Genomic DNA, 115,343 nt, shown 5'->3' with positions numbered 1-115,343 from the left:
CGCGCTTTCGGGTCCGGCGGAATCTGATAGGACATGGGGTTAAAATACAGCTGAATATTCGGCAGCGCTTCTGCCGGATCGCCTTTAAAAAAGCCCCCGGCCTGATTCACACTCATAGACAGCGGCCCCCGCCGGTTCAGCGCATATTGCAAACCGGCCTTCGCCTGCCCAAGCAGCGAACCAAAGTCATCATTCAGGGTTTTAACCTTCGCTTTAAAATAGTAACTGAGGCATAAATGATCCTGCAGATTCTGGCCCACCGCCGGCAAATGCTGCACTTCGGAAACGTTAAATTTCGCCAGCAATTCCCGGTCACCGATGCCGGAAAGCTGCAGTAATTTAGGCGAATCTATCGCCCCGCAGGCAAGAATTATTTCCCGTTTTGCAGTTGCTGTTTTCTCAGTTCCGTTCTGCACAAAAGCCACAGATTCCGCACATTTCCCAGCAGTAAAACTTACCTTTTCCACCCGAACATTGCGCAGCAAAGTCAGGTTGGGACGTTGCAGGGCAGGCTTAAGATACGCCGTATTGCTGGAGTCCCGCTGCCCTTTGCTGATATTGGCTTCGTACACACCGGCGCCTTCAAATTCCGCCCCGTTAAAATCATCCGTTTGCGGCCAGCCCAGTTGCTCCGCTGCCTGCAGATAATATTCACACAGTGGGTGAGCATCCGCCTTCATCGGCAGTATGCCCATTTTCCCTTCGGCAGAACGGTACGCGGTATTCCCCGCCGGATGACGCTCCAGCTTTTTGAAGTACGGCAATACCTCATCATAGGACCAGCCGGGGTTACCGGCCGCCGCCCAGTCATCAAAATCCGTCCGCTGACCACGCACATAAATCATCGCATTGATCGAACCAGAGCCCCCCTGCACCTTCCCCCGGGGCACATACATGTTACGGCCATTCATGGCCGCTTCCGGCTGGCTGTAATACATGTAGTTGTAATCAGGGTTGTAGTAAGTTTTGGCAAACCCCACCGGCAGTTTTATCCACGGCAGGCTGTCTTTACCGCCGGCCTCCAGCAACAGCACTGAATACCGGCCGGACTCGCTCAGCCGGTCCGCCAGAATACAGCCGGCAGACCCGGCGCCGACAATTATAAAATCATACTGCATCATCACAGACCGGTTTTCTTCCAGTGAGTAGAAGACTGACGCTTGTAATCATAGGGCCGGGCATCCATCGACAGATGCAGCGTCGGTTCCGTATAAGGCGAACAGGCCCTGACGGTCTCCATGTTCAGTTCAACCCCTAAGCCCGGTTTGTCTGAAGGAATAATATAGCCATCCTGCCAGTCAATTTTCTCTTGCAGTACTTCAGCATGGAAACCGTCCCAGGTGCCGATACTTTCCTGAATCAGAAAGTTAGGCGTCGCCGTGGCAAGCTGAATGCTGGCCGCCGCACCCACCGGGCCGTTATACAGATGCGGGGCTATCTGGCAGTAATAAGCCTCCGCCAGCGCAGCGACTTTTTTCCCTTCCAGAATGCCGCCGACTCTGCCCAGGTTCATTTGCAGAATGGCTGCCGCCCGGTTCTTCAGTACATCGTGGAATTCAAATTTGGTCGTCAGCCGTTCGCCGGTGGCCACCGGTATGCTGGTTGCCCCGGCCACCTGCGCCATGGCTTCCGCCTGTCCCGGTGGAACGGGCTCTTCAAACCACAGCGGGTCAAAAGGTTCGAGACGCTTTGCCAGCCGGATGGCCGCCGCTGGCGTCATCTGACCATGGGTGCCAAACAACAGGTCACAGCTGGTACCCACGGCTTCGCGGATTTTTTCACAGAAGGTAGCAGATTTTTCCAGGTCATTCTGGGACAGCTGATGCCCGGAGTAAGCCGTATAAGGCCCCGCCGGATCAAACTTCAGCGCCGTAAAGCCCCGTTCTTTATTCTGCAGTGCACACTCAACCGCCAGCTCAACATTATCGTAGTCGTATTCGCCTTTGGCATTCTCCGGGTAGAGGTAGGTATAGCTGCGCAGCTTATGATTCACCTTACCGCCAATCAGCTCATACACCGGCTTACCGGCGGCTTTGCCGATGATGTCCCAGCAGGCCATTTCCAGCCCGCTGACCACACCCATCATGGTCAGATCCGGCCGCTGAGTGAAACCGCTTGAATAACATTCCCGGAAGAAGCGCTCCACATGGTGCGGGTCATGGCCTTTCAGGTAACGCTCGAAGACATCTTCAATGGCTTTTTCCATCACCGTCGGATGGAAGGAAGCGGCATACACCTCACCCACCCCCTGAATACCGCAGGCGGTTTTCAGGCTGACAAAGATCCAGTACATCCCGCCCACATGAGGCGGTGGCGTAGCAACAATATGGGTTTCGCAGGAAGTAACTTTCATCAGGAAGCCTTTTTATTCGCAATCATATTTTTCAGTCGCAGTGCCGTCAGCGTACCGACTACACCCATTACGGCAATATAGCCAAAGTAGAGGTTATACACAGTAACACCTTCATAACGGGCAGCAATAAAGCCGTTAATCTGTGGCAGGAAGATATCCGGGGTATAGGCGATCAGCGATACAACCCCGATTGCCAGACCCGTTACATGTAGCGGGATATCACAGTCATCCAGAATCGCCCAGTAAAGGCCACGGATCGCATACGTCAGCACACCGATCAGCAGTACCACGGCTAACAGAAAATACACCGAGTTCAGCTGTGGAAAAACGATCATTACCACCAACCCCAGAGACGCCCCCAGCAGCGCAACCGCCAGGATATTTTCTTTACCGTACTTATCCCCCAGGAAACCGGCGCCAATTCCGCCGATCGGGCGCATCCATAGTTTTGCAACCGTAATAAAACCGGCGGTGACAGCAGTTATCTCATAGCCTTCCTGTAAAAAGGCTGAAAATGAATACGTGGCCCAGAACAACTGATACCCACAGAAAATGATAATCGCCACCAGCCATAACTCTGGAATTGACATGAGAAACTTCAGATCACGCAGCAGATTTCCGCGGCTGCCGGACGTCTTATCTGCCACTTCCGGCGTGGCCGGCTCATTGCTGATAAACATAAAGGCCAGTACGCCAATCACAATACAGGTGAAGGAATACATATAAATAACCTGTTGTAATGCAACGGTATTACTCTGCCCCTGCGATTCGATTGCATAGGCAAAAATGGCAATGGCGATGGTCGCCAGGACCGCTTCAACCAGCCCACGGCCGCCATCCAGAATACCGAAGAAGCGGCCCTGTTCATTATGGCTGGCCAGCATTTTTACACCTTTCAGCATAGAGGCCCAGAACGTCAGACCCGCTCCGATTCCCCAGGCCGCAAAGATATACGGCAGCATGCTTTTATCCGGGATCGTGGCGAACCACAGCCCCAGCCCTCCGGTCAGCAGCATCGAAAACGCTACCAGGCCTTTGGGCGAGAAACGGTCCGCCAGCCAGCCGCTGGGCAGATAGCACACCATGTACATCACGCCGAGCATTGAATAGTAATCTCCCAGATCTGACGTGGTAATCTGAAAGGCTTCCAATATCGAGGTTTCAAAATTCTGGCGCAGATATAACAGGGGATAAATCGCCCCCGCCGCCAGCAGTAACAGCAGAAACTGAAAGTAACGTTTCAGGTTGGAGCTGCCCGAACCGGCAGCCATCGAAGCATTTAAAGTCGTCATTATTTTTATGTCCTTTCGGCTTCGTCAGAAGCCATCTTCTCAACGATCTACATTTTTCAGACACAGAGATACCCATGCCACAGTGCAGTCACTGCAGCCAGATAAACGGCGTCTTGATCAGATACGGGCAGGTGAGCCTGCCCGGTGTTACATCAGTACTTCTGAACCACTAAACGGGTCTGGGTGAACTCAAGCATGCCATGCTTGCCATCATCGCCCCCCAGTCCGGAACGTTTCCAGCCCGCGTGATAGCCCTGATAAGGATCTGCCGGCGTACGGTTGATATACACCTCCCCGGCTTCAATATTATTGGCCATGCCCATCGCAGTACGGTAATTCTCGGTGTAGATAACCGATGCCAGGCCAAACTGATGATCATTCGCCAGCTCCAGCGCCTCTTGCGCATCGCTGTACTTCAGCACCGGCAGTACCGGCCCAAAGATCTCTTCCTGCACAATTTCCATGTCCTGACGGCAGTTTGTTAACAGAGTCGGGGGATAAAAATGCCCTTTTCCTTCCGGAATATAGCCGCCCACTTCCAGCTGTGCACCATCATCAATGGCGCGTTCAACCATCTGATGAATATTCAGCCGGGCATTATCATTTACCAGCGGCCCCATATAAGCCGGATGGCTGGCACGGTCACCAAACTGACGTTCCTCCATATGCTGTTTCAGCAATGCAACAAACTCGTCATAGACCCCTTCATGAACATAGACCCGCTCTACCGCGGTGCAGAGTTGTCCACAGTTGGTGGTCTTGGACCCGACGATTTCACGGGCTGCCTGCTGCAAATCAGCATCCGCCTCCACAATGGCCGGTGTCTTACCTCCCAGCTCAAGAGAGGACTTGGCAATGTTTACCTGCGAATACTCCAACACCTTACGGCCGGCACCGACACTGCCGGTCAGGGTAATCATGCCTACTTTAGGATGGGTGCAGACAATCTCAGCAGTGGCATGATCCATGGTCAGAATGTTCACCACACCGGACGGTATCCCAGCGGCCTGTACCGCTTTAGCGATTTCAAAGGCCGAACAGGGGGTATTGTTACTGGGACGCACAACCACAGTGTTTCCGGTAATCAGCGCCGGGGCAATTTTCCGTAACAGGGTGTACACCGGATAATTGAAAGGGATCAGGCAACTGATAACGCCAATCGGCTCCCGCTGCAGCAAGAGGTTCTCAGACGGCGTATCACTCGGGATAATTTCACCTTCAATACGGCGCGCCCATTCCGCATGGTAGCGAGTGATATCTGCCGCATAGACCGCTTCATTGGTGGCGTCTTCCAGGCTTTTTCCGGATTCAAGCGCCAGCGCTGTACCAATCGCATCCTTATGATCCAGCAGCGCATCAGCCAGTTTATGAAGATACGCGCCGCGTTCGACACTGGTCAGTTTCCGCCAGACTTTTTGTGCCTGTGCAGCAATGTTTACCGCCCCGATCGCTTCATCTGAGGTGGCCGAAGGCACCTGCGCAACCAGCTCCCCATCAGCCGGGTTATACACCGCAATCATGGCGCTGTTTGCTGACGCAGTGAATGAATTGGCAATAAAGTTTTGTTCGATTTTCATGACGGATACCCTGTTATTGATAGCGAAATGCTAGGAGGCTTGGGCGAAACTGTCAATTTTCTTCCATATCCGAAATATTAATTCCATATAAGAAAAAACAAACAAAAACAATGAATTACATAAACCCATTTCGGTCTGCTTCCGCGATGTTAACGTGCAGTAACCGGTGAACAAACCGCCATCAGGCCCTCTTAAGAAGAGTTAAAAAAATTTTACTTTTTTTCAGCCTTCCGGCATTCCCTCCTAAGGACGCGTTTTCGGCCTGTTCAAGACAGATATAACCCTTCATAATCTGTTTGTTTTTCCATATACAGAAAAAGTGATGCCTGAAAATGCCGAGTAAAGACAAGTCTAAAGCCCCTGCGGTTGACCATACCGTTATGATTCTGGACTTACTGGCCGCGTCATCTTATCCGCTGACACTGTCAGAAATATGTGAAGCCACCGGCATTGCCGCGGCCAGCGGTCACCGGATTATCAACACCCTGATCGATCACCAGATGGTGGCGCTGGACCCCAGCCGGAAGAAATCCTATTGCATCGGATCCAAGATTTTCCAGATCGCGTCCACCATCTACAACAAACAGAGCATCATTGCGTTCTTTTACCCGATTGCCGAAATCCTTAAGAACGAAATCCATAAATCTATTTTTCTCTGCGTTCCCGTCGGTAACAAAGTTGTGGTCGTTTCCAAAGTGGAATCCTCCCTGAGCAGTGTCTTCAATATTTACATCGGCCAGACCATGCCCCTGCATGTATCTGCTTCCGGCAAAGCCATTCTGTCGATGCGACCGGACGAATTTCAGCACAGTTATCTGCTCAGTGAAGACAGCCTGCAACATGCCGATGCTGAAACCACCGCCCGTATTCATGACGATCTGAGCCGGGCTAAACGGTTGGGATATGCCGTCACCAACGGTGAAATCGACAGCCAGATCAGCTGTATTTCTGCCCCGGTCCTGAATTTACGTAATGAACCTGTGGCGGCAATCAGCGCAGGTATCAGCGGTGACATGCTTAACCCGCAGGATGCCCGGGACTATTCTAAAAAACTGATTCAGGCAGCACGGCAACTGTCGGCACGGATTGTCTGATACCTGAAAACCGTCGGGAACTCTGCACAGAAAACAGGTTCATAACAGCAGGATTGAGAAACCCCGCAGCATCCTTTATGCTGCCGCCATCTGATGACCCGGACAACCAAACCGACTGTGAACACTGCCACCCGAAAACCTCTGATCGCCCCGCTGATCCTCATGCTGCTATATGCATGGGGCGGGCATCTGTTTACCCTGGCGGTTACCGTTCACCTGCCGGCACCGGTTGTCACAGACACACAAACGCTGGCCGATAATGATGACCACGGACACGACCATGATCATCAGCAACAGTCATTCCATCAGACGTTCAATATTACCCACCAGCATCCGCCACAAACCGCTGATCATCTGCATGATTCGGTGCAACTGGCGCTGGATGGCAGTAACCATCACGCCCCGTTAACAGATACCCGTCCGTCATTCTACCGACAATGGATCCCTAATCCGCCGCTATTTCTGATCGAACGCCCTCCCAGAGCTCTGCAGCACGTCTGAAACCGGCAGGCCCGCGCCTGCCTGATGTGTATTAACTCATAGGGCTAATTATGTTTAGTGATTTATCTGCCGGCCGGCCTTTGCCCGCCGGCCGCTACACGCTGCTTATTATACTGGCGTGTATGCTGCTGCTCAGCAGCATTGATGCTGCCTTTGCGCACGGCGTTGCAACCGGCGACAAGGGCTATATTCAGGAAAGCTCCGGGGTACTGATCATCCCGTTCATCTATCTGGGGGCCAAACACATGGTCACCGGATACGATCATCTGCTGTTCCTGTTCGGCGTTATTTTCTTCCTCTACCGGCTTAAGGATGTCGGCCTGTATGTCACCCTGTTTGCGATGGGCCATTCGGTCACTCTGCTGTTAGGCGTGCTGACTAACATCAGCGTCAGCGCCTATGTGGTGGATGCCATCATCGGCTTTTCCGTGGTCTACAAAGCCCTGGATAATCTGGGGGCTTTCCCCCGCTGGTTTGGCTTTCAGCCGAATACCAAAGCGGCCACCCTTCTGTTCGGCCTGATGCATGGCTTCGGGCTGGCCACTAAGATTCAGGACTTCGACATCTCGCCGGACGGCCTGTTAATCAACCTGATTGCCTTCAATGTGGGTGTGGAAATCGGCCAGATACTGGCCCTGTCCGCCATTCTGATACTGATGGGCTTCTGGCGGCGCAACCGCAATTTTATGCGTCATGCCTATACCGCCAACGTCGCCATGATGAGCCTCGGCTTCCTGCTGATGGGCTACCAGATCAGCGGCCTGATCCTCACCCCGTGACCCGACAGATTTAAGGAAAACTAATGATGTATAACAGTGAATTTTCATCCCAGCCCCAGCCCAGCGCGGCTCAGCTGGTCCGTTCTACCCTTGCTGCACTGGTGGTTGCCACGGTTCTGCTGATCTGCGTAGTGCTGCCCTCCGAATATGCCGTTGACCCGACCGGCGCAGGCCGCTTCCTCGGCTTGACCGAAATGGGCGAGATCAAGCAACAGCTGGCGGCAGAAGCCGCTGCCGATGCTGCTGACACTGCGGTTCCCGCACCTGCTGCTGTACCGGTCGCGACGGCTGCTGTGAGCACCGCCCCGCTGCCGGCGGTCACCGTCACCGCTAAGCCAGTGGTGCAGCCCGAACCACAACCTGCCGCAAAACCTGTGGAAATTGCCGCCGCCAAAACGGCGCAGGCAGCCGCAGAACCGGCTAAGCCTGCCGCCAGAAGCCGGACGGTCAGCTTTGTGCTGAAGCCCGGTCAGGGCGCTGAGATTAAACTGGAGATGAAACAAAATGCTCTGGTGAATTACAGCTGGAGTGCCAACGGCGGTAAGCTGAACTACGACACCCACGGTGACCCGTATGACGCCCCGAAAAGCTTTTACCATGGCTACGGTAAAGGCCGGTTTGTCCCCGGCGACAGCGGCGAACTGAAAGCCGCTTTCGATGGCAAACACGGCTGGTTCTGGCGTAACCGCACCAAACAGAACGTCACCCTCAGCCTTGAAGTGAGTGGCGATTTTATTAACCTGAAACGGGTGATCTGATCCGTGCGCAGGGGCTTAATGCCCCTGCTTTTTAAAGCGTTATCCACAACGACTACGCCATCACGGCAACTTTCAGTAACCTCATACACAGACACCTGTGTCCGCTCACCGAGTGCCTCCGTAACGGATGTGCAGAGCGTCCGTAAATACACGCATTACGTGCAGTTTGCCCCGTCCTGTATCGCAGCACCCCATCGTCTGTCTGTTAGCTGCCTGACAAACACCCGGCAGCGCAATCACTAATCTGGTCAGCAGGCAGCAATCCCCGAGCAGTCGCCTGCAGATGCTTTCCGGCCAGAGGAAAACCTCACATCCGCCACAGGTCACGTGCCCTGCACGCCCTCAGGTGCTTAAGAGTTGCCGCCACGCCCCAATACTCACGACAAGAAGAACCTGTTATGGCCAGAAAAATATTCTTCCGGATCTCAGTATCCGGCACCCTGCTGATATTACTCCTGTCACTGCTGCATCCCGCCGCACTGTGGGGCTTTGCCATCCTGCTGCCCTACATACTCGTGGGCCTGTATGACATCAATACCCCTAAACATAACGTATTGCACAATTATCCGGTCATCGGCCATCTGCGTTATTTGCTGCAGTCCATCGGGCCGGAGCTAAGACAATACTTTATCGAAACTAACCAGAGTGGCCGCCCCTATAACCGGGAAATCAGAAACCTGATTTATGCCCGCGCCAAAAAAAGCAATGATACCCAGCCTTTCGGTACCCAGTTCGATATCACCAGCAATGGCTATCACCGGGCGAACCATTCCCTGTCGCCCAAAACCATCAGTCAGGCCGACAGTCGGGTCAAGGTCGGCGGCACACACTGCAAACAGCCTTATGAAGCCTCCCGCCTGAACATTTCAGCCATGAGTTTCGGTGCCCTCAGTCCGAATGCAATCCGTGCCCTGAATGCCGGCGCTAAGCTGGGTGGCTTTGCCCACAACACCGGCGAAGGCGGCCTGAGCCCCTACCACCAGCAGGAAGGCGGAGATATCTTCTGGCAAATCGGCACCGGCTACTTTGGCTGCAGAAATAAACACGGGAATTTCGACCCGGACGCTTTTGCAGACAAAGCCGCACTCCCGCAGGTAAAAATGATCGAAATTAAGCTGTCTCAGGGAGCCAAACCCGCCCATGGTGGCGTGCTTCCGGCAAAGAAGGTGAATCAGGAGATTGCCGATATCCGTCTGGTCCCGGTCGGTGAGGACGTTATATCCCCTCCTGCCCATACAGCCTTCTCTACGCCGACTGAGTTGCTGATCTTTGTCGAAAAGCTTCGCAGTTTGTCCGGTGGCAAACCCGTCGGTTTTAAACTCTGTATCGGTAACCGCACGGAATTCATGGGCATCTGCAAGGCCATGCTGGATACCGGCATTGTGCCGGATTTCATCACGGTGGACGGTGCTGAAGGCGGCACCGGCGCGGCACCGGTTGAATATACCGACCGACTTGGGACGCCGCTCAACGAAGGCCTGCTGTTTGTGCATAACTGTCTGGTAGGTACCGGCCTGCGAAATCAGGTCCGGATCATTGCCAGCGGAAAAGTCGCCACCGGTTTCGATATCATCACTAAGCTGGCCTTAGGTGCAGACATGTGTAATGCCGCCCGGGCCATGATGTTTGCACTGGGCTGTATTCAGTCTTTGCGCTGCAACACCAACACCTGCCCTACCGGCATTGCTACTCAGGATCCGAAACTGGGCAAGGCAGTTAACATCAGAGAAAAACATGTGCGGGTGGCTAACTACCACGGTGCGACCGTTGAGAGCATGCTGGAAATTCTGGGGGCGATGGGCCTCAGCCACCCTGATCAGCTACAGCCGGAACAGATCTGGCGACGAGTCGAAGATGAACGGGAAAAGAATTACCGGGATCTCTACAACTACCTGGCCCCTGAAGCGCTTCTGGGGGATGACATTCCCCCTGACTACGCCACAGACTGGCACCGGGCAAGCGCACAATACTTCGCCTCCCCGCCCTGAGACCCTGAAAGCCAGTTAACACTTACTCAGCCCCCCCCTGTTCACAGAGAGACACCTGAACAGAGAAGCTATCCACCAAACAGAGATCAATATATGAATGCTTACTCTAGTGACACCGGTACCTACATCAAAAGCCATCTCCTGAGAGCACTGCTGGGAGGCTTCGCCGGTACCCTGGCGTTTACGCTGATGGGAAAATTTATCGCCCCACTGATGATCGGCCGCGCAATGGATGTTGCCGCAATTCTGGCACCGCTGTTTAACGGCTCACATCTGGATGGCATGATCGCCCACTTCGCGCTGGGCACCCTGGCCTTTCCGCTGGCATACCTGATACTGGCAGCCCGCCGCCTGCCCGGACCGGCTCCGATACGTGGTGTGATCTTCCTGTTATTCGTTTACCTGTTCGCGATGACTGTCGTCATGCCACTGATCGGTCAGGGCCTGTTTCTCGACAGCATGCCCCGGGCAATGGTCGCACTGATGGGGCACATGGTATTCGGATTAATTCTGGGAACCGCCGTCGGAAAAGCGGAGTAATACCTGACCGCAACAGCGCCGCTCTGCGCAGTGGCCTGATCACTTACCGGCGGGCTGCTGACTGCCGCCGGTATTCATACACTGAGGTATAAATCCCGCTGAGGCAGATAATGCCGATTCCCAGCCACATCAGCGCATCCGGCAGGTAGGCAAAAAACAGATAGCTGACGGTACAGGCACCGACAATCTCGGTGTAGTTGAACGGTGCCAGTAATGATGCCGGTGCATATTCACAGGCTTTGATAATCAGGAAATGTCCGGCCGCCGCGAACAGCCCCATCAACGCCATAATGCCCCAGCCTTTCAGGTCCGGAGCAACCCAGACAAACGGCACCAGCAGGGTCATCACAGCCAGCCCGACAATAGCGATATACATCAGCCCCATTAACGGTCTGGCCCGCTGTGACATTTGCCGGGTATAGATAATATAAAATGCATAGCAGACACCGGCTGCCAGTGCCCATAAGCTGGAAAACTGAAAATCATCCGCCGCCGGCTGCAGGACAATCAGCACCCCCACAAAGCCCAGCCCTGCGGCACCGGCCCGGCGTAAGTCCAGCCGCTCCCTCAGAATCAGTGGCGAAAACGCCGTGATGATCAGCGGCGCAACGAATAACAGCGCCAGGGAATTAGGAATCGGATTGCTTTGTATCGACAGGAAAAAACACAGGGTACAGGCCAGTAAAAACAGCCCCCGCAGCCCCTGCGAACCGGCACTTTCAGGCCAGCGCCACCAGGCAAGACGCTTCCAGGCCAGCAAGGGTAATAACCAGAGGAAATGAAAAAAGTAACGGGCCCAGACAACTTCCAGCACAGGATAGCTCTGGCCAAGGACCTTGGCACATACATCCAGTAAAGGCACCACCAGCATGCCGGCGATCATCAGTCCTATTCCCAGCATCGGACGTTGCGGTGTATCCATTCTGTTTCCCTGTTATGTGCCATTCGGCAAGCCAATTCACTGAACTACTAAATGACAGTAAAACGCGCTGAATACAACCCTGTTCAGTCAGAATAACTGCTACGCCGCCTCATACACTCACTGATCTGCTCAAATTCAAAATGCCAGAGCAGCTTTTGCAAGATGTCATACATCGCAGAATCATGACGGCGGACCGCCTCAATCATCTGCTGACAATGGGTGAAGTTCATTTGCTGCGACGCCTGCAACAACCCCTGATGTAAATCGTCCGGCAGGGCGTCCAGCTGTGCCTGGCTGATATCATCCGGAAGACTGACGGTTTCACTGCTGGCAATACGTTCAAAAACGTACTCCAGCCGTAACAGCCGGCCCACCAACGATAACAGTTCAAACTCATTGACCGGCTTGCGTAAAAAGGCATCGGCACCGGCTTCAATCGCAACCCGCTCTTCATCTTTAAAGGCGCTGGCGGTGACCAGTATCACCTTCGGTACCCGCAGACGGGCATCCGCCGCTGCAGACTGAATCTGCTGCATGAGCATGATGCCGTCCATTTCCGGCATCCGTTTATCCATCAGTACCAGATCCGGCTGCCAGCTGCGGTACAGTTCCAGTGCCCGGGTCGCATTCCCCACTTCAGCCAGGCGGAACCCCAGCGGCTGCAGGAATGCCTTGAATATGTCCCGGTTACTGGCAACATCATCAACAATCAGAATTTTCGGCACGGGCTGTTCAGCAGCCAGTGCGACGGGCCGGCGATTATACTCACTCAGCCGCCGGGTCTGGTTATCAGCGATATGTACCGGCAGTTCCACCGAGAAACAGCTGCCTTCCCCCAGATGGCTCTGCAGGCGCATTTCCCCTTCCAGTAACTCCAGATACTGACAACAGATTGCCAGGCCAAGCCCGGTGCCGCTGCGGCCGTACTGGCGGCTCGACATGACCGACTGTTCAAAGGGTTCAAAGATGCGTTCCTGTTCCTCCGAACTCAGCCCGACACCGGTATCCACCACCTGAATAATCAGCCGCCCGGTATCTTCTGTCACCGCCTGAAACACCGTCCGGACCGTCACCCCGCCCTGATGGGTAAACTTAATGGCATTGCCAATCAGATTGACCAATAACTGCCGCAACATGCCTTCATCGGTGATCAGAAAGTCCGGCATCTGCGAGTCATTTTCCACCCGGAACAGCAGCCGTTTGGAACGGGCTTTATTGGCAAACATGCTCTCCATATCGCCAATGACTTCACGGATGTTGAAATACGCCAGCTGCGGCTCCAGCCGCCCGGCTTCGATCTTGGACATTTCCAGCACATCATTTATCAGCGCCAGCAGATGGGTGCCCCCGCGGCTGATAGCATCAACGGATTCCCGTTGCTGAAAGCTCAGCCCTTTATCCCGCAGCAGTAATTGCGAATACCCCAGAATGGCATTCATCGGTGTGCGGATTTCATGGGACATATTCGCCAGAAAAACACTCTTGGCCTGATTGGCCGCTTCGGCATTTTCTTTCTCGGCCGCCAGCTCAGCGGTACGCTGTTCCACTTCTTTTTCCAGCTTGTCACCGTAGCTGCTCAGCTCATTCAGCTTACTCTGAATGGAGATACGCATCAGATCGACGCTGCGTGCCAGTTCAACGATCTCGCCGGACCCCCGTAGCACCACCGGGTTATTGAGATCACCGGACGTAATCCGGCTGGCCGCTTCATGCAGCACCATCAGTGGCCGGAGGAAAAACATTTTTAACAGGTAATACAAACCGGTAATGCCCAGCAAAATACACAGGAAGAACACCAGGACCGATATCATCAGCGACTGGGACAGTTTGTTCTCCAGGCCCCGGGCATCTTCTCCCATAAAAATGGTCCCCATATAACTGCCATCTTTGCCCGTAACCGGTATCAGAATATAAATAATGCCATCCCCCAGCAGGGCCGCTCCGCGATACAGGCTTTGCCCGGCGGGCAGCACGCCGGTCACCGTGGCACCGATCTGATTCACATCACTGTGTGCCACCGCGACCCCCTGCTCATCCAGCAGGGAAACAAACTTTACCCCCTGAGCTTCCCCGCTCCGGTATAACTCAATACACCGGATCGTCTGAACCTTGCGGATCCAGTTAAGGTTGTCATTACTTTCCCGTAACTTCTGCATTTCCCGGGGCAGTTCCTGGGTAAAGGTACGTGCATTGTTGGTGGCTTCATTAAGGTAGGCAATGCGCAGTTCATAGAGGTGCAGCCAGGTACTGAGCGCAAAGCTGGCAATGATGATCAGCGCCACCCCCAACAACAGCTTCAGCTTTAAAGAGATCCTTTCCAGCATCTGCACCTCAGTCGTCACTCCGTCCGGAGCCTGATTGCATAATCTGCTCAACCCGGATCACCGCCTGATCCAGTGTGGCGGCAACCGGCGCACCGAAGAAAATCTCATTAAACGCCTGAGAAGCAACTTCACCGGCCCGCGGAAACTCCGCTATGCCGTTCTGGATCGGATCAATATCCCGCTGATTCAGAAGCCAGCGGCTGACGCTGATAAATCCGGGAGCATCAAGGTAATCATAGACGTCAGAATGCCACAGTGACGCTCGCGCGGGCGCATCGTCATGGTGTAACAAGATGGCGGTTTCTTTGGAAGATGCCCACTGCAGGAACAGCCAGGCGGCATTTTTATGCTGACCACTGGCATTAACCGCAAAGCCCCAGGACCAGAGCGATGTGGCTCTGGTCCTCGGCCCCCGGGGCATGGGGGCCGCTTCCCACTTATCCCAGATGACGGATTCTTCCGGGCTGTCCATCTCCGCAAATAAATCGGATGCAGCAATGACAGAGGCCAGACGCCCTTCCTTAAACTGTTCACGGATTTCATGGAAATTTAACATTTGCGCCCCGGGCGGGCTGCCATATCCGGTGACCATATCCCGGTAAACCCGCACGGCATGCTTGGCCTGAGGGCTGTTGAATACCGGCCGCAGTGACTCATCCATCATTGCGCCGCCATAGGCCCGGATAACCGGAATGACCGTCCAGGTGTTCAGGCCGGCACCGGCGCGGGTCCGGGAGGCAAAGGCATACATGTTTTGCATCTCATCCCGTTCCAGCGCCGTCTGCAACGCAATTTTCATCTGTAGCAGTTCTTCATAGGTATCCGGCACGGCCAGCCCGTAGCGCTGAAAAAGATCTTTACGGTAAAAAAACACCGGCGCAAAAAAATCAAACGGCAGCGCCAGCATCTCACCGTTAATGCTGCTCAGAGCAAGACTGCCCGGCGTAATATCGGCCAGATCATACCAGCAGGCATCCGTCAGTTGCGGGTTATCAAAATACGCCTGCAACGGTTCCAGCCAGCCATTGCGGTAAGCTTCCCCCAAATATGAAATGCCGATCGGCACAACATCATAGATACCCGCGCCTGCCGCCAGATCCACCCGGCGAACTGCCCGCATCCGTGCCTGAGGTAAAACGTGAAAGCCAACCTTTATACCGGTGAGTTTTTCAAAATACGGGAGTTTTTTCTCCAGCGCGCGAAACGCCGGCTGAGTATTCGCCAACACGGATAAAGTAGTACCCGAGAACTGCCGCCAGTTAATCTGCGCGTTCAGCCATGGCGAAATATCCGGCGTGGCTGCCCCCGCCGTTGCATACACAGGCAAAGGCAACCCTGCCAGCAGCATACACACTAAAACGGCCCGATGAATGTGCTGCCTGATCCGCACGTTAGTCATGCGCTGGCTGAACACAGTTTCGGCCCTGCCGCTTGGCGTTTAGCAGATGTCCGTCTGCCACACTGACCAGCCGGTTATAACTGTCACCATCCGCCGGATACGCCGACACGCCAATACTGACTGTAATATTTACGTCACAGCTCTCCAGCTGCAGCGGCTGTTCTGACACCCGCTGACGGATACGTCCCGCCACTTGCAGCGCCTGCTCCAGAGGCTCTTCCGGCAGAATTACCACAAACTCCTCACCACCGTAGCGAAACACCGAATCGATTGACCGTATCTGTTCTTTAAGGACCGCCGCCAGCGCACACAGCGCCAGATCACCGGCCATATGACCATAGCAGTCATTGACGGATTTAAAATGATCAACATCAATAATCAGCAGCGCCAGTGAGTGTCCGTGCCGCTCAGAGCGGACGATTTCGTTCTCAACCCGCTCCGCCAGTTGCAGCCGGTTACGCAGCCCGGTAAGCGGGTCATGGTTGGCCAGATAATTCAGGTTTTGCTCGTTGCTTTTGCGTTCAGAAATGTCCGTACTGACCCAGGCATAACGGTCGTCTTCATGGTTCTCGGGATCTATCCGGTAGCCTTTGGTCTGCACCCATTTCATTGAGCCGTCAGGCGATATCAGACGGTAATCCGGCAGGCTGATCATATCCGGTACTTCTCTCACCGCCCGTTCAATACACTGGCGGATCGTCCGTACATCTGCGCTGGCCAGACGGCTCAGCCAGCCCAGCGGTTCAGCACGCAAACGCTCAGCACTTTCCCCCCAGACAGACTCATAAGCAGGGTTCACATAATGCATCTGTTGCCAGTCACCGCTGACAATCCAGTAGACACTGTTGACCCGTTCAATAAGACGGTGAAAGAAGCCCTCCCGGTTCTGCCAGGCCTTATCACGACAGGCTTCCAGAGAACGGCGTAATACTTCGGTCTGCTGCTGCAGGTTCAGATGGTTTTTGATGCGGGCCAGAATTTCGGCTTTTATATAGGGCTTACGGACAAAATCCACCGCGCCGGCCTCCAGACCGCCAACGATTTCATCGCTACCGCACACCGCGCTGATAAAGATAACCGGAATATGCCGGGTGCGATAATCATCCTTAAGCTGACGGCATAACGAAAAACCGTCCATCCCGGGAAGTTTATAATCCAGCACAATTAAATCCGGCAGCGCCTGCCTTAACAGCTCCAGCGCAGTTTCAGCGCTGACACTTACCCTGACATCCAGCCCAAGTTCCGCCAGATACTGGCTTAATAAACGCAGATCATCGTGGTTATCATCGACCACCATCACCTGATGCTTCTGCACTGCCTTCATAAACCCTGAATCCGATAAAAGGGGCGACCGCATTCCCTGAAAAATTATCCGCCTGCCGGCCCTGTACAGACAAACCGCCGGACAGCCATCAACTCTGACAGCCATTCACGGCGGTTAATGCTGCTAATGAAACGCAGGTTCCATCAATCCCTGCATAATTGCGGTGACTAAAGCCTGTTCCCGTGTTTTGGCTTCCAGTTTGTTGCGCACATTGGCCAGATGAAACTCCACGGTCACGGGCTTAATGTTCAGCTGATCTGCTATCTGTACCGTCCGGTACCCCTGCGCCAGCAGGGACAGACAATCCAGTTCTCTGGCGGTGAGCTTAACGGTGCCACCCGCACCGGATTTTTTCGTTTTACGGGCAGCCTTGCTGACCGGCGCATTACCTTTCGCACCGTCAAAATTATCAATGATACCTTCAAGCTGCTTATTAATACGCCGCAGCGACTTATTGCGCAGTTCAAGTTCAGAATATCCCCGGCAGATTTCCAGATGAACTGCTATCCGGGCCAGCACTTCTGCCGACTTCAGCGGCTTTACCAGATAATCCACCGCGCCCAGCTGCAGCCCTCTGACCACATCTTCTGTTTCATTCAGGGCGCTCATATATATAACCGGGATGTCTGCCGTGCGCTCATTCGCTTTTAATTGCCGGCACAGTTCGAAACCGTCCATACCGGGCATTCTTATGTCGAGTAAAATTAAATCTGCTAACTGATTTTCCAGTGCGACAAACGCTTCACTGGCACTCAAAACGGGTCGGACCTGATAATTTTCTGCCTGTAGTAACTGACTCAGAAAACGCAGATCATCTGGCGAGTCATCCACAACCAGAATTTCTTCCACACCACTTAACCGCATACGCATTGCAACCATTCATGTAAACGCTGAACCCGGTGTACTGACCGGCATCCCTGAACGTTCAGCGCCAGAAATCTCCATAACAACCAATGCCATCGCCGTTTAAAACAATTTTTCCTCTGTAAACACTAGAATTAATGTAACCAATAATCTACCTATGAATATCCATAGGCCATTGATCTATAAACCATATAGAAACCAAACACCTGAATAACAGCTGTATAAAGCCGGCCGGAACAGAGGATAAATGCCCCTTGCCAGCCCCACAGGAAACACCCATAGTTAGTTACCCGGAATCAGGATTCGCAGCTACAAATGACTGACGCAATAAACCGAAAAATAATCGCCGCCCTTCAGGAAAATGCCCGCATTTCGTATGCAGAACTGGGCAAACGGGTACACCTGTCAGCCCCGGCGGTGGCAGAAAGAATTCGAAAATTAGAGCAAAGCGGAGTTATTACCGGTTACAGCCTGAAAGTAAATCTGGATAAGCTCGGATATCCTATCGTCGCGCTGGTGCAATGCAAGGTATTCCGTACCAAAGAACGCCAGTTTAAGGCACTGGTACTCAGTTATGATGAGGTTATTGAATGCCAGAATGTCACCGGTGAGCAGGCGTTTCTGGTTAAGCTGGCGGTGGCATCCATGTCACATCTGGATGCCATTCTGGAAGAGTTTTGTGACCTGAGCGATACCAACACCATGATGATATTGTCCACCCCGGTCGAACGGCCTCTGCCCCGAACGTTTTTTAACGCTGAGGCAGAGTCCTGAATCAGCTTTGTGCAGCCAACTGACGTTTGCGTTTTGCCGGCCACTGGCTGACCACCATACCCGCCAGCATCAGGCTGCAGCCGATCAGTTCTTTAATACCGATATGCTCGCCCAGTAACAGCCAGCCACCCAGGACAGCAAACAGTGCTTCCATTGAAAGAATCAGTGCCGTGGTGCTCGGCTCTACTTTACGCTGGGCAATAATCTGCAAGGTACAGGCAATACCGCTGGATGCAATGCCGGCATACAGAAGCGGTAACCAGGCTGCCTGAAAATCCCCCAGCACAGGCGTTTCATAGAGCATTGCCGCACCGGTAGCCCAAACTGCAGCCACCATAAACTGGGTAATCGACAGGCCGATTGCATCAACCTTACGGGACAACCAGCCAATGATAATCACATGTGCCGTCCAGAAAAACGCGCCAATCAGTTCCAGTAAATCTCCGTACCCGATCTTCAGATCCGGGCCGATAGACAGGTAATAAAGACCGATAACCGCCAGCACGACCCCGATCCAGGTATTCATATTGGTGGCCTGTCCGAGAAAGATACCTGCAATCGGCACCAGTACGATATACATGCTGGTAATGAACCCGGCATTACCTGCCGTGGTATACAGCAAACCGATTTGCTGAAAACTGAAACCGGCAAACATCACACTGCCTGCGAGAATACCGCCATACAGCAGCGTTTTGCCCTGCGGCAAACGCTGTTTGCCCATCAGAATCCAGAGCGGCACCAGTGACAGGGCACCCAGAATAAAACGGGCAGCGTTAAAACTGTGCGGGCCCAGGTAATCCATACCGGCACTTTGCGCGACAAAGGCGAATCCCCAGATTGCAGCCACACTGATCAGCAACAAATGTGCAGGGCTGATAAAACTCATTACATCCAACTCCAGATAAGAAACGACAGACAGGCGGCTATTTTAAGCCGCAATCCCCGACACACGACAGGGATTTACTAACGAAGTCACGGCAAAACACTTTAATTAATAAAGTTATCAGCCGCCATCACTTACGATTCGTAAGCCATTCACACTAACCCTCCCGGTTCCGGCGATGTAGCGGTGACAGGCATCATTTCCGGCAGTTTGCCGGTTTTTTCCGGCCCGTCTGCCCCGGCAAGATAAACACTCACAAACACCAATAACAATAATCAGGAATAACCTATGACAAACCGGATCAAAAAATGGCTGTCGATGGGCGCAGTAGCCCTCAGCAGCCTGAGCCTGACCAGCCAGGCAGACACCCTCCGCATCGCCATTGACGGCTCCTACGCCCCCTTTGCTATTGTTGACGCCAGTGGCCAGCTGAGCGGCTTTGATGTGGACATTGCCAATGCCCTCTGTGAAGAAATGCAGGCCGACTGCGAAATCGTTTCCCAGCCCTGGGACGGCATGATTCCCGGCTTAAGGGTAAAGAAATTCGATGCGATTATTTCCTCCATGTCCGTCACAAAAGAACGGGCCAAAGTGGTCGACTTCAGCGACCGTTACTATTCCAATGTGCTGGTCATGCTGGGACCGAAAGACCGTAGTTTCGACATCTCAGACAGCGGCCTGAAGGGGTTCACTGTCGGCGCTTACCGTTCCACCGTTTCCAGCCAGTATCTGGAAGACAACTACAGCGGCACCGTGGATATCAAACTCTACGACACCCAGGAAAATGCCTATCTGGATATGAAATCAGGACGGATTGATTTGCTGGTATCCGATAAATTCCCGGCCTGGGACTGGCTGCAATCAGCCGACGGCCAGGCCTTTGAATTTAAAGGGGCTGATATAGACATTCAGGATAAAGTCGCCATCGCCGTTCGCAAAGGCTCAGCACTGAAACAGGTTTTCAGTGATGCCATCAGCGCCATCGTTGCTGACGGCCGCTACGCCGAAATCAATCGCCGCTACTTCCCTTTCAGCATTTATTAACAGGTATCAAATATGACGTTTCAGGCGGTATCGGTATTGGCTATTCCCCTCGACTTTAACTCCTCCCACCTGACTGGCAGCGCTGCAGCACCGCCGGTGATTCAGGAAGTGCTGCACAACGGCTCGGCTAACCTGAGCAGTGAGTGCGGGGTGGATATTGGCAAAGATACCCGCCTGCAGGATGCAGGCATGCTGGACTGGCCCGATCAGGCAAGTGCATTTAACTGTATCGAGCAGCGGGCCGCTGCCATTCGCCACAGCGGGCACAAGTTGCTTAGCCTGGGAGGCGATCACTCCATCACCTATCCGCTGATCCGGGGATTACAAACCAACAAGAATCCGCTGACGATCCTGCACTTTGACGCCCACCCGGATCTGTACGACGAATTGCTCGGCAACCGCCATTCCCACGCCTGTCCGTTTGCCCGGATCATGGAAGAACAGCTGGCTGACCGGCTGATTCAGGTTGGCATCCGCACCCTCAATGACCACCAGCGTCAGCAAGCGGAAAGATTTGGCGTGGAAGTACACGAAATGCGTCACTGGAAGGGCGTACCGGCACTGGACATTAAAGGGCCGGTCTACATCTCCATCGACCTCGACGCCCTGGACCCGGCCTTTGCACCCGGGGTCTCACACCATGAGCCCGGCGGGCTGGCGGTACGGGATATTCTCAGTATCCTGCAACAGCTGGATGCACCGGTGATCGGGGCGGACATCGTTGAATATAACCCCTCACGGGATATCAACGGCATGACCGCCATGGTCTGTGCAAAACTCTATAAAGAGCTTGCTGCGCTACTGCTCAGGGACTGTCAGAAAAGCTGACCCCGAATCACGGCAGATCGCGCCGGAAAAACTCCCGCAGCACGATCCCGGACTCAGTGCGCTCAACACCTTTGAGCGCACTGATCTTTTCAATAACCGCATCCAGCTCTGCCGCATCATGGGCGCGCACTTCCAGCATCAGATCAACACTGCCACTGACCGTCTCACAGCAATACACCTGAGGAATCCGCTCCAGGCTACCGATAACCGCCGCCTGACAAGGTGCCAGCACGCTGACCGATACGCGGCTGAAAAACTGCGGCCGTGGCAATAACTGCACATTCAGCCGGACACTGTAACCTTCAATCATGCCCCGCTCCTCAAGCCTGCGAATGCGCTCCTGCACCGTCGAACGGGCGAGATTTACTGCCCGGGCAATCTCGGCGGTGGGCAGCCGGGCATTTTGCTGTAACAGCGCCAGAATGTGCTGATCTTTACTGTCAAGTTTCAAACGAATCATCCTTACCGGTCCTGAGCCACCAAGCATCCCCCGGCCCGCCGGTAAATGCAATCGGCAACCGCGGTTTCCATGCCGCGCCCTCATTATTCACCGCTGAGCAACTGACAAAGCTTGACAGCTTGCAGCACAAGCATAAAATAGACAAAATTCAAGTTACAGACAAAGTTCCAGAAAATGACTAACCGCGAACGTCAGCTATTACAATTACTGCAGACAAATCCGCTGATCAGCCAGCAGGAACTGGCAGAAGCACTGGGCATCAGCCGCTCTGCCGTGGCCACCCACCTAACCAACCTGACCGCCAAGGGCGCCATTAAAGGCCGGGGCTATATCCTCAGTGAACGGCGCTATTCAGTGGTCATCGGCGGTGCCAATATGGATATTCTCGGCACCCCCGGTCAGGCGCTGACACCGGGCAGTTCCACCCCGGGCACTGTCAGTTACAGCCCCGGCGGAGTCGGCCGCAATATCGCCGAAAACCTCGCCCGCCTTGGCGAAGACTGCTACCTGATTGCCCCCGTGGGTGATGATCACAGCGGCCGGCAACTCACTGAACTGAGCAGTCAGGCGGGTATCGATACCAGCCAGATGGTGACCATCCCCGGCCATGCCACCTCCAGTTATCTGTCACTGGTGGACGAGCAGGGCGAAATGCAGCAAGCCATTGCCGACATGGCCATTCTTGATGCCTTCGGCCCGGACTACCTGCGCAAACATTTAGGGTTACTGGCCCGGGCTGAATTACTGGTGCTGGATACCAACCTTAAAAACAGCACCCTGGAATGCCTGTTCGGCCAGCTACCGGAGCAGCGTTTTTTTGTTGACTGTGTCTCCAGCAGCAAAGCGCCGAAAATCCGACCGTTTCTGTCCCGCATTCATACCCTGAAGCCCAACCTTGCAGAAGCCGAAGCCATTTCAGGTATTCACGCCGATCCGGCTGATATTTCTGATAGCGCCCTGCAGGCACTCGCGCAATGGTTTCACCGGGAAGGGGTTGAACGCTTATTCATCAGCCTGGCCAGTGAAGGGCTGTTTTACAGCCACCGCAGCGGCGAATCCTGCCGCCAGCGGCTCAACTGTCACACAGTCATTAACAGTAACGGTGCCGGCGATGCCCTGATGGCCGCCCTGTGCCATAGCTGGCTGCAACAGATGCCGGCAGACAAAACCTGCCGCTTTGCGCTGGCCGCCGCCAATCTGGCACTGGCCAGCCAAACCACCATTAATCCGGAGATGTCCCGCCTGAATGTGGCACAGCTCCTGTCCGAATCAATGTAAGAACACGGGAAGAAACATGTCAGCACAACCTGCCAACCTGAAACAGTATCTGGATATCCATCCCGACGTTGCCGCCGCACTGGCTGCCGGCCAGCCCGTTGTAGCGCTGGAATCCACCATTATTTCCCACGGTATGCCGTACCCGCAAAATGTTGAAACCGCTTTAAAAGTGGAACAGACCGTGCGGGAAAACGGTGCACTGCCAGCCACGATTGCCATTATCAATGGCCGTCTGAAAGTCGGCCTGAGCGAAGCAGAAATCACCTATCTGGGTAAAACCGGCAAAGCCGTTATCAAAACCAGCCGCCGGGATATTCCCTTTATCGTTGCCCAGCAACTGGACGGTGCTACCACCGTTGCTTCCACCATGATCATTGCCGCCATGGCCGGTGTCCGTGTGTTCGCCACCGGCGGTATCGGCGGCGTTCACCGGGGCGCTGAAACCACCATGGACGTCTCTGCAGACCTGCAGGAGCTGGCCGGCACTTCAATGGCGGTGGTCTGTGCCGGAGCCAAATCCATTCTGGATATTGGTCTGACGCTGGAATATCTGGAGACCCACGGCGTACCGGTCGTGGGCTACCGGACCGACACCATGCCTGCGTTTTACACCCGTCACAGCCCGTTCGGTGTGGATTATCAGTTGAATGACCCGGCCACCATCGCGAAGGCACTGCAGGCCAAATGGCAGTTAGGGCTGGAAGGCGGCGTCGTTGTTGCCAACCCCATCCCGGAAGCCCACGCACTGGATCAGGCAATGATCGACGGTGTGATTGATAAGGCCCTGCAAGAAATGGATGAACAGGGTGTCAGCGGTAAGGAAAGCACCCCGTTCCTGCTGGCCCGGGTAGCTGAAGTCACCGAAGGCAAAAGCCTGGCGGCCAATATTCAGCTAGTGCTGAACAACGCCCGCCTGGCGGCACAGATTGCAGCGGAATACTGCAGGCTCTGAGCCGGACATGCTGACGGGCTTTCAGTCCAGCAATTCGTCTGCCCTGACCCGCTGACGCTCATTTTCGTAATGGGCGTCAGTCACCTTACCGTACAGATCTTTCACCCGGTACAGGCTGCCAATCACCCCCGGTTTCTCAGTGAACGACATAATCAGCAGTAAACGGTCATCATCACCGGTATTCTCAGTGACCTGATGCAGTGAAAAGCGCCCCAGAAAAAACTGCAGATCACCGGCATTCAGTTCCAGCCGGGTGATCCGGCTGCGGTCGCCACTGAGTACCTTTCTCACCTCGTCATAGCACTCATCCTGCGGAGTTCGCAGGTTCGGCACGTATTCGAAATGGCCACCGGACAGGGCGGGCTTAAGCAGCATGGTGATGGTGAATTCATTGGTATCGTAATGCCAGTTGAACTGCTGGCCGGGTTTGCCCAGATTCACAATCATATTGGAGACCGGATCTTCATAAATGAACAGTTCCGGTTTCCCCAGGCAGTCCGCCAGAAAGGCCGCCAGCGGCTGCCAGTGATACAGAATCCGGGCAGCGGTATCCTCAGTCAGTAAATCCGCGGTGATAAAACCATTGGTACGGGGCAGAAAGACGTTCCGCGGATGGTCCGCCGGCAGGCTGTCGTCGCCGTCACCCAGATACACGTTGCAGTGTTTCTTCGCCGAATAATAGGCCTGATCCTTACGGGCCAGTGCTTCATTCAGCATATCCTGCAAGCCCTGCTCACTGAGGAAGTTTTTAATGACTGCACAGCCATCTTTGGCAAGATCAGCCTGAATATTACTGATCAGATCTGCCCTGAGCGGGCTGTTCAGATCAGCAATGGGATAACGCTGATGATCAATTATCTGTTGCGCGGTTAAGTCAGACATCATTCTGCCTCCGGTAAATCAGTTCACCCTGATACAGCCCTTGATATACACATCGCACATCACTGCCGGACGGACAACAGACTTTTCTTGCAGGCAGCCATCGAAAAAACCGATATCCCGATCTTTCAGACAAAAAAATACCCCGCACTGGCGGGGTATTTCTAAATCCGGTCAGTCAACTTTATCAGCTCTGCCAGTCGGTAATGTGTTTAACTTCAAGGAAGTCTTCCAGCCCCCATACACCGCCTTCACGGCCATTACCGGATTGCTTGTATCCACCGAAAGGGGATGCGCCGGCTGAATCAATGCCGTTGACCCGCACCATACCGCTGCGCAGTTTACGGGCTACCCGCTTGGCCCTTTCCGGGTCCTGCGTCTGAATATAGTTGGTCAGACCGTAATCCGTATCGTTGGCAATGCGGATGGCTTCCTCTTCCGTATCGAACGGAATCATCGTCAGTACCGGCCCGAACACTTCTTCCCGGGCAATGCGCATGTCATTATTCACATCGGCAAAGATCGTCGGTTTTACAAAGTACCCCTGCTCCAGACCTTCAGGCTTGCCAGTACCGCCGGCAATCAACCGGGCACCTTCATCAATGCCGACCTGAATCAGCTCCTGAATTTTGTTGTACTGCATTTCACTGACCACCGGGCCAATGTGCTTACCCGGCAATGCCGGATCGGCAATCTCAGTGGCCGCAGCTGCCGCAGTGGCCTCTGCCACCGCCTGATCGTATACCGAACGCTCCACCAGCATCCGGGTCGGTGCGTTACAGGACTGTCCGGTGTTGTTGAAGCAATGGAAGGTACCGCGTTTCACCGCTTTGGCATCGGCATCAGCAAAGACGATGTTGGCACCTTTACCGCCCAGTTCCAGCGTCACCCGCTTCACAGTATCTGCTGCGGCTTTACTGATCAGCGCGCCTGCGCGGGTCGATCCTGTAAATGACAGCATGTCCACATCCGGATGGCCGGACAACTGACTGCCAACGCCGACACCGTCGCCGTTCACCATGTTAAAGACACCCGGCGGGAAACCTGCCGCGTCCACCATTTCAGCAAATACAATGGATGACAACGGCGCTACCTCGGAAGGCTTCAGTACCACAGTACAGCCAACCGCCAGCGCAGGAATGACTTTCAGGGTGACCTGATTCATCGGCCAGTTCCACGGCGTAATCATGCCGCACACACCAATCGGCTCGTGAATCAGCTGTTCGTTATTGCCCATCGGCTTTTCAAACTCAAAGCTTTCAAATGCTTCGATGAAACCTTCAATGTGTTCACTGCCTGACCCGGCCTGCGCGCGGGTAGCCAGATCAATCGGCGCGCCCATTTCCATGGAAATCGCCGCCGCCATATCATCGTTACGCTTTTCGTATTCACGCAACAATGCCTTAAGCAGGTTCAGGCGTTCTTCTTTCGGGGTTTCAGACCAGCTGTCGAAGGCCTGACGTGCAGCCGCAACCGCCGCATCAGTATCCGCCTGGCTGCCCAGCGAAATAACCGCACAGGGCTCAGCAGTCGCCGGGTTAATGACCTCACAGTCATTCGCCTGGCTGGGCGCCACCCAGGCACCGTTGATGTAAAAATCGCGTTTATGCAACATGGCAGATACTCCTATCGGGGTGTTGACCTGTCGTCAGGGGCCCCTCTTTTAATAATGATTGCCACAGATCATAGAGAAGCAACCTTCAACAGACAAGCCAAAAACACAAAATAATACGCCATTTGCTGTTAATATTTTCAACAAACAAAGATTTTGAAGAAAATATTAATCACTTAAAAATCATTCAGTATACCTTTGCGAATCGCTGCATTAGACTAAATAGGGTGATTTTCTGTCCTTACCCGGCAGTGCTATTATGCCCGGTATCACTGAATCTGAGAGGAATTAACATGTTCGTAATCATGGATATCATGGTGTCTCCGGGTGGCGTTGGCATATCCGTTTCACCGTACGTGGCACACTGCCAGAAAATTTTTCAGGAAGCTGGCCTGAGCCACCAGATGCACAGCTACGGCACTAACGTTGAAGGCGAGTGGGATGATGTGCTGGCCGCCGTTAAGCGTTGCCATGAAGATCTTCACGAGATGGGTGCAGTACGTATCACCAGCCACATGAAACTGGGTACCCGTACCGACAAGGCACAGACTATTCAGGACAAAATCGACAGCGTTAACGAGAAGCTGTAAGACACACTGTCCTGTCAGAGTGACAGGTGATGCATTTCAGGCGTCACCTGTTATTCACAGACATTATTTCCCTTTCGAATCCTGACCGTCTTCCGGTTCTTCTTCAGGTTTATAGAAAAAGTAGTCTTTCACACCGTAAAACACGCTGCCAAGCCCGATCGCGGCAATGATCAGCATGTTCTGCTTGTCATTCAGTTCCGGCAACAAGCCTGAGCCGTCGCCAAAATACCCGTATCCCGCCAGAATCAGCAGAAAAATACCGATAGCAACGTTCTTAATACTTACTTGCTTGATGTCAGAGCTAAGCCAAAACATACAAATACTCCCCCGCTCACTTTGTTGATAACTTCACTGCCTCTGGGTGTACGCAGTTTATCACGGGCCAGAGTAGCAGTTGCAGCATAGCCACAGTGTATAACTACCACCAAAGCGCTAAAAGTCAGCGCCAGCAAAGCAAATTGCGGTATATAGGCTGCTGCCGGGTCAATAAACTGCGGAAACAGCGACAGGAAAAACACGATCGGTTTGGGATTGAGCGCCGTGATCCCCAGGCCTTCAAAAAAACGGCTGCGCACAGAACTGCGACGTCCGACAGACAAATCCGCCACCTGGCCACTGCTGCGCCACAGTTTAATACCCAGATAAATAAGATAAGCGGCTCCCAGATATTTAAGCACCGTAAATGCCAGTGCGGAGGTGGTCAGTAACAGGCCCAGACCCGCCGCCGACAAAACCGCAATCAGCAACATGCCCAGCGCCACACCGGCGATCCCAGGAAAAGCCCCTTTAAAATCATACTGCAGGGTATTTTTCAGCGTCAGCACAATGCCCGGCCCGGGGCTGGCGATTACGGCCGCCGCAATGAGTATAAAAAACAGGTAATTTTCCATCAGTTTCCGGCCTGATTCATGTCAGTTCAGACCATGATACGCCGCCTGCAAGCGAGGCGGCAACCATGGAAAAGGAGGGGGTTATGCCGGATCAGTAATCCGTATAGGTGTTAAAGACAGACTGATCACCGTTGGTTTTGACAGCGTAGACTCTGAAGTCATGCTTTTCAGCACCGTCCATATCCATACCCGGTGTACCGGAAGCCATGCCCGGCACCGTCAGCAGGCGGATATCATTATCGGTTTCCAGCATCCGTTTGATGTCCTGAGCCGGCACGTGTCCCTCAACGATCTTACCGTTGATGGATGCCGTGTGGCAGGACGCCAGATTTTGCGGCACACCGAAGGCCTTTTTCACCGTATTCATTTCTGAATCGGTGATTTCCTTCACTTTGAAGTTATGGTCCTTCAGATGGTCTACCCAGTCTTTACAGCAACCGCAGGTAGTACTGCGGTAAACCGTTATCGGATACGCCGTATTATCGGTACTTTCTTTCCAGAAAGGGTCCGCCGCCTGAGTCACAGCAGTAAAGGACACACTCATTAAAACAGTTACAAACATCAGGGCTGCACGCTGGCCGGCCCGAAAAAAATTCTTCATCATCACTCCAGATCAGGTATGAAAATATACCGGAAAATCTGTTACTGGGTACGACCACTCAACTGATCAATAATCGGGCATTCAACGGATTCATCGCCCTGACACTGTTCAACAATCGGCAGTAAAGCATCGCGCATTGCTTCTAATGCTTCGATCTGCTCGGTGATCTTTTCAATGTGCTCCAGTGCTTTGCTTTTTACCTGTGCACTGGTGCGGTTGGGATCCTGAGCAAGGCGCAGCAAGTCACGGCCCTCTTCCAGCGAGAACCCGAGACTGCGGGTCCGTTTGATAAACTTCAGTTCATCAATGTGTGCCGGCGAGTACGTCCGGTAACCGTTATCAGAACGCTCAGCGGGTGCAACGACACCCTGCTGTTCGTAGTAACGGATTGTCTTGGCGCTAAGTCCGGTGGCCGCTGCGGCCTGAGAAATATTCATACATCAGTATCCACAAACAAAAAATTAACGAGTCTATGTATGGATCTGTATGGGAGGATGATAGATAGGTTCAGCATACCGAAACTGATAGCTTGTCTGATAATCAACCCGCACAAACCCGGCCCGGGACAACGCCAGTACTGTGTTTCCCCCGATCTGTGGTGAGCACCCCGTGCCCATCGCACAGATGCTGTCACAGTAGTCAGCGGTCTCATGCCCGCAGCTGCCATCACAGTCGCTCACCTCCATTGCTATGCCTGTCACAGGCACAGCAGCAGACACCGGCTGTACCGTTGCCAGCCACTGACCCGTCAGGAATATCAGTGTCAGCAACATCAGCAGCCAGTGGCGTTGTGATATAAAGCTGTTATGTATGGATTTAATCATCTGAAAGCAATTTCAGTTATGCTGTTTCTTTTATAGATTCGTTGCTTCCGGCCGGAAAATCAAGGGGAATTTCCGTATTACCCTGCGGTTTTGATGCAGCTCAATATCTCGCTTGACCTTCCCCCCGGGGGAAGCTTTACACTCCCTGCCAAAGAGTCCATCAGTGAAAAACTCCGGAGCATTAACATGGCTACCACCCTTATTCTTGAAGGAGTCCGCTGCGCCGGCTGTGTCGGCAAAATAGAGCGGGGGCTGGCAGAAACGCCCGGCGTCAGCCAGGCCAGGGTTAACTTTCCCCAGCGCCGTCTGCGTGTGGAAGGTAATATCAGTGAAGCGGATCTGATCCACGCGGTCGAAGACATTGGTTTTGGTGCCAAAGTAGATCAGAACAGCCCTGAATACCGTGCCCTGCTGCAGCAACAGGAAGACAAGACCTACCGGCTGCGGCTACGCAGTGCCGCACTGGCGCTGGGTCTGGGCCTGCCGCTGATGCTGATTGGCTGGCTAACCGACAGCATGCGCATCACAACCATGCAGGATCAGCTGATCTGGGCGGCGGTCGGCATGCTGACACTGGCCGTACTGGTGTTCCCCGGCCGACACTTTTTTACCGGCGGCTGGAAAGCTCTTAAGCACCGCAGTGCCACCATGGACTCTCTGGTCGCGCTGGGTACCGGCAGCGCATGGCTATATTCAATGGCTGTGGTGATGTTTCCTGACCTCTTTCCTGACGGTTCCCGCCACGTCTACTTTGAAGCCTCTGCCATGATTGTCGGCCTGATCAATCTGGGCAACGCTATCGAAATCCGTGGCCAGCGCCAGACGTCCAGCGCAGTAGAAAAGCTGCTCAACCTGCAACCCAAACAGGTCCGGCTGATCCGTGAAGGTTCGCCACAGGAAGTACTCCTTGAAGAGGTTCAGGTGGGGGATCATATCCAGCTGCGCCCCGGCGAGCAGATTCCGGTGGATGCCCGGGTTGTCGAAGGCCAGAGTCTGGTGGATGAATCCATGCTCAGCGGGGAGCCGGTTCCGGTCAGCAAAAGCGCCGGCGATCAGGTTATCGCCGGCACCCTGAACCAGACCGGTAGTCTGCTGATCGAAGCGGAAAAAGTAGGCGCTGATACGGTCATCAGCAAAATCATCGACATGGTGCAGCAGGCGCAGGCCAGTAAACCGGAAATTGCCCGGCTGGCGGACAGTATCTCTGCGATTTTTGTCCCCATAGTACTGGTCATCAGCGCGGTAACAGCGCTGCTCTGGTATCTGTTCGGCCCTGAGCCTCAGCTCACCTATATGCTGATTACCGCCACCACGGTACTGGTTATCGCCTGCCCCTGCGCACTGGGGCTCGCCACGCCGATGGCCGTGATGCGGGGCATTGCCAAGGCGGCCGACTACGGCATCCTGATCCGGAACGCGAAAACCCTGCAGAGCGCTGCCGGCGTTGATACGGTAATGCTGGATAAAACCGGCACCCTGACGGAAGGAAAACCCCAGGTAACCCTCACCAGAACCCGCGGGATTAACGACAGCCAGTTACTGCAACTGGCCGCCTCACTGGAACAGCATTCGGAACACCCGCTGGCAGCCGCCATCTGCCAGGCGAATACGACCGAAGTACTGCCGGTGGAAAACTTCAGCGCCGTTGTTGGCCGCGGCGTCACCGGCGAGCAGTCCGGCCGCCAGTTGCATCTTGGCAATGAAGCCTATATGGAGACTCTGGGCATTGAACTGGCAGAGATGTACAGTCTGACCCTGGGTATGGACAGCGCCCAGACGCCGGTATTTCTGGCGGTTGACCACCAACTGGCCGGTATGATCAGTATCAGCGACCCGATTCGTGAAGACAGCCGGGCAGCCGTTGCCCGCCTGCAAAGTCAGGGTTTAAGAGTCATCATGCTGACCGGAGACAATCCTCAGACCGCTCAGGCGGTTGCCACTGCGCTGGAACTGGATGATTTTTATGCCGGTCTGATGCCCGCAGACAAAGCTGAACAGGTAGTGGCATTCCAGAAGATGGGCTGCAAAGTTGCCATGGCCGGAGACGGCATCAATGATGCACCGGCACTGGCCCGCGCAGATGTGGGCCTGGCTATCGGTCAGGGTACGGATATCGCTATCGAAAGCGCCGACATGGTATTGCTGCACAGCTCTGTAGACAGTATCGCGGACGCGGTGGATATCTCCCGGGCAACCCTGCGCAACATCAAACAAAACCTGTTTGCGGCCTTCCTGTATAACACGCTGGGCATTCCGGTGGCCGCCGGTGTGCTGTTCCCGTTCACCGGGATTCTGCTCAGCCCGGTGGTAGCCGGTGCTGCCATGGCCCTGTCATCCATCAGCGTGATCAGTAACGCCAACCGTTTACGGCTGTATAAGCCGGGCAAATAAGCCAGGCTGACTCACGCAGATATCCTGCTGCCACCTTATCCTCTGCGGGGATAAGCGTGGCAGTGAGATTCTTCTGACATTCCTTCAGGACTTATCATCTTTTCCCCAGGCAAACAGCGCTTGCGGATGTTCATCCAGCGCTTGAATACGCTCACGTAACTGGTCGGCAAAATCCTGGGTAATCAGAGAACGGGGTTTGTTGGCCGGATAAATAATCCCCAGCTTTAAGCAGACATCAGAATCAAAACGGCGAAACACCACCTTGCCGGGCTGCGCATAGGAGCAATAACTGGCCGCAGATATCGGGTCCATAATACAAACCCCCAGCCCCCGCTCGATAAACCGCAGGGCGGGAATGAAGAACCGGGTCTGGAGGCGTACGTTCATCCGGTAACCTGAAGACTCAAATAACTGCTGCAGGGCATAATAGGTGGAGTGATCCGGATGCAGGGTAATCATCGGCTCATCGTCCAGATGTTCCGGGGTAATCACCTCATGCACCGCCAGCGGATGATCCGCCGGTAAGGCACACAGGCAGGACAGGGAAAACACCTCTTTATCGATCGCAGAATCCCGCTCCGTCAGTTCCGTCAGACCAATATCATACTGATCTGACGCGACCCACTCACGCACCCCTTCGGATGTCCGGGTTTGCAGAGAGGCCTGAATCTTAGGGTGCTCTTCGAGAAAGTCGGCCACCAGATCCGGTACAAAAAAGTTAGACGGCCCCGGCATACAGCCAATTCGGAGGAACCCGTACTGCTTGTTCTGAATATCCTGAAGAGTCTGGCTGACGTCATTGATGCGCGAGAAAATCGCCTCAATCTCGGCGTATAAGTAATTGGCTTCCGGGGTCGGATACAACCGCTTTTTGCGGCGTTCAAACAACTGGAAACCAATCTGCTTCTCCAGCGAGCTTATCACCATACTGACCGCCGGCTGAGTCCGGTACAGCTGCTTGGCCGCCTGAGAGACAGAGCCGGTGAGCATCACCGCACGAAAAGATTCCATCTGGTTAAGGTTCATCGTCTCTCCTCAGAAGTGCATTAAATTCATACGGCCATCAGCATGGCGGCTTGCAGCAATATCAGTCTATCTGATGGACACTGTCAAAAACAGCCTGAAAATGATGTTTAAAAATACAGAAGCAGTCATCTGCAGAGACCTTTACAAAGCGCATTGCAGACAGCACAGCACAGAAAGCACAGCCCAGCAGAATCAACCGGCAGGTTCAGACAAAAAGATATAACAGGATGGGAATAAAACAGATTTTTTGCAGGAGTATCCGGCAGCCTGTCAGGCTGCCGGACGATGTGCTATGGCTTATTTCTTCACCTTAGCAGCCGCATCTTTCATGATGTCATAAGTGACTTTCATATCAGCAACCCACTCAGGTCCCTGACGGAAGTCGATAACCGCACCGATGTTTTCGTAAGCTTTCATCACCTGAGGGTCTTTCATTACCTTAGTCGTCGCAGCAACCAGCTTATCCACAACTTCCTGAGGTACACCCTTAGGTGCGAAAACGCCGGACCAGCCTTCAAAGCTGCCCTCGATACCGTAGTCTGCAAAAGTAGGCACGCCCGGGAAAGCATCCATCTTCTGGTTCATCACCAGTGCACGGGCACGGTCAGCCTTCACATGAGGGCCGAACGCCGGCGGGAAGGAAACCGCTGAATCAATGTGACCACCGATCACAGATACCATGGATGCTGCAGCACCTTTCGCGTGTACATACTTAACGCTGTAACCGGCCTGGTCAGCAATGATGTTGGCCAGAATGGTGCCGGAAGATGAAGCACCCCATGAACCCTGGGTCAGCTTGTTGGCTTTAGCACCGGCAACGAACTCATCAAAGTTGGTGTACGGGCTGTCTTCTGCAACCACAACCGCCAGCGGCACTGCCGTCATCTTAACAACCGGCTCGAAGCTGCCGAAGTCATAAGGTGTCTTGCTGAAGTTAGGGGTTACCAGCATGTTACCCAGACCGGCATTGATCAGGGTGTAGCCATCATTCTTGGAGTTGGCAACGAAAGACGTCCCCACCACACCGCCACCGCCAGCTTTGTTGATAACAACAACCGGTACGCCCAGCTCTTTCTCAACAGCATCCGCCCAGATACGGGTTGTCAGGTCGGAATCACCACCGGCACCGTAAGGTACAATGACATTAATCGGCTTTTCAGGATATTCCGCCATCGCACCTGCAGAGAAAGAAACCGCTAAAGCACCGGCCAAGGCTAATAAGGTTTTTTTGGTATTTTTCATACTTTATTTCCTAGCGTTATTTTTATTTAAGTAGTGTTTATCCGCACCGGACTGCCCTTAGCTTTAGTCGGTGTGAAGTTTGGGGTTCATAATTCTGGCTAGACAGCTTTTTCCTGTGGGGTTCTGGCGGCCTTATTGCGCATCCGAATGCTCGAATAAACGAAGAAAGCCGACAGGGCGATAAATACCCAGGAGAAAGGTGAAGCAAAGAATAGGTGGTAGTCAGTACCGACAATCGCCAGCGCCTGATCCAGATTCTGTTCAAGGAAGGGCGTCAGAATAAAGCCGATAATGAACACCGCCGGATTCAGCCCGAACACCCGCATGGAGTAGCCCATGATGGTGAAGGCAATCAGGATCAGAATGTCGTTCATATTCTGGCCCGCAGTGAAGGCACCGGTGAAAGCAAATACCGTGACACAGGGGAATATGTAATAACGGCGCAGTGAGGCAATCTTCACAAAGAAGCGGAAACCCGACTTGGCGATCCCCAGCAGGAACAGATCCGTGATCAGGAAGCCGGCGAAAATCGCATAAATGGTTTCAGTGTGTTCGAAGAAGATTAACGGACCCGGCGTTAAACCATGGATCAGGAATGCCCCCATCAGCAGCGCCGCTACGTCATCGCCGGGAATACTCAGGGTCAGCATCGGGATCATACTGGAACCACACACCGCGTTATTGGCAGACTCCGCAGCCGCGATACCTTCAACAGAACCTTTACCGTACTCCTCCGGTTTCTTCGAGGTGCGCTTAGCCTCACCGTACGCGATAAAGGCAGCGGTACTGGAACCCAGGCCCGGTAATGCACCGATGAATGTGCCGATGCCGCTGGACTTCAGGATCGTCCGGAAGACAGAACGGAACTCCTTAAAGCTGATGCGGTTATCAGCCGGATCAGGCGAGTGCGTAATCATCATCTCATGATGCGGCACCCGGCGCCGGCGAATCACATTGATCACCTCCGGCATCACCAGAATACCGATCAGCATCGGCGTGAAGGTGAAGCCTGCCATCAGTTCGGTATAGCCAAAGGTAAAGCGGGAAGCACCGGTAATCGTGGACATCCCCACCATCGCAAACAGCATCCCTAAGCAGCAGGACAGCAAGCCACGGGGAATAGACTCACCCGCAAGCGTGCCGATAACGGTAAAGGCAAACAGCAGCAGGAAGACTTTCTCAATGGGGCCGGCCTGCAGGGAAATTGCCGAAATAGGCGCCGCCACAAGGATCAGTACCAGGGTCGCCAGCATCTCCCCGGATACCGAAGAAAACAGCGATATATCCAGCGCCTTACCGGCCTTACCGGCCTTCGTCAGCGCGTTACCATCCACCGCGGTTAAAAAGGACGCGGCCGCACCCGGCGTATTGATCAGAATGGCTGAAATAGACCCGCCATAGATACCGGCCTTATACACCGCCAGCAACATCGTGATACCGATAATAGGATCAACATAAAAGGTCAGCGGCAGAATAATGGCGATGGCCATGATGCCGGAAATACCGGGAATCGCGCCGAAAATAATACCGATGATGACACCGGCGATAATACCGAGAATCGGGCCGACAGAAAGAATTGCCCCAAAGCCACTAATAATATTGTCAAACATTACAACACCCCTTACTTACAGCGACCAGGTGGGCAGAAACACCCGCAGGAACTGACTGGAACCATAGAAAATCAGGATCGGTGTAATCACCGAAACGGCCGTCATTGGGATCCAGTTACGGCCACCCAGCAGCAGCGCAACGCTGAACATGACAAAAGGAGTCGTCACCAGAAATCCGAAGACAGGCACCAGCAACCAGTAAGCAATGAAAATACCGATATAGATAAAGATGCCGCCGTAACCATTGGTCACGATGAGTTCTTTATCTTCCATCTCTTTGCGCTGAAGCAGATTTTTAAGAGACTGAATACCGATAGTGGCGGAGAAAAGGATGATCAGTACTGCAACAATGCGGGGCAGGAACATCGAACCTAAGTCCGTTTCGGCGCCGCCTTCCACCAGCTGATCGCTGGTCAGTATGATCAGGGAAATTATAATGAGTACGGTCGCAAGTACGACATCGACTTTACGTCTGTCCATTGGTCCTCCGAATTTTTATTGTTATATGCCTCGGTAATTTTAAGGACGGGCATTTATTTAATTATTGGCGCTTTTCTGACATCCGCTGTGTCGTTGTAAATCTCTCAGTAACAGTGGACTGACGGGTAACAAACCCTGAAATCCTGTTATGTATGTTCCCTGGTAACAATGCGCGATTATTAACCAGTCTAATTCAACCGTTCATAGATACAAATCGAAAATATATTTGATTATATAAATTCTGCTTATGTTTTTAGTCTCTGCAAAATTAAGCAGTTTTATATGGCTGATACACGCCGGAATCCCCGGATAAACGGCTCTGGCTGCCGGCATCCGGCGTATATCCAGTATCAGCTTGCCGACAACTCATCTACCGGTTCAGCCGTAAGCGATACCGGTAACACGCTCTACAGCCCGGAAACGGGTGCATTATTAAAATATAAATAAAACTGATGAAATCTTAAAAAAATACGATTTGCGATTATAAAGATTGCCGCAAATAATAAGTTCGTGAAGGTTTAGGCCCAACTAAAAGCAGGCCAAAAATAACAATAAGTGCAAAACCAAAACGCTAAATTTCAGCTGCCGGTATATCCAGTCCCACTTAAATTTAAGTCGTGACGTCCCTTGCCCTTGTCATTTTAAAACCTTAAGTGTCCGCCTGAGCCGGGGGTTCCCGCGGGTGTTCACTGTCGATGCTCACTGCAGACCAGCAGGCTTTTTACAGCCCGCCTGCAGCGGGTTAATTCCAGAGACGATAAGACTATTTAGGGCCTGTCTTTCAGCGGGTTACGTGATTATGCAAGATTCTCAGATTGGCATTATTGGCGCCGGCGTCGTGGGTTTATCAACGGCGTTATGGCTGCAAAAAGCAGGTTACCAGGTCACCCTTATCGACAAAGAATTACCGGGCATGGGGGCATCTTTTGGTAACGCAGGCCTGTTTGCCGACTATGCACGCTTACCCTTTGCACGCTTTTCCATGATGCGGAAAATGCCGGGGCTGCTCATGGACAGCTCCAGCCCGCTTTCAATGCACAGCAACTATATCCCTAAACTGCTTCCGTATGGCTGGCGGTTTTTCAAAGCCTGTTTCGCCGACAATTATGCCAAAGGCAAGATCGCCTTATCCCAGTTACACCAGCACACCGTACAGGCCGATGAAACCCTGCTCAGAATCAGCGGTGCGCAGGATCTGATCAAAGCGCAAGGCTGTCTGGGGCTGTTTGCTGATCAGCAGGACTTTCAGAACGCCCAGCAGGGAGACCTGCTTGAACGCCGGCAGCAAGGGGTTAACCTTGAATTTCTGAATGCCGGACAGGTAGCAGATCTGGAACCGGATCTGGCGGCCTTTCATGCCGGCGGTGTCTTCTATCCGGATACCCGCTTTACCGTCAGCCCGCTGGGCCTGTGCCGCCGTTATGCGGAGCACTTTACGGGCAATGGCGGTAAAATCCTACGCGATCAGGCCTTATCAGTTACACCGAAAATTCCCGGAGTCAGTGTAAAGCTGACAGATGAAACCCTTGAATTCGATCATCTGGTTATCTGTGCCGGCGTGGCATCCAAAGAACTGCTAACGCCGCTGGGGGTTAAAATGCCGATGGTCAGCGAGCGGGGCTATCATTTAACGCTGGATCTTGGTGAAAAACAGCTGCAGCGTCCGGTCGGCTGGCTGGACAAATCCGTATTCCTGACACCGATGGCCGGTGGTGTCCGGCTCGCCGGGACTGCTGAATTTGCTGCCGCCGATGCACCGCTGGATGAATCCAAGGCGCAAACCATGCTGGAACACGCCAAGGTCATGCTGGGCGAAACGCCACACATCACATCCACCTGGGTCGGCAGCCGGCCTTCAACACCGGACTCGTTGCCGGTCATCGGCCCGCTGCAACGTTATCCACAGATCAGTCTGGGCTTCGGCCACGGCCATCTGGGGCTGACTTTCGGCGCGGTAACCGGTCAGCTGATATCCTGTGCGATACAGGGCGAACCCGGCGCTGTAGACCTTACGCCTTTTGCACCTGAGCGCTTCAACTGACAGCAATGGGCTAACTGGATCCGGCGGTGATCACAGGCAGTGCATAAACTTTATTTCGTACAACACCATTAACTAAAAGGTATCACTATGATTTTACAGGGTGGCTATAACATCTGTGACGTTCCTGTCGGGGTCATCTCCCTGGAATCTTACTTTCCCAAACCAAACGGGCACATCAAACACCCTGCCTGTTTTGATTTCCCGATTCTGTATAAAACCGTTAAAGGTGCAACGATTGACCGCTTAATCCGCGAGCGGGACCCGGAACTGCTGAAACCTTTTATTGACGCGGCCAAAGAGCTGGAAAGCGAAGGCGTTAAAGCGATTACCGGCAGCTGCGGTTTCCTGGCACTGCACCAGAAAGCACTGGCTGATGCGGTTAACATTCCGGTATTCATGTCCAGCCTGATTCAGGTGCCTCTGGTATCGCGCATGCTCAGATCTGATCAGAAAGTCGGCGTTGTGGTTGCGAACAGCGACGCCCTGACAGCAGATCACCTCACCGGCGTGGGCATCGGGGATGAAGCGATTGTGGTTGCCGGCATGCAGGAACAGACACAGTTCAGTGATGTCATCCTCAAGGCAAAATACAATGATCTTGATATGGCATTATTCGAACAGGAATTATGCGCCGTCGTTGAAAACATGCTGAACAACAATCCGGATGTAGGCTCAATTGTGCTGGAATGTACCGACCTGTCGCATTTCGCACCGGCCTTACAAAAGCGCTTTGCACTGCCGGTATTCGACCTGACCAGCCTGACCCGGATGGTGGCTGCCACCGTCAACCGGACCATTGCCTGACGGCAGTCCTCCCTTATGCTTCAAGTATTAAGAGCAGTTCATCTGCTCTTTTTTTTGGCAAAAAAAAACCTCTGCCCAAACCGGGAGAGGTTTATTACACATGTTAATACACAAGGTAAAAAAGTTGGCAACGTATCCCTACGCTGCCTGAGCCAAAACTGGTCTCGAAGAAAGCGTGACCAATGGGTTTTGTCACGCTCTCCAAGCTTTTTGCAAGCTTACATGTTTGGATAGTTAGGACCGCCGCCCCCTTCAGGGGTTACCCAGGTAATGTTCTGGGCAGGGTCTTTAATGTCGCAAGTCTTACAGTGAACGCAGTTCTGCGAGTTAATCTGGAAGCGCTGTGAGCCGTCATCGTCTTCAACGATTTCGTAAACACCCGCCGGGCAGAAACGCTGCGCAGGTTCCGCAAACTTCTGCAGGTTAGATGTCATCGGAATAGACGCATCGGTCAGCTTCAGGTGGCATGGCTGATTTTCTTCGTGGTTCGTGAACGACAGGAACACAGAAGAAGACTTATCAAAGCTGATGACACCGTCCGGCTTAGGATATTCAATCACCGGGCACTCGCTGGCCGGCTTCATTTCTGCATAGTCAGGCTTGTTGTCGTGCAGGGTAACCGGAATGCTGAACAGGTTCTGATCGATGAAGTTGAACGCACCGCCCAGAATCGTACCGAACTTGTGCATCGCAGGGCCGAAGTTACGGCTCTTATACAGCTCCTGGTACAACCATGAATCGTTGAAGTTCTCAGCGTAAGCAGTCAGATCACGACCGCCTTCATCACCGGCGCTCAGGGCATCAAACAGGGTCTCGGCAGCAATCATGCCGGACTTCATTGCGGTGTGCGTACCCTTGATCTTGGAGAAGTTCAGAGTACCGGCATCACAACCCAGCAGCAGCGCGCCTGGCATGGTCATTTTCGGCAGGGAGTTCAGGCCACCCTTAGCAATCGCACGTGCACCGTAAGACACACGGGTACCGCCTTCCAGATACTGTTTCAGTTCCGGATGGTGCTTCATACGCTGGAATTCATCGAACGGGCTCAGGTGCGGGTTCGAGTAGTTCAGGTCGGTAATCAGACCCACAACCACCTGGTTGTTATCCGTGTGATACAGGAAGAAACCGCCGCTGGCATCTGTCAGTGGCCAGCCGGCACCGTGCACAACCAGACCTGGCTGATGTTTAGCCGGGTCAATGTCCCACAGCTCTTTAATGCCGATACCGTAGTGCTGGGCATCTTTACCTTCGTCCAGGTTGAACTTGGCAATCAGTTCTTTACCCAGGTGACCGCGGCAACCTTCAGTGAAGATGGTGTACTTGGCCAGCAGGTCCATGCCCGGCATGTAAGAATCTTTCTGACCGCCTTCTTCATCCAGGCCCATATCACCGGTACCGATACCGGCAACACGGCCGTCATCGCCGTAAATGACGTTGGCAGCAGGGAAGCCCGGGAATACTTCAACACCCAGCTGTTCAGCCTGCTCACCCAACCAGCGGCAAAGGTTACCAACGCTGGCAATGTAGTTGCCTTCGTTGTGCATGGTTTTTGGAACCAGTGCGTTAGGAATTTTCTTGGCATTTTCAGCATCTTTCAGCATGAAAATCTGGTCTTCGGTGACCGCTGTGTTCAGCGGAGCGCCCTGCTCTTTCCAGTCCGGGAACAGTTCGTTCAGTGCGCGGGGTTCAACCACCGCACCGGACAGAATATGAGCACCGACTTCGGAACCTTTCTCGACCACACAGACGGTCAGTTCCTGCTCTTTCTCATTGGCCAGTTGCATCAGTCGGCAAGCGGTGGACAGACCTGCAGGTCCGGCACCGACGATGACGACGTCAAATTCCATGGATTCGCGTTCCATTACTCACTACCTCTATTAAGCTGGTTGGCTCTTTTATTGTTTATTATTTGCTTCCGCAAAAGGCCTTATCCACAGGGATAAAGCCAGCATTTTGGAAAGCGGTATTATTTACGACTTTTCACTCTCAGGTACATACTAAAAACGACACATCGTAGCCGCAATAAGACCAGTGTCCAATATTTAGCCAAATGCGTCGTCAAAGGTCGCGTTTTAACACTCGATTACGTTAACCGCCAGACCACCCTGCGAGGTTTCTTTATATTTACTCTGCATGTCGGCACCGGTATCCCGCATCGTCTTGATTACTTTATCAAGGCTGACGAAGTGTTCACCATCACCATTCAGGGCTATACGGCTGGCGTTAATCGCTTTAATGGACGCCATGGCGTTACGCTCAATACAGGGCACCTGCACCAGACCGGCAATCGGATCGCAGGTCAGCCCCAGATTATGTTCCATGCCGATTTCAGCCGCGTTCTCAATCTGCTCAGGGGTACCGCCGGATACTGCCGCCAAACCGGCCGCTGCCATCGCACAGGCTGAACCTACCTCACCCTGACAACCCACTTCTGCACCGGAAATCGACGCGTTGCGCTTACATAACATGCCCACCGCTGCAGCGGTCAGCATGAAGCGCACCACACCGCTCTCACTGCCGGAGTAATAGAAGCGCATGTAATAATGCAGCACAGCAGGCACAATGCCCGCCGCCCCGTTGGTCGGCGCGGTGACAACCCGGCCACCGGCAGCGTTTTCTTCATTCACCGCCAGCGCGTACAGATTCACCCAGTCCAGCGCGGACAGCGGATCACGCAAGGCAGCTTCCGGACGGCCCATCAGTTTTTTATAGAGCTCAGGGGCGCGACGCTTAACATCCAGACCACCGGGTAAAGTACCTTCGATGTCACAGCCACGTTGCACACAGGCCTGCATCACATGCCAGATATCCAGCAAGCCCTGACGGACATCATCAGCGCTGCGGTACACAGTCTCATTGGCCATCATAATTTCACTGATCGACAAACCACTGGATTTACAGTGGCCCAGCAACTGCTCCATGGTTTCGAACGGATACGGCAATACGGTATCGTCATCGTCATGGACCGCCTGTTCTGCAGACTCAATTTCATCTTCATCCACAACAAAACCGCCGCCCACCGAGAAATATTCCCGGGTATACAGGCAGATGCCGGCTGCATCACGGGCACTGAAACGCATACCGTTCGGATGCTGTGGCAGAGGCGCAAAGATGTATAGCAGGTCATTGTCTTCGACAAAACTGATCTCATGCTCGCCATCCAGTGACAGCTTTGCCTGCTGCTTAATTTCATCCAGCCGGGGCTGCATATACGCAGGATCAATGGTCTCCGGGGCCTGACCTTCCAGACCCAGAATCACCGCCGGTCCTGAACCGTGGCCCACCCCGGTCGCACCGAGTGAACCGAACAGTTCAATTTTCACACCGCTGACCTGTTGCAGGCAGCCGCGTTCACGCAGCTTAGCCACAAAGTCCAGTGCAGCACGCATTGGCCCCACAGTATGTGAACTGGACGGTCCGATACCAATTTTAAACAGATCAAAAACGCTGATATTCATCTTTTTGCCCTCCGGTATTCAGGCCCTCACCGCCTGAATACCCTGCCCGTAAGTGGCTTATCGCTTAGCGGTAAACCGGATGTTCTGCGCACAGCGCCAGAACTTTATTTTTTACATCATCGATAACCGCCTGGTTATCCATGTCTTCCAGTACATCGCAGATCCAGCCAGTCAGCTGACGACAGTCATCCACGCTGAAACCACGGCTGGTGACCGCCGGCGTACCGATCCGCAGACCGCTGGTAACAAAGGGTGACTGAGGATCATTCGGTACCGAGTTTTTATTCACGGTAATGTTGGCCCGGCCCAGTGCAGCATCGGCGTCTTTGCCGGTGATGCCCTGTCTGATCAGACTTAATAAGAATAGATGATCATCGGTACCGCCGGAGACAACATCGTAACCGCGCTCGATAAACACCTCAGCCATGGCACGGGCGTTATCGAGAACCTGCTGCTGATAATCCCTGAATTCAGGCGCCAGTGCTTCTTTGAATGCGACCGCTTTTGCAGCGATGATATGCATCAGCGGGCCGCCCTGGCCACCCGGGAATACCGCACTGTTCAGTTTTTTCTCAATCTCCGCATTCTCACGGGCAATGATCAGACCGCCACGGGGGCCACGCAGGGTTTTGTGAGTCGTCGTGGTGACAACATCCGCCACCGGTACCGGGTTCGGATACAGACCTGCCGCCACCAGACCGGCCACGTGTGCCATGTCCACAAACAGATAAGCACCTACCGCATCCGCGATGTCGCGGAACTTCTGCCAGTCGATGATCCGGGAGTACGCAGAGAAACCGGCGACGATCATCTTTGGCTGATGCTCTTTCGCCAGACGCTCAACTTCTGCGTAATCAATCTCACCGGCATCGTTCAGGCCATACTGAACGGCGTTATAGATCTTACCGGAGAAGCTCACCTTGGAACCGTGGGTCAGGTGGCCGCCATGGGCCAGGCTCATACCCAGCACCGTATCACCCGGTTCACACAGCGCCATGTAGACAGCAGAGTTAGCCTGAGAGCCGGAGTGCGGCTGTACGTTTGCATAATCGGCACCGAACAGTGCTTTAGCACGGTCAATTGCCAGTTGCTCAACCACATCAACGTGCTCACAACCACCGTAATAACGCTTGCCCGGATAGCCTTCCGCATACTTGTTGGTCAGGCCTGAACCCTGTGCCTGCATAACCAGCGGGCTGGTGTAGTTTTCAGATGCAATCAGCTCAACGTGTTCTTCCTGGCGGGCTTCTTCAGCCTGCATTGCGGTCCACAGCTCTGCATCAAAGGCATCGATACGGTCTTGTTTATTAAACATATTTTTCTTACCTCTTGCCGGTAAACAGGCACCGGCAACTAAACAGGCCCGGCAAAACCGGGCCCGGAATCAATTCAAAAAAGGGGTTACTTCAGTGACGCAAGAAACGCGTCCACACCGGCCTGAGAGACGATCTCATCCTGGTCCGGGGTACCGGAACTGCAGCCAACACCGCCAACAATGTGCTCACCGGCAAAAATCGGTACACCGCCGGCAACAATGGAAAAACGGCCCTGGTTACTGGTGTTAATACCGAACGCAGGTTTACCCGGCACGCTTACTTCACCGTATTCACGGGTGGACTTACGGGCAGCGGAGGCGGTAAAAGACTTACCCATCGAGATATCGATACTGGTAATGCGGGCATTATCCATACGCTGGAACATCAGCAGGTTGCCACTGTCATCGGTAATGGCAATGTCCATATCAACGTTAATTTCTTCTGCTTTTGCAACGCAGGCTTGCATGATCAGTTGCGCATCTTGCAACGTCAGCTTCGGCATCATTCTCATTTGATTCACCATATTAAGTTTGTTTGAAAAACATCATAACCGGGTTTTGACGTCCGGTATCGTTTTTCACTACATTTGTTATTTTTTCGGTGCCCTAATATGAAATCTGCGTACCAGTTGTAACCTACCGGCAGATTCCGCAATGCGTGACAAAACGCTGATTCCCGGGCCAGCCTGCGGGATCACCGCAGGTGCCCGGAGCGCTCAGCTATGAGCGCCGCGACGGTAGAACAAACTCCAGCCCTTTACAGGACTCTCTCCAGAGTTTGCTCAAACTTGGCAACAGCTGCATCAACATCGTACAGCTTGTCCAGGCCGAACAGCCCCAGACGGAAGGTCTGGAAATCTGCCGGTTCATCACACTGCAGGGGTACGCCCGCAGCGATCTGCATACCTTCAGCAGCAAACTTGCTGCCATTCTGGAATCCGGCATCGCCGGTATAGCTAACCACCACACCCGGTGCCTGGAAGCCTTCCGCAGCAACGCTCTTAATGCCTTTGCTGACCAGCAGCGCGCGGACCTTGTCACCCAGCTCTTGCTGAGCAGCACAGACTTTATCGAAACCGTACTCTTCAGTTTCCTTCATTACCTGGGCAAAAGCGGCCAGTGAATCGGTCGGCATCGTCGCGTGATACGCGTGTGCACCGCCTTCATAGGCATTCATGATTTGCAGCCATTTTTTCAGATCACAGGCAAAGCTGTTGCTTTCAGTGGTTTCCAGTACCGCCAGCGCGCGCTGGTTCATCATCACCAGACCGCAGCAAGGGGAACCGCTCCAGCCTTTCTGTGGCGCACTGATCAGGACATCAACACCCTGAGCTTTCATATCGACCCAGATGGCACCGGACGCAATACAGTCCAGCACGAACAGACCACCGACAGCATGTACGGCTTCAGCGACAGCCTGAATGTAATCAGACGGCAGGATCATGCCAGAAGAGGTTTCTACATGAGGTGCAAATACTACGTCCGGCTTTTCAGCATGAATCGCAGCCACAACCTCATCAATCGGTGCCGGTGCGAAAGGCGCCTGGCTACCTTCTTCAGTCTGACGGGCTTTCATCACTGTACAGCTGGATGGCAGGTCAGCCATTTCAAAAATCTGCGTCCAGCGGAAGCTGAACCAACCGTTACGGATAACCAGCGCTTTCTTATTGTTAGCAAACTGGCGGGCAACCGCTTCCATACCGAACGTACCACTACCGGGTACCACAGCAACAGCGTCAGCCTGATAAACAGATTTCAGAGTGCGGGAAATATCATTCATCACGCTCTGGAAAGATTTGGACATGTGGTTCAGGGAACGGTCGGTATAAACCACGGAATATTCAAGCAGACCGTTAGGATCTACCGGAGATGAAATATTAGTCATTATTATGCTCTTCGTGAAATTTGTAATTATTTTTTCACGATGCTGCCTTAAGACTTTTTAAAAGGCAAGCTTCGTAAACAAAAAATGTATATTTTTTGTACCGGCGCGACTAATACCAATCTTCATATAGTGAATAGCGCCAGCCTACAGACTAACCGAATCGTCTCAGCCAAAAATGCGTAATATCGCCGCATTTTAGACAAATATCGACACAGATAAGGCCAACTTATCGACCTGTCTGGTTCCAGAAAAGCATTCCGGGCCTCTCACATTATCGTTTTCACGATAAGAAATTTTTCTTGCATAACAGAATTTACGTTTTAGGCCCGCTTTTTGCTTTATTCCCTTTGCCAGTTTTTAACTTCGACCTGCACGCCCGGTTGAAATGAACGAACTAACGGCAGCCACAGGCGACGCCGACAGTTGGGCTATCAGCCGGCACAGGTTATCCACACAGGAGTAAGCGATACGACGATTTTGACAGCAGCAGTTATTTAACATTGAAAATCAACGCATTAGGCCATTGTCGGTAAGGTTTACAGACTTACTGCACAAACAGGCAGGCGCCCCTTTGCAGCCAGAAAACTGACTGCAGCAGTATGTCACGCGCCGGTTGACATTTTCAGTGCACAGTTTCGAGCCAGGGTATCTGCGTTTTCAGATGTCACAGACCCCCTTTGCCCGAAGAAATGGGAACAGTTGAATCTGTCGGCAAACGGCCGGCAAGCATTCCGTTTCCCAGGGGTATGCTCGTCCGGCGTCTGGCCTGCAGGCAGTTTTCCGCTATCAGAGACATTTGATGGCACAGGGGGACTGACGCGCTAAATGAAGGGAACCAGGGAGTAATGGTGACCGCCATAAGGCTGACAGCGACGACCGGAACGGGTGCTATTTTCAGCACGACACGGAGTATGACAATGATCATCGACACCAGTTACATCAACCTGAGTGCAAGTCATGAAAAGACCGAATCCCGCAGCTTCAGCGCATCACTGAGCAGTGAGCTGCAGTTCGGCAAACTATTTCTCGATGCAAAAGACTTCCTGGAGTCCGTTAACCAGACCAGCCCGCCGGCAACCACAGATGACAACCCGGCAGATGATGCCGACCAGAATACGACCCCGTCGATTCTGATTATGACCGACGAAGGCTTTCGCTTTCGTGACCCGGCAGAGCAACAGCAGGTTACCGACCAGCAACAGTTAGCAAAGGACAGACTGTTTCAGGGCTTGCTGCAGGCTGTCAGTGGCCAGCGGGTGACCGCCACAACAGATAACAGCGACATCATGGCGCTGATCAGCCAGGTGAAGCAGGCGGATGCCAGCGAATTGCCTGACATGCCTGAGATGCAGCCCACTAAACTTGAGGTGACGGTCAAAATGAAAGAGACCGTTTCTGAATATGAATGCACGGAGTTTTCCAGCTGCGGTATCGTCAAAACCGCCGATGGCCGTGAATTCAACCTTTCCATGCAGCTGAAGATGGAACGCAGCTACACCGAAACACGGGAATTTGAAATGACTCAGGAAGTCACCTTTGCAGACCCGCTGATTATCAACTTCCAGGGGGAAGCCGCCGACCTGAGCGACGAGAAATACAGTTTCGATCTGGATACCGACGGTGATGCTGAAATGATCAGCTATCTGAACGGCAACAGCGCCATGCTGGCGCTGGATAAAAACAACGACGGCGTCATTAACGACGGCACCGAGCTGTTCGGCGCCCGCAGCGGTGACGGTTTTGCCGACCTTGCCCAGTACGATGAAGACGGCAACGGCTACATCGATGAAAACGACAGTATCTTCGACAGCCTCCAGCTGTGGACCAAAACCACCTCTGAAGACAAGCTCGAATCACTGGCAGACCGGGGTATCGGAGCTATTTATCTGGGATCAGCCGACACCCCGTTCGACATTAAAGGCAGTGATAACCAGACCAATGGCCGGGTACGGGCCACCGGCTTTTATCTGACGGAAGCGGGGGACTCCGGCTCGGTTCAGCAAGTTGACATGGTCGTCTGACCGGTCTGCGGCTCCCCTGCCATCCCCCCAGTCCGGCAGTGGGAGCCGCCTTGCCTATATGGCAGAATTCTGCGTACACTGAGATCAGGTTTTCGAGATTCCCTGACCTGAGGAGACACAGATGTCTGATCATGTATATAAGAAAGTAGAAGTTGTCGGCTCGTCCAAAACCAGCATTGAAGACGCCATTGAAAACGCGCTGGCCGAATGTAACAAAACCCTCAGTCACCTGGACTGGTTCGAAGTCACCGAAACCCGCGGGCACATCGTTGACGGTAAAGTTGGCCACTATCAGGTAACCCTCAAAGTAGGCTACCGGCTCTGAGCCCATTTCTCAGCCCGGATCAGCAAAGGAACGCTATGAAAGACTATCAGCCCATTCAGTGTGAACTGCACGACGGTTATGAACTGGCCTGCATGCGCCGGGCCGAGCATATCGTCAGTTGGCATGATGATGCCGGAGAACACATCGAAACACTCCGCTTTATGGACATTGAAGTCAGTAACAGCGAAGAGTATCTGATCGCCGACACGCCGGACGGCGAAAAGCGCCGCATCCGTCTCGACCTGATCAGCTCTTCCCTGCCCTATTAGACGGTCCGCTCAACCAGGCCCTGTTAAAAGGCCCTGTTAGAAAGCATCCAAAAAAATCCCCGCACGCAGCGGGGATTTTTAATAACACTCACCGGCTTACATAAACCCGTGATAAGCCACCAGCGCAACCGCCAGGCCCCACATCAGCGGATGGATCTCACTCTGCTTGCCCGTCAGCATACGGATCAGCACAAAAGCAATCACACCCAGGGTAATCCCGTGGGCAATTGAATAGGTGAATGGCATCGCAATGATGGTCAGGAAGGCTGGTACGCCATCTTCCAGTTTGGTCCAGTCCATTTCACGGGCTGCAGACATCATCATCGCACCGACAACGATCAGCGCAGGCGCAGTTGCCAGCGCCGGTACCGCGGTAAACAGCGGCGTGAAGAACAGCGATAACAGGAACAGAATGGATACAACCACGGCCGTCAGACCGGTACGGCCACCCTCTTCAATGCCGGTAGCCGATTCAATGTAAGTGGTGACCGTGCTGGTACCCACTAATGCACCGGCAGTCGTACCGGTGGCATCCGCCATGAAGGCACGGTCCGCTCCGGGCAGTTCACCTTTAAGGTTCAGGAAACCGCCTAACCGGCCAACCCCCATCAGGGTACCGGCGGTATCGAAGATATCCACAAACAGAAAGGCGATAACCACGGTAATCAGCGTGGCGTTAAAGATCTGGGAGAAATCCAGCGCCATGAAGGTTTCTTTCGGCAGAGACGGCATGGCAACAATACTCTCAGGCGCCGGTGCCAGACCGGTAAACCAGGCAATCAGCGTCACGGTGACGATACCGATCAGAATTGCACCTTTGACTTCGCGAATCATCAGCGCAGAAATCAGCACGATACCGGCCAGTGCCAACAGCACACCCGGATCATGCAGGTTGCCCAGAGTCACCAGTGTTGCCGGGTGATCCACCGTCAGTTGCGCCCCCTGAAAACCGATAATCGCCAGAAACAGGCCGATACCCGTCATGGTGGCAATCTTAATACACTGGGGAATCGCATTGATCAGTTTGGTACGCACACCGGTCATCGCCAGCGCCATAAAGATCAGACCTTCCAGGAATACCGCCACCAGTGCGATCTGCCAGTCAACGCCCATGCCCTGTACCACCCCGAAGGTGAAATAAGCATTCAGGCCCATACCCGGTGCCAGTGCGAACGGGAAGTTCGCAAAAACCCCCATGATCATGGTGGCGATCGCCGCCGCCAGTGCTGTGGCAATCGCCACGTCGTTGGCAGGCATGCCCGCCAGACTGAGGATCTGCGGGTTCACAAACAGAATATAAGACATGGTCAGGAAGGTGGTAACACCTGCCCGGATCTCGGTTTTAATATCGCTGCCACGTTCAGCGATTTTGAAATAACTCATCAGAGCTTGCATGCTCAGTCATCCTTCTCAGAAATGGAAAATTTTATCGTCGCGGTGAATGGTGTCGCTTAAGGCTGATTATTGTTATTGCCGTCAGTTTGCAGCCGGTTTTATGGTTATTATTACCTGCCCCAAAAGCACTGCCCGAAAAAAGCGGCTAAGGCTATAGGGAGTGCTGTAGAGATACAAGACTGTTGGTCATACCAGATGGTAAAAAATCAGAAAAACTGTCCACATCAAGCTTACAGTGCAAAGGTTATTCACTATAATGTCGTATTCGTTCACCCCTGATACTCTTTCTTTACTGGCACCAGTAACGGCAACTGTCTGACAACAGTCCGCCGGGCAGAGTTGACGCCGGCAGAACCCCATTTTAAAAATTCAGCAGTACCGGGACGATCCCCGGTCAGCAGAAGATAGGCCCGATTATGGTTAACAAAGTATATTTAAGCGCTCAGGAGCTGCTGGAAGATTCATTCCGGCTGGCAATTGAGGTGTACAACAGTGGTTTTCGTCCTGACTTCATCGTCGGTGTCTGGCGCGGGGGTACTCCGGTGGGCATCGCGGTACAGGAACTGCTGGAAACCATGGATGTAAAAACCGACCATATTTCGATCCGTACCTCGTCTTACACCGGGATCGATTCCCGTGCCAAAGAAGTCCGCGTACACGGTCTGGATTATCTGATCCGTAACGTCAACGCGCCGGATTCTCTGCTGATTGTCGATGATGTATTCGATACTGGCCTGAGTGTTGAGGCCGTGATCAAGACGCTGAAAGAAAAAGCCCGTCTGAACACGCCACACGACATCCGCATTGCTACCCCATGGTACAAGCCGGCGAATAACAAGACCGAGGGTCTGGTGCCGGATTACTTCATTCACGAATCTTCCGAATGGCTGGTATTCCCGCACGAACTTCAGGGTCTGACCCGCGAAGAGGCGATTACCAACAAGCCTGGTCTGAAAGAGATCTACGAAGAGTACGGCATGTAATACCCGCTGTACCGCATAAAAAAGGCTGACCCGTTACCGGATCAGCCTTTTTTGTATCTGCTAGCTGTGCCCATAACCTGCTCAGTACCAGCGGTCCGGCATCGACTCCTTTTTAGTCGCGATATATGCCTGCAAAGCCTCATCCACCGCCGGGTCAATCGCCGGTGCCTGATACTCGCTCAGTTGCTTCTTAAACAACTCATGGGCACGTTGCTCAGCGGTTTTACTGCCTTCTATTTCCCACTGCTCAAAGGAATTGGCATCCGCCGTGTTCGACTCATAAAACACATCCGTGTAGTTGGCCATGGTATGAGCCGTTCCCAGGAAGTGCTCATTATGTCCCGTACGCTGGCGGTATGAATCCAGTGCAAAGGCATTTTCATCCAGCGCCATGCCGCCCATCATCTTCGTCATCATGCCCAGTCGGTTGGCATCCAGCATGAACTTCTCAAAGCCCATGGTCAGGCCGCCTTCCAGCCAGCCCGCCGAATGCAGCACAAAGTTAGCACCTGACAGCAGCGCTGGCATCAGCGCATCAGCACTTTCCTGCCCGGCCTGAAAGTCAGACACCTTCGATGACGTAAACGAACCGCCGCAGCGCAGGGGTAAACCGGCCCGGCGGGCCAGCTGGCCAATGGCAAAATACGCCAGACTGGCTTCCGGCTGGCCAAAGGTCGGGGAGCCGTTACGTAACGACATAGTGGTCAGGAAATTTCCGTAGATGACCGGCGCACCCGGACGAACAATCTGGGTCAGAGCAACCCCGACCAGTGATTCAGCGTGCGCCTGGGCGACAGCCCCTGCCGGTGTAACCGGCCCCATAGCGCCCCCGAGCACGAAGGGACAAATCACCATGCCCTGTCCGGCAGCGGCATAGGTGCGGATCACCCGGGTAACATCGCCGTCAAACACCAGGGGCGAAGTCGCGTTGATATTGCCCATCACCACACAGTTGTTATCCACAAACTCTTCACCGAACAGTATCTTCGACATGTCTATCGAATCTGCCGCCCGCTCCGGAGACGTAATTGAGCCAAGATAGGCTTTATCCGAATAACGCATGTGGCTGTAGAGCATATCCAGATGACGCTTATTCACCGGCACATCTACCGGCTCACAAATCGTCCCGCCACTGTGATTCAGATACGGGTTCATATAGGCAAGTTTCACCAGATTCTGAAAATCCTCCAGCGATCCGTAGCGGCGGCCTTTTTCCAGGTCATACACAAATGGTGACCCGTAAGCCGGTACCAGCACCGTATTATTACCGCCGATCTGTACCGTGCGGGCCGGATTTCTTGCATGCTGGGTAAACTCAGCGGGGGCCGTGCTGATCAGCTTACGGATCAGCCCCGGGGGAAAGTGCACAATATCGCCTTTCGCTTCCGCACCGGCGTCAACAAATAAGCGCACGGTTTCCGGGTCATCACGAAACTGAATGCCAAACTCATGCAAAATTATTTCCGCATGCTGCTCAATCGCTTCCAGACCTTCATCGCTGAGCAAATTGTAATGGGGAATCTTACGCTGGATATAAGCAGCGGCTGGCTGAAGAACGTTTTCCTGACGGGCCTGGCGGCGCCGGCGACTGTTACGGGATGGGCGTACATTATTATTTGAATTCATGGCACTGACCGCTAATTCCTGATTTGTGAAACCAATTTATCAGCGCTAGACTGGGCGAGCCACTACCCTTGTGATAATGCCCGATATGAAAAAAATTAATATGCACCTGCTCACCAGCAGATCCATTCTGGCCTTCCATCTGGCGGCTCAGGAAAACAGTTTTACCAAGGCCGCAGATACCCTGAATGTCAGCCAGCCTGCGATTAGCCATGGCGTCAGGCAACTGGAAGAACGCCTGGGCGTCGAATTATTCGAACGCAATCCGCAGGGGGTCGTGCTGACTGAAATAGGTGAAAAACTGGCCCGTCGGATTCAGCGCGGGCTGGCTGAAATCCAGCAGGGTCTTGAAGAAACACTCAGCCATACCCAGCCGGAAAAAATTACCCTGCTGGTATCGACCTCTGTCGCCAGCCACTGGCTGATGCCCCGGATTGCCCGCTTTAAACACCTGTATCCGGAAGTGCAGCTGCACTGTATTACCCAGGACACTGATCAGGGGCTGCAGGAAAGCCGTTTCGACCTGTGTATTCCGCTGGGGCTCGCCCCGGAAAGCGGCTTTCAGCGCTGGCAGTTTGCGGAAGAAGTACTGACCCCGGTTTGCAGTCCGGAATTCGCCTACCGGCATCAGTTACAGCATCTCTCCGCCATTAATGACATTCCCCTGATTCATCTCGAGGAACGCTATAACTCCCGGTATAACTGGCAGCATTTTTTTGATGACTGCAGCCTCTCCCCACACAGCGCCCGGGGAGATGAAACCTATAACGATTATTCCATTGTTCTGCAGGCGGCCATGGAAGGTCAGGGGCTGGCGCTGGGCTGGCAGCACATCGTCGGGCCGCTGATCCAGCAGGGCAAGCTGGTCGCCCCGTTCGAACAGCAGATTGCCACCAATCAGCCGTTTCATATCATTGCGCCGGAACATAAACCGCTTAACCCTAATGCCAAGGCCCTGCTCGACTGGCTCCTGAACGAAATGCAATAACCCTTCGCACGGTGTTGGCGGCCTGCCAACACCCTATTCAGGCTCCCCTAACCGTCTGATTTCAAAGATTGAATCACAACATTCCACAAATTGAGTATCGTTTAATTTAATACGCTCTGTTTTTTTTTGACGGCTGCAAAATCCCTACTACGCTGTAGCGTAAGACTAATACGGCCCGTATTTATCGGACCACACTGTATCTGACCGTAAAGGACTATAGTCATGCTGCAAAGCCTGTTGAAAAATATCTCGATCAAACACCAGCTCATCACCCTGTCATCCCTGGCGATTATTGCCCTGCTGACCGTTATCAGCAGCACCACCTATCAGCTTCTGAACATAAAAGATGAGCTGGTTGCGGTCGCTGAAGAAGATATACCCATGACCGCCATGGTCACTGAAATGGCCCTCAAACAACTGGAACAGTCCGTCGAGTTTGAACGCAGCCTGCACTACGGCACCCTGATGGCTTTACAGGGGGATAGCCATGCCCGGGCCAGTTTTGATAAAGCCCGCCAGCACTTCAACAGCCTCAGCCAGACAGTTGAAGATACCCTGAAGCAGGCACAAAGCTTCGTCCTGGTGACAGAAGAACACGCCACCAACCCCGGGGACCTTCTCAAGCTTAAGCAGTTTGAAGCCGAGTTTGCCCAGATCGCGCAGATGCACAGCGCCTACGAAGAGCATGCCCGTGAAGTATTCACCGTACTGGCCGGCAACGATCTGCCAAAAGCTGATCAGCTAAGCCGCAAAGTGGAACAGGAAGAAGACATTCTGAATCAGAAAGTTGAAACGGTCTTACTGGCGCTGGGAGCTTTCACAGAAGCAGCCGGCAAGCGGGCCGAGGCCCATGAAGCACAGGCTATCACGCTGGTGCTGGTTGTTGGCCTTACTGCCACCCTGCTGATTCTGCTGATCAGCTATCTGATCGGTCGCCAGATCATCCGCAGTATCAACCATGTACGCCATACCATTGATGATATCGCCACCAATCTGGATCTGACCCGCCGCATTAACCTTTCCGGCAATACAGAACTGGGGCACCTGTCCCGTGATCTGGATAACCTGTTCGGCATTATGCGCAACAGTATTGAAGAAGTTTGTATGGCGTCCGGTCAGCTGGCGTCGGCTTCTGAGGAACTGTCGGCCATTTCGACCCAGAGCAATGCCGCGGTCAGTGAGCAATATAATGAAACCGATCAGATCGCCACGGCCATCAATCAGTTAGCCTGTGCCGCCAGTGATGTGGCGAATGTTACCGAAAATGCCAGCCAGGTTGCAGAGAGCGCATCTCATGCGGTAAACGAGGGAATCCGGGTCGTCAGCAATAACCTCAGCGGTATGCAGGCACTCGAACAGCAGGTTAACCAGACCGCCAGCATCATCTCCGGCGTCAACCAGAGTTCACAGGGCATTTCTGCGGCGCTGGATATCATCCAGTCGGTAGCAGCACAGACTAACCTGCTGGCACTGAATGCGGCCATCGAAGCTGCACGGGCCGGAGAAGCCGGCCGGGGATTTGCGGTGGTTGCCGATGAAGTGCGCGAACTGGCCTCCCGGACCCAGAGCCTGACTGACCAGATCCGCACCCTGATCGAAAACCTGCAGCAGGGCTCTGAAGCTGCCATGCAGGCAATGGAAGCCGGCCAGCAGCAAAGCAACGAAGTACTGACCCAAAGCGATGCCGCCAGCCAGGCGCTGAACAGCATCGCCGGTGCCGTCCGGGAGATCAGCAACTTCAATATCCAGATCTCCAGTGCCGCAGAAGAACAGAGCGCGGTCACGGAAGAAATCAGCCGCAATATCACCAATATCCGCAGAGTTGCCGAAGAAACCTCCAGCTCTACCCAGGAAACCAGTCACGCCAGTGAGGAACTCGCGGTACTGGCCAGTCAGCTACAAACCAACAGCCAGCGCTTTTGTATCAACTGATACCTGTGCTGGCATCCCTTGCGCTTCAGCCACGTCTGTTAAAGGCACAAATTAGAATTTTTCGTGTCACAACTTAAAAGACAGGTCCATTTCGCCGGCACTCACTGCTAGGCTATATGGACCAATCTTCAGAAACTGACTGTTATTTTTCCAGCCTGCCATTGAAGGCTGACTGTTAAGCCCCCATCTATGGGCCGAAGCCACCGGGAAATCATTATGGATCGTCGTATAACTCAGTTTATTTATCGCTACAGTTTGCGCGATCAGGTGCGCGTGCTGCTGCTGACCCTGTTATTTTTCCCGATCCTTTATCTGTCCCTCGAACTGCCCAAGACCATTATCAACGGTGCCATCGACGGTGCCGAAACCAGCACCTTTCTGGGCATGGAATGGCAGCCTGTCGAATTCCTCCTGTTACTCAGCGGTATGTTGTTGCTGACGGTGCTGGTGAGCGGTGCATTTAAAATGCGCATCAACACCTACAAGGGCGTGATCGGTGAACGTATGGTGCGCCGGCTGCGTTATCTTTTGCTGGAACGTGTACTGCGTTTCCCTCCCGGCCAGTTCCAGCGGGTATCTCAGGGTGAAATAATCGCCACCGTCACCTCTGAAACCGAGCCACTGGCAGGCTTTATCGGCGACAGCCTGGCCCAGCCCCTGTTCCAGGGCGGCACCATGATCACCATCCTGACGTTTATGTTTGTTCAGGATCCGATTCTTGGCATTGTGGCTATTTCCATGATCCCGCTGCAGGCCTACATCATTCCCCGCATGCAGAAGAAACTGAACGTCCTGAAAAAAGAACGGGTGCGGCAGGTGCGGGTACTGGCCAGCCAGATCGGTGAAAGCGTCGACGGTAACCGGGAAGTCAGAATTTACGGTACCCACAACTATCATCTGGCACATTTCTCCCGGATTCTGGGTAAGCTGTTCACCATCCGGCTGGATATTTTTAAGCAAAAATTCCTGATGAAGTTCATCAATAACTTCCTCAACCAGCTGCCGCCGATTATGTTTTATGCAGTGGGCGGCGTGCTGGTCATTCAGGGTCACCTGAGCATGGGCGCACTGGTGGCCGCCCTGACAGCCTACAAAGATCTGGTAGCCCCCTGGAAAGAACTGCTGGCGTACTACCAGCAATATCAGGATGCCAAAATCCGTTACGAACAGATTCTGGAAAACTTTGATCCGCCGGATATTATTCAGCCCATACAGGCCATTGAAGATGAACCACACGGCCTTAACGGTGCCGTCAGCCTGAATAACCTGTATCTGAAGAATGACCGGGGGGAATATATTGCACAGAACATCAGCCTGGATGTTAAACCGGGGGAGCTGGTTAATATTCACTCCAACAGCCCGTTTTTGCTGCGTAAAATGGCCCAGAACCTGATGCGGACCGACCACCCGGCAGCAGGCTATATCAACTACGGTGACGAAGAGATTAACCAGATATCCACCGAACGCCTGACCCGCAATGTCAGCTACGCCGGGCCGGAGCCTATCCTGTTTGACGGTACTATTCTGCAAAACATTAACTATGGCCTGCGCCGTAAACCGCCTGAGGAAGACAGCGCAGACCTGACGCCGGCACGCTTAACAGAAATCGAAGAAGCAGAAGCCTCCGGTAACAACCCGGCCAGCGCTCACGATATCTGGACCGACTTCGATATGGCCGGGGTGGAAAACTGGCGGGAAATGCGCAACTGGCTGCAGGAAATGATGGTCGCCATCGGTTCCCGGCGGATGGTTTTTGAGCTGGGCCTGAAAGACTATTTCGATCCGACGGATATGCCTACGGTGATCGAAGAGAAGTTTATTGAGACCCGTAACGATCTGACCCACCAGTGGCACAGCCAGCAGCTGGACCACTATGTGAAGCGCTTTGATATCAACAGCTACCATCCGCACCTGTCCGTGCTGGAAAATATCGGTTTCGGCCTGATTAAAGCAGAAGATGAAGTGCCGCTGATCCGTACCCTGACCGGTAACGAGGAATTTATCCGCGTTCTGCAGCAGCAAGATCTGTATAAACCCCTGCGGGATGCCGGTGAACAGGTCTCCAAGCACATTATTGAAGAGCTCTGTGAAGTCGGCCCTGAGGGCCAGCTAAAGCCCCACCTGAGCCAGTATGACAGTGAATGCATCCGTGACCAGCTGACCCAGTGTATCGGCCGACCGGATTATCTGCCGGCCTGTGAGTTCCTGCTGGAAATGGCTCTGAAGGTACGTACGGTAGACGCCGGCGAAGAGCACATCCACGCCGACCTGCAGAAGCAGGTGGTCGCCCTGCGGCACTGGCTGATCGAACAGGACAAACAAAGCCTGCTCACCGAGCTTGAACCGCTGAATGAAAACCGGATTAACGCCAGACTCAGCGTGATGGAAAACCTCATCTGGGGCATTGAGGTGTCGCCGAATAATAACGGTAACCATGAAGAACTGGTGGAAATTGTCGAACAGGCACTGATCGCCAATGATGCGGAATCACTGGTGCTGATCACCATCGGCCTTTCTCCGGTAGGTATCCGGGGTGAACGCCTGCCGCTGGCAGCCAAACTGAATATCCAGTTGCTGCGCTGCCTGGTGAAACGGCCAAAAATCCTGATCCTGCATGATGCTCTGGAACACAAAACGCCGGATGAACAACTGGAAATGTTAGAAGGCATTCGCCATCTGATGCCGGAACTCACCATCATTCTGCTGCGTAGCGGTACCGTATACACTCCACTGCACAGCCGCAACTTCCGCGTCGACAACGAGGGCCTGATTGCTCTCAACTAGCGGCAGCCAATAAAAGTGTCGGTAGCCAATAAAAGTACAAGAGTGCCGGTAACACTGGTCCGGTAACGGCCAGACACCATACCACTGACTTTTAGCGTCGCTTACCGGGCACAAAAAAACCGCGCCATGGCGCGGTTTTTTTACATGCCGGATTATCAGATCTTAAAGCGGCTCACCTCACCACTCAGCTGATCAGACAAACTGTGCATGGATTCCGTGGTCTCCCGCAGGTCGCTGACTGACGCATTGGTGTTGTTGTACTGCTCCTGAATCATGCCGATGTTACGGTTAATTTCGTTAACCGTGGCACTCTGCTCCTCAGTGGCAGCTGCGTTTTGAAGGTTCATATCATTCACCAGCGTGACCTGTTTAATGATATTTTCCAGCTGCTCCTGAATCGATGTCACCGTTTCCATTGTCGCCGTGGTGCGCTGATGGCTTTGCTCCATGGTCTTAACCGCTTCAGTACTGCCGGTTTGCAACTGTTCGATCATGGTTTCGATCTGCTCAGTGGACTGCTGCGTCTTCTGCGCCAGATTGCGTACTTCATCAGCCACGACTGCAAAACCGCGGCCCTGTTCACCGGCCCGGGCAGCCTCAATCGCAGCATTCAGCGCCAGCAGATTCGTTTGCTGGGCAATGCTCTTGATGACATCCAGAATGCCGCCGATCTCACTGCTGTCATCCGCCACCTGATTGATCACGGTTACCGCACGGTTAATATGTGCATTCAGATCACCCATGGCCTGATTGGCATCATTCACCCGGGTGCTGCCTTCATTGGCCGCCTCCACCGCATGTTTGGACTGTTCCGCCGCCTGATTACAGTTCTCAGAGACTTCCATCACTGACGAAGACATTTCCTGCACCGACACCGCAATGCTGTCAGTTTCACGCATCCCTTCACTCACCCGGTCATCCACCTGGGTAGAAATCGACTGCATGCCGCCTACCGCACTGGTAATCTGCTCGGTTGCGCCACTGACACTGCGGGTCAACTGACCCAGATGCGAGGTCATCTGATTAAACTCATTGGCCAGACCGCCCAGCTCATCAGTGCTGATCGCCTCACATACATGTGTCAGATCGGAATGTTTACTGATGCGGTTTACCGCAAAAGAAATCAGATTAATCTGTTTAATGATCAGCCGCACCAGATAGACGCTCAGCAGAATGGTCAGCAGTAACGCCACTGCCGCAATCGCAACCAGCGTAATCAGCCAGGCAACCTGTGCATCGATTTTGCGTTCGATTTCAGAATGCAGGTTTGCTTCGATCTGCTTTTCAAAATCATACAGCAGATTAATCCGGTCAGTGGATGCATCCACCCAGACCTTAGGATCTACCCCAAAGCTGCGGCTCTGATAGGTTGCCAGTTCACGCAGTTCAGCAACTTTTTCAATACTGGGACCCGCCATGGTGTCATTCAGCAACGTGATGTCAGATTCAGGGGCAAATTCTTTGAAGGTCGACAGGTAGAATTCCTGCGCTACCAGGTTCTGATTGAAGCTCTTGCGAATAGAAGACGGCTTAAACTTATCTTTACCGAAGGTAATCGCCAGCATCGCCCGCTCCTGACCACCGGCTTCTTTGTACTGCAGCAGGTAATAATACGCGGAGGCTAAACGGCTGATCTGAGTATCATTGGCTGAGTTGGAAAGGGCTGCGGTAACCCCCAGCAAAGAACGGTTCAGACCATCATAGAAAGCGAAGGGCTCTTTAAGCTTCATCTTCACCTGAGCCACCTGATCCACCCGGGTGCGGAACTCTCCCAGCGTTGCCAACTGCTCATTGACAAGATCAGTTTTGGATTTCAGGCCATTGCTGATAATGGACGCTTCATCCGCTTTTAGGATGGCCTGAAACTCGGCAATTTTGTTATCAACTGACTGTCGCTGAGTCTGAATAGGTGCTGTGTCTGTTTTACCTTTTGTATCTACATAGACCGTGGTCAGGCCACGTTCTTTCTGTAACTCGTGTACCAGTTGCGCGCCTACAAAAGCAACATCTGCAACTTCCTCAGCCTGCTCTAAAACCTTGTAGATCTCATAGTTGCCGTACAGATCACGTGCAATGTAACTGATGCTCAGCAGCAGTGGTATCAGCACCAGCAGTGTCATCTTTACACGTATCGGCAGATTACGGATAAAAAACATTCTTCTCTCCTGTCAGACTCACGACGGGGTTAAATACCTGACTTTTTCCCTCTGAAAAATCAGTACCTTGAGCGTGCTTTAACCTACCTGAACCTGTACCGGAGCGATCTGATTTCCAGCCGGATGACTTTCCGGACGGGGGCACCTCAGAATCTGCCTGTAACGGGATCTGCCAGTTTATTTCCTGTTGTATTGCACTGCGTCTTTCCTTTACCTCAAGGGCGTAGCAGAGAACAATTTCGATTGAAATACTCACTACACGCTGCAAATCAGCCTAAAGTCGCAGCAGAATCAATACAAGCAATTCACCGGGCTTTACTACTTACTTTGTGTATGCGTCGTAATCAGACAACTTATCGCCTGATACGACATAAACGGAACACTTTCCGGCCCTTACAGCAACCAGTCATCCAGCTGTATCATGGCCCGGCTCAGGCCCTTTGCAGGCCCTGCCACTGCAGCGCATACTCCATAAACGTGCCCATCAGCGGGGTCTGATATTTGTCTGCCGCACATACCAGCTGCAATTGCCGGGTCCAGCTCTGCTGCAAATCGAGACGTACAATCCGCCCGCAGCAAAGGGCATCCGCCGCCGCAAGATCAGAAATAAACCCCAGCCCTATGCCACTGGCAACCGCACTGATCACCGCTGTATTGGTGTTAAATTCCAGCCCCAGTTGCCAGTTATCCAGTAACGGAGCCAACCGGCGGTCAAACTGTTCGCGAGTACCGGAAAATGCTTCCCGCACCACCCAGTTTTCACCTTCCAGCGCACTGAGCGGCAAATCAGCCTGTTGTGCCAGTGGGTGCCCCGGCGCGGCCACCACCAGCATCTGATCCTGCAACCAGGGACGGGCCGTCAGCCGTGGGGAATTGATCTGCCCTTCTACCAACGCCAGATCCAGCTCATAACTTTCCAGTAACTGACTAAGATGCGCAGTGTTTTCCACAATCAGATGCGGGCGCTGGCATTCATAGCGCTGCATAAAGTTACCCACCAGCATTGGCAGTAAGTGTTCACCGACAGTATAACTGGCGCCAATGTGCAGAGTACCGGCAAGATTTCCCTGACCAAACAGACTTTCTATGGTCATGGTTCTCTGCAGCAACTCATCCGCCAGCGGCCGCAGTTGCTGGCCGTAAGCATTCATCACCAACCGGTTTTTAACCCGGTCGAACAGCGGATGTCCCAGTTGCTTTTCCAGTTCATGCAGGGCAACGGACAGCGCGCCCTTGGTCAGCGACAGCTCCTCCGCCGCCGCCGTCAGCGTTCCCAGCCGGGCAACGCTGGTAAAGGCCCTTAACTGCTTAAACGTCAGCGCATTAATGTTCAAAATATTAAAACCTAAGGTAGAAAATGTTTAGATATTATTAATACTAGCCAGCGGGCTATGATGGTTGCAACTTAAATTTAACCGGACATTTTTCATGGTTACTGCAACCCGTCAGCGCTTAGCCAGTTTCCCCACACCTGCCGCCGGCCTTGCCCTGGGCATTGCCAGCCTGGGATGGTGCTGGGAGACTTCCATGATGCCCGCCGGAGGGTTGGTGCAGGCCGGTGCTGCTTATATTGCCATGCTGATCGCCCTGACCCTGCTGGTAAAATTCCTGCTCAATCCGGCTGTGCTCTGGAATGAACTGGCCCATCCGGTGGTCGGTTCGGTTATTCCGACACTGGCGATGACCTGGATGGTGATCAGTAAAACGCTGGGCATGCTGGATGAAACCCTGGGAATATTTGTCTGGTACTCGGCCATTGCCATGCACCTTGGCTTTTTACTGATCTTCATCGTCAACCGGGCCAGACGGTTCCATATATCTCACATGTTACCCAGTTGGTTTGTACCGCCGGTAGGTCTGGTTGTCGGCGCCCTGACCTGCCCCGGTGAAAACTGCATGTTTACCGCAGAATTGCTGCTGCAGTTCGGTATCATCACCTATCTGATTATGGTGCCACTGATGCTGTTCCGGCTGATTTTCAGTGAAGCGGTGATGGACACAGCCAAACCGACAATCGCGATTCTCGCCGCACCGCCCAATCTGTGTCTGGCCGGTTACCTGGCCCTGACACCCGAACCGTCAATGCTGTTTGTACTCTTCATGCTGGGCATCGCCCTGCTGATGACCGCCGTGGTCTATATCGCCTTCTTTGTCCTGTTACGGTTACCGTTCAGCCCGGCGTATGCAGCCTTCACCTTCCCTGTAGTGATAGGCGCAACCGCGCTGTTCAAAACAGCGGGCTTTCTGGCCGAACGGAATATTGATGCGACCCTGACCCGGCAGGTAGAAATGATTGCTCAGGGTGAACTGTGGATAGCCACCGCAGTGGTCAGCTATGTTGCACTGCGCTACGTCATGCACTATCTGCCAAAACCTGCCAAACCTCAGGCCGCGGTTTAATTCAGCTCCCGCTGTGCGTCAGTAACCTGACGCCCAGCGCCCCCATCATCGCGGCGGCGATACGGTCAAAATACCGCTTGCCCCGCAGATAACCTTTCTGTGACAGCGGTGCTGACAGCACCCGTGCCATCAGACAATACCAACCGATTTCCAGTGTACCCACCAGCACTAACAGTGCGGCAGAAAACCACCCAGGCTGCTGAGCGGGCAAAAGTGCGGCAAAAATACTGCTGAATACCAGTGCTGTTTTCGGGTTGCTCAGCTGTGTCAGCAGGCCGGTTGCAAATGCTTTAAGGCACGGGCGACCCCGATGCTGATCTGCGGCGTCAGTCTGTACCGGCAATGGCCGGGATGCGCCCCGCCAGATAGTCCAGCCCAGATACAGCAGATACACGCCCCCCAGCAGTTTCAGCAACAAATACAGCTGTGGCACGCTCTGTAAAACCACCTGCAACCCCAGCAACGCCAGCACGGCAAAGACCAGTCCACCCACGCCAACCCCCATAGCCGTCGCCAGCGCCGCCTGACGGCTACTGCTAACCGCAGCACGGGCAACCACAATGAAACTTGGCCCCGGGCTCATCGCCCCTAACAGCAATGCGCCCGCAATCAGTATCAGCGCAATCATCAGCTCCATTGTGTTCTCCTTGCTCCATTATTCATTGTTGTTAACGGACGGTTGCCATCAGTTGCCGGCAGGCCTGCAGAGCCATCCGGTCTTCCTGCACATCCAGCCGGTCAGTATCATTCAGGCTCACCCAGTGCAGAGACTCCGCCTCGTAACACTGAATATCTCCCTGCCAGCTATCCACCAGATAATAATGGTTACGCTGTAATTCTTCGGTCTGATAATACAGGGTACAGAAGTACTGCCAGCCTAAGGGCTGTATTCCCAGCTCTTCCTGCATTTCCCGTAACAACGCCTGCTCATTGCTTTCCCCGGGATCAACATGACCGCCGGGGATCGTGTGCAGCCCCGGCCCGGATGTTTTCTGCATGGAGCGTTTCTCCAGTAACATCTGACCATCACGCACCAGTAAAAACGCTACACAGTCGCAGGCCGCCGATAAATCCGGCAATAAAGCAGTGTTCACAATAATATCCTCATCAACCTTTCCTCTGTAACAGGGCGGCCATCAGCAAATCTGCCAGTGCACCCTCCGGCGGTATTTCACTGGCGGCTATCACCACAGTGTCATCACCACTGAGCAACCCCGCCGGATCATCCAGTTCCCCGGCATAATAGAATCCCAGCCGGACCGCGTGATCAATACTGATATAGACAAAATTATCCGCCACCGCAGCAGCGCCGCTGATCACACCATAGGTTACGCGTTTCTGCGCCCGCCAGACCACTTCACTGAGGGGTACAGGTAATGCCTGCACCTGTTGGCGCAGCGCTGTGCATACTGCCTGCTGTGCCGGGCTCAGATCGTCCAGCAGCTCAGCAAAGCTGCTCCGGCGAACAAAACACTGCCTTACCTGTTTCTCTGTCATCCTGAAAACCCCGGCCGCCCAAAATGCAAAAAGCCGGATCAGAGTCCGGCTTTTTTAACTATAACAGCAAGTATCGGTCAGTTGCGCAGTTTAAACCGCTGCGTCAGCTGATTCAGCTCCTGCAGGTTCTCACGCACTTCCTGAATGGCCGTTACCACCATCTGGGTTTCAGTTTTGGTTTCCGCCGCCACATTGGTGATATTCACCACCCGCTGATCAATATCATTGGCTACGCTGCTTTGCTGATCCGTTGCGCTGGAGATCATCACGTTCATCGATGAAATAGTATCCGTCGACGAGATAATCTCCCGCAGAGAATCCGCTGCCGCCACAGAAAGCTCACTGCTGCGCTGGGCCAGCTGGTTATTCTCTTCCATGGTCTTCACCGACTGCTCGGCCATCCGCTGCAATTCGCCCACGATATTCTGAATCTGCGTAGTGGACTCCTGAGTACGCTGCGCCAGCGTACGGACTTCATCTGCTACTACGGCAAAGCCACGGCCCTGGTCACCGGCACGGGCCGCTTCAATCGCCGCATTCAGCGCCAGCAGGTTGGTCTGCTCTGCAATGTCATCAATCACCGACGTCACTTTACCCACTTCGATGGTTTCATCTTTCAGCTGCTGAATCTGCTCAGAAGTACGCTGAATACTCTGCAGCATCTGCTGAACCTGCGCATCCGCCTGACTCACCACATCACCGCCATGCTTAGCCTGCTCACCGGTTGTACTGGCTGCTTTCTCCGCCTCGTTGGTGTTACTGGCCACTTCCTGAACGGTCGCAGCCATTTCGGTCATCGCGGTGGCAACCAGTTCGATATCTTCATACTGACGGGCCACACCTTCATCGGCCGCATTGGTCAGCCGGATCATTTCTTCCATATGATTTTCGGTATTTGAAGATACCCGCTGCACCACATCCAGCAACTCACTGGCATGCTCCAGCATCTCGTTATAGGAGTTAAACAACTGGCCTACTTCGTTATCCACATGGTCCACGCTAAAGCGGTGGGAGAAATCTCCGTTACCCACTTCAGACATACGTTTACGCAGACGCTCGATATTGTTCATCAGCATGGTCAGACCAAACTGACGGCCCAGTACCACCAACACCAGAATCACAATGATGCAGATAAAGGCGATCAGCAACTGAGTTCTGACGGTTTCATTGGCTGTGGCGGTCATCATGCCCACCGCTTTATTCATTTCTTTCAGCACCACCGGTGACTGTTGCTGAATCTGTTTCAGCGTCTGATCACCGGGATTTGCCACATGCTGATTAATGACGGCTTTATACGTTTTCCACAGGCCTTCGACGTGCTTCATCTGCGCCACAATGGCAGGGTCTGTAATGGGATTCATACCACGGCTGTTATCGCCATCCAGAATGGTACGGTGTGAACTTTCAAATAACTGAATCGTGCTTGCCAGTGCCGTCTGCTGCTCAATGCCGGCGGCCACCAGCATAGCTTCTTTGGCAATACGCTGGCTCAGCATACGCTGCCGGCCGGCATCATTAATCGTTTCCGGATTAATCGCCATACTCATGTACAGAGAAACAGCAGCGGTTGCTGCCAGTAAAAAAATTAGCGCATACGACAACATAAACTGAGCATTCAGGGTTTTGGCCCCCAGAAGCCTCAGTCCTTTGTCGATTCCACCCGAGATATGGCTATACATTCTTTGTCCGACCTCTTAACTTTGCGACAGCATATTATTGTTATACGGGCATCAAACTCATTCCCGGTTCAACCTGACCCGGCGAAGAATGATACGTACAAAACACGATAAGTGACGCTTACCTTTCACCGTTTCTGACAGCCCGCAACTACGCTACCGCAGAGACAAAAGCCGGATCAAGCACGTATACCTCCCTTTGATCTCAGATTGAGGAGCAAAGGCCCGTTCACTCCCTCTTTCGTCGCAACAGCGCTGCCTGCCACAAACAAAAATGCCGGGCTGTGATAGGCAGCCCGGCATGTCTTTAGCAGCGAAACTGAAGCGCATTACGCCTCGATACTCTTTCGCCAGAATCTGCCCATATTCGCAGCAGGCATGCTGTCACCACAATAAAAGCCACAGCCACAGGCAAAGCTCTGTTGAAAAGCTCTGTTGAAAAGCTCTGTTGAAAAGCTCTGTTGAAAAGCTCTGTTGAAAAGCTCGACTGAAGAGCTCTGCTGAAAAACGGCGACGGATGATCTGCCACAAACAAAAATGCCGGGCCCTTATATCAAAACAAGCAGCCCGGCATTTCTTTAGCAGCAACTAAAGCCTGTTACGCTTCGATCACCAGACCGTATTCACGGCTGGCGTCCTGCAGCCACAGCCACAGGATAAGATCTGTTAAAAAGTGCAAAGCTGCGACGGATGATCAGCCCCACAAACAAAAATGCCGGGCCCTTATATCAAAACAAGCAGCCCGGCATTTCTTTAGCAGCAACTAAAGCCTGTTACGCTTCGATCACCAGACCGTATTCGCGGCTGGCGTCCTGCAGCCACAGCCACAGGTAGTCAGCAAAGCTGCGACGGATGATCATTTCGAAACGGTCTTCACCGGTACGGCGCACCACTGCACCCGCTTTCGCGAACACAGTACCTGCTACCTTACCAACCGGGAATACGCTCAGATCGAAATCCAGCGGCGTGGATTTTTTCAGCATATCCACAACGTTCGCACCGGATACTTCAACCAGAGTCTGGCCACCGCTGACATTAACCAGCGAGTAGTGACCGGCCATTTCAGCACGGAATTTAGTTTCGTAATCAAACGCTTCCAGACCCGGAACCATGATTACCCACTCATCCGGAGAGGTCCACAGCACGGATACGTTGCCGGCGGTCACTGAAGACATAGGCTGCAGCGGCAGTGCAACGCCCAGCACGCGCTCAGCGCCTGCCAGGTGCTCCGGGTTCTCCGGATTGCAACGTAATACCAGGTGACCCAACAGGGCGTGTTCACGCAGGTGTACACCGCCCTGTTGCGGGCCTTGCTTAGCCAGTGATTCCAGATCCGCGTGATGTAACGGCGAGTAACCTGGGATGCTGGCATCCGGCAGCTGGTTCATAACCGCTGCAAATACTTCGTTATCAGACATTCTGACGCTCCCCTTTAGGATCAAGGAAGATCGGGCTGCAAATTTCAGCCTCAATGAAACTACCATCCGCCTGTGGATAGTAAACGGTTTCGCCCATACGGTTCAGACCACCTTTCACAAAGCCCATGGCAATGCTGTGACCCAGAACGGCACTGTAGTAGCTGGACGTTACGTGACCAACCATTGGCATCGGAATCGGTGCGTTCTTATCGAAGACACCCTGCGACCCTTCCGGAATCACAACCATCGGATCTTTAGTCTTCAGACCCACCAGTTGCTTACGGTTTTCACGGACGCAGTCTTCACGCTTCATACCGCGCTTACCGATATAGCTGAACGGTTTCTTATCAGACACACACCAGCTCATACCCAGATCGTGCGGGTGCACGGAACCGTCAGTATCCTGACCGGCGATGATGAAACCTTTCTCAGCACGCAGCACGTGCATGGTTTCAGTACCGTAAGGTGTCAGGTTGTACTTCTCACCGTGTTCGAACAGTTTTTCCCAAACCTGCAGACCGTAGTTCGCCTGAACGTTGATCTCGTAAGACAGTTCGCCGGTGAAGGAAATCCGGAATACCCGTGCAGGTACGCCGGCAACGGTGCCTGCTTTCCAGTCCATGAAGGCAAATGCTTCGTTGGACAGGTCGATATCGGTGCAGACTTCTTCCAGCAGCTTACGGCTGTTCGGACCGGAAATAGTCATCGTCGCCCAGTGATCGGTCACCGTGTTGAAGTAAACTTCCAGCTCAGGCCATTCGGTCTGATGCCACAGTTCCAGCCACTCGTATACCCGCGCTGCACCACCGGAAGTAGTGGTCATCAGGAAGTGGTTTTCACCCAGACAGGTGGTTACACCGTCATCGAAGACCATACCGTCTTCACCACACATCAGACCGTAACGGCACTTACCGACAGGCAGCTTGGCCCACGGGTTAGTGTAAACACGGCCCAGGAATTCACGGGCATCTTTACCCTGAATATCAATCTTACCCAGTGTGGATGCATCCAGAATGCCCACGCTTTCACGGGTCGCCACACATTCTCGGTTCAGCGTTTCCTGCATGGTCTCGCCCGCTTTCGGGAAGTACCACGGACGCTTCCACTGGCCAACGTCCTCGAACTTAGCGCCGTTTTCCAGATGCCACTTGTGCATCGCGGTGTAACGTTCCGGATCAAACAGTTCGCCACAGTCACGGCCAACCATCGCACCGAAGGTTACCGGCGTGTAGTTAGGACGGAAGATAGTCGTACCGGTTTCCGGGATGCTCTTGTTCAGCGTCTTGGCAGCAATGGCCATGCCGTTGATGTTACCCAGCTTACCCTGGTCAGTACCGAAGCCCATCGCGGTGTAACGCTTAACGTGCTCGATAGATTCATAACCTTCACGACACGCCAGTTCGATACCGGACGCAGTTACGTCGTTCTGGTAGTCAACAAACTGCTTAGGCGCAGCGGCAGTCGGCTTGGTATGCGGGATGTGGAACAGCGTCTGAACAGGGCCTTCAGCCACGTCTTCAGTCGCAGGCACTTCAACCGCTACCGCATCCAGATTCAGGGAAGCAATCGCGCTGTTCGCGGCTTCAACACCTTCACCCAGTGCTTTCGCTGTGCTGTAGCTACCGTTAATTGCACCGGCAACCAGCTGCTTCTGAACAGTCGGGCCAGGCAGGAAGCCAACAACTTCTTCGTTCCATACCGGGCGGCTGCCCGTGTGGCACGACAGGTGAATAACCGGGCTCCAGCCACCGGAGCTTGCCACAGTGTCTGCACTCAGACGCTGCACAGAACCGGAAATAGTGCTGCCATCGCTGCTGATCGGTGCAACGCTGACGCCGGACACACGCTTGCTGCCCTGAACTTCAATCACTGCAGAACCGGTAATGATGTTGATGCCCAGTTTACGGGCAGCATCAATACGGTCACCGGCAGGCGACTGACGGGTATCAACAATCGCCACCACTTTACGGCCTGCTTCAGCCCAGTCGATTGCCGCCTGATAAGCGTTATCGTTGGTAGCCATCAGTACCAGCTCGTTACCCGGTACTACACCGTAACGGTTGATGTAAGTAGAGACAGCATTAGCAACCATGCAACCCGGTACATCGTTGTTCGCGAATACCAGCGGACGCTCGTGCGCACCTGTTGCCAGGACAACCCACTTAGCACGTACACGGTGCAGACGCTGACGCACCTGACCGGCTGGCGCAAGATCAGCAATGTGATCGGTGCGGCGCTCGTGAATCGTCAGGAAGTTCTGATCGTGATAACCGTTCACAGTAGAACGTGGCAGAACCATTACGTTATCAGCCGCTTCCAGTTCAGCCGTCACTTCAGCAACCCATTCAGCTGCCGGCTTACCGTTCAGCGTTTCTTTGCTGCTCAGCAGGCTGCCACCGAATTCGCTCTGCTCATCAGCGATGATGACGCGGGCGCCACTGCGTGCAGCGGTTTGCGCAGCTGCCAGACCCGCAGGGCCTGCGCCGACAACCAGAATGTCGCAGTGCTGGTTAACTTTATCGTAGGTATCCGGATCGGTTTCCAGTGGCGAACGGCCTAAGCCGGCAGCCTTACGGATCATGCTTTCATAGGTATCCCACATAGACTGCGGATACATGAAAGTCTTGTAGTAGAAGCCTGGAGGCATCATCTTGCCACCGACCTTGCCCAGCAGGCTCATGATATCGGTGTCTACGTTCGGCCAGCCGTTAGTCGCCTTGCTCACCAGGCCGTGGAACAGCTCTTGCTGAGTGGCACGTACGTTAGGTACCTGAGTGGCTTCAGTTGCACCCAGCTGCATTACCGCATTCGGCTCTTCAGCACCGGCGGCAACGATACCGCGCGGGCGGCTGTATTTAAAACTGCGACCAATTACGTCGATGCCGTTCGCCAGCATCGCAGATGCCAGTGTATCGCCCTGAAAACCTTTGAATTCTTGACCATTGTAGGAAAAGGTTAAGGACTTGGAACGGTCGATGCGGCCTCCGGACTGGAGGCGGTTTTTCTGTGTCATGAATCCGCTCCTGTTAGCTGTCAGCAACGACAGACGGCTGTTCGCCGATCTTATAAATTTCTTTGATTTCGTAAGTCACGGTGTCGCGGGTCATATTGAAAAACTTACGACAACCGGCAGCGTGTACCCACAGCTCGTGGTGCAGACCACGCGGGTTCTTACGGAAATACAGGTACTCACCCCATTCTTTATCGGTGCAGTTATCCGGATCTAACGGACGCACAATGTGTGCCTGACCTTTCGGGTGAAACTCTTCTTCTTCGCGGTGCTCGCCACAATGCGGGCAGTAGATATAAAACATATCAGGTCTCTCCCCTTAGTGCGCCACACCGGCAGCGCCGTGCTCGTCGATCAGTGCACCGTTATGGAAACGGCGCATATCGAACGGCTTGGACATTTCGTTCGCTTCACCTGTTGCCAGCATGTCTGCAAAGACATGGCCCGCACCCGGTGTCGCCTTAAAGCCACCGGTACCCCAGCCACAGTTAAAGAACAGATTCTTAACCGGTGTCGGTGTAATCAGCGGACAGGCATCCGGACAGGTATCTACGATACCGCCCCACTGACGGTTCAGACGGACCCGGCTAAAGATTGGGAACATCTCAACAATCGCCTGCATGGTGTGCTCAACGGTTGGGAAAGAGCCGCGCTGGCCGTAACCAACATAGCCATCGATACCCGCACCGATAACCAGATCGCCCTTATCGGACTGGCTCAGGTAACCGTGTACGTGGTTAGACATTACAACTGTATCCAGGATCGGTTTGATCGGCTCGGATACCATTGCCTGCAACGGGTGAGATTCCAGTGGCAGCTCGAAGCCGGCCATCTTGGCAACCACACCGGAGTTACCGGCTACAACAGACCCTACACGGTCTGCCATGATGTCACCGTAGCGGTTGGTCTTCACGCCTACAATGGTGCCATCTTCAATAATCAGGTCCTGCACTTCGGTCTGCTGAATCAGATCAACACCGAACGAGTCCGCACCACGGGCAAAGCCCCATGCAACCGCATCGTGACGGGCAACACCGCCGCGTGGCTGCCAGGAAGCACCCATGATCGGGTAACGGGCATTATCGGAGCAGTCCATGTGTGGCACGATTTCTTTAATGGTTTGCGGATCAACCACTTCACCATCAATGCCGTTCAGACGGTTAGCATTTACCCGGCGCTCGATATCACGCATATCCTGCAGGGTATGACCCAGGTTCAGTACACCACGCTGGGAGAACATGACGTTGTAGTTCAGATCCTGTGACAGACCTTCCCACAACTTCATGGCGTGCTCATACAGGTGAGCTGCTTCGTCCCACAGGTAGTTAGAACGTACGATAGTGGTGTTACGCGCAGTGTTACCACCGCCCAGATACCCCTTCTCGATAACCGCTACGTTGGTCACATTGTGGTTCTTCGCCAGGTAATAAGCCGTCGCCAGACCATGACCACCACCACCGATAATGATGACGTCATACTTCTTCTTTGGCGTAGGGTTGCGCCAGGCGCGCTGCCAGTTCTCATGGTGACTCAAGCTGTGCTTAAACAGCCCGAAACCTGAATAATGCTGCATATCATCAGCTCCGATTTGTTGCCTGGTCGGTCGCAGGGATCTGCGCCAGGCCTCTTAGATTACAAAACCGGCTCCAGAACAGGAGCCGGCATGAAGAGTAAGGAGAGCTTACTTGTACGCTGGGAATTTAGCGCACAGAGCTTCTACTTTACCCTGAACTTCAATAATTTCTTTTTCCAGTGCTTCAGGCTGGTTCAGAACGTCCAGCAGATCAGCGATCCAGCCAGTCAGTTCACGACATTCAGCTTCACCGAAACCACGGGTAGTCACTACCGGAGAACCGATACGCAGGCCAGAAGTTACGAATGGAGACTGTGGGTCGTTAGGCACAGCGTTCTTGTTCACAGTGATGTGAGCACGGCCCAGCGCAGCATCTGCATCTTTACCGGTCAGACCCTGTTTGATCAGGCTCAGCAGGAACAGGTGGTTCTGCGTGCCGCCGGAAACAACTTCGTAGCCACGTTCGATGAATACTTCAGCCATGGCAGACGCATTCTTCTTAACTTGCTGCTGGTAGTCTTTGAAGCCTGGCTCCAGTGCTTCTTTGAAAGCAACTGCTTTCGCCGCGATGATGTGCATCAGCGGGCCGCCCTGGCCACCCGGGAATACAGCACCGTTCAGCTTCTTCTCCAGATCAGGGTTAGACTTGGCAACGATCAGACCGCCACGTGGACCACGCAGGGTTTTGTGAGTCGTTGTCGTTGCAACGTCAGCGTAAGGAACCGGGTTAGGGTATTCGCCAGCAGCAACCAGACCGGCAACGTGTGCCATGTCAACAAACAGGTAAGCGCCAGACTTGTCAGCGATTTCGCGGAAACGCGCCCAGTCAACAACACCGGAGTACGCAGAGAAGCCAGCCACGATCATCTTAGGCTTGTGCTCCATAGCCAGCGCTTCAACTTCATCGTAATCGATTTCGCCGGTTTGCTCGTTCAGGCCGTACTGAACCGCTTTGTAGATCTTACCGGAGAAGTTTACGTGAGAACCGTGAGTCAGGTGACCACCGTGTGCCAGGCTCATACCCAGAACAGTGTCGCCCGGCTCGCACAGCGCCATGTAAACCGCTGCGTTTGCCTGAGAGCCGGAGTGCGGCTGTACGTTCGCGTAGTCAGCACCAAACAGCTCTTTAGCACGTTCGATCGCTGCCTGTTCAACAACGTCAACGTATTCACAACCGCCGTAATAACGCTTCTCAGGGTAACCTTCAGCGTATTTGTTCGTCAGAGAAGAACCCTGAGCCTGCATCACGCGTGGGCTGGTGTAGTTTTCTGAAGCAATCAGTTCGATGTGATTTTCCTGACGCTGAGTCTCTTTCTCAATCGCCGCCCAAACAACATCATCATAACCCTGAATCTGGTCATCTTTTGTAAACATTGAAGTCTCCTAGCCTTACAGCCGAGTAACAGTGAGAGCACCTTCCGCTTCAGCGAAATGAATACGTCTCAAATTTTAATTTATTCTTATTGTCCCCTGCTCATGGCTGAGCAATTCGGCGACTTTCGGGAGATAAACACAGCATAATCTGCGTAGCATCAGTGGTAGGACATCGAAGACAACTCCCAATGCTGCCAATATTAACGCCCTCACGCCTCAACATATGCTTGTACACGTCGCCCGGGTGCGAATTTACGACACCCGCCGTAACGCCCTCAGAAACGGGGCAATACGAAGGGTCTGCAGCACCGGACAAAACACGGCAAAAACATATTCAGGGACAGTTCCGAAGCAAATGGCCTTAGTGGCTGAACCTCCGGTATGGATAAAATACGACAATTAATCGGAGCAAAATTGCCAGTTTTCACCACACAAAGATCCTAAAAGAACCGCTTTGCGGTGATTAAGCAGTCACCGCAAACGCTCTGAACCTGACCATTCAGGTTTGCGCTGAGACCCTACTCACAGCGCGGCATAATTATAGCGGTTGCCACCGGGAAAATACGCAAAAACTCATCCTTATGTATGAATATTTCCCCGGATAACATGAACAGATTCAATCGACATAACAACAGCTTGCACAGGGATAATCCCCCGCCGGCCAGCGAAGTGTTATATTGAACGGCACACGCAGGATAAAACCGTTACACAGGACGAATAACGATGCTATGGATACTGCTGATCAGCGGCGCCGTGCTGGGGCTGTTAATGCTGGAGATTCCCGGTGCGGTCATCGGTGCACTCATCGGTTATTTATTTGCCAGCCTGTTACAGCAAAGTAAACGGATCAAAACGCTGGAACAGCATGTGGTACGGTTGACGGCAGAACAGCAGAAAACCCAGCCTCAGCCTATCCCGCACCCGGCCGATCAGGCTGAAACCGACGAACCGGCCGCTGATACGGAAGCAGCCGCAACACCGGTTGTTCTGGATGCGCCGGCCAAAATACCGGCACACAAGATTACCGTCACACCGAAAACACCTGACACCACGCCGGTTATCGTTACTGAAACGGCTCCGGCTCAACCCGCCACTGAAACAACAGCCGCAGACCCCTGGACCGGACAATCCCGGCCGGCCGCTGAAGACACTGCCACAGCAACAACACATACCGCTACAGACGCGCCCCCGCAGGGAAATCTGTTTACCCAGCTACAACAGGGAATTGTTAACTATTTCACCCAGGGTAACCTGAGTATCCGGATCGGCATCATCGTCTTGTTTTTCGGCATTTCCTTTCTGGTTAAATACTCCATCGACAACGCCCTGCTGCCCATCGAATTCCGTCTTACCGCTGCCGCCGCCGGCGCAATAATCATGCTGACCATTGGCTGGAAACTCCGCCTGAAACGACCTGATTACGGCCTGATTATGCAGGGCGGTGCCATCGCTATTCTGTATCTGCTGAGCTTTGCCAGCTTCAAAATGTACGCCATTATCGGTGCCAGCCTGGCCTTCCCCCTGTTAATTATGCTGAGCATTCTGGGCATGTCACTGGCGGTTATTCAGAACTCAAAAGCCCTTGCAGTCACCGCCATCACCGGTGGTTTTGCCGCCCCGGTGCTGGCTTCCACCGGCAGCGGCAACTATGTGGCACTGTTCAGCTATTACAGCGTACTGAATCTGGCCATTTTTGCCGTTGCCTGGCTGAAATCCTGGCGGTTACTGAACGTCACCGGTTTTTACTTTACCTTTGCCATCAGCCTGCTGTGGGGCGTGGACCGTTACCGCCCGGAGATGTTCAGCAGCGTCGAGCCTTTTCTGATCATTTTCTTCCTGATCTATCTGACCATCGCCGTGCTGTTTGCGACGAAGCAGCCGCCCAAACTGCGCGGCCTGATCGATGGCAGCCTGGTATTTGGTTTGCCAATAGCAGCCTTCAGTTTACAGGCCAGTATTGTCAGTGACTTTGCCCATGGCCTCAGCCTCAGTGCGCTGGTGCTGGCACTGGTGTATCTGACGCTGGCCAAATCGCTGTGGCAGCGTCAGCACATGCGTCTGCTGGCAGAGGCTTTCCTCGCCACCGGTGTAGTATTCGCCACACTGAGCATTGCATTTGAACTGGATGGCCGCTGGAGTGCCGCCGTCTGGGCGGTTGAAGGCTGTGGACTGATCTGGATAGGTTTACGCCAGCAACGGCGGGCACCAGTACTGTTTGGCTGCATTATCCAACTGGCCGGTGGCGCACTGCTGCTGGAAGATTATCACTACAACTATGCGGATATGCCGTTCCTCAACGGCCACTTCCTGAGCATTATCATGGTCGCCCTGCCCGGTATTATTTCTGCCTGGTTACTCAGCCAGACACAACCGAAATCCTTGGGACTTTCCGATAAAATCCGGCGGCCAGCCGCAATGGGCTATCTGATCTGGGGGTTAGTCTGGTGGTATGCCGGCGGCCTGATTGAAACCGAAACATTCGGCAGTTTTGATGAGATCCGCATTGCGGTGCTGTTTTTCGGCCTCTCGGCATTGCTCTGGTTAGCGATGACACTCTGGCTGCGCTGGCAACTGTTCAGCTTTGCCCTCTGGTTGCTGATTATTCCGCTGCTGCTCTGCGCCGCCAGTACGCTGATTTCCTACCTGTGGAACAGCCCGGCGTATCATTTCCTCAGCCTGAATAATTTCGATGCCTGGCTGCTGGCATTCACTGTTCTCTATTCCGGTCTGCGCTGTAGCGAGTTACGGGGCTTTAGCCTGCGCTGGCCGAACGGCCTGCACAGTATCAGCTACCTGCTGGGCAGCCTGATTCTGGCGTTTGAGGTTTACTGGCTGCTGAATGACAGAGAAACAGCTGATGCCTGGACCCTGAGCCTGCCGGCGGTGATCCTCAGTCTGGCACTGCTGCTGATCAGCGCCAGATCCCGCTGGCCCTTTAACCGCTGGCCGCTGGCATACGCAACTGTCGCCGCCTGCGGCCTGATGCTGATACTGGCCTGGTGGTCAGTCATCGATAATTTCTTACAAGTTAATCTGGCTGCGCCGCTGCCGTATCTGCCGCTCCTGAACCCAGTGGATCTGGCTCAGCTAATGGTTCTGCTCAGCGGCCTGCACTGGTACCGCCACAGCCATCCGGCCACCACTCTGAACATAGACACATCGCTGGCAGGCTATCTGCTCGGGGCATTCTGCTTCATCTGGTTCAATGTGATGCTGTGCAAAACCCTGCATGTGTACAGTGGCGTAGCTTATCGCCCGGACAGCCTGCTCGGTTCGGCCCGGGTGCAAATGGCCCTTTCCATCAGCTGGACCATCATCGGCCTGAGCCTGATGGTCACCGCCTCACGGCTGCTGAAACGTCAGATATGGATTATCGGTGCCGCGCTGATGGGCGTGGTGGTTGCCAAGCTGTTTATTTTTGACCTGTCTGACCGTGGCACGGTAGAACGCATCGTGTCGTTCATCGTGGTGGGCCTGCTGTTACTGGTTGTCGGCTATTTTTCACCGGCACCGCCGAAACAGCCAGCGGAGGAAAAACCTGACAACGCTGCGGACGGCAGCGCTGCGCAAAAGTACCCGCACAGCCCCGATATCTGACAGGCAGATGGCCGGTTTTCAGGCAGCACACCGGCCTTAGCGCCGCCGGAAATTCAGTCAACCGGTTTACTGGCGGGTCACTAAAATGCGGAAAATGCCGGCCGGATGACCTGCATCAAGGCGTAATAACCATCTACACTGCAAGGTAGAGCATTGTCCTGCGATACCCTGTTCACAATGAGACCCGAACAGGTTGTTTACCCGCAGAGAATCATTGAAGATATTAGCTGCAGTCTGTACCGGTGATCAGTTGAGAACACAGCATGCATGACATCAAATGTAAGGAAGTATGGGGTGGCATCCGCAATATCGACGAAGATATCCGCACCTGCGGAGTGGAAGCCAGTGTATACAGCAGCGCCGCCGACGGAGACAGTGGCGGAGACATCTATTATTTCAGTGTCTGCTCTACCGATAAACTGACCCGCATTGTGGTTGCCGATGTCATGGGCCACGGCAAAGCGGCCCGCGATACCAGCGCCTGGCTGTACCAGGCACTGCACGACAATATGAATATGATTGATGGCAGCCACATTCTGCGACGGCTGAACCGGCAAGCCAATTCTATCGGTTATGAAGCCATGACCACGGCGGCCATCATTGCCTATTACCTCAATACCGACCGTTTATATTTCAGTTATGCAGGCCACCATCCGGTGCTGATCAAACGGGCCTCGGATTCTAACTGGCATGAACTACAACTGCCGCTGGTTGAGCGCATTTCTGACTGCCCACTGGCCATTGATGAAGATGCAGAATACAGCCAGTGCGATATTCCTTTCGATGCCGGCGACAAGGTTTTCCTGTACACCGACGGACTGATCGAAGCGCCCTCCCCCGACGGTGAATGCTTCGGCGTAGACCGGCTGATAAAACTGCTGGACCAGCACGGGAATGCCAGCCCGCAAACCCTCAAACACACAGTCCTTGCCGCCCTGCGCCGCCACACTTGCCAGTCAAACTTCAATCATGACGACACCACCTTTACCGCCATTGAAGTGCATCCCCTCAATCATAATCCCGCCGACACATCCGCCTGCCCGCCCGGGAGCCGGTCTTAAGCCACCCAAGATTAACCGAACAGATCCCCCCGCGTTCTCCCTTCATGCAAAACAGGCTTGATTCACAAACAGTTTCAGACAACCATAGCCGGATTCTGTAACCCCAAGAACCTATAAAAAATAGGACAATAAAAAATGTCAGCGTCAGTCACGGTTAATTTCAGCAAAATCATGGGCCACCGGGGTGCCCCAAGTGTGGCACCGGAAAACACTCTCGGAGGCTTTCGAAAAGCCGCCGAACTGGGCGCCCGCTGGATCGAACTGGATGTGTCCCTGCTGGGAGACGGCACCACCGTTGTCCACCATGACAACAGCACTGACCGCTGCAGTGACCGGCAGGCATCACTGGACGACCTGACTACCGCGGAACTGAGCGGGATCAACAATGCGGCACTGTTTCCGGACTGGCCGGCAGAGCCGGTGCCGACCCTGCGTCAGGTTCTGGATCTGTTCAATGAGCTGGATCTGGGTATGAATCTGGAAATCAAGGATCACGGCGTACCTGCTGAAGATATCATCCGTCCGATCATTGCCGAGCTGGAAGCCAACTTTAACGACTATTCCCGGCTGGTCGTCTCCAGCTTCAGCTACGAATTACTGGCATGTTTCCACCGGCTGGCCCCTCAGGTGCCACTGGGGCTGCTATACGATGAACTGCCGGACAACTGGCAGGATCAGGCCCGGGCGCTGAATGCCTTCAGTATCCACCTGGACTGGCAAAACCTCAGCTACAACCAGACCCGGGCAGTCAAAGACGCCGGCTACCCGATCTTCTGCTGGACAGCCAACGATCCGGAAGCCTTTAAATCCCTCTGGCACTGGGGGGTCGATGCAGTGATCAGCAACAACCCGCAGGACTTTTTTGCCGCCGACCACGACAATCTCTGCCCCCCCGAAAACGGCTGATACTGAATGGCGGCATCTCAACACCCGGCCGGACACCGCTGACCAGATCTGTTATCAGTGCTGCGGTGGCTGCCCGGCTCACATAGTGCGATACCCTGATATCCCGCTTCGTCACAGAGCCCATCCATGCCCCCTGTACACATGCTATGCAACGATGTCACGTTGATATTCTTTACATCCGGGTCAATAATTTCCAATACTCTACAAAGTCCGATCTATCAGCTTATGTTATAGGTGATACATAAAAATGGCTTAAGCAAATGAATGTTAAGCAAATAGCTGCATTTCGTGCAGTGATGACCTCCGGCAGTACAGTAGGCGCGGCAAAAATGCTCTACATCTCCCAGCCCGCCGTTACCCGCCTGATAAAAGATCTGGAAGACAGCTGTGATTTTGCACTGTTCGAACGCCGCAGCAGCAGGCTGTTTCCCACCCCCGAAGCAGAATCCCTCTATGAAGAAGTCAGGCGACATTTCATGGGGATGGATCAGCTGGCCCAAAGTGTTAAACAAATCAGAACCCTGCGCACCGGCCGTTTACGGATCGCCGCGATACCGGCGCTGGCATACAGTGTATTGCCCCGGATCGTCAGTCACTTCATGCGAACCCGGAAGGCTGTTTCTTTAACACTGACGCCGGCATCTTCGGTAAACGTCGCGAAAATGGTTACTTCTCAGCAATTCGATCTGGGAATTGTCATGCTACCGGTCAACGCCGGGGAGCTGACATTCCAGCGCTGCTATGGCACCAGCTTCCGGTTTATCTGCAACGCTGATCACCCTTACGCTGAACGTCAGGAAGTCGTTGCGGAAGATCTCCATGAACAGGATTTTATTGCCATCAGCGAACAGAATCCGTTAACCCGTTACCGGATAGACGCCCCATTACACGCGAAGCATATCCACCCCCGGCAATCAGTTGAAACGCCGATGTTCATTACCGTGCAGGCACTGGTTCAGGAAGGTCTGGGGGTTTCAGTTATAGACCCTTTTACCGCCAGTATTTTTACCGAAAACGGCGGTAAGAGCCTGAATTTCCGGCCCGATATTCCCTTCTACTTTGCCTTTATTACTCCGTTTAATAAGCAGATATCAGCACTGGCAGAAGAGTTTATAAGCTGCTTTGAACAGCGGGCGGAGAAAATCACCGATATGACAAGAATCAGCTATGAAGAAATCGATCTGAAATAAAAAACACCGGCCAAAGCCGGTGTTTTTTTTAACGCAGTGCTGCTCAGCCTGGCTGAGCTTCAAAGGTCAGGAACAGGGCGTGCTCCTGAGCGTCTGCCCGCAGTGAATCCGTATCCTGCAGCAGTTCCGCTTTCAGCAGGTAACGGCCCGCCTGAGGGGGCGTGAAACTGACCGCGCCGGTGCTGTCCGGCTGCAGCTGAATTTCACCGCGCTGATCCCGGTACAGGGTGCCATCCGGAATGATTTCCAGCAGCATCTCAGCGGTCACCGGTTTGCCATCCAGCAACACTTTAAAGCTAAATGCTTCACCGCTGACGACATCATTCGGGTGTATTTCAAAGTCCAGTTCCAGACCTTTATTCTGCAGTTCAATATTTTCAGATGAAGGTGCACGACGGGTTACATAAGCGGTGCTTTTACCCTGTATTGCCAGGGTTTCTACATGTTCGGCCCCCTCCGGCAGCAGTACATCCCGTTGCAGCTTATCGGCTTCTATACGGTGCATTCTGTCACTGCCCGGCAGGCTGTAAAATGTCAGGAACCGGGTATCCTGAAGACGCAAACGGTAGGTGCCTTCGTCAGCCAGCTTAAGATCAAAAACGCTCTTACGCTTCCCTTTAAAGTAATGCGCTAACCGCTCACTCTCACCCTGAGGCGACGTGATCGTCAGATCTTCCAGACTGAAGCCTTTATCAGCCACAAAAATAGTATTCGACGCGGTTACATCCACGGTCACCCATTTGGCGGTATCTGAGGATGCCACATACTCATTGGGCAGCAGCCAGTAATCATGGGCCTGTGCGATCTGACCGGCTAACGATACGTAAAGAGTCCCGGCTGCTATTGCCAGGGTGCGTAATTTCTTTCCTGCAGTCATCGACTGACTCCTGTATTAACTGAACCTTCTCCCAGCTCTGCGCCGGGCTTTAACTGATAACTCTGCGGCTCGCCGCCTAACTGAATCCGTTGTTTCTGCACACTGCGGTTACCGTGTTCCCGGGCGGCTTCCAGTACGATCAGATACTCACCGGCCGGCAGAGGCTGCCCCTGATCATCCAGACCGTCCCAGTAAACCCGGTAGTTACCCGGTTTACGGGTTGCCCCACTGAAGGCATCCACCGAATCCAGATAACGGCCACTCTTGCGCCACCAGCGGCGCAGGTCTTTCAGCCAGTCTTCTTCATCAATCCACAACGCCAGATTGCGGACAGCCTTCCCGCCGGATTCCACCCAGATCACCACATACGGCCGGCGGTATTCATGGCTGGTTTGCTGCGGCAAACTGACGTTAATTTCGACCTGTGATGCGGCCGAAAGCGGCTGACTGAAGCACAGTAACAGCCCCAGAAAAGGGATAATTCTCATCGCTATTCCTTAAAAATCACTCAGGGAAGCAGGGCAATCCAGTAACCGGCTGCCAGCACCCCGGTACCGGCAGCAGCAACTTTAAACAGGGTGCGCCGGCGCTTTTTCTGCGGCACCACCAGCCACAAACCGGTAACAATGAACACCAGCATGATGAGCGCCGTGATATCCAGTAACAGACGCCACCAGATACCTGAATAACGGCCCATATGCAGATCATTCATCACGGCGACCAGACCGTTACGCTGATGAAAAACAGTTACCTCAGCCGAGAAAGGGGAAAACTCAACTGAGCTGTAACCGCCGGGCCGCTTGATATCGATCAGCAGCATTTGCTCATCAGTGTCCCAGTCATAAATGACGGTACCGCCTGTAAGACCGTGCTGATCTGTCAGCCAGCGGCGCAGTGCATCGGCGCCATCCAGCGGACGGGCCTGCCAGTCCGTTGCCTGCATGATGGTATCCGGCACCGGCAGAAACTCTTCCACTGCACTGCCACGATCGGTAAACCAGTCCCGGTGGTTCAGGGTGATACCGGTAACGGCAAAAAACAGTACCAGCGCCAGCACCACAACGGAGCTGTACACATGAAGGGTACGCAGGATTCGGTAATTCATTGCAAAACAGCCGGATACAAAATTCATCATGCAGGCTGCCAGACGCTCTGGCAGCCGTTAAAACCTATTCAGAAGCGCATCGCCAGCGTCAGGCGAACGTCCCGGCCCGGCTCAGGCAAACCGATGATGTCGCCACTGTCAGTGCTGACACCGTAGCTGGCATGATCCAGATACTGCTTATCGAACAGGTTCTTCACCGTGACGGTCAGGGCCAGATCTTCACTACCGGTCGGTAACCATTTGGCGAAGGCGTCATGCACACCGTAGCCCGGCTTTTCGGCACGGCCGGATTCAACCCGCTCCAGGCGTTGCACCAGACGGGATGACCAGCCCAACTGCAAATCATAATCCGGCAGGTCATGTTCCAGATTCAGGCTGACAGTATCGCCAACCGCGGTACCCACCGACATGGTGCCGTCGCTCAGCGGCTCACCGTTCAGGGTCGGACGGATGTGGCTGTAACCCAGGCTGGCCCGGGTACGGTCCCAGTCATAGCCCACACGGGCAGTCACGCCTTTGTTCTTCACTTTGCCGTCATTGGTAATCACGCTGCGGCTGGTGCGGCGTAACGGGTTATCAATTTCACTGTAAAAGGCGGTGGCACTGAAGGTCAGATCATCCTTTTCGTAGTCAAAACCGAATTCAATGTTTTCTGCTTCTTCCGGTTTGACGTTGTCTCCGTAGGTGGCAAAGTTCAGCAGGTAAGCCTCTTTGATCCCCACGCCCCGGTAGGCCTGCGCATAGCTGGCATGCAGATCAAGGTTCTCAGTGACGCTGTAACGCACCCCGACATTGGGGCTGAAACCGTCGGAGTTAATGTCCTGACCGGTAGTGTCATTCAGCTGATAGTTGTCGTAGCGCAGTCCGGCCGTCAGCAACACCGTATCGCTGAGCTGGTAGTGGTCCTGCAGATACAGGCCAACCAGATCCAGCACTTCATCCTGACTCGGGCCGGTGGTACTGGTGTTGTTGATGTAGTAACCGGTATCACGGCGCAGGTCCGTGCCCAACACCAGCTTATGCGCACCCAGATCAAAGGTGTTATGCGCATTCATACCGATGCTCTTTACGCCGGCACCGTCTTTGGCACCGCTGTCGGGCTTCTGGGTCAGATAGCTTTTGGTGTAATACAGGTTGGTCTGCAGGTTCACCAGCGGATTATCCGTATTCAGGTTGTACTGCACATTGCTGGTATTGCGGCGGCTCTGCTGCTGGTTCGCCTGGTTCCAGCCGGCAGCCACAAAATGCGGCCGTACATTGCGGCGGCCATCGTCATAGCGGGCTTCATGGCTAAAACGCAGCGTTTGGCTTTCATCCAGTTTGGCCACCAGTTTCACATAACCGTTTTCCTGTTCGGTTTTGGTGTTATCCAGCGTATTACCGTCACCGTCGACAATTTCACCGGTATCGGTTTTGGAGAATGACGTCAGCACAGACACATTATCGCTCAGGCGACCAAAAATACTGGTGCTGGCTTTACCGCCTTCGGTGTTATCAAAGTAGCTCAGCTTCACCAGCGCGCCGACGTCCTCACCTTCACGCAGCAGGTCTTCAGGGTCCTTGGTGATAAAACGGATCGCCCCGCCCAGCGCACCCGGACCGTCTGTCGCCAGGCCCGCCCCGGCGTTCACTTCTACCTGTTTCAGCAGTTCAGGTTCAACCGATAAACGTCCCTGATGGTGAAACAGGTAACCGGCCTGAGTCGCGCCGTCTACGGTAACGTTCAGCATGGTGTCTTCAATGCCGCGAACATACACTTTCTGGGCAATGCCGAAGCTGCCGCCCACGCGGATATCAGGGTCCTGGCTGAAGATATCTTCAAGATCAGTGGCCTGATACTGTTCCAGCTGTTGCTGGGTGATAGTGGTCTGGTTAGGATCGACCGGTTTTCCGGTGATCAAAATAGCGTCCTGTGCAGAGACAGCGCCGGCCTGCATGGCCGTTGCTAATGCAACAGCTGTTGCCAGCCGGTTCACAGGCAATCTGAGAGACATAAGGTGTTACTCCGGTTAACTTGAAAACGAATGCGAACGATTATTGTTAACCTGAGTAAAATTGACAGTAGCTTTACATGTTTTACATATTAACTGTTTGCCCGTGTTTACAGCCGTTCCGGAGCGATTATCTGTAACCGGTCGATAATAATTTCCAGCCCGCCGTCACAGTTCTGTGCGCTAACCCGTGCAGCAATACTCTCCAACTGACGCCGGGCCAGCGCCAGCCCCAGCCCGAAGCCACCGGCTTCCCGTTCCCGGGATTTATCCACCCGGAAGAAAGGTTTGAATATCGCATCCAACAAGCCTTCCGGCACCCCCGGCCCCTGATCCCGCACTGTTATTTCAAGGGTTTCAGCCTGCCGGATCAGCAGGACAGTGACCGGCCCGTCCGGTGAGTGACGAACCGCATTGCGGATAATATTTTCACAGGCCTGACCAAGACTGCGTTCACTGCCAGCCACCCAGATCTGCTGATCCGGCACCTGCAAATGAATGTCCCGGCCGGGATATTCAAACCGGGCATCGTCAACAATCACCTCCAGCAGGGCCCGGATATCCACCGGCACGGGCTCCGGTTTATAGGCGGCATTATCCAGCCAGGCCAGCGACAGGGTATCTTCCACCAGTTTTTGCATTAGCCCCGCTTCACGGTAGATCCGCTGTTCTTTATCCTCCCGGACGGAACTGAGCGCCAGATTCAGGCGCTGTAACGGTGTCCGTAACTCATGGGATAAGTCATTAATCAGGTGCCGCTGGGTCTGGATCAGGGAGCCGATGCGGGCCGCCATAGCATCAAAGGTTGCTGCCAGCCGGGCCAGTTCATCGCTGCGCCCCTTAAGCTGCGGCCCGACCCTGATTGCAAAGTCCCCGGCCATAAACTGCCGGGTCGCATGTTCCAGCTGTTGCAGGGGGCGCATGAAGTGCCGGTACAGCAACACGCTGATCACAATCATCAGTAACAGCGGGACCAGTGTATGCAGGGAAAAGTGGATATAGGGCCACCACTGTCCCGGGCGCATCCGCTGCGGTAATTCGATCACCAGTGAAGCGCTGCCATCACTGAACGGCAGCTCCATCAGGGGATTGTCGTGATACAGGTGAATGCCCCAGTCGACGCTGCGGCCCAGTTCAATGTTCTGCCCCCGGGGCATCTCAACGTCAAAGTCCACCAGCGTCTCTTCAGTCACCCGGACAATGCTGACAAACACACCTTCCTCGGCCCGCAGCGCATTGACCCAGCGGCTGGCGGCCGCCCGGTCACCCTGCTGTATCAGCTTTTCAGCTTGCTGCCCCAAAGCCCGCAGCTCCGCTTTATGTTCCGCAGCAATCCGGCTGGCATTTCTTTCAATGTTCAGACTCAGGGAGGAGACCAGCCAGACCAGCACAATGCTCCCCAGCGATAAAATCAGACTCAGTTTCCAGAACAGTTTGCGGCTCATTTCAGACAGTACCCCTGACCGTGCATGGTCACCAGACGGCTGGCGGCAAAGCCGGTCCGTTTAAGCTTGCGGCGCAGGTTACTGATATGCATATCGATACTGCGATCATAGCGGCTGAACGGCCGCTGCATCAGTTGCTGGTACAGGTGAGATTTACTCTGCACTTCCCCCCGGCATTCAATCAGCATCCATAACAGCCGAAACTCCATATCCGTCAGCACCAGTTGCTGATCCTGATAACGCACCTGCTGTTCGGTTTTATCCAGCGTTAAGGCATCAAACCGCAGCTGCTCAGTGGCCGCGGCCGGAACAGCCCGGTGACCGGCAGAGCGGCGGATAACCGCTTCAATCCGTAACATCAGCTCGGTAATGCTGAACGGTTTGGGCAGGTAGTCATCCGCGCCACACTGAAAACCGCTGATCCGGTCTTCTTCAGCCCCCCGGGCGGTGAGCATTATCACCGGCGTTGAGCAGTACTTGCGTAAGCGGTTAAGCAGCGCAAAGCCATCCAGCCCGGGCAGCAGAACATCCAGTAAAATCAGGCTGAACTGATCATTCAGTGCCGTATTCAGCCCACTGTCACCGTCATAACACTGCCGGGCCTGATAGCCGGACGCCCCCAACTGCATGGCCAGCTCATCACTCAGCCCATGGTCGTCTTCAATGATTAATATATGCGGCCGCTGTGCCACTGAAGCTTGCATAATGATCCCCTCCGTCTGAGGGCCGCAAGCTTACCGGATGAAAATGCAAATAAAAACCATTCACATCAATATCAGTCAAATAAGTGCCTGATAATCTGTGCCGTTAATCACCGTAAAAACACCCGCTTTCCGGCCGAAACTTTCCGGAAACAATAACCTTTATCAACGATAAATATTATTTCTGAAATTTGTTTTGCCATTGTTTCCTCATGGGACTAGGATGCCCACATTTATAGCCATATCGCTTCACAATCAGGTCTTTTAAAGGATTTTTCCTCCATGCACATGGCATTCGTCTTTGGTATGAACCAGTTCATCAGTCACGGGTTTGGCATATTTCTGTTTGCCAGCCTGGCGCCGCTGATGCGTGAGGAAATTGCCTTCACCAACTGGCATATCGCGGCCATTGGGGCACTTTCGCAACTGGCGTATCTTGGCGGTGCAATGCTGATCAGCACGCTGGGGGAACGTATCGGGTCCGCCCGGCTGGCTATGTTCACCGCCAGCAATATCACCCTCATGCTGTTCGCCATTTCTGTCCTGTCCGACCCGCTACTGATTCTGATCGCGCTGGCGCTGTTGTCTGCCAGTGCGTCGATTAGCTGGAGTACCATTGTTGAGGTAATCAGCCGCTGTGGCCCCATCGAAAAATGTGCCACTTACCTGTCTGCGGCCGCCAGCGGCACTGCCTGGTGCTGCAGCTTTAACGGCTTGCTGTTGCTGTTCATTGTGCCCCAGCTGGGCTGGCGGGCCGGCTGGCAGATCGCCGCAGCCTTCGGGATCTGTGTCATCATTGCTAACTGGCTACTGCTCAGAAAACTGGGATTAATGGGTGCCGCTTCCCGGCAACCGGCAACCGGCGAACAGCCGGTCAAAAACAGCCTGAGCATCCCGGCTCTTCTTAATACGGTGATGTTTGAGCCACTGGCGCGTTTTACCTGCCTGATCTGTTTTTGTGTGTGCTTCTCGACCATTCCGTTCGCCAACTGGCTGAATATCTATCTGGCGGAACTCAGCTTACCGGGGGATCTGGGTGGGTATACCTGGAGTGCAATCGGCCTTTCCGGCATGGTTGCAGGGCTCACCGTTGGCCGGCTGGCAGACCGTTTCGGCTACCAGTTAGCCTTACTGCTGATTTGTGGCATTTTTGCACTGGGGCTGATGGCTTTTCTCTATGACCAGAGCAGCTTTGCCCTGATCGCCGGCATCAGCTACGGCATCATGTATTTCCCGATCTGGGGGATTATTTCCGGCTGGCTGAGCAAGGTGTACAGCTCCACTGTCACCATGCAGATCAGCAGTGTCTGTATGATCACCGCAGGGCTGGGTGGCGCGTCAGGCAATATGATGGTTGGCTGGGTGCGCGAATCCAGCGGATCACTGGACATTGCTTACTGGGTGCTTACCGCCAATGCTGTTCTGCTGGCTTTACTGGCTGCCGGCGCTTTTTTCCGGCGGCATACCGCCAGCCTGTCACCGGCGGTTCCCACAGCACAGCACTGACCGAACAGCCGTCGCGGTTCCCGGCCTGACTCAGGCAAAAAACAGCAATACATTTCAGGGGGGAACTGCAACGAAATGTATCGCTGTTATAACGGCTGTCAGGCGCTGTAGTTTGCCAGCAAACCGGTACTCACACCGCTGCTGCCGGCGTTTTTCAGATCATCGCCAAGCAGGCTTTTCAGCTGATCCACGTTGATGCTGCCATCTTCACTGACCACTCCGGCGGCGGCTTCGTCGCCAAAGGTTGCGGCCAGACGAGCCTGTAATTTCTCCGGCGAAGCCAGCCCTTCCGAACGGCCGGCACCGTCAGGCCGTGCCCGCGGTCCGGCGGTTTCCAGCAACCCGGTCAGCCCTTCAACACTGACACTGCCATCTTCATTGAAGGCGGCGGTGGCTGCGTCACCGAACCGCTGTTCCAGACGTGCCGCGAAGGCATTCGCATCAATACGCCCGCTTTCCAGACCTTCAGCCATCCGGCCGGCGATATCACTCGCCTGGGGGCGCTGCCTTCCGGCGATACCCGGCTGTATAGCACCTGCTGTATCTATATTCATTATTATCTCCTTATATAAGAGTGCCGGAAGCATTCAGCAAAGGGCATTCCAGATATCGGTAAAGCGCTTGTTTTTACTGCTTTTTTACACAACATTTACGCTTTCTTAAGACAATCTTTACATTCAGCCCACGGCAAGTTGAGTGCAGCGATTCAGCCAGCGCTGAAGCGGCAAATGTCTGCCGGCCACAGCAGAAACCGCAGAAGCAATCACAGAAGCGCACCCGGAGACGGGTAACAGCAGATAAACAGAAGAGGGAAAACCACCAGCCTCAGAACAGGGCTGGCGATCAGCACATCAGACTTTTTCGTTCAGATATCCGGGGCCGGAACGGGCCGGCGGCGCATCTTTAACCAGATCAACCAGCGCGCCGAAATCCACCTTGCCGTCCGCATCAAACACCTTTGCTGCGGCATCATTACCGAACTCGTTAATCAGCTGGGTCTGCAGGGTTTCCTGACCGGCAGGTACGGTATTAGCGGGGGTTGTTCCGGGCTGACGTCGGGGGACCGGTGCTGAACTTTCCAGGAGTGCGCTAAGCCCTTTGACATCAACACTGCCGTCTTCTCTGACAATGCCGACCGCACGGTCACCGTAACGGCCTTCCAGACGTTCTGCGAACTTAGCCGCGTCGATTTCCCCCCGTTCAACCCGGGTGGCCAGATCCGCGGCGATATCTTTTGGCTGCGGACGTGCCGGTGCACCGCCAAAAAACTCAACAACGGCATTGCCTATGGTTCCGACATTCATGCTACTGCCTCCTTTATTTCAGGGAGGAGTTACCAAGCAAGATGTATTCCCGGACACAGCATTACAATGTAAGCAATTGATTTTACTTACATATAAATTCAGACAGAGATTTTATCAGGCCGCTGAAAACAGCAAAACGGCAATCCTTTGCCGGATGCCGTTACTTTTCAGCCGGACGCACCCTGCGCCGGAAAGGCGTAAACGGCTGCAGAATGTCTCCCTGATAACTCACCATGTCAGCATGGAACTGCTGGCGGCCGGTTTCCATATCCTGATCTTCCGGCAACACAACGCTGTCATAACCACAGCGGCGTAAATATCCCAGCTGATCACTCAGCAAACTGCCAAACGCCCGCAGTTCCCGCTGATAACCGAACACCTCACGGATCAGCGATCCGGTGGAAAAACCGCTGCCATCCGTAAACGCCGGAAATGCCACCGCAACAATCGGGGCCGCCGTAAACACCGGTTCCAGCGGCTCCAGTTCGATATCCGCCTCAAACCAGACCCCCGGTGTCTGGCCAAATCCGTTGAACGCCGGGGCCAGCAACTGCCAGTCACTGAGCGGTAATATGTATTCAGTTCCCGGTTCGGGCACGAAGCCTGCCGGCAGCTCTGTTATCAGTTGCCACTGATCCTGCTGACCGGCATCATCCGGCTGCTGTTTAATGACCCGTTGCATAAACCCGCTCCTTAAATTTGTCTTTCCCGATCCGTTCATAGGTGGAGATGAACGGTTCTTCTTCGTGCCGCTGTTCCACAAAGACATCCACAATGGCTTCCAGCGCATCCGGCACCGCATCCAGCGGAATCGACGGCCCCAGTACTTTGCCGATCCGGGAGCGCTCCCCTACCTCGCCACCCAGGGTCAGCTGATAAAATTCTTCGCCTTTCTTATCCACCCCCAGAATGCCGATGTTGGCGATGTGATGATGGGCGCAGGCATTAATACAGCCGGATATACGCAGGCTCAGATCCCCCAGGTCATACAGATAATCAAGGTCATCAAAGCGTTGCTGAATGGCGCTGTTAATCGGCAGGGAACGGGCGTTGGCCAGACCGCAGAAGTCCCCACCCGGGCAGCACACCACGTCGGAGAGGGTACCGATTGTCGGTGCCGCCAGTTCCAGCCGGCAGGCTTCCTGCCAGAGGGCGAACAGATCGCTGCGTTTTACATCCGCCAGCACAATGTTCTGCTGCTGAGTATTACGTGCTTCACCGAAGGAAAACCGTTCCGCCAGATCCGCCACCCGGCGCAGCTGCTCACTGCTGATGTCACCGGGCGCGGTTCCCTGATGTTTCAGAGACAGGGTGACGATGGCATAACCGCCTACCCGGTGCGCCCGGACATTACGCCGTAACCAGTGCCGGTACGCCGGCGAATCCGGCTCCTCTGTCTCAGCCGCCACATTGACCTGCGCATAGGCGGGCTCGGTGAAGAAGCTGCGGGCGTGGGCCAGCTCAGCCTCCGTCAGCCAGTATTCTTCAGAATTAGTACGCTGAAACTCTGCCTCAACCTGGGCAGAAAAATCCGCAGCCCCCAGGCTGTTTACCAGAATTTTGATCCGTGCTTTGTACTTATTGTCCCGCCGGCCATAACGGTTATACACCCGCAGAACCGCTTTCAGGTAACCCAGTAAATAGGCCTGTGGCAGGAATTCGCAAATCAGGGTTGCCAGCATCGGCGTACGGCCCAGACCGCCCCCGACCCAGACCTTAAAACCGGTTTCGCCATCTGCATTGGTCACCAGTTGCAGACCGACATCATGCAGCTGAATGGAGGCCCGGTCTTCGGCGGCACCGATGACCGCAATCTTGAATTTGCGGGGTAAGAATGCGAACTCAGGGTGCAACGATGACCACTGACGGATAATTTCACAGTAAGGCCGCGGATCCGTCTGTTCATCTGCTGCCACCCCGGCCAGCGGATCAGAGGTGGTATTACGGATGCAGTTACCGCTGGTCTGAATTGCATGCATCTCAACGGTCGCCAGAGTTTCCAGAATATCCGCCACTTCCTCCATTTTTACCCAGTTAAACTGTACATTCTGACGGGTGGTAATGTGGCAGTAACCCCTGTCATAGCGGTCACAGACCCCTGCCATGCATCTCAGCTGGGCCGCCGATAACATGCCATAAGGCACCGCAACCCGCAGCATGGGGGCATGCTTCTGAATATACAGGCCATTCTGCAACCGCAAGGGTAGAAAAGCTTCCTCACTCAACTCACCGGACAAATAACGGTTCATCTGTCCTCTGAACTGCTGCACTCGGTTATTCACCACCTGGCGATCAAGTTCGTCATATTGATACATCGTCGGATACTCTCTGATTAACTGCTGACCGGTTGTCCGGTATCGCAGCAGAGTAGGTATAATCAACAAATAAGAACAGATACACAGAAATGAAAAGTGACAGGTACAGATAAATCAGGGACGGCCTGAACCGCCGGCGTCCAGCCTCTTTATTCATGCTTTGCACAGCTGTCCTGTGAGATCAAAACCATTGATTTCAATAGGTATTTAATGTGCCTCAGCCAGCGTATACTGTCTGATCGGCGGTACTTTTTCTGACTGTTTAGCCGTACCGCCAGCAGTAAACACAGGTATGTGATATGAACAGCCAGATACTGAGCAGTACCCCTCAGGATATTCAGTTAAAAGCGTTACAGGATTTTTGTCAGCGTACCCGCGCCGGTTACATCAGCTATCCGGTTGCCTGGGTCATTCTGGCGCTGGTGAGCAACCAGACTGATCAGGCATTTTTAACCACACATCTGGTATGCCTGAGCAGCTTTGCACTGTTCCGGCTGTTGCTGAACCGCCTGTTTTCCTCGCTGCAACATCCCCTGAACGTGATTTCCCGCATCCGGCTGATATGGGCAACCACCCTGATAAACGCAGCCTATTTTGCCGGTTTGCTGGCCTACATGCTGACGCAGGACATCAGCCCCGTCGGCGTAGCAGCCATCATTATCATCCTTGCCTGTATAGCCCCCAGCGGCGCACTGACCTTCAGTATTTACAAACCTCTGGGAGATGCGTTTTTTGCCGTGATGTTTGTGATTCCCCTGAGCGTCTATTTTATAGAAGGTTATCCACAACCCCTGGCAGCCACCCTCGCCATTCTGACCGGATACATCTACATCAGCGTGACAGCATCACGGTTTCACCATGACTACTGGGCCTACGCCCGGCTGAACCGGCAACTGAGCGAATACGCCAGTAATCTTGAACAGGAAAACCGGCTCGACCCGCTGACCGGTATGAATAACCGCCGCTATTTCGATGAACGCTTACAGGTGGCCTGGCTCAGAGCGCGGCGGGACCGCCAGCCCCTGTGTGTCATCATGATTGATATCGACAATTTTAAGCAGATTAATGATCGCTGGGGGCACCCGGCCGGCGATGAAATCCTCATCGCCATGGCAGATATTATCCAGCAAACATTTAACCGGGCCACCGATACCCTGGCCCGCTATGGCGGAGAAGAGTTTATCGTATTGCTGGAAAACACCAGCCAGACAGACTGCGTGAAAACCGCAGAAAAATTACGCGAACGGATCGCAGTGCGCCGTTTCACCACGGATGCCACTGAGCTGTACTGCACGGTGAGTCTGGGGGTAGCCAGCCAGATTCCCAACGAAACCCTCTCCCCTCCGGATCTGGTAAAACGGGCGGACATGGCCCTGTATAAAGCCAAAGGAAGTGGCCGCAACCGGGTCGCCTGCTATTGAGCCTGCCGGAAAATCCGGCACAATAACCAGCAACCCGGATCTCAGACAAGGAACACTTATGGCACAGCTCACACTGGACGAAATCTATCAACTGGCTTATCAGAGCCTGCGTCAGGCGGGGGCCGATGATGCCAACGCATCTGCCGTTGCAAGCACTGTCACCCATGCCGAGCGCGACGGCTCTGCATCCCACGGGCTGTTCAGAATCCCCGGCTATCTGAAATCCCTGCTCAGCGGTAAAGTTAACGGCAACGCCGATCCGCAACCGGAACAGGTCACACCGGCAATTCTGCGTTGTCACGGGGATCACGGCTATGCACCGCTGGCATTACAGCGCGCGGTTCCGGCACTGGCGGAAGCAGCCAAAACTTACGGCATTGCCGCCCTGACACTGACCCACTCGCACCACTTCGCCGCCCTGTGGCCGGAAGTGGAAGCGCTGGCTGAACATGACCTGATGGGCTTTTCCTGTGTGTCCTATAAGCCAGTCGTCGCCCCTGCAGGGGGGAATGAAGCGATCTTTGGCACCAATCCGATTGCCTTTGCCTGGCCCCGCCCGGGACGCTCCCCACTGGTGTATGACATGGCAACCGCCGCCATGGCACAGGGTGAAGTCCAGATTGCCGCCCGCGACGGCCACAGCGTGCCACTGGGCACCGGACTGGGCCCGGACGGTGAACTGACCACTGATCCGCAGGAAATTCTTAAAGGCGTGCTGTTACCGTTCGGCGGTCACAAGGGATCTGCCATCGCCATGATGGTTGAGCTGATGGCCGGGCCTTTGGTGGGGGAAAGTCTGAGTTTTGAAACCGCAGAACGGGATAACGTCGATGGCGGGCCACCACAGGGCGGACAGTTTTTACTGGCGGTTTCACCACAGATACTCGGCGGAGAAAACTGGTCAGACCAGGCTGAAGGGCTGTTTTCCCGGCTGGAAGCCATGGAAGGGGTACGTCTGCCGGGACAACGCCGGCACCGCCTGCGGGAAGATCAGGGCAGCCGCGAAGTAAATGACAGCCTGCTGGCCGAAATCCGTCAGCTGGCACCTCAGGGCTGAGCCTCTGTAGCGCGCCCGGTATTTGCCGGGCGTGAATACCCCTCAGGCAGAGCGTATCTGCGAAGGGCTGTCAGCGCTGCTGTCAGTGCTGCTGTCAGTGCTGCTGTCAGTGCTGTGGACCGCATTCAGATGATCCACCAGCTTCAGACACAGCTCAATATACTGCACCGCTTCTGCCGGGCCGACAGTGAAATTCTCAGCATGGGCCACTTTATTACGCAACTGCCGTAATTCATGAAACAGCTTCACTTTTTTAGTGTCCAGCAGGGCCTGCCGGGCCAGAATCGTCCCTATGGTTTTGTAGCGGGTATCCACCGCTAAATCCACGTCTTTCACCTGTTGACGAATCAGCGTTTCAGCCGCGCTGTCCACCTCGTCCCAGGCTTCCAGTACCGCTGCATTGGGCAGATGTTTAACCGTCGCGATCAGCCGGCTGCGCCGGTCCTGCTCCAGTTCCGGAAAGACACCGGCAGCATCACGACTGACAGCCTGCAGAACCTGTCCGAATTCCACTTCCAGATCTTTATATTTCAGACGTTTTGCCAAAGGTAACAGATCTTCCAGCGGGCGCTTGAGCATCACCAGCGCCACCAGAGCCACCACGGGCCAGGCCAGTTTATCCGTCAGTTCGATAATAAATTGTGTCGCATCCATGAGTGTATGTTCCCGGGTCAGTCAGGGGCTGGCAGTTACAGGGGCCGCAGCATCATCCGGCGGCGGTGTGTTTTCACCCTTTAACTCAGCAATCAGCGTATTGGCTTTTTCATATTGTTCGGCATTCCAGATAATGGCCTGCTCTGCAAAGTCAATTTTGTATCCGGAATGCGCCAGTAAATCCATCCCCAGTAACCCGTCAGAGAAGCTCTTTCCGGTGGACTCAATGACCGCAATGGTGTGGTTTTCAAAGGTATAGGGGCCAAACTGAGCCCGCTCAATGATCACATGCTGCATATCAATAAGGCCGCCACCGGCCACCACCGCTTTCCCTTTCTGGCGGACATTCAGCGAGATATTGCGTAACGCCTGCTGATGAATAACCGTCCGGCTTGCCCCCGTATCCAGGACCAGCCTGAGATCCAGACGCCGTCCGGCGGTCACAATTCTGACCGGCACTATCACCTGATTCCCTCTGATAGTTACCGGGGTGCGCATTTTGTCCCGCAGCGCTTCAAGACGGCGGATTTCCCGGCGGGTTTCCGTCTCATTCCGGGCCTGCTCCCGCTGCTGTTGCTGGTCACGCTTCTGTTCAGCGGTCAGTGCGGCACTGCCGTTCTGCTTAATGTCTATCTGATCACGGTACTGCGCCGGCACCTTGTGCAGGCTGCTGACGTATACTTTACGGCCTGTTTCCGTCACATAATGAAATACTTCTGCGCCGGCGGTTCCTGCCAGCACACACAGCCCGCACAGTATTGCGACACGTATTCTTACTAACACTGCCGTCCCCCGTTACCTGATTCATCCTGAAGTGCTTAAGCAAAACGTAAACCCTGTGGAAAAGCAACTTTAGCGGTCAGATATTGGCCAGAAAAACAGCCCTGACAATGCCGGGGTATTCCCTGACAGCATACCCGCTATGAATTATCAGCATTTCAAATAGCGCCCAATAATGGTTAATTAATTAACTATTTGCCGGATCTGTTTATGGAACGTCTCAACCTCAACCTGCTCCGCTCACTGGCGGTATTACTGGAACAGCGCAATGTCACCCAGAGTGCTGAACAGCTGAATATGAGCCAGTCGGCGCTGAGTAAACAGTTAGCTCAGCTACGGGATTATTTTGACGATAAACTGCTGATCCGCAACGGCAATGACTACCTGCTCACCAGTCTGGCCCAGCGCCTTAATCCCCGTCTGCAGGTCATCATCGCCCAGCTGGAAAACCTCCGCGATGATGCCGACTTCAACCCACAACATTGCCGGCGCAGGTTTACCTTCGCCTGTACCGACTATGTGGCGAATTTTATCTTTCCGGATGTCATCTGCAGGCTTTCCCAACAGGCCCCCAATATAGATATGCTGTACCGCCAGTGGCAGCCGGAATGGCTGGATAATCTTGGCGGCATGCCCATCGACTTTGCCACCACCATTGCTCATGAGGTACCTGAAGATCTTTACGGTATACATCTGGGCAGCGACTACCCCGTCATACTGATGGCCAAACATCACCCGCTCAGCGAGCGCCGGACAAATCCGGACTTAGCCGAACTGCTCAGCTTTTCATACATTCGCATCAGTGCCGGGGGCGACAAAGACAGCTTTTTCGACTGCTATCTGGAAAGCCGCAACCTGAAACGCCGCATCGCCTATGAAGTACCGTTTTATACCTCCGCCTTTAATGTGGTGGCCGCCACCGACATGCTGTTAATTGTACCCCGGCATATTGCCGCTAACGCCGCCAGAGTACACGCCGTGCAGTGGCAGGAGCTGCCGTTGGAAAACCTGCCTGACCATGAATACCTGCTGCTCTGGCACAGCATTCACCATAACGATACAGCCCACAAATGGGCCAGAGAAGAAATCGCCGGCATTATGCGTAAATCCATCTTTTCCCCGCTGGCCAGTCTCTGACGTCATAGCACCTATCACCAGATTTCATTTCTGACAACGCCTGTCGCTCCATAGAATTTTCGGGGCGGTCTCTGCGGTCCGGGACGGACTTCGCAGACCGCGATGAATCAGCGGTTTCAGCCCGGCTGAAACCTCTGCCCCGAAAACAATAACAATCAGGAGCAGCTCAATGAGCACTGAGAATCTAACCTATGCTGATCAGACCACTACGGACGGTGGCACTAAAATCTGGCGTGGAAAACTGACCTTTATTATGGCCGCAGCCGGCTCGGCTGTCGGGCTGGGTAACCTCTGGAAATTTCCTTATATCGCCGGTGAAAACGGCGGGGGAGCCTTTGTACTGGTCTATCTGGCCTGTATTCTTCTCTTTGGTATTCCGTTGATGATGGCGGAAATCGGCATCGGCAGAAGCACCCGCCATAACGCCGTAGATGCCTTCGGCACACTGGCCGGCAAGGCCGGAGCCAATCCGTTGTGGAAGGGCATTGGCGGGCTGGCAGTGACTACCAGCTACCTCATTCTGTCTTTCTATATTGTGGTGGCAGGCTGGTGTCTGTATTACTTCTGGATCACCGCCAACGGTACCTTTACGGCCACCACAACGGTAGATACAGCCTTCACCGGCGGCACCTTTGAAAGTCTGCTGGCTGATCCTGTGACCCTGATAACCTTCAGTGTGATCTTCCTGCTGATCACCTTTGCAATCATCAGCTCAGGTATCGAGAAAGGCATCGAAAAAGCCATCAACTGGCTGATGCCGTCGCTGATGCTGATGCTGGCGGTACTGATCGGTTACTCCGCCGCAAACGGTAACTTTGAAGCCGCGGTAAACTTCCTGTTCAACGCCGATTTCAGCAAGCTCAGCAGCGAAGCGATCTTTATCGCCATCGGCCATTCCTTCTTCACCCTGAGCCTGGCATCTGCGTCTATCATTACCTACGGCGCGTACATGCCGGCAAAAAGCTCAATTACCAAAACCGCCTTTGCCGTGGCCGGCATCGATACCCTGGTGGCACTGACCGCCGGTCTGGCGATATTCCCGCTGGTGTTCCAGTTTGGGCTGGAGCCGGGTGCAGGCCCCGGTCTGATGTTTATTTCCCTGCCGCTGATTTTCAGTGATATGCCTTACGGCCAGCTGTTCGGCTCGGTATTTTTCTTCATGCTGTTCATTGCCGCCCTTACCTCGGCGATTTCCCTGATGGAACCGACCGTCGCCTGGCTTGAACGCCGCTTCAGCCTGCGCCGCCGAACAGCAACCTTCCTGACAACCCTGAGCCTGTGGGTGGTCAGCCTGGGGACGGTGTTTTCACTGAATATCTGGAACAGCCCGGTGTTCTTCGGCAAAACCTTCTTCGACGCGCTGGATTATGTCACGGCAAACGTCTTTATGAGCATCGGTGCCATCGCAACGGCGGTGTTCTGCGGCTATGTCCTGAAACGGCCACAACTGGACGCCATGTTCAGCACGGATCCACAGGCGATCCCGGTCTTCCGTTTCTTTATTCGCTATGTGGTGCCGGCATTTGTTGCGGTACTGGTCATCGCCGCCCTCTGATTTTTTACTCTCTGGAATACCCTATATGACTATTGAAACCGCCAGCATTGGCATCCTCTACAACGCTGTCGATAAACTCGCCGACGGCTACCGCCATCTGCCAGCCCATAACACCGAATACGACCAGCACCGGGCAGAAGAGATCCTCCTGCAGGTCGCTGAAAAGATGTGGGATAACTACCCTTACCCCCATCCGCAGTATGCCGGACAGATGCTCAAGCCACCGCACCCGGTGGCCCGCATGGCTTACATGCTGGCCACCTGGATCAATCCGAATAACCATGCGCTGGATGGCGGCAAAGCCAGTTCCGCCATGGAAAAAGAAGCGGTTGCCAAAATTGCCACCATGTACGGCTGGGATAACTACCTCGGCCATCTGACCGGTGGCGGCACCCTGGCCAATCTGGAAGCATTGTGGGTGGCAAATCACATGCATCCGGGCAAAACCGTACTGGCTTCGTCTCAGGCCCACTACACCCACAACCGGATCTGCGGCGTGCTGCAGATCCCGTTCGAAGCCGTGGCGGTGGATGATCAGGCACGGATGGGTCTGAGTGATCTGGAGTCTAAACTGCAACAGCTGGACGTCGGGACGGTGGTTGTCACTCTGGGCACCACCGGCGTCGGCTCGGTGGACCCGTTACCGGATATTCTCAGGCTGCAGGAAAAGTACGGCTTCCGGGTTCATATCGATTCGGCTTACGGCGGCTACTATACACTGGCGGATAATCTCAGCCCTCAGGTACGGGCCGCTTACGATGCTATCCGTCAGGCGGATTCAGTGGTGGTCGATCCCCACAAACACGGCCTGCAGCCCTATGGTTGCGGCTGTGTGCTGTTCCGCGATCCGCAGGTAGGCCAGTATTACAAACATGACTCGCCCTATACCTACTTCAGCTCGGATGAGCTGCATCTGGGGGAAATCAGCCTTGAGTGCAGCCGCGCCGGGGCATCGGCAGTGGCGCTGTGGGCCACGCTGGAAATGTTCCCACTGGAACCTAAGGGGGAATTTGCCACCGACCTGAGCCGCTGTCGGGATGCCGCCCTGAAGCTGCACGCCCGTCTGAGCACAGATAACCGGTTCATCACCCCGCTGGACCCGGATCTGGACATCGTAATCTGGGCGCCGAAAGCCGCCAGCACCCGTGAAATTTCCCGGCTGTCACAGCTGACCTTTGAACGGGCTGAAGCACAGGATCTGTATCTGGCTACTTTCAGCTATCCGTCACAGCTGATTAAAAAGGCATTCCCTGAGGTACAGGTGGATTCCGATTACACCACCTGTGTGCGTTCCTGCCTGATGAAGCCGGAACATGCCGCCTGGGGTGACCGGATCTGGCAGATACTGGATCAGATTCAGAGCTCGCTGGCATAAAAAAACCGCCTGAGGGGTGAAGTCAGGCGGTAAAAAGGCAGCGGTGTGCATAAACCGCTGCCGGAGCCAGTCCGGATAATCCCTGTTGAGCGATCGTCAGGAGTTATCCGGCTGCAAGGCACTCTTCATCAGAGTATCCGGTACCGGGTCAGCCATTACTGGGCAGCGATCACCGAAAACTCCACCAGTAATTCAGGGCGGGCCATACGGGCTTCAACACAGGCACGGGCCGGTTTTTCAAAACCTGCCACCCAGGCATCCCATACCGCATTCATAGCCGCAAAATCTTTCATATCACGGACATAAATGGTCACCGACAGCAGCTTATTGCGGTCGCTGCCATTTTCGGTCAGCAGGGCATCAACCTTATCCAGACAACGCTGCGTCTGTTCGGTGATATCCCACTCCGGCGCACTGGCCGTCTGACCACACAGGTACAGGGTGCCGTTATGCTTAACAACCTTGCTCATGCGGTCGTTGGATTCAATACGTTCAATGGTCATCAGAAAACCTCGTTTACAGGATGGCACTTACAACGCCATCACCGGTTACAGTTAAATCGTTACAGCCTTACAGCACTTTGCGTTCAAAACGGTCAACCCGGAACGCGCTGAGATCAAACTCACTGCGGCCGGTGGTCACCAGATCCGCCAGCACTTCACCGATCACCGGCCCCAGCTGGAAGCCGTGGGCGGAAAAACCGAACGCATGAAAGGCATTGGGGCTGTTCACACTGGCGCTGATCACCGGCAGGTTATCCGGCATATAGGCTTCCAGCCCGGCCCACATCCGGTTCACAGTGGCAGTACGCATAATCGGGAAGAAATCCACCGCATTGCTGGCCCCCACCGCCAGTTTGGCGTAATCCAGCCGGGTGGTATTACGGGCACGGTCGGCAAAGCCTTTGGCGCCCCCGCCGATCAGGACAGTGCCGTTCTCAAATTGTTTAAAGGAAAGCGGCCGGCTCACCGCCCCCACGACAGGCGTGGCAAAATGTGGCATCCGGGTGGTAATCATCAGCATCGGCGCGCTGTAGGTCATGGGGCAGTTATCCCCCATCATGACGGCAATCTGGTCCGCCCAGGCACCGGCACAGTTCACCAGATACTCAGCTTCATAGCGGCCGCTGGCGGTTTCCACCAGCCAGTTGTTGCCGATCCGGCGCAACCGTTGTACCTGCTGGCCTTCAGCGAATTCAGCGCCGGCTCTGGCAGCGGCCTGCCGAAAGGCAAATACCGATTTATACGGAATGGCATAGCCGTCGGTTTCTGAAACAACGCCGCCAACACAGTAGTCCGCCACGTGGGGTAAACGCTCACGCAGCTCTTGCTGATCAATCATTGTTTCGTGGAAGTATCCCTGCCCGTGCATCAGCGCCTGACGCTTCTGCAGGGTTTGCATATCCGCTTCATCAGCAGCGATATTGATCAGGCTGCGGCGACGGAATCCGGTATCGCCGTCCAGCTCATCGTCCAGCGTTTGCCAGCGCTGCATTGCTACCTTACTCAGGGGAACCTCGGCGATATCCCGGCCCAGCAGACGCACCCCGCCGGCATTCACGCCGGAGGCGTGGCGGGCAACCCGGTCTTTTTCCAGAACGATGACATCCACACCGCGCTTCGCCAGCTGATATGCAGTGGAACAGCCCTGAATACCGCCACCGATAATAATGACACTGGCTTTCTGACGGTTACCGGCAATCGCATTCATGACTTCACCTCCACAGCAGACGCCTGCCGATGCGGCTGAAACCTGGCCAGCTCAGTCAGATTGATTAAGCGCATGGGGGAGCGCAGCCGGTAATAGCCAACCGCTTCAACCTCACACCCCTGCCACTGGGCCAGTAATTCACTCACGGTATGGCCACACTGACGCCCCTGACAAGGCCCCATACCGCAGCGGGTCAGGCCTTTAAGTTCATCCGGTAACCGTGCCCCCTGATCGAATGCGGCTTTCAGCTGGCCGCGGGTCTGTTCTTCACAGCGGCACACCATCGTCTCCTGCTGCTCAGGTTTGCGCAGCGCATCCGCCGGTTTATACAAACGGTCAATAAAACGGCGTAAACCCTGATAGCGCTGTAACTTTTGCTGTAACGGCCGGCTGTGATTTTCTGCATTTTCAGGTGATATCAGCCCTAAGCGGACCAGTTGCTGCCAGGCCACCAACTGGCCGGACAGGGCCGCCGCATCGGCACCAATGATGCCGCTGCCATCACCGGCCACGGCGATATGCGCGACCGATGTCTGTCCCCAGCTGTTCAGCCGTGGCTGCCAGCTAAGCTGTTCCCGGTTCCAGACATGCTCAACGCCGGTTGCCCGGGTCATGTTCAGGTTGGGAATCACCCCCTGATGCAGGAAAATATGGGCAGCATCCAGTGAATGACTCTCACCTTTGGCGGTAAAACTCAGCCCTTCGGCCTGTTGTTCCCCGCGGATGCTAAGATCTTCCGCATACTTATACACAGGCACACCGGCCCGGCGGATCTCATTCAGCAAACCGATGCCCTTGGTGAGAACGTCCGTATGCCCCAGCGCGCCGGGCAGCAAACTCGCCGCTGCCAGATAGTTTTGCTTAGGTGTGGTATCCACCAGCGCTTTGACCTTCACACCTAAGCGTAAATACTGGGCCACAATCAGATACAGCAGCGGGCCACTGCCGGCGAACACTGCACCATCCCGCACTAATCCGTCGGACTTGAGCATGACCTGTGCACTGCCAGCCGTCATCACGCCCGGCAAATGCCAGCCGGGAATAGGAAACGGCCGCTCCATCGCCCCGACACTGATCACCACTTCCCGGGCGGTCAGGCTGGCGGAAGCGCCGGCCTGAGAGAATAAAATTTCACCGTTATCCCCCACATGCCAGACATTCGCTGCGGTAATTTTTTCCGCGCGGCAGGCATTAAACTGCTCAACCAGAGCGGCACCTTTGGTGTAATCTTCACCCAGCAGATCAGTATTCTTCAGCGGGCTGTCGGTGACATTGCGGTAAATCTGCCCACCGGCCCGGGGCTTATCATCCAGCACCACGACTCTGGCACCGGCTGCACTGGCGGTAATCGCCGCAGACATACCGGCAGGGCCTGCGCCGATCACGGCGATATCGTAACTGTCAGTCATGGGCGGCGTCCTGATCAGCTGAAAGTTCATAATACTGGCCGGCCGGCACCGCCTGACTGGCTTCGGTAATCGCCTGACAGCGCACATCCATACCCGGATATACCCGTTGCATACAGGCCTGCTGGTTCGGTAAACCGTCGATTTCCACGAGACATTCAAAGCAGGCACCCATGGCACAGTAAGCAGAGCGGGGCTGCTGTGATACCGGTGATAAACGGGTGGTGGTCTCACCGCTGACAGCCATTGCCGCCCAGACCGAACTGTTAGCCGGTACTGTGACTTTGCGGTCATTGATCATGATGCACACCTGTTGTTGATTCTTATCCGGTGTGTCATCGGCTAGATAACGAAACATAGGCTTCCTTGTTGGCGGCTACATCCCCGCCCATAGAACTGCAGACAGAAAACTTTGCCGGTGGCTGAAACAGCGGAACATCAGCCACCGGCCAAAACGCTCTGGCGAAAAAAAACCGGCCGGGTAAAACCCTCCCCCGGCCGGTTGGGAGGCGGTATACACACCTCCCAGGGCCTGTAAAAACGCTTTACTTGGCGATCTGGTCCAGAACGTTCTGACCCCAGTCAGCGCCGACGTCTTCAAGAATTTTTGGCCATACTTCCGCACGAACCTTAGCCGCCGCAGCCGCCAGTTCTTCATTGCTCAGATCAACAATGGTTGCACCGTTGTCTGCCAGTTTCTGCTCGTAAGCCGCCTGATCCGCTTCAGCGTTTTCCCAGCGCTTGGATTCGAATGCCAGTGCTTGCTGTTGCAGCGCTTCACGGTCTTCCGCATCCATGTCGGCCAGGGTTTCGGAGTTGATGATCATGTACCACACTTCAAAGTGAGTATTTACTGGCACGTAAGTCTTGGTTACGTCACGGAAAGACGCGTAGTAACCTTCCGCACCGGAACCGACCACTCCGTCAACAACGCCGGTCTGTACCGCAGTAAAAGCTTCAGAGAACGGGATTGGTGAGCTGATGTAACCCAGCGCATCAGAGGTCAGCTGGAAGCTCTTGATACCCGGTACACGTACCTTGATACCCTTATCAACACTTGGATCACCCGGAGACACCGCATCACGGTTCAGGGCAACGCCGCCGAAGTACACCGGATACGCCGCCAGCATGGTGATGTCCTGCTTGGCGTACAGTGCTTTCATCGCAGAGTGGATCGCACCGCCCGGGCCATAGATGTCTTTCGCCTGTGCCCAGTTTTCAGCCACATACGGGAAAGCGCTGATCTGCATCTTACGCTCAGCAGCGGTTGCCGCCGGCTGTACCGCCATGTCGATTGCACCAACAGAGATACGCTCCTGTACGGTGGTGTAGTCACCCAGCGCGCTGGCCGCAAAGATTTTCACCTTCACATCGCCTTCAGTGGCAGCATCTACCTTAGATGCGAAATCTTTCAGCTCGTTATCAATGATCGCGCCCTGTGGGCGGATATGGCTGATCTTCAGGGTGGCGGCTTCAGCCACCGCGGTTAAGCCCAGTGAGCCGGCCAGCACCGCAGCGCTGACGTACTTGGTCAGAGTATTCAGTTTCATGTTTATAGCCTCATTTGTTTTTATTACAGGTTTCACACACAGACGGACCGGGCAGCAGCCGCTGCCCGAAAATCATGCAGTTTTAATAGCCAAAGAAACGTGGCAGGAAGAGTGACAGATCGCCCCAGAAAGAGGTCAGGAAGACCACCGGCAGGTAACCGGTCAGAATCAGGATCATCGCCGGACGGATCACCTTGGTGACCTTCACCTTACCCACCCGGGCACCCAGATACAGGATCGATGCGTACGGCGGTGTTACCCCGCCCATGGCAGTGTTCACGCCCATGATCGCCGCGAACTGAATCGGGCTGATACCGATAGCCGTCATCAGCGGTAACAGCAACGGTGCAATCAGAATGATCGCCGTGACATCGTTGACCACCATGCCCACCAGGAACAGCAGGATGTTAATCAGGATCAGCAGTACAGTAGTGTTATCGGTAATCGCAAAGATCGACTCCACCAGCGCCTGAGGAATACTTTCCAGCACGAACATCTGTGACAGAATCATACTGAACAGAATCATCAGCATGATCGCCCCCACAGAGGTAGACGCTTCTTTACAGGCCGACAGGAAGGTCTTGATGGTCAGGCCGCGGTAGATCCAGAAGCCCACCGGAATGGCGTAGATCACCGCCAGCGCAGCCGCTTCGGTCGGCGTCATGATGCCGCCGTAAATACCGCCCAGAATGATCACCGGCATCAGCAGTGCCGGAGTCGCTTTAAAACCACGGCCGGTGGCCTCCGCAACAAACGCTTTGCCTTTCGGCCGCGGCTCCAGAACCAGCGGGAATTTTCGCGCCAGCCAGACGTTTACCACCGAAAAGTTAGTCATGATCAGCAGACCCGGGCCCAGGGTTGCCAGGAAGCAGGCCAGAATCGAGGTATCCGTTACCCAGCCATAGACAATCATGGTGACACTTGGCGGAATCAGCAGCCCCAGCAGGGAAGCGTTGGCGATCAGTGCCGTGGCATACTCACGGGGATAGCCCTGCTTCTCCATTTCCGGAATCAGCAGCGGGCCGATAGCCGCCACGCCGGTCAGACCCGAGCCGGAGATCGCGCCAATCAGCGCACAGCTGATGGTGGCAACCACCCCCAGACCGCCGCGCAGATGGCCCACAAAAATATTCACAAAACGCAGTAAACTCGCCGCTATGCCACTGACACTCATTATGGTGCCGGCCAGTACAAATAGCGGAATGGCCAGCAGTACAGGGTTACCCAGCTGCTGGAAACCCCACAGCATGTTGCCCTTCATTACCACGTCGCCGAGGAAGTACATCACCATCAGACCGCCGCCAAAACAGTACGGCAGGGGTACACCTAAGGTAAGCAGGATGACCAGTAAGGCTACTGCGATTAACGCGACTTCAATCATGACTGAGACTCCTGAGCAGGGCTGCCACCTGAATCTTCATCACTCAGGCTGCGAATGTGTTTCACCAGATGCACCAGGGTGTAGAGCATCATCAGTACCAGCCCGGTAAACAGGGCGATATCCACATAGAAAGTTGGAATGTAGAGGGTCGGGCTTTCTTTCCAGACCCGCAGGGAATACTTGGTGAAATCCCAGGCCCAGTAGGTCAGCCAGCAGCCAACCGTCAGGCTGATCACTTCACCCAGAATGGCCAGAATGGTGAACTGACGGGGGGTCTTAAGAAAAATTTCCAGCACATTGGCGCGGATATGGGTGTTCTCCCGGGAAGCATTCACAGCTCCCAGTACATACAGCCACAGGGTGGGATAAAGCAGGCTCTCTTCAAGCCCCATCACCGGAATTTCCAGTACGTAACGGGTAATAACCTGGACAAACTGTCCGATGGCTACCAGACATATCAACCCGGTCAGTAGCAAGCTGACGAATCGATTCATGGGCGGGTTCCTCACAACGCTGCATGTACCCGGGGATGGTTTCAGATCAGGTTTTCGGTCCTGAATCACTGAAGTGGTCACGCAGCAGATTTATAGTTATTCGTGAGGAAATACTGGCGAGAGCAACCCATAAAATCAAAACGATAATATTGATTACTCTATAGATTTTTTTTATGCTTTATTGATTACCCCTTAACTTTCAAGCGGTTTAAGCAGCACGCTTTTTACTCTTCAGGTACAGGTAACCCCGATGAACCTCAGTATTCGCCAACTTCAGGCCTTTCGTGAAGTCATGCGTACCGGCTCCATTTCAGAAGCAGCCCGGGTATTGAACCGTACCCAGCCGGCGGTCAGTTCGATGATTGCCAGCCTGGAAGAAGAACTGGGTATCCAGCTGTTTGAACGGCAGCGGGGCCGGCTGATCCGTCAGCCCGAGGCGGTATATTTCTTTGAAGAAACCGAAGCCATTCTGGAACGGCTGCAGCAGTCTGCCCGTACCATGAAAGAAATTGCCTCCCTGAAAGAAGGCCGGCTACGGATCGCCTGTATGCCTGCGTCATCACAGTTCATCATGCCCCGGCTGGTCGCGGACTTCATCCGCGATAAACCGAAGGTAAAAGTATCCATGATGATGCGGGCATCTGCGGTGATTGAAGAATGGATCGCCTCGCAGCAGTATGACGTTGGCCTGGCGGAGACCCCGCCCCCCAATGCCGCGCTGGCGGTGGAGACTTTTGAACTGCCCTGTGTCTGTGCCATGCCGAAAGATGATCCGCTGGCCAGCCGGGAATATATCCAGCCCCGTGACATCGCCGACCAGCCACTGGCGGTATTACAGGAAGACCACCCTAATCTGATCGCTACCCGGCAGGCGTTTAAAGCCGCCAAAGCAGGCTTTAACCCCCGTTTTGAACTGCGTAACTTTCAGCCCGCCCTGACGCTGGTTGAAGAAGGTCTGTGTTACACCATCTGTGACCCGATGACCGCCAGCAGTTATTTTGATTACCGCGAAGCAGAATCGAAGCTGGTATTCCGGCCATTCCTGCCGGTGGTGCCACTGTCGGTGTCCATCCTGCAACCGGCGCACCGTCCGGCATCACAGCTGGCTGCTGCCTTCATTGATATACTGCGGCAGGACATGGCGCGTATCGCCCGGCAGTTTCAGAACTGATCAGGCACGACTGATCAGCATTCATCACTGCCCCTGCCGGACAGTGATGAACACCAACAGCACCGGCGCTTCCAGTGTTACTGTGCTTTTTTCGCCTGCAGGAATTCTTTGAATTTCGCCCGGCGTTCTTTCGCAGTGGCTTCATACGCCTGATACTGGTCATCATCCAGAATGGCTTTGAGTTCAGTTTTACGTTGCTCGCCGATATCCCGCAGCGCCTTGAATTGCTGTCGGCGGGTATCTGTTCCGTTCGCTTTCAGCTCTGACAACTGACTGAAGCTTTGCTGATTCAGCTGATGGATCTGATCGGCCTGTGCATCACTCAGGGACAACTGCTCGGTCATAGCATCGGTAATTTCCTGAATACGCGGATCATTGGCATCAAACGCCTGCACGTTAAGGCTCAGGCCCAGCGTCAGCATGGCCGTGCACAGAATGGCTTTAAACATCGGTAAATACTCCTTAATAAAAACAGATTAACGGCATGTCACAGCATTACCAGAAGCATCGCTGCAACTTTGAGTCCGGGTTACCTGCCCGTCCGCAACGCTGACTTCGGCGTTATAACTTTTGCCGTTACGGGTTTCGCCGCTAATGGTACGGCTGGCACTGAGAGTGCCGTCGGCGTCCCGGCTCAGTTGCTTCTGGCTGTTATAGTGCGCCCCGCCAGCACCGTTAATGCCGGTGGTAACCGTTTTAGAGGCGCTGCCATCCTCCAACCGTTTTACCTTACTGACCTGATAAGCCTTGCCACCGTTACTGCCCTCTGCAGCCCGGGTATAACGGCGGGAACTGTTGCCCTGAGTATCCCGACGCACAGCACTGCGCTGATAGCTCTTCCCCACTTCAGAAGTGACGACCCGCTTACGTACCACACTGTCTGCCAGTACCGTTTCACTCAGCATCACTGTGCTCAGTAATAACACTAAACTATATGTTTTATTCAGCCGCATATTCATCTCCTCAACATTTGCAGCCATTATAAAAAGCGCCTTTTACAAACACCGTCAGGCCCGTGTAAAACTTGTGTAAAGTTTATGTAAAGCTGCTTTTCATCCCACTGACAATCAGGAAAACTGACCACCATGAGCAATATACGTAACATACTGATCGTCGAAGATGACCCTGAAGCCAGCCGGATGCTCGCGGAATATCTGAGCCTTGAGGGCTATACCACCCACCTGGCGGAAGATGGCCTTAGTGGCCTTGAGCAGGCATTTAACCTGCAACCTGACTTACTGATACTGGATATTATGCTGCCGGAAATGGATGGTCTGACCCTGCTGCGCCGTCTGCGGGAAACCTCCAATACTCCGGTGCTGATGCTGTCTGCCCGGCGCGATGATATTGATAAAGTGATGGGCCTTGAGTTCGGTGCTGATGATTATCTGGCTAAACCCTACAACCCCCAGGAACTGGTTGCCCGGATTCATGCCATTGACCGGCGCTGTGCCCAGCGCCAAACCGTCGCTACCCAGACCCTGAAACTGAATAACCTGAACCTTTCCTCCCTGCGTCAGGAAGTACTGATTGATCACCGGCCCGTGGAACTGACCCGTACGGAATTTCTGATCCTGCAACATTTACTGCAACATACGGAGCAGGCCGTCCGTAAACAGCAACTGTCGGTGGAAATACTGGGCCGCGAACTGGAAAGCTATGACCGCAGTCTGGATGTGCACGTCAGCAATCTGCGCAGAAAACTGCAACAAGCCGATATCAGCATCACCACCGTACGGGGCGTTGGCTACCGGCTGGAAGGACACTGATGGGACGCCTGTTCTGGAAAATTTTCTGCTGGTTTACCGCCACAGTTATCTGCCTGCTGGCCCTGCTCTTCAGCTTGCGGTTACTGGCACCGCCCGGGGATCTGAAGCCAGCGCGTCACCCGTTACAGAATGAACGGCTAAATGCTGTTGCCGCATTGCTGCATTACAGCGGCCCGGCGGCCGCCCGGGAATATCTGCAGCAGAGCAATTTTTCCCGGCCACGGCTGTGGGTACTTAACAGTCAGCAGAAGGACCTTCTGACCCGCCCGGTCCCCAACTTCATACTGCAATTGCCTGCTGAGAAACAACTGAAAAAAACAGTCCTCACACCGGAAGGACAGCACTATACGTTACTGATGTTTAAACCCGGTAAAGCCGTACCATCCCTGCTGCCGCAACTGCCTCCGGCGGAAGGGCGCCCGCCCCGCTATTTTCGCTGGCTGGTATTCATTGCCGTCGGCATACTGGCCAGTGCCTGGCTGGCCTGGTACCTCACCCGTCCGGTCCGGGTGCTTTCGCAGGCCACCCGGGCACTCAGCCGGGGCGAACCGCTGCATAAAATCCGCCCGAAGCTGGGCCGGCGCAAAGATGAACTGGTCAGCCTGGCAGATGATTTTGATCACATGGCCGGTGCACTGCAGCGCAAGCAGGACATGCTGGATCAGTTACTCAAAGATATCTCCCACGAATTACGTTCGCCCCTCACCCGGGTACGGCTGGCGCTGGGATTGCTTGAAAAACAGCAGCGGCCGATCGGAGAAACCGACAGTGAACAAATCAACCATGAACTGAACCGGCTGGATGATCTGATTGATCAGGTCCTTACCCTGACCCAGTTGGACAGCCGCCAGACACCCGCCCTGAACGACTATCTGAGCATTCCTGACCTGCTCACTCAGCTTGTGGATAAACTCAGTCTGGAAGCCCGGGCCAAAAACTGTCAGTTAGCGCTGCAATACGACGGTAATGAAGCAGTCATTCCTGCTAACCATGAACTGCTGTGGCGGGCACTGGAAAACGTTATCCGCAACGCCATCGCTCACACCCCGGAAGACACACAGGTAATCATCCGGGCCGTCACGGACTCTGCCTCAGGTACCTTCAGCATCACCGTGACCGACATGGGTGCCGGAGTGGAAGAAAGCCGCCTGGAAGATATCTTTAATCCCTTCGTACGGCTGGATAATGCCCGCCGCAGGGGTGGTTACGGCTTAGGCCTGGCGATTGCCCAGCGGGCCATTCAGCAACATAACGGTAGCATCAGTGCCCGTAATATTACCGGTGCCGGCCTGCAGATTGATATTCAGCTGCCGCTGACGGACTGATCATGCGGGCTGCCTGCCTCTGACTGACTGTCGGCTAACTCTATGCTGAGCCATTCCCGGAAGCGCTGTATCTGTGGATAATCTGCTTTCTCCGGCGGATAGACAAAATAATACCCCTGACCACTGTAGAACGAACCGGGAAACGGCTGTAACAGCCACTGGGAAGCCAGCTCATCCTGGATCAGCGACAGATCACTGATAGCAATGCCATGGCCCATGGAGGCCGCCCTTAAGGCCGCATCCATCGATTCAAACGCCAGCCCCTGATCCGGGTCCACCCCCTCTGCCTCATTGGCCTGCAGCCAGACCCGCCAGTCCCGGTGATCCGTGGACGGATGCAGCAGTGTATGGTGCTTCAGGTTCGCCAGATCCGTTAACGGATATTCGGTCTTCATCAGCGCCTGGGAACACACCGGAATCAGTTGCTCCCTGAAGACCAGCTCCGCCTGCAGCCCAGGCCAGTTACCGTCGCCGTAAATAATGCCCGCATCAAAATACTCACGCTCAAAGCTGATACTGCCTGCCCGGGTCGTCAGGCGTACATGGGGATGGCTGCCATCTTCCTCAAACCGGTGCAGGCGGGGAATCAGCCACAACATGGCAAAGCCGGATGACACCAGCAAATTCAGATCATTGTGCTGTTTGGTGACTGCTTCAACTGTATTGGCAATGGCGTTAAACGACTGGGTCAGACCGGACAACATAGTAATTCCGGCATCCGTCAGATTCAGATGGCGGGTATTACGCTGGATCAGCAGCACCCCCAGATACTCTTCCAGATTCCGCACGTGCCGGCTCACGGCCCCCTGCGTGACACACAACTCATCCGCCGCACGGGTGAAACTCAGGTGCCGGGCGGTGGCTTCAAAGGCCCGTAAACTGTTCAGGGGCGGGATACGGCGCATAGTTCAGATCCTCGGTGAATGCTCGGAAAAATCCGGTATAGCCTTGCTACATAACACAGCAGAAAAAACAATAAATCAGCATTCTTCAGTTTTTGATAATAATTCTCAATACCCTGCAAACACTGCTATTCAGCACTATTTCTATCACAGTAGCACACAAACATTTATGACTTTACATCATAAATAGCATGAAGTTTCTTGCATACTCCCGGGGATTTTTCCGCGTTACGGTTAACAGCATCAAAGCGGTGAGCTTCTGCCACTGAATCTGACACCACATAACAATAAACAGCATGCTGTGTGAGGAAAAACCATGAGCGACGAAAAGCACCTCAAGTCCGATCAGGACGTTTTCATGAAAAATCTCTACTGGTGGGGTGTACCTACCCTGTTCGGCTGCCCGCACAATCCGGACGTGAATGCCTGCGACATTGCCCTTGTAGGCGTGCCGCACAGCACCGGTAACGGCACCACCGAGCGGGATCAGCATCTGGCCCCCAGAGCCGTGCGTAACGTTTCCGGCTCCTATCGCCGGGCCCACAACAAATTCAACATCGTGCCCTGGGATGAATGCAACATCCACGACCTCGGCGACGTGCTGATGCCCCGTGCCATGGTCAATGACGCTACCGTTATTGATATCGAAAACTACTACAAGGAACTGGATAACGCCGGAGTCCGCCCGGTCTCCGTTGGCGGCGACCACTCTATTACCGGCCCGATCCTGAAGGCGCTGGGCGGCCCGGATGCCAAACTCAGCGGTGGCCAGAAGATCGCCATGGTTCACTTCGATGCCCATACCGACACCATGGATCACCTGCCCCACTGGCTGGGTGCAGAACGTTCTGCCGCCCACTGGGGCAGCTATGTGGCCAAAGAAGGCCACGTAGACCCGGAACAAAGCATTCAGATCGGTATCCGCGGCCATACCCGTACCCTGACCTGGAAACGCACCAGTGACCGCCTGGGCTACCGCATGGTGGATATGGATGAATTCCGCGAAATAGGCATTCAGGGCACCGTTGATCTGCTCCGTGAGCGGGTCGGTGACATGCCCATTTACATCACCTTCGATCTGGACTGCCTGGACCCGTCCGTCGCACCGGCTGTCTCCAACCTTGAACCGGGCTGCTCCGGTTTCACCATGGATGAAGCGGTTGGCATCCTGCAGGGTATGCAGGGGCTGAACGTTATTGGCGCCGACGTGGTCTGCATGATTCCGTCCAAAGACAGCCCAAATCAGATCACCGCCTTTGCTTCTACCGCCATCATGTTTGAACAGATCAGCCTGATTGCTGACTCGGTTCGCCGTGAGCGGGAAGCCGCAAAGGACTGACCCCGCGCACACTCCTCCGCCGGCGGCTTAAGCCGCCGGCACCCGAAAACAACAATAACAGGAGGCAAATACGCAATGACAAGTGCAATAAACAGCCAGGCACAGGTAGCGGTTGAATGCCGCAACGTCTGGAAAATTTTTGGTGAGCGGGCAGCAGAAGCGCTGAACGCCGCCGTCAATGAAGGCCTGAGCAAAACAGAAATTGGCCAGCAGTATAACTGTGTAGTGGGGGTGGCAGACGCCAACTTCAGCGTTCATGAAGGGGAAATATTCTGCATCATGGGCCTGTCCGGCAGCGGCAAATCAACCCTTGTCCGCCACATTAACCGGCTGCTGGAACCCACCGCCGGCGCGATCCTGATCAACGATGAAGATGTCATGGCCAAAGATGACCTGGCCCTGCGTCAGTTACGGGCCAGCAAGATCGGCATGGTCTTTCAGAACAACGCTTTACTGCCACACCGCACCGTCCGGGATAACGTCGCTTTGCCGCTCGAAGTACAGGGGGTCAATAAACGGGAACGTTATCAGGTGGCCAAGCGGGTGCTGGGGCTGGTTGACCTGACCGGCTGGGAAGACAACTTCGCCCACGAACTGTCCGGCGGCATGCAACAGCGGGTCAATCTGGCCCGGGCCATGGCAGCCGACCCGGATATTCTGCTGATGGACGAACCCTTCAGTGCGCTGGACCCGCTGATCCGCCGGCAGTTGCAGGATCAGTTTATGGAGCTGTCCCGGGAGATGAAGAAAACCACCATTTTCATCACCCACGATCTGGATGAAGCCATCCGCATCGGCGACCGCATCGCCATCATGAAAGACGGCGTGATTGTACAGACCGGTACCCCGGAAGAAATTATTACCCACCCGGCTGATGACTATGTCGCCGATTTCATCGCCGGCATATCCCGCCTCAAGCTGGTCCACGCCGGCAGCATCATGCAGCCGCTGCAGGACTGGCTGAGCCGCCACCCGGAAACCGATATCAGCACCGCACCACGGGCACCGGAGAACACCGATCTGGATCAGCTAATCGATATTTCTGTGTCCGGTCAGGGAGCCGTCGTCATCACCGACGACGCCGGCAGCGACATCGGCGTCGTTGATAACAGCCGTTTATTACGCGGCATTCAGGGCGGCAAATAGGAGCGATACGCAATGAACAGTACCCACACCTCTGCGCTGCCCCCGGTCCGCGATGATCAGCCGGTCCGCACTGACCAGAGCAGCGGCAACGACAAAGAAACCAGTCTGGCCCGGGAGTTCGCCGGCCAGAACAGTGATTATTATGCCGAACAGTTTGAACAGCTTGGCAATGCCGCTAACTACCGTTTTACCTTCAACCTGTCTGCCGCCCTCTTCGGCCCGGTATGGCTGGCCGCCCGGGGATTATGGGCATGGTTCTGGCCATTTCTGATTGCCGAAGCGGTAATGGTTGTGCAGATCTGCCGGGGCCTGTTTGGCAACCTCGGAGCGGATCAGCTGGCCCGGGCAGAACGCCTGGCCGCCAAAGCAGAACAGCGCTTTCAGCAGGCCCGTGTCGCCATTGAGGAAGGCAGTATCAACGGCGAAATCCTGATGAACAGCGCCCAGTCATTTCAGGCCGGGGCGCTGAAAGCCGAACAGGCCGCAGCCGCGGCGGCAGCCGATGGTATCGGCATTACCATCGTTGGGCTGGTACTGCTGATTGCCATTAAAATCCTGCAGGGCAGCCTCGCAAATTGGCTGCTGGAACAGCGTTTTATGCAATGGCGGGCCGACCGCAGTATTCGCAGCGGCCTGAGCGCAATGAGTGTCGCCATGGGCGCGCTGATCATGGCGCTGGTGTATCCGCTGGCCGCCTACCGTTTCACCGCCACCGAACCGCCACAGTGGCTGTTGCTCTTCCCCGCCGACCGCAGCTGGCACAGCGGGCTGGCCAATTGGGTGGACGGTCTGTTCGGCTGGCTCACGCTGAATGGCGAAGGCCTGTTTGACGGCATCCGCGACGCTATCCGGATTCTGCTGGACGCCACCGAAGTGGTACTGGTGGATACCCCGTGGCCGATTGTCATGCTGGTCATCGTAGTACTGGCATGGCGGCTGGCCGGCCCGCGGGTCACCCTGTTCACCATTGGCGCGCTGGCCTATCTGGCCCTGTTCGGTTTTTGGGAAAAAAGCATGGCCACCGTTGCCCTGCTGGGGACCGCCAGTTTCATCTGTGTATTATTCGGTGTGCCGCTAGGCATCTGGTGTGCCAAGAACGAGCGGGTCTATGCCACCGTACGGCCAATTCTCGACTTCATGCAGACCATGCCTGCCTTCGTCTATCTGATCCCGGTTATCGCCTTCTTCGGTACCGGTAAACCGCCGGGGATCATTGCCACCATCATCTTCGGTATGCCACCGGTGGTCCGCCTGACCGCACTGGGCATGCAGGGTGTGCCGGATACCGTCCGGGAAGCGGCCACCGCGTTCGGTGCCAGCAAATGGTTCCTGCTGTTCAAAGTGGATATTCCGCTGGCCATGCCATCCATCATGGCGGGCATTAACCAAACCATTCTGATGTGTCTGTCGATGGTGGTCATCGCCTCGCTGATCGGTGCCAAGGGCCTTGGGGAAGATGTCCTCAGCGCACTGCAGTACGCCGCTCAGGGGCAAGGGGTGATCGCCGGTCTGGCCATTCTGGCCTGCGCCATGGTGCTCGACCGCATCATTCAGGGCAACCCGAATAAACGTAAAGCCAAATAAAAACACCGTGAGGAACCCGTAATGAAAAACAACAACAAACTGAACCAGGTACTCTCCGCCATTCTGCTGGCATCCGGTCTGTCTGTCGCCGGCGCTGCCCAGGCTGCAGATGTGGTTATCGGCGAACCGAACTGGCCGTCTGCCAAGGTTACCGCCTACGTGCTCAAAGAAGTCATTGAACAGGAACTGGGCATGGAAGCGGACATCTCGCCGGGCAACAACGCGGTTATCTTCAAAGCAATGGACAGTGGCAAAGGAGACATAGACGTTCACCCGGAAGCCTGGATGCCTAACCAGAAAAGCCTGATCGACAAATACACAGGTAAAGGCTCGGTGACCCTGAGCAACAAACCCTATGACGTGGTGCAGGGCTACTGTGTCACCAAAGAAACCGCCGACAAACACGGCATCAAGTCCGTCTTCGATCTGGCGGATGAAGATAACGCCCGCCTGTTCGACACCGACGGTGACGGCCGCGGCGAAGTCTGGATCGGTGCCACCGGCTGGGGCTCTACGCCGGTGGAAAAAATCCGCGCCCGGGATTACGGCTTTGCAGAATTCTTTGAACTGCAGGAGCTGGATG

The 115,343-nt window shown here is 54.2% G+C and carries 103 protein-coding genes (2 of these 103 only partly in view); 41 read left to right on the top strand and 62 right to left on the bottom strand.

Annotated features, from left to right (window positions below; translation table 11 throughout):
* The 4 genes from PCI15_RS01775 to aldA all read right to left on the bottom strand — a co-directional run.
* A protein-coding gene (locus PCI15_RS01775) for a GMC family oxidoreductase (protein ID WP_271272659.1) crosses the window boundary here: on the bottom strand, positions 1 to 1,121 show its 5' portion. It extends 496 nt beyond the left edge of the window; 1,121 of the gene's 1,617 nt are visible here — the first part of the coding sequence; its start codon is at positions 1,119 to 1,121; its stop codon lies beyond the left edge, outside the window.
* Positions 1,121 to 2,353: a mandelate racemase/muconate lactonizing enzyme family protein gene (locus tag PCI15_RS01770; RefSeq protein ID WP_271272658.1), complete on the bottom strand. Its 1,233-nt coding sequence runs from the start codon at positions 2,351 to 2,353 to the stop codon at positions 1,121 to 1,123. Before PCI15_RS01770 ends, PCI15_RS01775 begins: the two co-directional genes overlap by 1 nt.
* Positions 2,353 to 3,645, bottom strand: a complete 1,293-nt coding sequence (locus PCI15_RS01765) for an MFS transporter (protein ID WP_271272657.1) — start codon at positions 3,643 to 3,645, stop codon at positions 2,353 to 2,355. The genes PCI15_RS01770 and PCI15_RS01765 overlap by 1 nt, the downstream gene beginning before the upstream one ends.
* Before the next feature lie 152 nt (positions 3,646 to 3,797).
* On the bottom strand, positions 3,798 to 5,222 hold the full coding sequence (gene aldA, locus PCI15_RS01760; protein WP_271272656.1) for an aldehyde dehydrogenase: 1,425 nt from the start codon (positions 5,220 to 5,222) through the stop codon (positions 3,798 to 3,800).
* 332 nt (positions 5,223 to 5,554) lie between these two features.
* Between aldA and PCI15_RS01755 the strand changes: the two genes are divergently transcribed.
* The 6 genes from PCI15_RS01755 to PCI15_RS01730 all read left to right on the top strand — a co-directional run bounded on the left by PCI15_RS01755 (position 5,555) and on the right by PCI15_RS01730 (position 10,882).
* Positions 5,555 to 6,316, top strand: a complete 762-nt coding sequence (locus PCI15_RS01755) for an IclR family transcriptional regulator (RefSeq protein ID WP_271272655.1) — start codon at positions 5,555 to 5,557, stop codon at positions 6,314 to 6,316.
* Positions 6,317 to 6,409: 93 nt separating this feature from the next.
* Positions 6,410 to 6,817, top strand: coding sequence for a hypothetical protein (locus tag PCI15_RS01750; protein WP_271272654.1), 408 nt, complete (start codon positions 6,410 to 6,412; stop codon positions 6,815 to 6,817).
* Between the two features lie 50 nt (positions 6,818 to 6,867).
* Positions 6,868 to 7,596 (top strand): HupE/UreJ family protein, encoded by a 729-nt coding sequence (locus PCI15_RS01745; protein WP_376787828.1) that lies wholly within the window; start codon positions 6,868 to 6,870, stop codon positions 7,594 to 7,596.
* Between the two features lie 23 nt (positions 7,597 to 7,619).
* The gene (locus PCI15_RS01740) at positions 7,620 to 8,354 is read left to right on the top strand and encodes a transmembrane anchor protein (protein WP_271272653.1); all 735 of its coding nucleotides are present in this window, start codon (positions 7,620 to 7,622) and stop codon (positions 8,352 to 8,354) included.
* 398 nt (positions 8,355 to 8,752) lie between these two features.
* Positions 8,753 to 10,342: an FMN-binding glutamate synthase family protein gene (locus PCI15_RS01735; protein ID WP_271272652.1), complete on the top strand. Its 1,590-nt coding sequence runs from the start codon at positions 8,753 to 8,755 to the stop codon at positions 10,340 to 10,342.
* Between the two features lie 93 nt (positions 10,343 to 10,435).
* On the top strand, positions 10,436 to 10,882 hold the full coding sequence (locus PCI15_RS01730; protein WP_271272651.1) for a DUF6789 family protein: 447 nt from the start codon (positions 10,436 to 10,438) through the stop codon (positions 10,880 to 10,882).
* Between the two features lie 43 nt (positions 10,883 to 10,925).
* Here PCI15_RS01730 and PCI15_RS01725 read toward each other — a convergent pair whose 3' ends face one another.
* The 5 genes from PCI15_RS01725 to PCI15_RS01705 all read right to left on the bottom strand — a co-directional run bounded on the left by PCI15_RS01725 (position 10,926) and on the right by PCI15_RS01705 (position 17,721).
* Positions 10,926 to 11,804, bottom strand: coding sequence for a DMT family transporter (locus PCI15_RS01725; RefSeq protein WP_271272650.1), 879 nt, complete (start codon positions 11,802 to 11,804; stop codon positions 10,926 to 10,928).
* 83 nt (positions 11,805 to 11,887) lie between these two features.
* Positions 11,888 to 14,146: an ATP-binding protein gene (locus PCI15_RS01720; RefSeq protein ID WP_271272649.1), complete on the bottom strand. Its 2,259-nt coding sequence runs from the start codon at positions 14,144 to 14,146 to the stop codon at positions 11,888 to 11,890.
* Entirely contained in the window at positions 14,136 to 15,542 is a 1,407-nt protein-coding gene (locus tag PCI15_RS01715; RefSeq protein WP_271272648.1) for an ABC transporter substrate-binding protein, read from the bottom strand. The genes PCI15_RS01720 and PCI15_RS01715 overlap by 11 nt, the downstream gene beginning before the upstream one ends.
* Positions 15,520 to 16,851: a diguanylate cyclase gene (locus PCI15_RS01710; RefSeq protein ID WP_271272647.1), complete on the bottom strand. Its 1,332-nt coding sequence runs from the start codon at positions 16,849 to 16,851 to the stop codon at positions 15,520 to 15,522. Before PCI15_RS01710 ends, PCI15_RS01715 begins: the two co-directional genes overlap by 23 nt.
* Positions 16,852 to 16,974: 123 nt before the next feature.
* Entirely contained in the window at positions 16,975 to 17,721 is a 747-nt protein-coding gene (locus tag PCI15_RS01705; protein WP_271272646.1) for a response regulator transcription factor, read from the bottom strand.
* A gap of 309 nt (positions 17,722 to 18,030) precedes the next feature.
* Here PCI15_RS01705 and PCI15_RS01700 point away from each other — a divergent pair, with 309 nt between their 5' ends.
* Complete coding sequence (locus PCI15_RS01700) at positions 18,031 to 18,489, top strand: Lrp/AsnC family transcriptional regulator (RefSeq protein ID WP_271272645.1); 459 nt, start codon at positions 18,031 to 18,033, stop codon at positions 18,487 to 18,489.
* Position 18,490: 1 nt separating this feature from the next.
* Here PCI15_RS01700 and PCI15_RS01695 read toward each other — a convergent pair whose 3' ends face one another.
* Positions 18,491 to 19,375: a DMT family transporter gene (locus PCI15_RS01695; RefSeq protein WP_271272644.1), complete on the bottom strand. Its 885-nt coding sequence runs from the start codon at positions 19,373 to 19,375 to the stop codon at positions 18,491 to 18,493.
* A 285-nt stretch (positions 19,376 to 19,660) separates the two neighbouring features.
* Here PCI15_RS01695 and PCI15_RS01690 point away from each other — a divergent pair, with 285 nt between their 5' ends.
* Together PCI15_RS01690 and speB are read left to right on the top strand one after the other, a co-directional pair.
* Entirely contained in the window at positions 19,661 to 20,416 is a 756-nt protein-coding gene (locus PCI15_RS01690) for a transporter substrate-binding domain-containing protein (RefSeq protein ID WP_271272643.1), read from the top strand.
* A 12-nt stretch (positions 20,417 to 20,428) separates the two neighbouring features.
* Positions 20,429 to 21,244: an agmatinase gene (gene speB / locus PCI15_RS01685; RefSeq protein WP_271272642.1), complete on the top strand. Its 816-nt coding sequence runs from the start codon at positions 20,429 to 20,431 to the stop codon at positions 21,242 to 21,244.
* Positions 21,245 to 21,251: 7 nt separating this feature from the next.
* On the opposite strand, the gene PCI15_RS01680 is transcribed toward speB, so the two are convergent.
* Positions 21,252 to 21,704, bottom strand: coding sequence for an Lrp/AsnC family transcriptional regulator (locus PCI15_RS01680; protein WP_271272641.1), 453 nt, complete (start codon positions 21,702 to 21,704; stop codon positions 21,252 to 21,254).
* A 174-nt stretch (positions 21,705 to 21,878) separates the two neighbouring features.
* On the opposite strand from PCI15_RS01680, the gene PCI15_RS01675 reads away from it, so the two are divergent.
* Positions 21,879 to 22,982, top strand: coding sequence for a PfkB family carbohydrate kinase (locus PCI15_RS01675; protein WP_271272640.1), 1,104 nt, complete (start codon positions 21,879 to 21,881; stop codon positions 22,980 to 22,982).
* 37 nt (positions 22,983 to 23,019) lie between these two features.
* The gene (locus PCI15_RS01670) at positions 23,020 to 23,934 is read left to right on the top strand and encodes a pseudouridine-5'-phosphate glycosidase (protein WP_271274567.1); all 915 of its coding nucleotides are present in this window, start codon (positions 23,020 to 23,022) and stop codon (positions 23,932 to 23,934) included.
* Between the two features lie 21 nt (positions 23,935 to 23,955).
* Here PCI15_RS01670 and PCI15_RS01665 read toward each other — a convergent pair whose 3' ends face one another.
* Together PCI15_RS01665 and PCI15_RS01660 are read right to left on the bottom strand one after the other, a co-directional pair.
* Positions 23,956 to 24,819, bottom strand: coding sequence for a HalD/BesD family halogenase (locus PCI15_RS01665; RefSeq protein WP_271272639.1), 864 nt, complete (start codon positions 24,817 to 24,819; stop codon positions 23,956 to 23,958).
* 181 nt (positions 24,820 to 25,000) lie between these two features.
* Positions 25,001 to 26,428 carry an aldehyde dehydrogenase family protein gene (locus PCI15_RS01660; protein ID WP_271272638.1) on the bottom strand — a complete coding sequence of 476 codons (1,428 nt, stop codon included), beginning with the start codon at positions 26,426 to 26,428 and terminating at the stop codon, positions 25,001 to 25,003.
* Positions 26,429 to 26,718: 290 nt separating this feature from the next.
* Between PCI15_RS01660 and PCI15_RS01655 the strand changes: the two genes are divergently transcribed.
* Entirely contained in the window at positions 26,719 to 27,015 is a 297-nt protein-coding gene (locus PCI15_RS01655; RefSeq protein WP_205657521.1) for an MTH1187 family thiamine-binding protein, read from the top strand.
* A 63-nt stretch (positions 27,016 to 27,078) separates the two neighbouring features.
* On the opposite strand, the gene PCI15_RS01650 is transcribed toward PCI15_RS01655, so the two are convergent.
* The 5 genes from PCI15_RS01650 to PCI15_RS01630 form a co-directional block, all read right to left on the bottom strand.
* Positions 27,079 to 27,330: a hypothetical protein gene (locus tag PCI15_RS01650; RefSeq protein WP_271272637.1), complete on the bottom strand. Its 252-nt coding sequence runs from the start codon at positions 27,328 to 27,330 to the stop codon at positions 27,079 to 27,081.
* On the bottom strand, positions 27,297 to 27,905 hold the full coding sequence (locus PCI15_RS01645) for a LysE family translocator (RefSeq protein WP_271272636.1): 609 nt from the start codon (positions 27,903 to 27,905) through the stop codon (positions 27,297 to 27,299). The genes PCI15_RS01650 and PCI15_RS01645 overlap by 34 nt, the downstream gene beginning before the upstream one ends.
* Positions 27,906 to 27,996: 91 nt before the next feature.
* Positions 27,997 to 28,506: a DUF411 domain-containing protein gene (locus PCI15_RS01640; protein WP_271272635.1), complete on the bottom strand. Its 510-nt coding sequence runs from the start codon at positions 28,504 to 28,506 to the stop codon at positions 27,997 to 27,999.
* A gap of 41 nt (positions 28,507 to 28,547) precedes the next feature.
* On the bottom strand, positions 28,548 to 28,943 hold the full coding sequence (gene cueR / locus PCI15_RS01635) for a Cu(I)-responsive transcriptional regulator (RefSeq protein ID WP_271272634.1): 396 nt from the start codon (positions 28,941 to 28,943) through the stop codon (positions 28,548 to 28,550).
* A 33-nt stretch (positions 28,944 to 28,976) separates the two neighbouring features.
* Positions 28,977 to 29,330 (bottom strand): hypothetical protein, encoded by a 354-nt coding sequence (locus tag PCI15_RS01630; protein ID WP_271272633.1) that lies wholly within the window; start codon positions 29,328 to 29,330, stop codon positions 28,977 to 28,979.
* Positions 29,331 to 29,516: 186 nt separating this feature from the next.
* Between PCI15_RS01630 and PCI15_RS01625 the strand changes: the two genes are divergently transcribed.
* On the top strand, positions 29,517 to 31,721 hold the full coding sequence (locus PCI15_RS01625; RefSeq protein ID WP_271272632.1) for a heavy metal translocating P-type ATPase: 2,205 nt from the start codon (positions 29,517 to 29,519) through the stop codon (positions 31,719 to 31,721).
* An 84-nt stretch (positions 31,722 to 31,805) separates the two neighbouring features.
* Here the strand turns inward: PCI15_RS01625 and PCI15_RS01620 are convergent, their stop codons facing one another.
* From PCI15_RS01620 to PCI15_RS01605, 4 genes are all read right to left on the bottom strand, one after another.
* Complete coding sequence (locus PCI15_RS01620) at positions 31,806 to 32,747, bottom strand: LysR family transcriptional regulator (protein WP_271272631.1); 942 nt, start codon at positions 32,745 to 32,747, stop codon at positions 31,806 to 31,808.
* Positions 32,748 to 33,044: 297 nt separating this feature from the next.
* Positions 33,045 to 33,989, bottom strand: coding sequence for a Bug family tripartite tricarboxylate transporter substrate binding protein (locus tag PCI15_RS01615; protein ID WP_271272630.1), 945 nt, complete (start codon positions 33,987 to 33,989; stop codon positions 33,045 to 33,047).
* Positions 33,990 to 34,087: 98 nt separating this feature from the next.
* The gene (locus PCI15_RS01610) at positions 34,088 to 35,599 is read right to left on the bottom strand and encodes a tripartite tricarboxylate transporter permease (protein ID WP_271272629.1); all 1,512 of its coding nucleotides are present in this window, start codon (positions 35,597 to 35,599) and stop codon (positions 34,088 to 34,090) included.
* A 15-nt stretch (positions 35,600 to 35,614) separates the two neighbouring features.
* Positions 35,615 to 36,079 carry a tripartite tricarboxylate transporter TctB family protein gene (locus tag PCI15_RS01605; RefSeq protein ID WP_271272628.1) on the bottom strand — a complete coding sequence of 155 codons (465 nt, stop codon included), beginning with the start codon at positions 36,077 to 36,079 and terminating at the stop codon, positions 35,615 to 35,617.
* Between the two features lie 282 nt (positions 36,080 to 36,361).
* Here PCI15_RS01605 and PCI15_RS01600 point away from each other — a divergent pair, with 282 nt between their 5' ends.
* From PCI15_RS01600 to PCI15_RS01590, 3 genes are all read left to right on the top strand, one after another.
* Positions 36,362 to 36,526, top strand: coding sequence for a hypothetical protein (locus PCI15_RS01600; protein WP_271272627.1), 165 nt, complete (start codon positions 36,362 to 36,364; stop codon positions 36,524 to 36,526).
* A gap of 352 nt (positions 36,527 to 36,878) precedes the next feature.
* Positions 36,879 to 38,120: an NAD(P)/FAD-dependent oxidoreductase gene (locus tag PCI15_RS01595; protein ID WP_271272626.1), complete on the top strand. Its 1,242-nt coding sequence runs from the start codon at positions 36,879 to 36,881 to the stop codon at positions 38,118 to 38,120.
* Between the two features lie 87 nt (positions 38,121 to 38,207).
* A complete protein-coding gene (locus PCI15_RS01590; RefSeq protein WP_271272625.1) occupies positions 38,208 to 38,924 on the top strand; it encodes an aspartate/glutamate racemase family protein in 717 nt (238 codons plus the stop codon).
* 218 nt (positions 38,925 to 39,142) lie between these two features.
* On the opposite strand, the gene PCI15_RS01585 is transcribed toward PCI15_RS01590, so the two are convergent.
* The 5 genes from PCI15_RS01585 to PCI15_RS01565 all read right to left on the bottom strand — a co-directional run bounded on the left by PCI15_RS01585 (position 39,143) and on the right by PCI15_RS01565 (position 45,582).
* The gene (locus PCI15_RS01585) at positions 39,143 to 40,786 is read right to left on the bottom strand and encodes an electron transfer flavoprotein-ubiquinone oxidoreductase (RefSeq protein ID WP_271272624.1); all 1,644 of its coding nucleotides are present in this window, start codon (positions 40,784 to 40,786) and stop codon (positions 39,143 to 39,145) included.
* Positions 40,787 to 40,996: 210 nt separating this feature from the next.
* Positions 40,997 to 42,382 carry an L-serine ammonia-lyase gene (locus PCI15_RS01580; RefSeq protein WP_271272623.1) on the bottom strand — a complete coding sequence of 462 codons (1,386 nt, stop codon included), beginning with the start codon at positions 42,380 to 42,382 and terminating at the stop codon, positions 40,997 to 40,999.
* A gap of 64 nt (positions 42,383 to 42,446) precedes the next feature.
* Positions 42,447 to 43,697, bottom strand: a complete 1,251-nt coding sequence (glyA, locus tag PCI15_RS01575; RefSeq protein WP_271272622.1) for a serine hydroxymethyltransferase — start codon at positions 43,695 to 43,697, stop codon at positions 42,447 to 42,449.
* 86 nt (positions 43,698 to 43,783) lie between these two features.
* The gene (locus PCI15_RS01570; protein WP_205657504.1) at positions 43,784 to 44,209 is read right to left on the bottom strand and encodes a GlcG/HbpS family heme-binding protein; all 426 of its coding nucleotides are present in this window, start codon (positions 44,207 to 44,209) and stop codon (positions 43,784 to 43,786) included.
* 245 nt (positions 44,210 to 44,454) lie between these two features.
* A complete protein-coding gene (locus tag PCI15_RS01565; RefSeq protein WP_271272621.1) occupies positions 44,455 to 45,582 on the bottom strand; it encodes an aminotransferase class V-fold PLP-dependent enzyme in 1,128 nt (375 codons plus the stop codon).
* A gap of 917 nt (positions 45,583 to 46,499) precedes the next feature.
* Here PCI15_RS01565 and PCI15_RS01560 point away from each other — a divergent pair.
* From PCI15_RS01560 to PCI15_RS01550, 3 genes are all read left to right on the top strand, one after another.
* Positions 46,500 to 47,603: an SPM autocatalytic domain-containing protein gene (locus tag PCI15_RS01560; RefSeq protein WP_271272620.1), complete on the top strand. Its 1,104-nt coding sequence runs from the start codon at positions 46,500 to 46,502 to the stop codon at positions 47,601 to 47,603.
* 121 nt (positions 47,604 to 47,724) lie between these two features.
* The gene (locus PCI15_RS01555) at positions 47,725 to 47,928 is read left to right on the top strand and encodes a dodecin (RefSeq protein ID WP_271272619.1); all 204 of its coding nucleotides are present in this window, start codon (positions 47,725 to 47,727) and stop codon (positions 47,926 to 47,928) included.
* A 35-nt stretch (positions 47,929 to 47,963) separates the two neighbouring features.
* A complete protein-coding gene (locus PCI15_RS01550) occupies positions 47,964 to 48,197 on the top strand; it encodes a Rho-binding antiterminator (RefSeq protein ID WP_271272618.1) in 234 nt (77 codons plus the stop codon).
* A gap of 96 nt (positions 48,198 to 48,293) precedes the next feature.
* Here PCI15_RS01550 and PCI15_RS01545 read toward each other — a convergent pair whose 3' ends face one another.
* Positions 48,294 to 49,592 (bottom strand): NCS2 family permease, encoded by a 1,299-nt coding sequence (locus PCI15_RS01545; protein ID WP_271272617.1) that lies wholly within the window; start codon positions 49,590 to 49,592, stop codon positions 48,294 to 48,296.
* A 416-nt stretch (positions 49,593 to 50,008) separates the two neighbouring features.
* Between PCI15_RS01545 and PCI15_RS01540 the strand changes: the two genes are divergently transcribed.
* Positions 50,009 to 50,575 carry a phosphoribosyltransferase gene (locus tag PCI15_RS01540; RefSeq protein ID WP_271272616.1) on the top strand — a complete coding sequence of 189 codons (567 nt, stop codon included), beginning with the start codon at positions 50,009 to 50,011 and terminating at the stop codon, positions 50,573 to 50,575.
* Positions 50,576 to 50,656: 81 nt separating this feature from the next.
* Here the strand turns inward: PCI15_RS01540 and PCI15_RS01535 are convergent, their stop codons facing one another.
* Positions 50,657 to 52,201 carry a trimethylamine methyltransferase family protein gene (locus tag PCI15_RS01535; protein WP_271272615.1) on the bottom strand — a complete coding sequence of 515 codons (1,545 nt, stop codon included), beginning with the start codon at positions 52,199 to 52,201 and terminating at the stop codon, positions 50,657 to 50,659.
* 85 nt (positions 52,202 to 52,286) lie between these two features.
* On the opposite strand from PCI15_RS01535, the gene PCI15_RS01530 reads away from it, so the two are divergent.
* The 3 genes from PCI15_RS01530 to PCI15_RS01520 all read left to right on the top strand — a co-directional run bounded on the left by PCI15_RS01530 (position 52,287) and on the right by PCI15_RS01520 (position 57,902).
* Positions 52,287 to 53,186, top strand: coding sequence for a LysR substrate-binding domain-containing protein (locus tag PCI15_RS01530; RefSeq protein ID WP_271272614.1), 900 nt, complete (start codon positions 52,287 to 52,289; stop codon positions 53,184 to 53,186).
* 222 nt (positions 53,187 to 53,408) lie between these two features.
* A complete protein-coding gene (locus PCI15_RS01525) occupies positions 53,409 to 55,118 on the top strand; it encodes a methyl-accepting chemotaxis protein (protein ID WP_271272613.1) in 1,710 nt (569 codons plus the stop codon).
* 216 nt (positions 55,119 to 55,334) lie between these two features.
* Positions 55,335 to 57,902 (top strand): ABC transporter transmembrane domain-containing protein, encoded by a 2,568-nt coding sequence (locus PCI15_RS01520; protein ID WP_271272612.1) that lies wholly within the window; start codon positions 55,335 to 55,337, stop codon positions 57,900 to 57,902.
* 155 nt (positions 57,903 to 58,057) lie between these two features.
* On the opposite strand, the gene PCI15_RS01515 is transcribed toward PCI15_RS01520, so the two are convergent.
* Positions 58,058 to 60,058 (bottom strand): methyl-accepting chemotaxis protein, encoded by a 2,001-nt coding sequence (locus tag PCI15_RS01515; RefSeq protein ID WP_271272611.1) that lies wholly within the window; start codon positions 60,056 to 60,058, stop codon positions 58,058 to 58,060.
* Positions 60,059 to 60,489: 431 nt separating this feature from the next.
* Entirely contained in the window at positions 60,490 to 61,392 is a 903-nt protein-coding gene (locus PCI15_RS01510) for a LysR family transcriptional regulator (RefSeq protein ID WP_271272610.1), read from the bottom strand.
* Between the two features lie 94 nt (positions 61,393 to 61,486).
* On the opposite strand from PCI15_RS01510, the gene PCI15_RS01505 reads away from it, so the two are divergent.
* Entirely contained in the window at positions 61,487 to 62,458 is a 972-nt protein-coding gene (locus PCI15_RS01505; protein ID WP_271272609.1) for a TDT family transporter, read from the top strand.
* Between the two features lies 1 nt (position 62,459).
* Here PCI15_RS01505 and PCI15_RS01500 read toward each other — a convergent pair whose 3' ends face one another.
* The 9 genes from PCI15_RS01500 to glyA (PCI15_RS01460) all read right to left on the bottom strand — a co-directional run bounded on the left by PCI15_RS01500 (position 62,460) and on the right by glyA (PCI15_RS01460) (position 73,006).
* Positions 62,460 to 63,095 (bottom strand): LysE family translocator, encoded by a 636-nt coding sequence (locus PCI15_RS01500; protein ID WP_271272608.1) that lies wholly within the window; start codon positions 63,093 to 63,095, stop codon positions 62,460 to 62,462.
* 31 nt (positions 63,096 to 63,126) lie between these two features.
* Entirely contained in the window at positions 63,127 to 63,552 is a 426-nt protein-coding gene (locus tag PCI15_RS01495; protein ID WP_271272607.1) for an NUDIX hydrolase, read from the bottom strand.
* 13 nt (positions 63,553 to 63,565) lie between these two features.
* Positions 63,566 to 63,955 carry a hypothetical protein gene (locus tag PCI15_RS01490; protein WP_271272606.1) on the bottom strand — a complete coding sequence of 130 codons (390 nt, stop codon included), beginning with the start codon at positions 63,953 to 63,955 and terminating at the stop codon, positions 63,566 to 63,568.
* A 77-nt stretch (positions 63,956 to 64,032) separates the two neighbouring features.
* Entirely contained in the window at positions 64,033 to 65,634 is a 1,602-nt protein-coding gene (locus PCI15_RS01485; protein ID WP_271272605.1) for a methyl-accepting chemotaxis protein, read from the bottom strand.
* Between the two features lie 770 nt (positions 65,635 to 66,404).
* Entirely contained in the window at positions 66,405 to 67,049 is a 645-nt protein-coding gene (locus tag PCI15_RS01480; RefSeq protein WP_271272604.1) for a sarcosine oxidase subunit gamma, read from the bottom strand.
* A complete protein-coding gene (locus PCI15_RS01475; RefSeq protein WP_271272603.1) occupies positions 67,042 to 70,062 on the bottom strand; it encodes a sarcosine oxidase subunit alpha in 3,021 nt (1,006 codons plus the stop codon). Before PCI15_RS01475 ends, PCI15_RS01480 begins: the two co-directional genes overlap by 8 nt.
* A 13-nt stretch (positions 70,063 to 70,075) precedes the next feature.
* Positions 70,076 to 70,363: a sarcosine oxidase subunit delta gene (locus tag PCI15_RS01470; protein WP_271272602.1), complete on the bottom strand. Its 288-nt coding sequence runs from the start codon at positions 70,361 to 70,363 to the stop codon at positions 70,076 to 70,078.
* 15 nt (positions 70,364 to 70,378) lie between these two features.
* Complete coding sequence (locus PCI15_RS01465) at positions 70,379 to 71,632, bottom strand: sarcosine oxidase subunit beta family protein (protein WP_271272601.1); 1,254 nt, start codon at positions 71,630 to 71,632, stop codon at positions 70,379 to 70,381.
* Between the two features lie 108 nt (positions 71,633 to 71,740).
* A complete protein-coding gene (gene glyA, locus PCI15_RS01460) occupies positions 71,741 to 73,006 on the bottom strand; it encodes a serine hydroxymethyltransferase (RefSeq protein WP_271272600.1) in 1,266 nt (421 codons plus the stop codon).
* Between the two features lie 723 nt (positions 73,007 to 73,729).
* Here glyA (PCI15_RS01460) and PCI15_RS01455 point away from each other — a divergent pair.
* From PCI15_RS01455 to PCI15_RS01440, 4 genes are all read left to right on the top strand, one after another.
* Positions 73,730 to 76,603, top strand: a complete 2,874-nt coding sequence (locus tag PCI15_RS01455; protein ID WP_271272599.1) for a DUF2339 domain-containing protein — start codon at positions 73,730 to 73,732, stop codon at positions 76,601 to 76,603.
* Between the two features lie 263 nt (positions 76,604 to 76,866).
* Positions 76,867 to 77,664: a PP2C family protein-serine/threonine phosphatase gene (locus PCI15_RS01450; protein WP_271272598.1), complete on the top strand. Its 798-nt coding sequence runs from the start codon at positions 76,867 to 76,869 to the stop codon at positions 77,662 to 77,664.
* 135 nt (positions 77,665 to 77,799) lie between these two features.
* Entirely contained in the window at positions 77,800 to 78,570 is a 771-nt protein-coding gene (locus tag PCI15_RS01445; protein WP_271272597.1) for a glycerophosphoryl diester phosphodiesterase, read from the top strand.
* Positions 78,571 to 78,830: 260 nt separating this feature from the next.
* Positions 78,831 to 79,760, top strand: a complete 930-nt coding sequence (locus PCI15_RS01440; RefSeq protein ID WP_271272596.1) for a LysR substrate-binding domain-containing protein — start codon at positions 78,831 to 78,833, stop codon at positions 79,758 to 79,760.
* Positions 79,761 to 79,803: 43 nt separating this feature from the next.
* On the opposite strand, the gene PCI15_RS01435 is transcribed toward PCI15_RS01440, so the two are convergent.
* From PCI15_RS01435 to PCI15_RS01410, 6 genes are all read right to left on the bottom strand, one after another.
* Complete coding sequence (locus PCI15_RS01435; RefSeq protein WP_271272595.1) at positions 79,804 to 80,637, bottom strand: DUF4198 domain-containing protein; 834 nt, start codon at positions 80,635 to 80,637, stop codon at positions 79,804 to 79,806.
* Entirely contained in the window at positions 80,634 to 81,125 is a 492-nt protein-coding gene (locus PCI15_RS01430; RefSeq protein ID WP_271272594.1) for a DUF2271 domain-containing protein, read from the bottom strand. The genes PCI15_RS01435 and PCI15_RS01430 overlap by 4 nt, the downstream gene beginning before the upstream one ends.
* A gap of 20 nt (positions 81,126 to 81,145) precedes the next feature.
* On the bottom strand, positions 81,146 to 81,742 hold the full coding sequence (locus PCI15_RS01425; RefSeq protein WP_271272593.1) for a PepSY-associated TM helix domain-containing protein: 597 nt from the start codon (positions 81,740 to 81,742) through the stop codon (positions 81,146 to 81,148).
* A gap of 68 nt (positions 81,743 to 81,810) precedes the next feature.
* Positions 81,811 to 83,736: a TonB-dependent receptor domain-containing protein gene (locus PCI15_RS01420; RefSeq protein ID WP_271272592.1), complete on the bottom strand. Its 1,926-nt coding sequence runs from the start codon at positions 83,734 to 83,736 to the stop codon at positions 81,811 to 81,813.
* Between the two features lie 107 nt (positions 83,737 to 83,843).
* Positions 83,844 to 85,178 carry a histidine kinase sensor domain-containing protein gene (locus tag PCI15_RS01415; protein WP_271272591.1) on the bottom strand — a complete coding sequence of 445 codons (1,335 nt, stop codon included), beginning with the start codon at positions 85,176 to 85,178 and terminating at the stop codon, positions 83,844 to 83,846.
* Positions 85,175 to 85,882 carry a response regulator transcription factor gene (locus tag PCI15_RS01410; RefSeq protein ID WP_271272590.1) on the bottom strand — a complete coding sequence of 236 codons (708 nt, stop codon included), beginning with the start codon at positions 85,880 to 85,882 and terminating at the stop codon, positions 85,175 to 85,177. The genes PCI15_RS01415 and PCI15_RS01410 overlap by 4 nt, the downstream gene beginning before the upstream one ends.
* A gap of 279 nt (positions 85,883 to 86,161) precedes the next feature.
* On the opposite strand from PCI15_RS01410, the gene PCI15_RS01405 reads away from it, so the two are divergent.
* On the top strand, positions 86,162 to 87,385 hold the full coding sequence (locus tag PCI15_RS01405) for an MFS transporter (protein WP_271272589.1): 1,224 nt from the start codon (positions 86,162 to 86,164) through the stop codon (positions 87,383 to 87,385).
* Between the two features lie 98 nt (positions 87,386 to 87,483).
* On the opposite strand, the gene PCI15_RS01400 is transcribed toward PCI15_RS01405, so the two are convergent.
* The 4 genes from PCI15_RS01400 to PCI15_RS01385 all read right to left on the bottom strand — a co-directional run bounded on the left by PCI15_RS01400 (position 87,484) and on the right by PCI15_RS01385 (position 91,004).
* Positions 87,484 to 87,939, bottom strand: coding sequence for a hypothetical protein (locus PCI15_RS01400; RefSeq protein WP_271272588.1), 456 nt, complete (start codon positions 87,937 to 87,939; stop codon positions 87,484 to 87,486).
* A 297-nt stretch (positions 87,940 to 88,236) separates the two neighbouring features.
* On the bottom strand, positions 88,237 to 88,689 hold the full coding sequence (locus PCI15_RS01395) for a hypothetical protein (protein WP_271272587.1): 453 nt from the start codon (positions 88,687 to 88,689) through the stop codon (positions 88,237 to 88,239).
* 160 nt (positions 88,690 to 88,849) lie between these two features.
* Positions 88,850 to 89,371, bottom strand: coding sequence for a DUF934 domain-containing protein (locus PCI15_RS01390; RefSeq protein ID WP_271272586.1), 522 nt, complete (start codon positions 89,369 to 89,371; stop codon positions 88,850 to 88,852).
* Positions 89,355 to 91,004, bottom strand: coding sequence for a nitrite/sulfite reductase (locus PCI15_RS01385; RefSeq protein WP_271272585.1), 1,650 nt, complete (start codon positions 91,002 to 91,004; stop codon positions 89,355 to 89,357). The genes PCI15_RS01390 and PCI15_RS01385 overlap by 17 nt, the downstream gene beginning before the upstream one ends.
* A gap of 299 nt (positions 91,005 to 91,303) precedes the next feature.
* Between PCI15_RS01385 and PCI15_RS01380 the strand changes: the two genes are divergently transcribed.
* Entirely contained in the window at positions 91,304 to 92,425 is a 1,122-nt protein-coding gene (locus tag PCI15_RS01380) for a GGDEF domain-containing protein (protein WP_271272584.1), read from the top strand.
* A gap of 58 nt (positions 92,426 to 92,483) precedes the next feature.
* Positions 92,484 to 93,482, top strand: a complete 999-nt coding sequence (locus tag PCI15_RS01375; RefSeq protein WP_271272583.1) for an Ldh family oxidoreductase — start codon at positions 92,484 to 92,486, stop codon at positions 93,480 to 93,482.
* A 42-nt stretch (positions 93,483 to 93,524) separates the two neighbouring features.
* Here the strand turns inward: PCI15_RS01375 and PCI15_RS01370 are convergent, their stop codons facing one another.
* Positions 93,525 to 94,136, bottom strand: a complete 612-nt coding sequence (locus PCI15_RS01370; protein ID WP_271272582.1) for a hypothetical protein — start codon at positions 94,134 to 94,136, stop codon at positions 93,525 to 93,527.
* Between the two features lie 21 nt (positions 94,137 to 94,157).
* Positions 94,158 to 94,919, bottom strand: a complete 762-nt coding sequence (locus tag PCI15_RS01365) for a retropepsin-like aspartic protease (RefSeq protein WP_271272581.1) — start codon at positions 94,917 to 94,919, stop codon at positions 94,158 to 94,160.
* 207 nt (positions 94,920 to 95,126) lie between these two features.
* Here PCI15_RS01365 and PCI15_RS01360 point away from each other — a divergent pair, with 207 nt between their 5' ends.
* The 3 genes from PCI15_RS01360 (at position 95,127) to PCI15_RS01350 (ending at position 98,983) form a co-directional block, all read left to right on the top strand.
* A complete protein-coding gene (locus PCI15_RS01360; protein WP_271272580.1) occupies positions 95,127 to 96,053 on the top strand; it encodes a LysR family transcriptional regulator in 927 nt (308 codons plus the stop codon).
* Positions 96,054 to 96,222: 169 nt separating this feature from the next.
* A complete protein-coding gene (locus tag PCI15_RS01355; RefSeq protein WP_271272579.1) occupies positions 96,223 to 97,608 on the top strand; it encodes a sodium-dependent transporter in 1,386 nt (461 codons plus the stop codon).
* Positions 97,609 to 97,633: 25 nt separating this feature from the next.
* Positions 97,634 to 98,983, top strand: coding sequence for a pyridoxal phosphate-dependent decarboxylase family protein (locus PCI15_RS01350; RefSeq protein ID WP_271272578.1), 1,350 nt, complete (start codon positions 97,634 to 97,636; stop codon positions 98,981 to 98,983).
* Between the two features lie 155 nt (positions 98,984 to 99,138).
* Here PCI15_RS01350 and PCI15_RS01345 read toward each other — a convergent pair whose 3' ends face one another.
* From PCI15_RS01345 to PCI15_RS01315, 7 genes are all read right to left on the bottom strand, one after another.
* Complete coding sequence (locus PCI15_RS01345) at positions 99,139 to 99,486, bottom strand: RidA family protein (RefSeq protein WP_271272577.1); 348 nt, start codon at positions 99,484 to 99,486, stop codon at positions 99,139 to 99,141.
* A 67-nt stretch (positions 99,487 to 99,553) separates the two neighbouring features.
* Positions 99,554 to 100,693: an NAD(P)/FAD-dependent oxidoreductase gene (locus PCI15_RS01340; protein WP_271272576.1), complete on the bottom strand. Its 1,140-nt coding sequence runs from the start codon at positions 100,691 to 100,693 to the stop codon at positions 99,554 to 99,556.
* On the bottom strand, positions 100,690 to 102,102 hold the full coding sequence (locus tag PCI15_RS01335; protein ID WP_271272575.1) for an FAD/NAD(P)-dependent oxidoreductase: 1,413 nt from the start codon (positions 102,100 to 102,102) through the stop codon (positions 100,690 to 100,692). Before PCI15_RS01335 ends, PCI15_RS01340 begins: the two co-directional genes overlap by 4 nt.
* Positions 102,095 to 102,457, bottom strand: coding sequence for a (2Fe-2S)-binding protein (locus PCI15_RS01330; RefSeq protein ID WP_271272574.1), 363 nt, complete (start codon positions 102,455 to 102,457; stop codon positions 102,095 to 102,097). The genes PCI15_RS01335 and PCI15_RS01330 overlap by 8 nt, the downstream gene beginning before the upstream one ends.
* A gap of 187 nt (positions 102,458 to 102,644) precedes the next feature.
* Positions 102,645 to 103,649: a TRAP transporter substrate-binding protein DctP gene (gene dctP, locus PCI15_RS01325; protein WP_271272573.1), complete on the bottom strand. Its 1,005-nt coding sequence runs from the start codon at positions 103,647 to 103,649 to the stop codon at positions 102,645 to 102,647.
* Between the two features lie 82 nt (positions 103,650 to 103,731).
* A complete protein-coding gene (locus tag PCI15_RS01320; protein ID WP_271272572.1) occupies positions 103,732 to 105,030 on the bottom strand; it encodes a TRAP transporter large permease in 1,299 nt (432 codons plus the stop codon).
* Positions 105,027 to 105,524, bottom strand: coding sequence for a TRAP transporter small permease (locus PCI15_RS01315; RefSeq protein ID WP_271272571.1), 498 nt, complete (start codon positions 105,522 to 105,524; stop codon positions 105,027 to 105,029). The genes PCI15_RS01320 and PCI15_RS01315 overlap by 4 nt, the downstream gene beginning before the upstream one ends.
* 250 nt (positions 105,525 to 105,774) lie before the next feature.
* Between PCI15_RS01315 and PCI15_RS01310 the strand changes: the two genes are divergently transcribed.
* Positions 105,775 to 106,695, top strand: coding sequence for a LysR substrate-binding domain-containing protein (locus PCI15_RS01310; protein WP_271272570.1), 921 nt, complete (start codon positions 105,775 to 105,777; stop codon positions 106,693 to 106,695).
* A gap of 77 nt (positions 106,696 to 106,772) precedes the next feature.
* Here PCI15_RS01310 and PCI15_RS01305 read toward each other — a convergent pair whose 3' ends face one another.
* Together PCI15_RS01305 and PCI15_RS01300 are read right to left on the bottom strand one after the other, a co-directional pair.
* Positions 106,773 to 107,144 (bottom strand): DUF4890 domain-containing protein, encoded by a 372-nt coding sequence (locus PCI15_RS01305; RefSeq protein WP_271272569.1) that lies wholly within the window; start codon positions 107,142 to 107,144, stop codon positions 106,773 to 106,775.
* A 27-nt stretch (positions 107,145 to 107,171) separates the two neighbouring features.
* Complete coding sequence (locus PCI15_RS01300) at positions 107,172 to 107,675, bottom strand: hypothetical protein (protein WP_271272568.1); 504 nt, start codon at positions 107,673 to 107,675, stop codon at positions 107,172 to 107,174.
* Between the two features lie 105 nt (positions 107,676 to 107,780).
* On the opposite strand from PCI15_RS01300, the gene PCI15_RS01295 reads away from it, so the two are divergent.
* Both PCI15_RS01295 and PCI15_RS01290 read left to right on the top strand, forming a co-directional pair.
* On the top strand, positions 107,781 to 108,464 hold the full coding sequence (locus PCI15_RS01295; RefSeq protein ID WP_271272567.1) for a response regulator transcription factor: 684 nt from the start codon (positions 107,781 to 107,783) through the stop codon (positions 108,462 to 108,464).
* Entirely contained in the window at positions 108,464 to 109,789 is a 1,326-nt protein-coding gene (locus PCI15_RS01290; protein WP_271272566.1) for a sensor histidine kinase, read from the top strand. The genes PCI15_RS01295 and PCI15_RS01290 overlap by 1 nt, the downstream gene beginning before the upstream one ends.
* Here the strand turns inward: PCI15_RS01290 and gcvA are convergent.
* Positions 109,768 to 110,694, bottom strand: coding sequence for a transcriptional regulator GcvA (gcvA, locus tag PCI15_RS01285; RefSeq protein WP_271272565.1), 927 nt, complete (start codon positions 110,692 to 110,694; stop codon positions 109,768 to 109,770). The two genes, PCI15_RS01290 and gcvA, sit on opposite strands and share 22 nt — an antisense overlap.
* 313 nt (positions 110,695 to 111,007) lie before the next feature.
* Here gcvA and PCI15_RS01280 point away from each other — a divergent pair, with 313 nt between their 5' ends.
* From PCI15_RS01280 to PCI15_RS01265, 4 genes are all read left to right on the top strand, one after another.
* Positions 111,008 to 112,030, top strand: a complete 1,023-nt coding sequence (locus PCI15_RS01280) for an arginase family protein (RefSeq protein WP_271272564.1) — start codon at positions 111,008 to 111,010, stop codon at positions 112,028 to 112,030.
* 75 nt (positions 112,031 to 112,105) lie between these two features.
* Entirely contained in the window at positions 112,106 to 113,176 is a 1,071-nt protein-coding gene (locus PCI15_RS01275; RefSeq protein WP_271272563.1) for a quaternary amine ABC transporter ATP-binding protein, read from the top strand.
* Between the two features lie 12 nt (positions 113,177 to 113,188).
* Complete coding sequence (locus tag PCI15_RS01270) at positions 113,189 to 114,760, top strand: ABC transporter permease (RefSeq protein WP_271272562.1); 1,572 nt, start codon at positions 113,189 to 113,191, stop codon at positions 114,758 to 114,760.
* Between the two features lie 21 nt (positions 114,761 to 114,781).
* Positions 114,782 to 115,343, top strand: the 5' portion of a protein-coding gene (locus PCI15_RS01265; protein ID WP_271272561.1) for an ABC transporter substrate-binding protein. It continues 413 nt past the right edge of the window; only the first 562 of its 975 coding nucleotides appear in the window; the start codon lies at positions 114,782 to 114,784; the stop codon falls past the right edge of the window.

It is taken from the genome of Aliamphritea hakodatensis (genome assembly GCF_024347195.1).
GTDB lineage: Bacteria > Pseudomonadota > Gammaproteobacteria > Pseudomonadales > Balneatricaceae > Amphritea > Amphritea hakodatensis.
Note: the sequence above shows the minus strand (reverse complement) of the source record. Positions and strands in the feature narration are given on the sequence as shown.

Excerpts from the sequence above, each read along its gene's own strand:
- PCI15_RS01655 (WP_205657521.1), top strand. The coding sequence starts at position 26,719 with ATGTTCGTAATCATGGATATCATGGTGTCTCCGGGTGGCGTTGGCATA.
- PCI15_RS01280 (WP_271272564.1), top strand. The coding sequence starts at position 111,008 with ATGAGCGACGAAAAGCACCTCAAGTCCGATCAGGACGTTTTCATGAAA.
- PCI15_RS01345 (WP_271272577.1), bottom strand. The coding sequence starts at position 99,486 with ATGACCATTGAACGTATTGAATCCAACGACCGCATGAGCAAGGTTGTT.
- PCI15_RS01465 (WP_271272601.1), bottom strand. The coding sequence starts at position 71,632 with ATGCAGCATTATTCAGGTTTCGGGCTGTTTAAGCACAGCTTGAGTCAC.
- PCI15_RS01615 (WP_271272630.1), bottom strand. The coding sequence starts at position 33,989 with ATGAAAAATACCAAAAAAACCTTATTAGCCTTGGCCGGTGCTTTAGCG.
- PCI15_RS01585 (WP_271272624.1), bottom strand. The coding sequence starts at position 40,786 with ATGGAACGCGAATCCATGGAATTTGACGTCGTCATCGTCGGTGCCGGA.
- PCI15_RS01430 (WP_271272594.1), bottom strand. The coding sequence starts at position 81,125 with ATGAGAATTATCCCTTTTCTGGGGCTGTTACTGTGCTTCAGTCAGCCG.
- PCI15_RS01300 (WP_271272568.1), bottom strand. The coding sequence starts at position 107,675 with ATGGCTGCAAATGTTGAGGAGATGAATATGCGGCTGAATAAAACATAT.
- PCI15_RS01415 (WP_271272591.1), bottom strand. The coding sequence starts at position 85,178 with ATGAGCCGCAAACTGTTCTGGAAACTGAGTCTGATTTTATCGCTGGGG.
- PCI15_RS01600 (WP_271272627.1), top strand. The coding sequence starts at position 36,362 with ATGGCTGATACACGCCGGAATCCCCGGATAAACGGCTCTGGCTGCCGG.
- PCI15_RS01315 (WP_271272571.1), bottom strand. The coding sequence starts at position 105,524 with ATGAATCGATTCGTCAGCTTGCTACTGACCGGGTTGATATGTCTGGTA.
- PCI15_RS01505 (WP_271272609.1), top strand. The coding sequence starts at position 61,487 with ATGGTTACTGCAACCCGTCAGCGCTTAGCCAGTTTCCCCACACCTGCC.
- PCI15_RS01565 (WP_271272621.1), bottom strand. The coding sequence starts at position 45,582 with ATGACTAATATTTCATCTCCGGTAGATCCTAACGGTCTGCTTGAATAT.
- PCI15_RS01360 (WP_271272580.1), top strand. The coding sequence starts at position 95,127 with ATGGAACGTCTCAACCTCAACCTGCTCCGCTCACTGGCGGTATTACTG.
- PCI15_RS01270 (WP_271272562.1), top strand. The coding sequence starts at position 113,189 with ATGAACAGTACCCACACCTCTGCGCTGCCCCCGGTCCGCGATGATCAG.
- PCI15_RS01470 (WP_271272602.1), bottom strand. The coding sequence starts at position 70,363 with ATGTTTTATATCTACTGCCCGCATTGTGGCGAGCACCGCGAAGAAGAA.
- PCI15_RS01625 (WP_271272632.1), top strand. The coding sequence starts at position 29,517 with ATGGCTACCACCCTTATTCTTGAAGGAGTCCGCTGCGCCGGCTGTGTC.
- PCI15_RS01485 (WP_271272605.1), bottom strand. The coding sequence starts at position 65,634 with ATGTATAGCCATATCTCGGGTGGAATCGACAAAGGACTGAGGCTTCTG.
- PCI15_RS01630 (WP_271272633.1), bottom strand. The coding sequence starts at position 29,330 with ATGATTAAATCCATACATAACAGCTTTATATCACAACGCCACTGGCTG.
- PCI15_RS01400 (WP_271272588.1), bottom strand. The coding sequence starts at position 87,939 with ATGAATATAGATACAGCAGGTGCTATACAGCCGGGTATCGCCGGAAGG.
- PCI15_RS01295 (WP_271272567.1), top strand. The coding sequence starts at position 107,781 with ATGAGCAATATACGTAACATACTGATCGTCGAAGATGACCCTGAAGCC.
- PCI15_RS01705 (WP_271272646.1), bottom strand. The coding sequence starts at position 17,721 with ATGCGTATGCGGTTAAGTGGTGTGGAAGAAATTCTGGTTGTGGATGAC.
- PCI15_RS01750 (WP_271272654.1), top strand. The coding sequence starts at position 6,410 with ATGACCCGGACAACCAAACCGACTGTGAACACTGCCACCCGAAAACCT.
- PCI15_RS01640 (WP_271272635.1), bottom strand. The coding sequence starts at position 28,506 with ATGAAGAATTTTTTTCGGGCCGGCCAGCGTGCAGCCCTGATGTTTGTA.
- PCI15_RS01380 (WP_271272584.1), top strand. The coding sequence starts at position 91,304 with ATGAACAGCCAGATACTGAGCAGTACCCCTCAGGATATTCAGTTAAAA.
- PCI15_RS01420 (WP_271272592.1), bottom strand. The coding sequence starts at position 83,736 with ATGTCTCTCAGATTGCCTGTGAACCGGCTGGCAACAGCTGTTGCATTA.
- cueR (WP_271272634.1), bottom strand. The coding sequence starts at position 28,943 with ATGAATATTTCTCAGGCCGCAGCGGCCACCGGACTTAGCGCCAAGACA.
- PCI15_RS01675 (WP_271272640.1), top strand. The coding sequence starts at position 21,879 with ATGACTAACCGCGAACGTCAGCTATTACAATTACTGCAGACAAATCCG.
- PCI15_RS01660 (WP_271272638.1), bottom strand. The coding sequence starts at position 26,428 with ATGTTGCATAAACGCGATTTTTACATCAACGGTGCCTGGGTGGCGCCC.
- PCI15_RS01405 (WP_271272589.1), top strand. The coding sequence starts at position 86,162 with ATGCACATGGCATTCGTCTTTGGTATGAACCAGTTCATCAGTCACGGG.
- PCI15_RS01440 (WP_271272596.1), top strand. The coding sequence starts at position 78,831 with ATGAATGTTAAGCAAATAGCTGCATTTCGTGCAGTGATGACCTCCGGC.
- PCI15_RS01765 (WP_271272657.1), bottom strand. The coding sequence starts at position 3,645 with ATGACGACTTTAAATGCTTCGATGGCTGCCGGTTCGGGCAGCTCCAAC.
- PCI15_RS01645 (WP_271272636.1), bottom strand. The coding sequence starts at position 27,905 with ATGGAAAATTACCTGTTTTTTATACTCATTGCGGCGGCCGTAATCGCC.
- PCI15_RS01665 (WP_271272639.1), bottom strand. The coding sequence starts at position 24,819 with ATGATGTCTGACTTAACCGCGCAACAGATAATTGATCATCAGCGTTAT.
- PCI15_RS01755 (WP_271272655.1), top strand. The coding sequence starts at position 5,555 with ATGCCGAGTAAAGACAAGTCTAAAGCCCCTGCGGTTGACCATACCGTT.
- PCI15_RS01305 (WP_271272569.1), bottom strand. The coding sequence starts at position 107,144 with ATGTTTAAAGCCATTCTGTGCACGGCCATGCTGACGCTGGGCCTGAGC.
- PCI15_RS01375 (WP_271272583.1), top strand. The coding sequence starts at position 92,484 with ATGGCACAGCTCACACTGGACGAAATCTATCAACTGGCTTATCAGAGC.
- PCI15_RS01740 (WP_271272653.1), top strand. The coding sequence starts at position 7,620 with ATGATGTATAACAGTGAATTTTCATCCCAGCCCCAGCCCAGCGCGGCT.
- PCI15_RS01290 (WP_271272566.1), top strand. The coding sequence starts at position 108,464 with ATGGGACGCCTGTTCTGGAAAATTTTCTGCTGGTTTACCGCCACAGTT.
- PCI15_RS01695 (WP_271272644.1), bottom strand. The coding sequence starts at position 19,375 with ATGAGTTTTATCAGCCCTGCACATTTGTTGCTGATCAGTGTGGCTGCA.
- PCI15_RS01445 (WP_271272597.1), top strand. The coding sequence starts at position 77,800 with ATGTCAGCGTCAGTCACGGTTAATTTCAGCAAAATCATGGGCCACCGG.
- PCI15_RS01490 (WP_271272606.1), bottom strand. The coding sequence starts at position 63,955 with ATGACAGAGAAACAGGTAAGGCAGTGTTTTGTTCGCCGGAGCAGCTTT.
- PCI15_RS01700 (WP_271272645.1), top strand. The coding sequence starts at position 18,031 with ATGACTGACGCAATAAACCGAAAAATAATCGCCGCCCTTCAGGAAAAT.
- PCI15_RS01680 (WP_271272641.1), bottom strand. The coding sequence starts at position 21,704 with ATGATTCGTTTGAAACTTGACAGTAAAGATCAGCACATTCTGGCGCTG.
- PCI15_RS01530 (WP_271272614.1), top strand. The coding sequence starts at position 52,287 with ATGAAAAAAATTAATATGCACCTGCTCACCAGCAGATCCATTCTGGCC.
- PCI15_RS01340 (WP_271272576.1), bottom strand. The coding sequence starts at position 100,693 with ATGAATGCGATTGCCGGTAACCGTCAGAAAGCCAGTGTCATTATTATC.
- PCI15_RS01730 (WP_271272651.1), top strand. The coding sequence starts at position 10,436 with ATGAATGCTTACTCTAGTGACACCGGTACCTACATCAAAAGCCATCTC.
- PCI15_RS01475 (WP_271272603.1), bottom strand. The coding sequence starts at position 70,062 with ATGACACAGAAAAACCGCCTCCAGTCCGGAGGCCGCATCGACCGTTCC.
- PCI15_RS01435 (WP_271272595.1), bottom strand. The coding sequence starts at position 80,637 with ATGACTGCAGGAAAGAAATTACGCACCCTGGCAATAGCAGCCGGGACT.
- PCI15_RS01455 (WP_271272599.1), top strand. The coding sequence starts at position 73,730 with ATGCTATGGATACTGCTGATCAGCGGCGCCGTGCTGGGGCTGTTAATG.
- PCI15_RS01390 (WP_271272586.1), bottom strand. The coding sequence starts at position 89,371 with ATGCAACGGGTCATTAAACAGCAGCCGGATGATGCCGGTCAGCAGGAT.
- PCI15_RS01335 (WP_271272575.1), bottom strand. The coding sequence starts at position 102,102 with ATGACTGACAGTTACGATATCGCCGTGATCGGCGCAGGCCCTGCCGGT.
- PCI15_RS01580 (WP_271272623.1), bottom strand. The coding sequence starts at position 42,382 with ATGAATATCAGCGTTTTTGATCTGTTTAAAATTGGTATCGGACCGTCC.
- PCI15_RS01410 (WP_271272590.1), bottom strand. The coding sequence starts at position 85,882 with ATGCAAGCTTCAGTGGCACAGCGGCCGCATATATTAATCATTGAAGAC.
- PCI15_RS01560 (WP_271272620.1), top strand. The coding sequence starts at position 46,500 with ATGATCATCGACACCAGTTACATCAACCTGAGTGCAAGTCATGAAAAG.
- PCI15_RS01555 (WP_271272619.1), top strand. The coding sequence starts at position 47,725 with ATGTCTGATCATGTATATAAGAAAGTAGAAGTTGTCGGCTCGTCCAAA.
- PCI15_RS01395 (WP_271272587.1), bottom strand. The coding sequence starts at position 88,689 with ATGAATGTCGGAACCATAGGCAATGCCGTTGTTGAGTTTTTTGGCGGT.
- PCI15_RS01535 (WP_271272615.1), bottom strand. The coding sequence starts at position 52,201 with ATGAATTCAAATAATAATGTACGCCCATCCCGTAACAGTCGCCGGCGC.
- PCI15_RS01710 (WP_271272647.1), bottom strand. The coding sequence starts at position 16,851 with ATGAAGGCAGTGCAGAAGCATCAGGTGATGGTGGTCGATGATAACCAC.
- aldA (WP_271272656.1), bottom strand. The coding sequence starts at position 5,222 with ATGAAAATCGAACAAAACTTTATTGCCAATTCATTCACTGCGTCAGCA.
- gcvA (WP_271272565.1), bottom strand. The coding sequence starts at position 110,694 with ATGCGCCGTATCCCGCCCCTGAACAGTTTACGGGCCTTTGAAGCCACC.
- dctP (WP_271272573.1), bottom strand. The coding sequence starts at position 103,649 with ATGAAACTGAATACTCTGACCAAGTACGTCAGCGCTGCGGTGCTGGCC.
- PCI15_RS01520 (WP_271272612.1), top strand. The coding sequence starts at position 55,335 with ATGGATCGTCGTATAACTCAGTTTATTTATCGCTACAGTTTGCGCGAT.
- PCI15_RS01500 (WP_271272608.1), bottom strand. The coding sequence starts at position 63,095 with ATGGAGCTGATGATTGCGCTGATACTGATTGCGGGCGCATTGCTGTTA.
- PCI15_RS01525 (WP_271272613.1), top strand. The coding sequence starts at position 53,409 with ATGCTGCAAAGCCTGTTGAAAAATATCTCGATCAAACACCAGCTCATC.
- PCI15_RS01620 (WP_271272631.1), bottom strand. The coding sequence starts at position 32,747 with ATGAACCTTAACCAGATGGAATCTTTTCGTGCGGTGATGCTCACCGGC.
- PCI15_RS01605 (WP_271272628.1), bottom strand. The coding sequence starts at position 36,079 with ATGGACAGACGTAAAGTCGATGTCGTACTTGCGACCGTACTCATTATA.
- PCI15_RS01745 (WP_376787828.1), top strand. The coding sequence starts at position 6,868 with ATGTTTAGTGATTTATCTGCCGGCCGGCCTTTGCCCGCCGGCCGCTAC.
- PCI15_RS01330 (WP_271272574.1), bottom strand. The coding sequence starts at position 102,457 with ATGTTTCGTTATCTAGCCGATGACACACCGGATAAGAATCAACAACAG.
- PCI15_RS01515 (WP_271272611.1), bottom strand. The coding sequence starts at position 60,058 with ATGTTTTTTATCCGTAATCTGCCGATACGTGTAAAGATGACACTGCTG.
- PCI15_RS01650 (WP_271272637.1), bottom strand. The coding sequence starts at position 27,330 with ATGTTTTGGCTTAGCTCTGACATCAAGCAAGTAAGTATTAAGAACGTT.
- PCI15_RS01595 (WP_271272626.1), top strand. The coding sequence starts at position 36,879 with ATGCAAGATTCTCAGATTGGCATTATTGGCGCCGGCGTCGTGGGTTTA.
- PCI15_RS01275 (WP_271272563.1), top strand. The coding sequence starts at position 112,106 with ATGACAAGTGCAATAAACAGCCAGGCACAGGTAGCGGTTGAATGCCGC.
- PCI15_RS01355 (WP_271272579.1), top strand. The coding sequence starts at position 96,223 with ATGAGCACTGAGAATCTAACCTATGCTGATCAGACCACTACGGACGGT.
- PCI15_RS01385 (WP_271272585.1), bottom strand. The coding sequence starts at position 91,004 with ATGTATCAATATGACGAACTTGATCGCCAGGTGGTGAATAACCGAGTG.
- PCI15_RS01570 (WP_205657504.1), bottom strand. The coding sequence starts at position 44,209 with ATGAGAATGATGCCGAAGCTGACGTTGCAAGATGCGCAACTGATCATG.
- PCI15_RS01425 (WP_271272593.1), bottom strand. The coding sequence starts at position 81,742 with ATGAATTACCGAATCCTGCGTACCCTTCATGTGTACAGCTCCGTTGTG.
- PCI15_RS01480 (WP_271272604.1), bottom strand. The coding sequence starts at position 67,049 with ATGTCTGATAACGAAGTATTTGCAGCGGTTATGAACCAGCTGCCGGAT.
- glyA (WP_271272622.1), bottom strand. The coding sequence starts at position 43,697 with ATGTTTAATAAACAAGACCGTATCGATGCCTTTGATGCAGAGCTGTGG.
- PCI15_RS01610 (WP_271272629.1), bottom strand. The coding sequence starts at position 35,599 with ATGTTTGACAATATTATTAGTGGCTTTGGGGCAATTCTTTCTGTCGGC.
- PCI15_RS01690 (WP_271272643.1), top strand. The coding sequence starts at position 19,661 with ATGACAAACCGGATCAAAAAATGGCTGTCGATGGGCGCAGTAGCCCTC.
- PCI15_RS01320 (WP_271272572.1), bottom strand. The coding sequence starts at position 105,030 with ATGATTGAAGTCGCGTTAATCGCAGTAGCCTTACTGGTCATCCTGCTT.
- PCI15_RS01450 (WP_271272598.1), top strand. The coding sequence starts at position 76,867 with ATGCATGACATCAAATGTAAGGAAGTATGGGGTGGCATCCGCAATATC.
- PCI15_RS01370 (WP_271272582.1), bottom strand. The coding sequence starts at position 94,136 with ATGGATGCGACACAATTTATTATCGAACTGACGGATAAACTGGCCTGG.
- PCI15_RS01310 (WP_271272570.1), top strand. The coding sequence starts at position 105,775 with ATGAACCTCAGTATTCGCCAACTTCAGGCCTTTCGTGAAGTCATGCGT.
- PCI15_RS01725 (WP_271272650.1), bottom strand. The coding sequence starts at position 11,804 with ATGGATACACCGCAACGTCCGATGCTGGGAATAGGACTGATGATCGCC.
- PCI15_RS01550 (WP_271272618.1), top strand. The coding sequence starts at position 47,964 with ATGAAAGACTATCAGCCCATTCAGTGTGAACTGCACGACGGTTATGAA.
- PCI15_RS01735 (WP_271272652.1), top strand. The coding sequence starts at position 8,753 with ATGGCCAGAAAAATATTCTTCCGGATCTCAGTATCCGGCACCCTGCTG.
- speB (WP_271272642.1), top strand. The coding sequence starts at position 20,429 with ATGACGTTTCAGGCGGTATCGGTATTGGCTATTCCCCTCGACTTTAAC.
- PCI15_RS01350 (WP_271272578.1), top strand. The coding sequence starts at position 97,634 with ATGACTATTGAAACCGCCAGCATTGGCATCCTCTACAACGCTGTCGAT.
- PCI15_RS01590 (WP_271272625.1), top strand. The coding sequence starts at position 38,208 with ATGATTTTACAGGGTGGCTATAACATCTGTGACGTTCCTGTCGGGGTC.
- glyA (WP_271272600.1), bottom strand. The coding sequence starts at position 73,006 with ATGTTTACAAAAGATGACCAGATTCAGGGTTATGATGATGTTGTTTGG.
- PCI15_RS01770 (WP_271272658.1), bottom strand. The coding sequence starts at position 2,353 with ATGAAAGTTACTTCCTGCGAAACCCATATTGTTGCTACGCCACCGCCT.
- PCI15_RS01540 (WP_271272616.1), top strand. The coding sequence starts at position 50,009 with ATGGTTAACAAAGTATATTTAAGCGCTCAGGAGCTGCTGGAAGATTCA.
- PCI15_RS01545 (WP_271272617.1), bottom strand. The coding sequence starts at position 49,592 with ATGCAAGCTCTGATGAGTTATTTCAAAATCGCTGAACGTGGCAGCGAT.